This window comes from Acinetobacter sp. ATCC 27244 (genome assembly GCF_000156555.1).
Lineage (GTDB): Bacteria > Pseudomonadota > Gammaproteobacteria > Pseudomonadales > Moraxellaceae > Acinetobacter > Acinetobacter haemolyticus.
Window position 1 is genome coordinate 14822 of sequence record NZ_GG665949.1, and the last position, 86731, is coordinate 101552.

Genomic DNA, 86731 nt, shown 5'->3' on the forward strand with positions numbered 1-86731 from the left:
GTGATATTGAAGCTTTAAAAGATGCTATTGACGAGAATAAAATGGCACAACTTGGTTGGACAGTCTCAAAGTATGGCGCTGTAAAAGATGAGAATGAACGACCATTATTTAAAACTGGATTTGTGTTAGCTATTAAAAAAATTCTAGATCAATTGTAGTCTTGGAAAGGATCACAGCTTTTGTATATTTATTTTATACATATATAAAAAGAAAAATGTAAGATAACAAATTGATATTAAAGGTTATAATTACATTTTTCTTTGATTTTATACACTTTCTACTAGAAAGAGCTTCGGGTGGTTTTTTTATGTGAAAAAAATACCGACGACAAGCTGCGGCGCTTCAATTGGATGAATCATCATAATTTATACATATCCCAAGATTTATTATTGGGATTATAAAAAAGAGATGTCTATAATTGTGCTCGGAAAATCAGGCTCGGAAACGAGAGAGGAATTACAAGATGTCATCTGCCAGTCAATTGAATGACAAACAACTTGAAGCCATGAAGTATGTTCAGGGGCCATTGTTGGTGCTTGCAGGTGCAGGTTCGGGTAAAACTTCAGTGATTACACGCAAAATTGCTTTTTTAGTGCAACAGTGTGGAATCCCTGCTTATCGAATTACAGCGATGACCTTTACCAATAAAGCTGCACGTGAAATGAAAGAACGTGTGGGTAAACTACTGTCGCGTGAAGAAGCCAAAGGATTATCAGTTTCAACCTTTCATACCTTTGGCTTGAATTTATTACGTTTAGAATTAAAAAACTTACCACTTAAAGCTAATTTTTCTATTTTAGATGCAGATGACTGTAAACGCATTTTGATGGACTTGATGCAGCGAGACAATATGTCTGGTGCAGAAAGTAAAGAATTGATTGCGAAGGCCATGAAGAAAATTTCAGATTGGAAAAATGATCTGATCTTGCCAGAGCAAGCACATTCAACTTGTGAAACTGTAGAAGATGTACAGCTTGCGCATCTGTATCAATTATATGAACGTAATCTTCGTGCATACAATGCTGTTGATTTCGATGATTTGATCGTGATGCCAACGCGCTTGCTTCAGGAAAATGCCGAAGTTCGTGATAAATGGCAGAATCGTGTTCGTTACTTACTGGTCGATGAGTATCAAGATACCAATACTGCCCAATATACCTTAGTGAAACTTTTAGTCGGTGTCATGGGGCAGTTCACGGCGGTAGGTGATGATGACCAATCTATTTATGCATGGCGTGGTGCAAAACCTGAAAATATGGCGTTATTGAAAGATGACTTCCATAATTTAAAAGTGATTAAGCTTGAACAAAACTATCGTTCTACCAGTCGAATTTTAAAAGCGGCGAATGCTGTAATCGAAAACAACCCTCATATCTTTGATAAAAAGTTATGGAGTGACAAAGGGCATGGCGAAAATATTCGTGTCATCACGTGTTTAAATGATGATGATGAAGCAGAACGCGTTGTGAAAGATTTGATCACGCATAAGTTGATGAATGGCAAAAACTGGAAAGACTACGCAATTTTGTATCGTGGTAATTTCCAAGCACGTGTATTAGAAACACAACTACGTCAAATGCAGATCCCATATAAATTGTCTGGTGGTCAGTCATTCTTTGCTCGAGCTGAAATTAAAGATGTGATGAGCTATTTACGCTTAATCATTAACCCTGAGGACGATAGTGCATTTTTACGTATCATTAATACGCCAAAACGTGCAATTGGTCCTGTCACTTTAGAAAAGCTGGGATTATTTGCGCAAGAAAATACTTTATCGTTGTTAACGGCTTCATCAGATCAGCGTTTGTCGATGGTCTTACCAAAGAAAGCTGCGACACAATTACACGAGTTTGCTGATTTTATTGCAACTTTCACCCGTGAACTTCTCGATGATGATGAGCCAGTTCCTAAAGTTCGTCAGATGATCAATGAAGCTGGCTATATTGATTACGTTCGTGAGCAGGCGGCAACCCCTGCACAAGAAAAAACCAAAATCGACAATATTGAAAGTCTCTATACCAGTATTCAAAATTTGATTAATCGTACTGATGACGTAGATGAGAAGAACATCGAGAGTGTGATTCGCAAACTGGTGTTGCTCGATATGTTGGAGCAACAGCAGGAAGAGGAAGATACGGATAAGGTCAACTTATTAACGCTCCATGCAGCCAAAGGTTTGGAATTTCCATATGTTTATATGATCGGTTTAGAAGAAGAGCTTCTACCGCATAAGAACTCGATTGCTTCAGAAACTATTGAAGAAGAGCGCCGTTTGATGTACGTGGGGATTACCCGTGCCCGTCAAGGCTTAACCTTGACCTTGGCAGAGCAACGTAAAAATGGTGGTCAAATGCGTCAAATGACGCCAAGTCGTTTCTTGGATGAATTGCCCCAAGATGATTTGGAATGGCATGGGCGTAAAAAGAAACTTGCTCCGAATGTAGATCCAAAAGAGCAAGCACAGCAGTATCTTGCCAACTTAAAAGCTTTATTGAAACGTTAGAAAATTGTAAATAGGAAGATGGAATGAAAGTCCAAGTTAAAGTATTAGATGCGCGTTTAGGTCAAGAGTGGGCAATGCCAGCATACGCAACTCATGGTTCAGCTGGTTTAGATTTACGTGCATGTTTGGATGAAGCGATTGAGATTGCTGCGGGAGAAACGGTTTTAGTTAAAACTGGATTGGCAATTTATATTGAAGATCCAAACTTTGCAGGTCTAATTTTACCGCGTTCAGGCTTGGGTCATAAGCATGGTATTGTTTTAGGGAACTTGGTCGGTTTAATTGATTCTGACTATCAAGGTGAACTGATGGTATCTGTCTGGAATCGTGGGCAGACGACTTTCCGTTTAGAGCCCGGTGAACGTTTAGCACAATACGTACTGGTTCCAGTCGTACAGGCTGAATTTGAACAAGTGAATGAATTTGTTGCGACCGAACGAGGCGCGGGTGGTTTCGGTCATACAGGCCAACAGTAATTTGTCGTACTTATCACTTAAAATGCAATGCTTTGTCCAAAAGCATTGCATTTTTCATATTGATTGTTCTGTAGTTTTGTATTACAAAGCAGCTGACCAACTATTTTAATTTTTCTCAACAAGGGTTAGTGAATTTCTTAATAGTATTTTGTTTCTGCAATAATTTTGATATATAAAAATAGGGACTTATTGTGAACATAAAACATAAATTTCCTCTGAATATTTTTCGTGCTTATGATATCCGTGGAAAACTGACTAATCTTACCCCCACGATTATTCGTTCAATTGCTGTAGCTTTGGCAGCACAATATACCGAAGCTGGCCAAAAGCAAATCGTAATAGGGTACGATGCGCGTTTAACTAGTCCAACCTATGCCAATATTATCCAGCAAATATTTGAGCATCAGGGATTGGAAGTAATCAATATCGGCTGTTGTTCAACACCGATGATGTATTATATTGCACGTGATTATGCAGGTAATGGCATTATGGTGACGGCCAGTCATAACCCTAAATCTGACAATGGCATTAAATGGATTTTAAAAGGCGAGCCGCCAAGCCCTGAAGCGATACAACAAGTCGGTTTATACGCCGAAGGCTTCACAGATCAGATCATCGAAATCCAAAACTTAGATCAACTGCATAAGATCATTCCTCAGTATTGTTTACAATATCAACAAGCCTTGCTAAGCGATATTCATCTATCGAAGCCTCTGAAAATTGTTTTAGATGGGTTACATGGCTCTGCTGGTCGTTGCGCGAAGTCTGTATTAGAGAAGTTAGGATGTGATGTTATTGCGCTGCGTTGTGAGGCAAATGGACACTTTCCTGATCATGCACCAGATCCATCACATGCTGAGCATTTAAAACAATTACAGCAGGCGATTATTTCTGAAAATGCGGATCTAGGGATTGCATTGGATGGTGATGGGGATCGTGTGGTGTTACTTGATGAGCAAGCACACATTATTAGTCCTGATCGCTTATTGTCGTTATTTGCTCAGATGTGTTTGCAGCAGCATCCGCATAAAGAAATTGTTTTCGATGTAAAGTGTTCTCGGATGGTGGCAGATACGGTGGAACAACTTAACGGACAAGCTAAAATGATCCGTACAGGTAGCAGCTTCCTGCGCTCATATTTGTCACAATCGAATGGTAATGCTGTATTTGGTGGAGAATACGCAGGCCATTATGTCTTTAATGATGGACGTGGTTTTGGCTATGATGATGGATTATATGCAGCATTACGAGTGATGGAATATTTGGGTCAATCTCAGGCAAGATGTTTATCTGAGTTATTGGCTGCTTTTCCAGAACGTTATTGCACAGAAGATATTTACATCAGCACACACAATGCTTCACCGCAACAAGTTTTAAATAATATTGAGATTATCAGTAATCGTTTGGCCGCACGATTAAGTAAAATTGATGGGGTAAGGCTTGATTTTGACGATGGTTTTGGCATTATTCGAGCATCCAATACAGGTGAATACTTTACCGTTCGTTTTGATGCAGATCATCCAGATCGGTTAGTTGAAATTCGCCAGAAGTTTATTTCTATGTTGCAGGATCAATATCCACAAATTGCACAAGAACTCGCACAGTCTTAAGAAGGAGAGATTCATGCCATACGAGCATATCGGCATTGATAAAGCAAAAATTTTGATTGAAGCTTTGCCGTATATCCAACGCTTTGCTGGTAAAACGTTGGTCGTTAAATATGGCGGAAATGCCATGACTGATCCAGAGTTGGAAAGTTCATTTGCTCGTGACATTGTGTTGTTGAAGACTGTTGGATTAAATCCTATCGTCGTGCATGGTGGTGGACCTCAAGTTGACTCGCTGTTAAAGCGTCTTGGACAAGAATCTGATCGTATTGATGGAATGCGTGTGACTGACCAAGCAACGATGGAAGTTGTTGAAATGGTGTTAGGTGGCAGCGTAAATAAATCGATTGTGAACTTGATTAATCAGCATGGTGGTCGTGCGATTGGTTTGACTGGTAAAGATGGTAATTTACTGCGTGCCCGTAAGTTGTTGATGGAAAAACAGGAAGCGGATGGCTCAGTTTCTCAAATCGATTTAGGGATGGTAGGTGAAGTCACTGGTGTAAAAACAGATGTATTAGAAATGTTTACGCAAGGTGATTTTATTCCCGTGATTGCACCTTTAGGGGTGGATGAAGAGGGAAATACCTACAATATCAATGCTGATTTAGTTGCAGGTAAAGTGGCTGAAGCGCTAAGTGCAGAAAAGCTGATTTTATTGACCAATATCACAGGGGTATTGGATGAAAATAAAAACTTATTGACTGGATTAACCACACAAGAAGTTGATCGCTTGATTGAAACAGGTGTGATTTATGGTGGTATGATTCCTAAAGTAGGCTGTGCATTAGATGCGGTCAAAGGTGGAGTTGTGAGTGCTCATATTGTAGATGGACGTGTACCGCATGCAACGCTTTTGGAAATCTTCACAGATCATGGGGTCGGGACTTTGATTACCAATCGGGCGAAACATTGATTTCTGAAAGGTTTATATAACCACTTATGTAAGAATAAATATCTTGTGTATAAGAATTTTATTATTTTTCAAGGTAACCAAATGGGCGGCATTCATGCCGCCTTTGCGATGGTGAATACTTAATGAGAATTTTCTCTCGGATTTAAGTCATCATCTCTTCATTTTTCATTCACTAAAGTGTCATTAATACGATTTAAGGTAATTCTAGTCATAAGGAGCTTTCATTATGCTAGAAAAATTAAACCAATACCGTCATACACTGACTCTACCATTGCGTCAAAAACCAGCTCAAAATCAATTTCGATTTGAATGGGTTGATAATTTAAAAGAATTACAAGAAGTACAACGTTTTAGAGCAACACAATTTAGCCATCAATTTGGCATGTCATTTGAAGATGGATTGGATCAAGATCTTTATGATTTTGGTTGTGAACACGCGGTATTACGTGAAAAATGGACGGGTGAAATTGTTGCTTATACGCGACTAAAACTATTCCAAGGCTATGAGATTGGGCAAAGCTATAGTGCTCAAGAATTTGAAATCGTTCCTCATTTGTCTCATCTACCAAGTGTCTTGGAAATTGGGCGAACGTGTGTCCACCCAAAGTTTCGTTCTGGTAAAGCATTATCGACTTTGTGGCTAAATCTGGTGCCAAAGGTGCTTTGGTCGATGCGTGCAAAATATTTGATGGGTTGTGTAAGTATCCATCTCGAAGACAATACAGCTCGTGCCTATTACACCCATCGTCAAATTCAACAACTGGCAGATCATCAAACAATTGATATCCGTTCTAAACGAGCATTTGAGCCTGAACGCCCAGATTTTAGTTTTCCGCAAGACGAGCGTATGCCGAAACTGTTCCAAACCTATTTGGGGATGCAATCTAAGCTTTCTAAAGAAGCATTTTATGATGAACATTTTAAATGCTTAGATTATTTTGTATTTTTAGAGGTGAATAAGATTGCAACGTCTTTCGTTATGAACAAGATGGTGCAACGATAAGTGCATATCGCTCTCAATCCTATAGTGAGCACATATTCAGATTTACAAGCGATCTATACCTCATGCACAATAGGTGTAGATGTTATAAAGTTAAAAAGATATGTGCCAACTATTAGGAATGAATTGCGCCACACCCACAGATATCACTTTTTCATTTCGTGGATTTTCTCAACGAGCTGGGGTGACGTCTGATCATAGTGATGGCTTCGGTATCGCTTTTTTTGAAGATAAAGCATGCCGCTTGTTCGTAGATAATCAGTCGGCAGTCGAATCGCCGATAGCCGACTTGGTTCGAAACTATCCAATAAAATCACGTAACGTGATTGCGCATATTCGTAAAGCGACACAAGGCAAAATCACATTAGAAAATTCACATCCCTTTTTGCGAGAGCTATGGGGGAGACATTGGATTTTTGCTCATAATGGGGATTTGTATGATTTTAATCCTCATTTGAGTGGTCGGTTTGAACCCGTAGGAAATACCGATAGTGAACTTGCGTTTTGTTATTTATTGGATCAAATGGTTGAGACCTTTGGATATACTGAGCCAAGTTTAGAGGACTTGTTTGTGCTCTTAGAGCGTATTTCGCCTCAAATTGCTGAACATGGGACTTTTAATTTTTGCTTGTCCAACGGACAGGCATTGTTTAGTTATGCAACCACTAAACTTCATTGGCTGGTACGTGAATATCCTTTTCAAAATGCACATTTGATTGATTTAGATGTTGAAGTGGATTTTAGTGAGGTGACGACCCCTGAGGATCGAGTTGCGGTGATTACCACTGAACCGTTGACCCATAATGAAACATGGACAGCATTTCAAGCAGGTGAAATGATTTTATTTCAGCATGGTAAACCGATTAAACATGCTTTAACACGTGTGGATAGACTTATCCGTGAAGCTGAAAATCCAGCATTAAAACGAATAACCAAAGCAGATCTTTATTAATCACCATTTATTTGAGTGATTTGATATTTATTACTCGGTTATAACCGAGTAATTTAGTTAGTTTTTTTAATAAAATTATATAGATATGTAACATAACTGGTTAAAAAATACTTGAGTGTTTTAATTGGTGAAAAAATTAAAATAAATATAAAACAAGGGGTTAATTTATTTAATTGAAAAATATATGAAATCTGACAAAAATGCTTTGTTTTTATTTTATATTTTGCCGATATTATGTTCTTATTCAATCAATAACATTGATTTTGGGGGATTATGGGGATGAAATGGTCTGTGGATTATAATACAGGTATAGAAGTCATTGATGAGCAGCATCGTCGTATCCTTGATTATATTAATCAAATCGATGAGTTAAAGCATTGCAATGATCGCGTAAAAATTAAAGAAGTTCTCAATAATATTATTGATTATACGCAGTCTCATTTTACTTTCGAAGAAAGCTTACAAGAAGAAGCGAATTATAAATATCGTGTACCACATAAACGCGTACATGATTTATTTATCAAAAAGATAGAAGTATATCGAGAGCGCTTTGAATTGGGGCATGAAATTGAAGCTGAGCTGCATGAGGCTTTATCTAAATGGTTAATCAATCATATTCGTCATGATGATGCCGATTATGTGGGGGCCGTAAAGGAAAATATGCTTGGAATTATTAAGGAAAATGAAAAGAAAAAAGGCAAAAACTGGTTTGCTCGTTTTTTCTCATAACAATAAGATAATAACAAAGGCCCCCTTAATGAGAGAAAAATAAAAAGGCCAATATGAGTGAAAATAAGGGGGCTAATTAAATCTAATAATAAATCATGCGCAGCAAATCATCGTTAAGGTGGTTTGCTTTTTCTTTCGATATCTTTTGTTTTGATTTTCAAGCTTGAGAAAGGCAAAATAGATTGAATATTTCATTGTAAGCTCCATAAAGAACTGCAATGAGTTCAAAGATTTTTCAAGGATTGCATTATGCAGGACACAACTCTGTCACGCTGGTTTGCTCCAGTGATGGCGTTTTGCTTATCTTTTGTCATGATTACCACATTAGCGCCTACAGTGGGTATCCAGATTGATCGTCAACTGGATTTTTGGCTGTTATGGTTAGGAACAATGTTTTTATTAGCATTGCCGATTGGTTATTTAGAGATTGCTTTAGCAAAAAGATCACAAACAACTGCATTACAGGCACTCTCCGCATTAACACGTGACGCAGATGCTTCACCACGATGGCGTGTTGTTGGATGGTTAGCAGTTGTTTTTGTTCCATTCTTTGCAGGTAGTGTTTTAACGACAGCAAGTGGTGTGGTCAATCAACACGTTGCAGCGGAGCTTTCAAGCCAAATCATTTTTGCTATTTTGGCTGTAATTGCATTTGGCCTTTCTTTTGTTCCTCGTCAATGGTTACTTGCATTGACCGCGCTTAGTGTGGTTGCAGCATTTATCCTTGCAAACGTAGTGGGGACTGAGCTACCAGCATGGTATTGGACGAGTGTTGAGTTCAAAGAGTGGGGCAATGCAACTGTTCTTGCTTTAGTGGCAAGTGGCTTGGGCTTGGGCTTGTATTGGCAAAGTAGTTTGTCTGAAGTGAAGAAACAATCTGCTGCGACCACTGCTGTATTACCTATTTGGATCGCACAATTATTAGCAGTTATTGCATTTGGATTTTTCTCAGTTCAAGCACAAATCCCTGCTTTAGTTTGGGTATTGGCAGCTATCGTTTCCTCTGCGTTGCTGATACAACTCGCTAAAGAACAATTGGCACAGCGCCAACTTGCTTTAGTCATCCAATGGGCAGTCATTATTGCAGCGATTGCCGTTTGGTTTGTGCCACAATTACAGCAGTTCTTTAATCTTGGGTTGATGCTATGGGGCTTAGTAATTTGTTTGATTTACGCTGTTTTCGCTGGTTGGGTGATGAAGATTAGCCATCTACGTAAAGCAATGGGATTTAGTAATGAGCTATTTTATAATTTATGGCGTATAGCAGTACGTTTAGTATTGCCGATCTCTATTGTTATCGCCATGATTGCAGTCATTGGGCAAATTATATAATGGAACAGCTTAGACAGGTTTGGGTTGCATATGCGACACCAGAGCAGCAATTTCATATTGCAGTCGATTTCACAGATGGAATGACTGCAATCGATGCAATTGAGAAAAGTGAACTGGCTCATGCAGTTGTCTTACCTGAACCTTTGCAACTTGGCATTTTTGGCGTGAAGGCTGAAACAAGCACATTATTACAAGTCGGTGACCGCGTAGAAATCTATAGGGCATTAACGATCAACCCCAAAGATATTCGGCGTAAACGTGCAGCACAGAATCCCGTGGGGCGATTTATAAAAGGCAATCGTTTCAAGCAATCAAGCTGATAAATAAAACCCCTCATGAATGATTCGATGAGGGGTTTTATTTTATGGTGAAGCCGTTATAGTGGAGGTGCAGTTAAGATCGCTTCTTTCGATGCTGGTAGACCAGGTTGTGATTCTGGGATGGTATCTAAACCTTCGATTCGTTCAACATTACCGTTTGCATCAAAGTAAATTTGTAGATGTTGTCCATGCGCAGCAGGAATTTTTGCTTTTTTTGCATAAGTGCCTGGGATATAGTTGTAGATGTAGTCCCAACGTTGCGGATTCAGAGGGTCTGAAATTGTTGGACTGCCTAACAAGAAACGGACTTGCTGAAAGCTCATGCCGACCTGTACTTGTGCTGCTTGTGCCTTGGTTAAGGGCGTTCCTTGTGGAATGTCAACTTTATAAACACCGAAGACTGAACAACCGCTTAGTACTGAAGTGACGAATAACGTCAGCATGATTTTTTGCATTTTGCTACACTATCCTGATAAATGATGATGCATTTGATCCAAGGATAGATCATACTGCATCTAAACTCTATTTCCTATTCCAACTTAAGATTTGTTGAGAGACCTTTTTTCATGCCTATTTCCAATCAAGACTTACGCAAAGCTGGACTTAAAGTCACCCTTCCTCGTATTAAGATTTTGGAATTATTAGAAAATTCAAAACAACACCATTTAAGTGCAGAAGATATTTATAAAACTTTGCTTGAACAAGGTGAAGACGTAGGTTTAGCAACGGTTTACCGAGTGTTAACACAATTTGAAGCTGCTGGGATTATTCAGCGTCACCATTTTGAAAATAATCATTCTGTTTTTGAGATCATGCAAGAAGATCATCATGATCATTTAGTGTGCTTGAACTGTAATAAAGTGATTGAATTTACTAATGATATTATCGAAAGAGAGCAGCATGCGGTTGCTGATCAGCACGGTTTCACGCTCACTGGACATTCTTTAAATCTTTATGGCTATTGTAATGATAGTGAATGCCAAGAGGCTTATCGTAAAAAATAAGCTTAATTTCGTTAAAAATGAATGAGTTCACTAAACATGAACAATTAAAAAAGGAAGGTTACAAAAACCTTCCTTTTTTATGTCTAATTATTGACCATCAAAGGTAATGTTACGGCTCGCATTCAGTAGTTGATCTGCGCCTTCTTCAGAAAGCTTAATGGTGAGACGCAAGTCGTTTGGTGAGTCTGCGTGCTTTAATGCATCTTTGTAAGTGATTTGTCCCGCTTTATAGAGGTCAAATAGGGCTTGGTCAAAGGTTTGCATACCCAATTCACGAGAGCGTTTCATCAGATCTTTAATCTCATGAATTTCACCTTTACGAATATAGTCAGCCAATAAAGGAGTATTGATCAAAATTTCAATCGCAGCACGACGTGAATTTCCATCAGGTGTTGGGATCAATTGTTGCGCGACCAATGCCTTTAAATTAAGTGACAGATCCATATACAACTGGCTATGACGATCGGCTTCGAAGAAGTGAATAATACGATCTAGGGCTTGGTTGGCATTGTTGGCGTGAAGCGTTGCCAAGACCAAGTGACCTGTTTCAGCAAAGGCGATCGCATAGTCCATGGTTTCGCGTGAACGAATCTCACCAATCAAAATAACATCTGGTGCCTGACGAAGTGTATTTTTTAATGCAACTTCAAAAGATTCAGTATCAATCCCGACTTCACGTTGCGTGACGATACACCCCGCATGTTGATGCACAAATTCAATCGGATCTTCGATGGTGATAATGTGTCCTTTGGAATTGTGATTACGATAACCAATCATTGAAGCGAGGGAAGTAGATTTACCTGTACCTGTTGCGCCAACAAAGATAATAATTCCACGTTTGGTCATGGCAAGTTCTTTGAGTACTTCAGGCAGTTTTAAATCGTCCATACTCGGAATATGAGTTTCGATTTTACGTAAAATCATCCCAGGCATATCGCGTTGCTGAAAAGCACTGACACGAAAACGCGCTGTTTTTTCACGGTTAGTAATTGCGAAGTTACACTCACGTGTATCTGCAAATTCTTTACGTTGCTTGTCACTCATAATTGAATTGACAAGTTGCCCCACAATTTCAGCAGATAATTTGGTTTTAGAAACAGGCACAATTTGCCCGTTAATTTTCATAGATGGTTCAACATCCGCAGTGATAAATAAATCAGATGCGTTTTGTTGAATCATCAAATTGAGTAAATCATTAAAATCCATATGTTTTCTCTAATCTGTTTTATATTTTTTATAGGAATGATTCTGGTTGCTTTGCAACTGTACGTGCGGTTTGTGGACTAATAAGACCTTTAGATACCAGACTTTTTAGACTTTGATCTAAAGTCGTCATGCCATAGTTCGCTCCTGTTTGGATCGCAGAATACATTTGTGCGACTTTGTTTTCACGGACGAGGTTACGGATCGCAGGAATCCCGATCATGATTTCATGTGCTGCCACACGACCGCCGCCATTCTTTTTCAATAAGGTTTGAGAAATTACCGCTTGTAATGATTCTGAGAGCATGGCACGAACCATGTCTTTTTCCTCGGCTGGGAATACGTCGATCACACGGTCAATGGTTTTTGCTGCTGAGGTGGTATGCAGTGTACCAAATACAAGGTGACCTGTTTCCGCTGCGGTGAGTGCAAGGCGAATGGTCTCTAAGTCACGCATCTCACCGACCAGAATAATGTCAGGGTCTTCACGCAGTGCAGAACGTAATGCTTCGTTAAAACCATGGGTATCACGATGCACTTCACGTTGGTTAATCAGGCATTTTTTTGATTGGTGTACAAATTCGATTGGATCTTCAACCGTTAGGATATGGTCGTAACGATTTTCATTGATGTAATCAATCATTGCTGCGAGAGTTGTCGATTTACCCGAACCTGTAGGTCCAGTGACCAATACGATTCCTCGCGGATAATCACAAATTTCTTTGAAAATTGTGCCTAAACCCAAGTCTTCCATGGTTAAAACTTTGGATGGAATGGTACGGAATACGGCACCCGCACCACGGTTTTGGTTGAATGCGTTGACACGGAAACGTGCGATATTGGGTACTTCAAAAGAGAAGTCAGTTTCAAGATCTTCCTCAAAATCACGACGTTGCTTATCGTTCATGATGTCATAAACAAGACGATGGACATCTTTATGCTCTAGAGCTGGTAGATTAATTCGGCGAACCTCACCATCTACACGAATCATAGGTGGCATTCCCGCCGAAAGGTGTAAATCCGATGCACCATTTTTTACTGAAAAGGCGAGTAATTCTGTGATATCCATAATTTCCCCGAAACAATCAAAAGTAATTCATTATTTTGTAGAATAATATAAGACTTTCCCCGAAGCTTACCAAGACTTCTGATTGTGGTTATACAAAAAAAGATGTCGTGAATGAGAACTGTGTCAATGAATTTACTCCAACAACAACGCCAACACGTACTAATGCAAATAGAACAAGCCTGCCAGCACGTTCAGCGTGATCTAAAATCTGTACAATTGTTAGCTGTATCAAAGACACATCCGAGTCAAAGTTTGCGAGAGCTGTATCTAGCTGGGCAACGTAGTTTTGGTGAAAATTATCTTCAAGAGGCGTTGGGAAAAATTGAGGAACTGCAAGATTTAGAAATTGAATGGCATTTTATCGGGCATGTTCAACGGAATAAAACTAAACATTTAGCTGAAAAGTTTGATTGGGTACATGGCGTAGATCGCCTCATTATTGCAGAGCGATTGTCTAATCAGCGTTTAGATGGTCAGCAAGCTTTGAATATTTGTCTTCAAGTTAACATTGACGGACAAGACTCTAAAGATGGTTGTGAACCAAATGAGGTCGCTGAATTAGTAGAGCAAATCAGCCGACTACCAAATTTACGTTTACGTGGTTTGATGGTGATTCCAGCACCTGATAACGTTGCTGCATTTGCTGATGCTAAAACTTTATTTGATCAAGTCAAATCATTACATGCACAACAGCAAGATTGGGATACATTGAGTATGGGTATGTCTGCCGATTTGGATGCTGCGATTGCTGCGGGTTCAACCATGGTGAGAGTAGGTACAGCACTGTTTGGGAAGAGGGATTATTCAAGTAAGAGTTGAGTGCAATCACAATTTTAAATGCTCTAAAATCTCACTGAAATTTTCGTAATCATGTAGGTTAGCGTCAGAAATTATTGATTTAACTTCTGAATTGGGATGAAAGAAAATAGTTTTCATTCCGACAGCCTTGGCGCCTTGTATGTCTGCTAATTCATTATCTCCGACAAAGATACAGTCTTGTGGATGAACACCAAGCTGCTTGCAAGATAGTAGAAAAATTGTGGGATCTGGTTTTCGAAGTCCTACAGCCTCAGAAACGATGATACTTGAGAAGAATTCAGTTAGACCTAAAGCATAGAAATTATGTTCTTGAAATGGTGTTTTCCCGTTAGAGACTAATCCAATTAAATAACCTTTTTGTTTAAGATCAAGAATCGTTTCTTCAACATTTCTGAAACAACATGAAAATTTATTGAAATCATTGATATAACTTTCTAATAGTTGCTCTTTAGAAATATGTTTGATCATAAACTCTTGAGTTAAGTTCTCATAAACAACATCTTTCCAAACTTTGCCATTATCGTCCATATCAAGAAAGCGTTGGATAAATTGTTGTTTGATTTGATTAGGAACTAATCGAAAGTAATTCGTTTGCCAAGTTAAAAAATTGATCAGAGATGTTGTTCTATCGAGTAAAGTTTGATCAAGATCGAAAATAACAGCTTTATTGATATTCATTCGGTTTGTTTTGCAGGATAATTCAACCATCATAAAATTAGTTAACTCATAATTTTACTCAGAAATTGTAACTAGCTAAATTCTAAATCATGTTGATCAATCGCTTGTTTAATTGAAGAAAACCACTTACAACGGGTGAGAGGAGATTCTTCAAGTAATAATTCTATTGTCAATTTTTTGAAATAAGTATGATCTTCATTTGAGGAAGACGGATTAAAAAAATTTGCGCATAGTACAGCATATAATTCCGTTTCTAAGTTGTGTAAACAAACATATTCAGTAAGTTCTTGATCAGACATACGTTTAAAGATAGATATTAATTTGAATAAGTTATCATGTTGCATTTCTTTAATTTCCATTAAGGTTGTTATTTTCACCCCACCACTTCAATCCGACTTGAACCTGAACCAATGGGTTGTACCTGAATCTGTACAGGGATACGTTCATGCATTTCCTGAATGTGCGAGATTAAAATGACTTTACGTCCTTGGCTTTGCAGTTGATCCAGCGCATTCATCACCATATGTAAGGATGATGCATCCAAGGTGCCAAAGCCCTCATCAATAAACAGCGATTCGATTTTCATCGAACCTGATGCCATATTGGCAATCGCCAATGAAATGGCGAGGGCAGTGAGGAAAGATTCTCCGCCAGATAAAGAAGCAACTGAACGGGTTTCACCATCCATATCATGGTCAATAATTGCAAGACTCAGCGAATTATCCAAACGTTTTAAGGTATAGCGCTGAGAAAGCATCGCCAGTTGTTGATTGGCATATTCAAGCAAAATGTCGAGATTATATTGCTGAGCTAAATCACGGAATTCTTTACCTTTTGAGTCGCCAATAAGGCTAGAAATTTTATTCCAGCGATGTTCTTGTTGCTGGATCTGTTGAATCTGATCCACAAACTGTTTTTGTTTGGCTAAATTTTGTTGATGCACTTCCAATTGAAGTTTAAGTTGATCACGTTGCTCTGTTGTCTGTTGCAAAATTTCTTGATTGGCATTTATCAATTCAGTGAGTTGTTCAATCTGAATATTGGGTTCTGATTGAAGATGTACATTCAACTGTTCTTGCATGGTTTTCAGTGCAGAATTTGCTTCACTCAAAGCACGATCCGCTTGTTGTATTGCATTTCTAATCTGTTGTTCTTGAGCTGATGAAATCGCAAGTAATTCGCTGAGTTGATCTTCTGCAAAATTTTGCTGCTGAGCTAACCAATTGGTGATTTCAGTTTTACATCGTTCAAGAGAATCATGATTCTGTTTCTGTTGTGCTTTGAGTTGTTCGAGCACATTTTTCTGCTGCTCATAATTATGACGAGCTTGTTCAAAACTTTGCTTTAACTGCTGATACTGGTTCTGTAATTGCTGACGTTGTTGATCATGCTGTTGTAACCATTCATTGGCTTTGATTTCAGCTGAACCTGTCATCGTTATAATCAGTTGATTAGCAGCATCCGTATTTTGTTTGCCTTTAATTTCGATGTCTTTTAATTGTTGCGCGCACTCTGCTTGTTGCGTAGTGAGTCCTGCCAAATTGGTCTTTAATACATTCAACTGCTGATCAATTTGGTCTTTTTGTTTGATGAGCGATTCTGCATGCTCTAGTTGTTGGCTACGTTGTTGCAATGCGTGTAATACGTGTTGTGAGAATGACAAACCTTGTTTTGACCAAGCCATTTTATCGTCAGCATTGAGACAGTCTACGATATGTTGAATCTGTTGCTGTAAGTGCTCTACGGTCTGAAGTTGATGAAGCGTATTTTGAATGTTTTGATGAAGCACATGCTGATCTTTATTGGCTTGGTTAAGTTGTTGTAATTCCTTTTCAAGCTGCTGTTGAGTCTGTGATGCTTCTAAAACGAATGTTTGCATCTTAGCCTTGATGCTATTTTCATTTAGGTCATGCTCAGTGAGATTGAAATCGAGTTGAATATTCAACTGTGATAAATGTTGCTGTAACAGTTGATCGTGGGTTTTTAATTTGTCATGCAATTGCTGCAACTGCTGTTGCAATTGATTGTGTTCAGTATGGCTTTGGGTGAATTGTTGTTGAGCTTTTTGCCAAAGTTGGAAAAGCTGTTGTTCCTGTTGAATCGCTTGCTGTTCTTGTTGTTGCTGTAAGGCATATAATGTTTTAGAGATTTGGCTCTCGTCATCACGATAAGGATGTTCAGTACTGCCACAGACAAGGCAGGCTTCACCGTGCTTGAGTTCAGCACGTAGATGTTCAATATTTTCAGCATGTAATAGACGTTGTTGTTGCAAAACCAGTTGTAGTTTCTCACGTTCAGTTTTAGCAGCGTGATAATCTTGTTCAGTTTTTTTGCTGCATTGTTCTAGCTGTTGAACTTGCTTTTGTAGAGCTTCAAATTTGTTTTGCTGCGTAAGCACTTCATTTTTTAATTCAAAATAATGCTGAAGTTTTTGTTGAATTGCATCCAATTGATTGATGCGAATTTGTTGGGTTTCTTTTAGTTTCGACTGTTGCTCAATACGCTGTTCAATTTGTTGGGTTACGCCAAATTGAATAACTAAATTGTTGAATGTGTTTTGATCTTGCTCAAGTTGAGTCTGTGCTTGTTGAATAGAGCCTAACGTGTTTTCTACTTTTTGATATTGCTGAATAAATTGCTTGAGTTGTTGAATATGGGCATTTAAGCCTTTATCCAAAGGCGTGTATTGGGCACTGTGTTTTAACTGTTCTAAGCAAGCCGTATGTTGCGCACTCAAGTTTCGAATGCTTTGTTCAAGCTGTTGTTGTTGCTCGATGAGTGGTTGCTGCTGACTTTCCAATTGAGTCAGTCGAATTTTGGTTTTCTTATATTCTTCAGCAATATAGTCACGTTCTTGCACAAACTTGCGTACTTGTGTCAGTTCAGTTTGATGCTTTTGCTCGAAATCTTGAAATTGATTGAGTGTTGTTTCTACTTGTGTATAAAGCGTTTTTTGTTGCTCAAATTGAGTAGTTAAAGTGCTAAATTCATGATGTTTTTGTTGAATTTGTGGCGCGAGTTGTTGCAAAGTTTTTTGCAACTGTTGTTGTTGAAAAACAATAGGGCGTATCTCAGCAAACGTTTCTAATTGACTCAGTAATTGGCGATCTTTGGCGATGTTTTCTTGCGCTTTAAGTTGCAGATCATAGTCTTGTTTTTTTAACGCTATGTCTTTATTGATTTTATCGCGTTGTTCAAACCACTGCTGTTGTTGTCTGAATTGATTTTTTTCATTTTCAAGTTGTTGCACGTGTTGTTGTAACTGTTGGAATTGCTGTTGTAACTCAGCGATTTCTTCATCAGAACGAATTTCAATATGACCTAAAACACTTTCTAATTTTTCTCGTTGTAAGCGAACTTCTTTGGTTTTTTCAAAAGCCAATTGCCCAATTTTGGCAAAAATACTTGAGTTGGTGAGGTACTCTAAGAGTTCACCACGTTCATTATCACGTGCTTTTAAAAAAGCGGTTACTTCGGATTGTGCCAAAAGCACCGCACGCGTAAATTGTTCAAAACTGAGCTGCGTAATTTGTTGAATGTGCGTTTCGACGGCTTTGGTTTTATCTGCGACAACCACGCCATCGGTGAGGCATTTCAATGAGCGTTGTACACTTTGTAATTTACCATTGGCATTTTCACGGGCACGTTTAATTTCCCAACGTGCTAAATAATGTTTTTGATCCTGTGCGACAAAGCACAGCTCAGCAAATCCATGACCAGTACCACGACGTAATACAGTGAGAGGAGAGTTGGTTAACAATTCTGAACCATCTACATCTAACAATTTGCCATCACTGTCTTTGAGTCTCGGAATTTTATTAAATAGGGCAAGACACATCGCATCTAAAATGGTGGATTTACCTGCACCCGTTTTTCCGATAATGGCAATCAATCCAGCATGTGCTAAAGGCTCACTTTCAAAATCAATAAAATGCTCACCTGCAAGAGATGCCAGATTTTTTAGTCGAATGGATAAAATTTTCATGGCAAATCCTTAAACTGTTTGATCATCTTCAAGTTTTTTCTGTGCTTCAGCAACTAAGCTTAAAAAGTCTTTGCTGACTTCATCATCAACGCTATAGCCTTTTTTCTCCCAAATTTGTTGAAACAGTTTTTCGGGTGTCGGTGGTTCTAAATTAATTTTTGATTCGCTTTCAGCATTGGTTTCATTAGATAAATATTGTCTTGAAATTCGCACTAAACGGTAACGATCTTTAGGCAAGGCATCTTCAAATTGTTGTCTAAGATTCGGTTGGGGAGGTGTTGCTGTGTGGTATTCAATATCGATATATTCACGATGATCAATAGAGCCTATAGCGCCCTGTGGCAGATTTTTGAGTCGCTGCATGACGTCATTGAGTTCACCTTTTATTTTATGTAATTGAATCGCTCGCGGAATGGCAATTGCCTCAAACTCAACTTGATTTTCAGTTGCATTGGGATCGATCGTGACTTCAACCACTTGGTGTTTATAATTAATTTCACTAAATGATAAAGGGATCGGAGAGCCACTATAACGAATGTGATCATATCCGACTTTTTGTGGTTTATGCAGATGCCCTAAAGCCACATAATTTATCTCGTCGTCAAACAGCGTGGTTGAAAGCGCTTCTTCATTACCAATAATAATTGGGCGTTCAGAATCTGAGGTTTCACCACCTTGCATATGTGCATGTGACATCAGAATTAAAGCTTGATCATCAGTTTTGCGGCGTTTTGCTTCAGCGATTAAATGTTGATGCAGATAAGCAATCGCATTTTGACTGTTAGTCGTGTGTTCGTTAAAGCCTGTGATTTCGGCTGAACGTAAGAAAGGCAGGGCAATACACCATGCGACAATCTGTTTTTGCTCATCATAAATCGGCAAAATTAAACGATCTAAATCTAAGCTTTTATCTTCATTCCAGCGAATCACTCCGACTGTTTTGGCATTGTATTTTTCAAGTAAGGGTTCAACTTGTTCAATGCGATAGCCTGAGTCATGATTTCCCGCGATCATCAATGTTTGCATCTGTGGTGCAAGATCATGCGCATCGGCAAGGAATTGATAAAGCTGTTTCTGTGCTTGTGAACTCGGATTGATCACATCAAAAATATCACCTGCAATGAGTAAAGCATGTGGTTGCTTAATTTTGATTTGCTCAAGTAACCATGCAAGAAATTGTTCATGTTCGTAGTGGCGGGAATGGTTGTAAAAAAACTGTCCCAGATGCCAGTCAGACGTATGAAAAAAACGCACAGTCATAAGTGAATCTAATAATAAAATGAATGCGAATAAGGTAGCACGTATTCAAGAAAAAAGTAGAGCTTAGCCAAGCAGAAAGTAGCTACAAGATATCGCTTGATCATTTTAAAACGATCAACTAGTTTGGTATCCAATTAATTTAATAACAGGAAATAGAAAATGAGCTTAGGAAAAGTAAGCCGTGAAATTATTGACCATATTATGTTGATCGGTTTAGATCGTGTGGCAAAACGCAATGCCTTTGATAGCCATATGATTGAGGATTTATCTTTAGCATTAACAGAATATGAGAATAATCCTGAATTACGTTGTGCTGTCATTTTTGCGCATGGTGATCATTTTACTGCTGGTCTAGACCTAGTGGAATTACAACCTAAAATTCCACATGGGATTTTTAATTTTGAAGAAGCGCAAATCAATCCTTGGGGTGTCGGTGGTCGACATAGAACTAAACCAGTTGTGGTCGCGGTACAGGGTATTTGCTATACCGCTGGTGTTGAGTTAATGCTGAATGCCGATGTGGTGATTGCCAGCGAAGACACGATATTTGGTCAACTCGAAGTATTACGTGGAATTATGCCTTTTGGCGGTGCGACGGTTCGTTTTGTACAGGCAGCTGGTTGGCAAAAAGCCATGCCTTATTTGCTTACAGGTAAAACCTTTGATACTCAAAAAGCCAATGAGTTGAATCTTGTTTCTGAGGTTGTAGAAAAAGGTAATCAACTTGAGCGTGCGATCGAAGTTGCCAAAGAGATTTGTATAGCTGCGCCGCTTGCTGTACAGGCTTTACTGGCTTCTGCCAAGGATGGGGTTACTTTAGGACAGACTGATGCATTTCAGAAAATGGATGATTACCTCAAACCCTTGTTTGAATCTGAGGATGCTCAAGAGGGTGTTCGGGCGATGCTTGAAAGACGTTTGCCACAGTTTAAAGGTCAATAATGGTTTATTGTTAAAGTATTTAAAAGAGATTAATTTAACCCTGATGAATATTATTAAGTTAGCGAATAATCCTGAGTTGCTTGAACTAGCGGCGATATGGTTTTCGGATAAATGGGAGATACCTGTAGAAGTCTATCGGGACAGCATCCGAACTTCGATTGAACAGTCAAACAGCATCCCACAATGGTATGTAATTCTAAGTGATACAGGGCAGATCATTGCAGGCGCTGGAATAATTGACAATGATTTCCATGATCGGAAAGACCTTAGTCCGAATCTGTGCGCTTTATTCGTTGAAACAGCGTATCGAAAGCAAAATATCGCCAGAAAGCTGTTGGATTTTGCCCGAGCGGAAATGAAAACCTTGGGATTTGAAACGCTCTATCTGGTGACAGACCTCGACGATTTTTATGAAAAGTGTAATTGGGCATTCTTAACAAATGTCAGAGATGATGAGGGGGCGTTGATCAAAATGTATGTTGCTAATATTTGATCAAACTCAAATCACAGGCAAAATAAAACCGACGATTCGAGTGATGAGAAATCGTCGGTCAAAATCTTTATCAAAAGTTCTGGCTGCTAACAAAACCATTGTTAAAGATGGAGAGTCATAATGAAAGGTCACCGAAAAAAACTGCGGATGCCGTGCAATGTTCGTCGGTTGCTGCGACCTTATACCCTATATAACGACATGAGTTTGGCTTTGGTTGACATTAAAATGAAAAAAAATTGAAAAAAACTTATAATTATTTTTCGAAACCAATCTTATAAGGTTATCTGTATGATTTCATTGCGTTTGTATTATTTATGGTTTTTTATAATTTGTTTGGTTTTGACTTTGCTCACAGGCGTACTGGCAGCATTTTTACCGAATAGTATAGGTGGTATCCTCACCGCAATGCCTTATTTGATTGCGATCATTTTAGTTTTATTCAAGTTTTTAAGGCAACAGCGCCGTGCACCAACAGCTCAAGAGCAGAAACGTTTTACATTGGTTTTCTCTCTGATTTTTTGGGGATATAACTTAATTGGTTTACTTGGTGGACTGTTTCTCTTTGCCCGTAAAGATCCTCAAGTGTGGCAAAATTTCTTATTGTATTTACAACAACCCAAGTTTTTACTTACTGTTTTGGCCATGTGGTTGATGTTAGCCATCCCATTATATCTGATTACCTATTGGTTTTATGGTAAACAAGCGCAACGTATGGCGGCTAAAATGTTTGCTTAGTTTAAGCTGACTTGTAATTCCTCGATATTCTGCTATAGCTATTTACAATGAGTATTATGCTAAGTAGGTCGTACCATGCAAAAAATGACGGTGTTGGTAACAGGTGCGAGTGGATTTATTGGCTCTCATCTTTTACCTTTTTTGTTGGAACAGCAATATCATGTGATCGCACTAACACGACAAAAGCAAAAAGTATCTCAACATCCTCAGCTTAGATGGGTCAATGATTTAGAACAAATAACTACCTCCGAAATAGATTATGTGATTAATCTGGCTGGTGAAAATATCGGTGAAAAGCGTTGGACTGAAAAACGTAAACAGCAATTGATTGAAAGTCGAGTCAACATGACGCAGCGGCTGTATGACTGGTTAGAGCGTCAAAATATTTATCCAAAATGCATTATTTCAGGTTCAGCGATTGGTTATTACGGGATTGATCCACACGAACAATGGACTGCAATCTGTGATGAAAATACCCCTGGACAAGCGATTTTTATGTCTGAATTGTGTCAGGCATGGGAACAAACAGCACTTAAATTTAGGCAGCAAAATACTAAAATTATCCGCTTAGGCATTGTTTTTGGTGATGGTGGAGGCATTTTGCCGCAAATGCTTTTGCCAATTAAACTCAATACAATTGGAAAAATTGGCACAGGACAACAACCTGTTGTCTGGGTGCATATCCAAGATGTATTAGATGCAATTTTATTTTTGATGCATTTAGATAGTGCTCAAAAAATTTATAATGTGGTCTCACCTGAGTTGACAAATCAGCAGCAATTTATGCAAACAGCATCTAGGTTATTAAAACGTAAGCCATTTATTCCTATGCCAAAATGTGTTTTTGAAATCATTTTGGGTGAACAGTCTCAGTTGATCTTGAACGGGCAATATGTCCAGCCCCAAGCCTTATTGACGCATGGTTTTAGATTTAACTATCCAAGTTTACAAGATGCCTTAACTCAGATTCTCATGAATCGCTGATTGAGTACATGCCAATCGGTCAGGTGAATAGCCGTGCGGATCAACAAAAGTTTTCTGATCTAACATGAGTTGTGCCAACAGTTTTGCTGATCCTGCACCCATACATAGCCCATTGCGGAAATGCCCGAAATTTGCCCAAAGACGACTCAGCTCAGGCATCGCACCGATGTAGGGGATGCCATGTGGCGAACTTGGGCGTAAACCGGCCCAGCGCTTTACAATCGGGAATTGTGCTAACTCAGGTACCATTTCCAAACAAGCAGATAAAATATCTTGTTGGGTTTGTGCATCGACGGCTGTACTAAATCCGCATTCAGACATACTTGATCCACAAACAATATGGCCATCTTGACGTGGAATCAGATACATGACGCGATTCATACACATGGTGGGGAGCCAGTTTTCAGGGGTTTTAAACAGTAGCATCTGACCTTGGACGGGGTGTACAGGAATCTTTCGCTGAACTTGTTGTTGCCAATAATTACTCCATGCGCCCGAAGTGAGTACAACCTGATCAGCAAAATATTGTTGATGATCTTCAGTTTCTATACCGTGAACGGTTTTATTTTTAATGATCAGCTTCTCGACGGTACAATGTTCAAAAAAGCGAACGCAAGGATGCTGCTTTAAATAATGAATCAAAGATTGTAATAGGCGAGGATTGCGAACATTGGCAAGTTGAGGAAAGTAAATTGCTTGATCAAACTGTTTTGAAATATGTGGATTTACGGTTTCGAGCTGTATGCGATTGAGCAGATCACATTGCTGCATCGGTTCATTGTGTTGTGTTGCGTAATTTAATCCAGTCTGAAAATCTTCTTGATCGAAGATCAACATACCGGTGTTGTGGATTTGAAAATCGATACCTGTGATCGGGGATAGTTTTTCATTCCATGATTGATAGAGTGATTTGCCATATTTGGCAAGTTGATTCACTTCAGGTGCATATCGCCATGGATACATCGGAGAGAGGATACCGCCACCCGCCCACGAAGCGGCTTGACCAGCTTGTTGTTGATCAAAAATATCGACGGAACAGCCGTGTTCAGCAAGCTCAAGTGCAGTCATTAAGCCGCTAATTCCTGCACCAATGATGGCAATATGCATAGTTGGAGTTCTATTTCATCTCTTTCAGTTTACGTGCTGCTTCTTCAGCAAAATAGGTCCAAATACCATCTGCACCTGCACGACGACAGCACATTAATGATTCTAAAATCACACTGTCAGATAACCAACCATTTTGAATCGCACCTGCAAGCATGGCATATTCACCACTCACCTGATAGATGAAGGTTGGCACACCAAAAGTGTCTTTCACTTCACGAACGATATCCAGATAAGGCATACCCGGTTTGACAATCACCATGTCTGCGCCTTCTTGAATATCAAGCGCGATTTCATGCAATGCTTCGGCACGGTTGCCCACATCCATTTGGTAGTTATATTTATTACCACCTTTTAAGTTGCTTGCAGAACCGACTGCATCACGGAAAGGACCATAAAAGCTTGATGCGTATTTTGCTGAATACGCCATGATGTTGGTATAAATAAAACCATTTTGTTCCAACGCTTGGCGAATGGCAGCAATTCGTCCATCCATCATATCGCTTGGGGCAACCACATCTGCACCCGCTTCCGCATGGCTGAGTGCTTGTTTAACTAAGCATTCAACAGTTTCATCATTTAAGACATAACCTGTCTCGTCAATAATACCGTCTTGACCATGTGTTGTATAAGGATCAAGTGCGCCATCTGTGATGAGCACCATTTCTGGTAGTTCTTTTTTTAATAAACGGCAAGTGGTTTGCACTAGACCATCTTCATGCCATGCCGCTTCTGCGGTCAAACTTTTATCTTCTTGGGGGGTAACAGGGAAGAGTGCCAGTTTTGAAACGCCCAGTTCTAATAAGCTTTCCGCTTTTTTGAGCAATAAATCAGCAGATAACCGTTGCACATTTGGCATGCTTGGAATGTCTTGAGTTTGTTGCTGTCCTGGCAGTACAAATACTGGATAAATCAAATGATTGGCAGTGAGTTGTGTTTCACTGACCATTGCACGAAGTTGGTCATTTTTACGGATACGGCGCATGCGAGTCGCAGGAAAAGCAGGACGATTGAACGTATAAGTCATAACAATCTCGATGTTCAGTATTACACTATAGGAATAATTGAGTTATTTAAGTCATGCTAGGGAGAGCTTAGCGGCTTAGATCAATTAAAAAACTTAGCTATTGTAGCCCCATAATTTTAGATTTGTGCAAAATAATGGGGTATTTATCGTTCCCTTGGATGTTAGCAGCGTATGAATGATGTAAAGAAAAACTGGACTGGAAATATTCAATTAGGTGCAAAAGCCGATCATGACGTGGTCTTGAAACAGCTCTGTAAAGCATTTAATGCCTGTCCTTTTTTTAAATACAGTGGCATGGTCATGCGAGTTGTTGATGATCAGATTGAAGGGTATTTTGAAATGCAGCCTGAATTAATCGGCAATGTGGCATTCCAAATTTTGCATGGTGGTGTGGCTGCAACCATGTTAGACAGTATCGGTGGGGTCGTTGCGATGGAGCAACTTTACCGTCGTGCATCACCTGAAGATCTACCAGATACGATTAAAAAGGTATCACGTCTCGCGACAGTGGATATGCGAGTGGATTACCTATCGCCTGGTCGAGGTAAATATTTTATTGCTCGTGCAGAAACCTTACGTCTAGGGCGTAAGGGATGCACGATGCGTATGACCATGGTCAATGATGAAGAGAAACCGATTGCAACGGCTATTGCTTCTTATGCATTCTAAGTTTGAAATTGAATATGAAAGCGTCTTGTGGCGCTTTTTTTAATACTAAGAAATATACGAAAAATAATTATAAATATTAATAATTTAAAGCTTTTGTAGTGGCATTGCTGATTTTCAGAGTGGTTAAAGCATTTTATATGCCTTTTGAGTTCAATTTTAACATTCAGTTAAGTTTCCAAAATTAAGCTGATCGGCTGATTAAACCAAAAGTTAAAAAGTCGTTTTAATTTTCAGGAATAACGTATGAATGATGCCCAAGCAAATCAGCAGAATATAGGTTCAGATGTTGCAACAGACAATGCAATGAAAGCAAAGCGTAAAAAATTTCTTGGGTTCTTTATGCTTATTCTGATTCTCGCTGCTATTTTGTATGCGATTTGGGCATTGTTTTTCAATCATTCCGTCAGCACCGATAATGCGTATGTCGGTGCAGAAACTGCACAGGTCACCTCAATGGTTAGTGGGCAAGTGGCTGAAGTACTCGTCAAAGATACGCAACAGGTCAAACAAGGTGATGTATTGGTTCGAATTGATGAGCGTGATGCCAAAATTCAGTTAGCGCAAGCTCAAGCTGAACTAGCCAAAGCACAGCGTCAATACAAACAAAGCCAAGCCAATAGTCGTTCTTTAAATTCGCAAGTGGTGGTGCGTAATGACGAAATTAGTAGTGCACAAGCACAAGTCACCAAAGCTCAAGCAGATTATGACCGTGCTTCATTAGAACTCAAACGCCGTAACGAGTTGGCTGCTACGGGTGCAATTTCAAAGGAAGAACTGAGCAAGGCACAAAGCGCGGTATCAACTGCGAAGGCGAGCCTTGAGTTGGCACAAGCAGGTTTGGCTCAGGCAACTTCGAGTCGTAAAGCTGCCGAAAGTACTTTTGCTGCAAATGAAGCGTTGATTCAAGGTGTAAATGAGGCTTCAACACCTGACGTTCTTGTGGCAAAAGCACATGTGGATCAAGCACAACTTGATTTAGAACGGACAGTGATTCGTGCGCCTGTTGATGGAGTGATCGCGCGCCGTAATATTCAGATTGGACAACGGGTTGCGCCGGGTACCGTGATGATGTCAGTTGTTCCAGTTTCTGATTTATATGTAGATGCCAATTTTAAAGAAAGCCAACTCGCCAAAGTAAAAGCTGGGCAAAAGGTTTCTTTAACCTCCGATCTGTATGGGGGTGATGTGATTTATCACGGGACAGTGCAAGGTTTTTCTGGGGGTACTGGTGCAGCTTTTGCTTTGATTCCAGCTCAAAATGCAACAGGTAATTGGATCAAGGTGGTACAGCGTTTGCCTGTGCGAATTTCGCTTGATCCTAAAGAACTGGTTGAACATCCATTGAGGGTGGGGTTGTCGATGCAAGCGGATATTGATCTCGCATCGAAGTAATCAGCTATGAAAACTCAAAATACTTTTGCTGAACTGAGTGGTGGGCGCTTACTGCTTGCTGCTTTTGTCATTGCACTTTCAAATTTTATGGTGGTCTTAGATACCACAATTGCCAATGTTTCAGTTCCACATATTACAGGGAATTTGGCTGTTTCCAGCTCACAAGGCACATGGGTGATTACCTCTTATGCAGTTGCGGAAGCGATCTGTGTGCCCTTAACGGGATGGTTAGCAGGACGTTTTGGTACTGTTCGTGTCTTTGTCTTTGGATTAATTGGTTTTACTATTTTTTCATTCCTTTGTGGCTTGGCGACTTCACTAGAAATGTTGGTGTTTTTCCGTATCGGGCAGGGGTTATGTGGTGGTCCACTCATGCCTTTGAGCCAAACTTTGTTGATGCGGATATTTCCACCAGAAAAGCACTCACAAGCCATGGGGCTTTGGGCGATGACGACCGTGGTTGGGCCAATTTTAGGGCCTATTCTTGGTGGCTTGATTAGTGATAATTTGTCTTGGCATTGGATATTCTTTATTAATATTCCTGTCGGTATTTTCTGTGTATTCGCTGCAAGTCGTTTATTAAAAGTGGCTGAAACCAAAACTGAAAAACTACGGATTGATGCGATAGGTTTAGGTTTGTTGGTGCTGTGGATCGGAGCATTGCAGTTGATGCTTGATCTTGGACATGAGCGAGATTGGTTTAACAGTAGCAGTATTATTATGCTTGCTCTAGTCGCCGTAATCGGTTTCATCGTGTTCATGATTTGGGAGTTGACCGAAAAGCATCCTGTTGTAAATTTATATGTGTTCCGGCATCGTGGTTTTAGCATTTCTGTACTTGCTTTAGCCTTTGGCTTTGGCTCATTTTTTGGCAGTATTGTTTTAATTCCCCAATGGTTACAAATCAACTTGGGCTATACCGCTACATGGGCAGGTTATCTGACCGCTACTATGGGGTTTGGTAGTTTAACCATGTCGCCGATTGTGGCAAAACTGGCAACGAAATACGATCCACGTGCATTAGCCAGCTTTGGTTTAGCCTTGCTAGGTGTCGTGACTTTGATGCGCGCATTTTGGGTCACAGATGCCGATTTTATGGCGTTGGCATGGCCACAGATTTTGCAGGGTTTTGCCGTACCATTCTTCTTTATTCCTCTGTCCAATATTGCGATGGGTTCAGTATTGCCACAAGAAATGGCATCTGCAGCAGGTTTAATGAATTTTTTAAGAACGATGGCAGGAGCAATCGGTGCATCTATTGCTGTCACGATTTGGGATGATCATGCCAAAGTCGCGCGTAGTGAAATGGTCAATAGCTTACATCCTCAGGACGTACAGAATACTTTGATGCAAAATGGGTTTTCTCCTGACGCAACTCTAGGCATGATTGCAAATTTGGTAGATAAAGAGGCTATTACTATTTCAGCCAATCATGTATTTATGATTCTGGCTATTGTGTTTGCATTTGCCAGTATTTTGATTTGGTTAAGTCCTAAACCGAAACAAATGACTGGTGGACCAGCACCGCATTAATGTAGGTGAGATTTTATATTACTTGGATTAATTAATGTCATGCAGCGAAGCAATCTAACGGTTTGGTTGTCTATTAATAAAAATTCAAGTCGGGTACTAGATATGTTTGCGGCATTTTACGGACAATAAAAAAGCCACTTTAGTAAGTGGCTTTTTTATTTACGGTATTTTGGTGGAGGTGGCGGGAGTCGAACCCGCGTCCGCCAGCACTACACTCGAGAATACTACATGCTTAGATATCGTCTATTGTTTTAACACCTAGTGACCCGACGAACAGGGTACAAAGTGCGATCCTCTAAGTTTGGTATAAAGCCCCGAGGCTTGACTCTATACGGACTTGTGTGCGTGCGCTTCGGTCGGGTTCCTAGACCACAAGTATTCTAGGAAGCGGACAAGCTGCCCTTAGGCAGCTAGAGCGTAAGTTTCGTCGTTTGCGACTATTAAAATGCAAATTTTATTTACGAGAGAAAATGCGCTCTCGGCATGCATCTATGAGTTTCATCACCAGCGTCGAAGCCAGAGACACCCCCAAAGTACAGCGCAATCATAGCATAGATCATTAAAATTTAAATCTTAATTTCTAACCATCGAGCAAAATATGCGCTTATACCTCTATATTGCTCCTGTGTTTTATTTTTCAAGTCGCAATGCTAAATTTAGATTAGGTTTGTTGCTCAACATACAGGCTCGGTTGAGTTGATTTAAATTTATGTCTTCTCTAGTGGTTAGAAATGGCGTTATGGTGTTTGCTTCCGAAATTGAATAGGGGACATACCACTCCATTTTTTAAAGGCGCGGGCAAAATTAGCAGGTTGGATATATCCTAAATACAGCGCAATTTCTTGTATTTCCATATCACTGCTCAGTAAAAGCCTTGTCGCTTCTTTATATTTTACTTCATCTAACAAGCCGAGATAAGAAACGCCAATCTCGTTGAGATGTCTTCTTAATGTCCGATTAGACATATGCAAACGTTGTGCAACCAAATCTAAAGATGGGTAGCCTTTATGAGGTGTCAGTACTAATTCTGCTCGGACGCGTAAAGCAATATCTTGAATTTGCGCTGAAAAGCGGATTTGTTCAGCTTCGCACTGGGCTAATGCCGATAGAAATGCACTTTGATCTGCCATTTTTGTTGGCAAATCTATGGTCTCAGAAAAATAACAAATTTGGTTTTTTGCTTGATTGAAACGTACTTTGGGTAATTGTGATAAATAACCTTGATGATAAATAGGTTCAGACCAGTCAACCTGAAGCTCCACATTAGATAAATCATGTTCGGCTAAGGCTTGAGCAGTTTGAACAACACCAATCATCAAACATTCATAGAAAAAGCGTCTTAGTATTTCAGCTTGTTCAGGATGTTGGCTGACAACAGGGTGGGTTTGTTGTATTTCAATAATTGATTTTTGATTTTTTTCATAAAAGTCAATTTTATAGTCTTTTAATCGCATATTAAAAAACTGGGTTGCGAGTTCTATGGCATTGCGCAATGACGAACTACTCATCAATGCATATCCCATTGGTCCATGTGCAGTCAGTCTAAGTTTTAATCCATATTCGTATCCTAAACCAAGATCTTTCGCTAGTGTCAGACTCACCCATGCCAGTTTTGACCATTGCATAGGTGTGATGCGAGCATCTAATTGCTTGAGTAGGGTTACAGGTATTTTACTGAGATGTAAAATCTCGGATGCAGAAAATCCTTTTTCGACCATGATCTCGAGTAATAAATGGGCATAAGAAATAGGGATACTGGCTTTTGATAGTCCATATGGATCTTTCATTTCTATTTATTCGTTGGCCGAAAATGATTGGTAGTATGTCTGAACTGCATCTCACGCTCAAGTTTTATCTCTTGGATACTCAGATCATTGTATTGATTTGAGTATTGCTAATGAGCTTACCTCGTCCATTAAAAGATTCTCCTGTAGTGATAACGGGTGCTTCATCTGGAATCGGTGAAGAACTTGCCAAGCAATTCGCAGCACGTGGTTATTCATTAATTTTGGTTGCAAGACGAGTGGATAAATTAGAGCTACTTGCTAAGACTTTGCGCGAAAAATATCAAGTAGAAGTCAACTTACGGCCATGTGATCTAGCTGATCGTGAACAAAGAACTGAATTCCGAAAAGAATTAGAAAAAATGGATATTTCCATTCTATGTAATAACGCAGGGTTTGCCACTTTTGGTCGATTGCATGAATTGGATGCTGATCGTGAACGAGAGGAAACCGAGGTGAATGTTGTTGCCGTACAGGATTTAACATTGGCTGTACTTCCTCACATGATTCAACGCCGAAGTGGGGCGATTCTGATTGTTGGTTCTACCTCAGGTCATCAACCAACGCCTGCAAATGCAACGTATGCAGCGACAAAAGCCTTTGCAAATTCATTTGCTGAATCTTTACATAGCGAGTTAAACGGAACATGTGTGACTTGTACATTGTTAGCTCCGGGTCCCACGATCACAGGATTTAATGAAGTTGCAGGTATCTCAAATATTGATGGTATAGGCGGAAGTCTAGTATGGGTAACAGCAGAACGTGTTGCCAAAGAAGCAATTCAAGGGATGGCATGTAATCGCCGAATTGTGATTCCGGGATTGATTGCTCAAGCACAAACTTTGGGTGGCCGATATACGCCACGCATCATTTTATTACCGATATTAAAACAAGTATTTTCGAGGTTAAAAGCATGAGACAACTGATCCATGATTTGAGTACACCGATTGGTTTGGCAAATCTCGGTAAAAAACTCTATCACAATGCCCAATACCTGACGGCTGTCGTGGAAGTTGATGAAAAAAAAATGGCACGCTGGCTGCCATCAGGTATGAAATTGGCACAACCTGCCAGAGCAGATTTGTTCTGTGCTTACTTTCCAGAAAATGTATATACAGGGGCTTACCATGAAGCAGGTTTATTCGTACACATTCAGGTGGGTAATAAAATAGGCATTTTTTGCCCGTGGATGATTTTGAATGATGATCGCGCCATGATTATCGGACGTGAGCTATTGGGTTATCCCAAAAAAATAGGCGAAATTGCTTGGGATAATGATGGCACTCGTATTCTCGCAAAAGCCTCTCGTCGTGGCACGACACTCATTGAAATGAATGCAAAGCTTGGAGAGGTTATTGCTCATGCACCACCTATTTTAGGCTTACCTCATCGTAATATCACGGGCGGTTTAGGTTTGGCATTACCCAGAGAGGTTCGGTTCACACCTAAAGAACATCCGATTGAAGTTCGCCAAGTCGAAATGAAGTTACGCTTTACAGGTACAGAGCACGATCCGTTGCATGAAATGGGCTTGGGTGAGGTCGTTGAAGCGCGTATTCACCGTTGCGATTTATCTGGTGGTTTAATTCCACCAATTCAAATTCCACGTTTTAGAACACCACTTTTTCTGATGCGTCAGTTTAATCCACGTGTTTTATAGAGTGAGGATCAACAATGTTTATAAATACGATCAACGCTAAAGAATTAAAACCAACGCCTCAACAGATTTCAGCAAGTATCGACTTTCCAGTTAGGCGTTTAGATTTAATTTTCTCAGATGAAATTCCAGAATTCTGGTTTGCAAACAATGCTTTTTTAACCTGCTTTCTAGCAGCTTTGTCCAGTGCTTTTCCAGATGGAGAAAGGCAGTTCATTCATAGTGTACGTAATTATCAATCGCAGATTGACAATCCAGTTTTATTAAAACAGGTCAGGGCATTTATAGGTCAGGAAGCACATCATGGCAAAGAGCATGATCAGTTAAATGATTTAATGCGAAAACGTGGTTATCCGATTGATCGAATTTATAAGCGTTTCAAGAAAATGAATAAGATGATGCAACAGACTTTTAGTCCTGCACATCAATTGGCTTCAACCGTTTGTATGGAACATCTCACTGCAATAATGGCAGATTACTTCATCAGTAAAAATACTCTAGATTTAGATAAATTTGATCTGGGTTTACGCAAAATTTGGGCATGGCATGCCATTGAGGAAACTGAGCACAAAGCAGTGGCTTTTGATGTTTATCAATCCTTGGTCAATCGTCCTTATTTTTTAAGATTGGTCATGCTGGAAACTACATTTTTCTTTATGTTCATTACCAGTAGGGGCACGCTAGAGTTATTGAAGCATTCTGGACAACGCACAAATTTGAAAAACTGGAATGTAGGTTTAAGTTTTTTATTTGGGCGAAACGGACTTATACGTCAAATCAGCCAAGATTATTTCGATTTTTTTTCACTCGACTTCCATCCATGGCAACACGATAACCGAGTGATGGCGGAACAATTAAAACGCAAATATCAAATTATTTAAGCTTAGCCATCATTTTATTATAAATAGGTCTATTCGATGAAAAAATCACAAACGCAAAAGCTTAGCCCTTTGCAACAACCACTTAAATTGGCTTGCGGAATCAGTATCCCGAACCGAATTGCAAAATCAGCGATGAGTGAACAGTTGGCTGATCGACATGGTTCGCCAACCATTGACCTGCAACAACTTTATGCTGCATGGGCGAGAGGTGGTACAGGGCTGCTAATCACAGGCAATGTCATGATCGATCATCGTGCCTTTGTTGAGCCTAGAAATGTGGTCCTCGAAGATGAAAGATTCTTACAGGCAAACACATTATGGGCGCAAGCTGCACAGGCGAATGGCAGCAAGATCATTATGCAAATTAATCATCCTGGTCGAGTTGCCGTTTTACCCTTGCTAAAAAACCGATCGCACCCTCCGCAGTTGGATTGGATTTACCCATGATGAGGCTGCTTCGTATGCCGCGTGCAATGAGTGAAACAGAAATTTTGGAGCAGATTCAACGTTTTGCCAATACCGCTGCATTAGCAATAAAAGCAGGTTTTGATGGCGTGCAAATCCATGCCGCACATGGCTACTTGTTATCACAATTTTTATCACCTTTATCCAACGTTCGTACTGATCAATGGGGTGGAAATCCTGAAAACAGACGACGAATGTTAATTGAAACTGTTCGCGCTGTGCGAGCTGCAATTGGTAAAAATAAAATCTTAAGTGTCAAATTAAACTCGGCTGATTTTCAAAAAGGCGGTTTGACTCAAGAGGAATCATTACAAATCGCCTTGGCATTAGAGGAAGAAGTAATTGACTTAATAGAAGTTTCAGGAGGTAACTACGAATCGCCTGCGCAGCTTGGTTATGCACCCGAACGCCAAGCACAAAGAGATGCCTACTTTCTTGATTATGCAACTGCATTACGTAAAAAAAGTCAATTGCCTTTGATGCTCACAGGAGGGTTACGTGATGCTGACCTGATGAATCGGATTGTGGCTGAAGGGACGGTGGATTTGATTGGTTTGGCACGACCATTTGCGTTGCAACCCGATTTAGCCAAACAACTGTTGGCAGGAACGTCTGTAAAAGAACCAGCAATAATTCCCCATCTTGGCTATAAACCTGTAGATGCATATCTACAACTGGCTTGGCATGCGGCTCAATTTCGCCGTATTAGCAGTGGTCAGCAACCCAAAGCCATTAAAGGATTAATTAAAACCTTGATTGCGTTTGGCCCACGTATGGGATGGAATATATTGACGCAGGATTAGTGGATCGGTGGTTTATTACAAAAGCTTTTAGTCTTTTATCTTTTGAGGAATGAGACAGTCATTTCAGGACAAGTTGCTTGTTTAAGATATGAACGACATTGACAAGATCATCCTACACAGATAATTTGCTTAATAAGTTCTTTTTTGGAACTTGTTAATTTGAGCTAAAACTCTTGAGGTGAACAATAATGTCGTCAGTGTTGAAAGAAAAATCAAAGCAAAAAACACCTGCATCATTTCCAGTACGTCGTATGGACTATGAGTTTCAGGATATGCCTAAGTATTGGTGTAATAATGAGCCAACTTTTACGCATTATTTCACAGGTTTATCTACTCTATTTCCAGAAGGTGAGTCTTATTTCGTCCGTTCGGTCAGGGCTTTAAGAGCTCAGGTTAAAAATAATGAGCAGCTTGATCGTGATATTGGAGCTTTTATTGGTCAAGAAGCGATGCACTCCAAAGAGCATCATGCCTTTCATCAAAGCGCTCAAAAATATGGTTTAGATCCAGAGTCATTAGAAAAAGTGACAGGTATTGTTCTAAAAGCGATTGAACGTACTTTTCCTAAAAAGTGGAATTTATTGGTCACCGTTGGTCTAGAACATTACACCGCAGTGTTGGTGGTGGAAATGATGAAAGACGTGAACGAATTAATGACAGATCAAACCATCCGCAATTTATGGTTATGGCATAGTGTTGAAGAAACTGAACATAAAGCAGTTGCCTATGATATGTATCAATATTTATATGGGAAAGGATTAGCCGCTTATATTCCTCGTATTGCTATTTTTACCTTTAGTTTAGCCATGATTACGGTGATGTCGACGCTATATCAGGTGGTACTTTTAAAACGTGATCGTCAATTATTTAATTTAAATTCTTGGCGTAAATTTATGCATCATGGTAGAGAAAAATATAAAGTTTTTATTCCAAAATTTTTAGATTATTACCGCTTTGATTTTCATCCGAATGATACAGATGAATCTGAAATCGTGGCGCAAACCAAAATAAAAATTGGTTTGTCTCCAGAACAATCGACCTTTATTCATTAAAAAAAATCTTTAGTTTTTTCATCAGATAGGTAACAGGTATGAATCCATCAAATATGACTGGTTTAGAACTTATGCAAGCATTTCAGCAAGGCTTAGTGCCAGCTCCGGGTATTGCGAAAACCATGGGGATGGACGGTGTTGGAGAAGTTGAGTTTGGTCGCATTGTTTTTATTGCGACTGCAGATGAACGTCATACCAATCCACTAGGTGGTGTGCATGGTGGCTTCGCTGCGACTGTATTGGACTCGGTCACTGGATGTGCAACACATACTGTGCTTGCAGCAGGTGAAGGATACGGCACGACTGATTTAGCGATCAAAATGTGCCGTCCGATGCCCTTTAATAAAAAGTTGATTGCTGAAGGTAAGATCATCAATGTCGGAAAGAATTTGGTGATTTCAGAAGGTTATCTTCGCGATGAAGAAGGTAAATTATATGCTCATGCGACAGCGACGAATATGATTATTCGTCAAAAATAATCAATCAAAAAAGAAGGTGTAAAAATCTTCTTTTTTCAATTTAACAATTCAATTGTTAAAAGATAAATAAAGCGTTTTTGATGAATTGAGAATAAAAATGATGTCTAAACAAATTCAATCAGATATTCCAGTTACGATTACAGGGCGAATGCTGCCAAATAGTCGTAAAACTAATCGTGGGCTTAAAGATCATGCCATCGGTTTATTGACAAAGGGTGTCGGGCGCATCATGGGTGTTGCTCGTCCGAATCAAAATATTCCGTATCCGAGTCCAGATTTTTATCAAGCCATTAATAATCCTTTTCCATTTAAAGGCACTCATTTTGGCATCATGATTGCTGATTTGCCTGCACCACATTACTTTTTAAGTTTTGCTTCGATTCTTGGTATGCTTGGAATAAAAGTGGTGGATGCTGATGCTTATGTTGACCCCAAAGATGGGCCACTCAATACAGCAGTTTTGGTTCATGGTACTGCGCTAGCAAATAAAAATGCCTTTTCGAGCTATTCGATTCAGCACGATATGCAATTCGATCCACAACATAATTTAATTAGATTTGGTGAGAATGCAGAAATATCTGGACAGTATCCTCATTTTCGATTGATAAGTCGCAGGGAGGATTTTGCTGTTGATTTAAAGCTTACAGCCACAGGTGCAAATTCTTGGTTTGCTCACAGCGCGATTTACCAGCACATGAGCCTGTTGATGAATTATGAGGGTGAAATTACCTATCAGGATCAGACGCAAAAGGTATCAGGTTTAGCCACGTGGGAACATTGGAAAGCACCTTCATTGGCTTATCCATTGAATAAAACCATTCCAAAATGGTTGAAGATCCCAGCGGATTTCTTTACCTATCAAGTTTTGACGATTGATGCAACCACACAGCTCTTGTTGGGTTATGTCACTATTTTAGACCATTCAGTTGCAGCATTTGCGATGTTAAGACAAGCAGATGGCACAGCAGTTCATTTAGATGCAGACGTACATTTTGAAGTCTTGAGTTTACAAGCGGAAGCCGCGCAGGGACAAGATGGCAGTTTAATGAGTTTGCCTGAAACATTTAGATGGCAAGTCATCGATAAGCATAAAAAATTACTTTTCGATATCCATGCTACTGTCGATACGCCAATGCTTTTTGGTCTAGCGACTGGCTATGTTGGTGGATACCACTGGCATGGTAGTAGATCAGGAGTGGCTACGCAGGGGCGTGGTTATATTGAGTATATTGATCGGCGTGACTAATCTGATCGTGATTAAAACATCAACCCAAAGGAAAGAAAAATAATGGTTACTTTACATCAGTGGGAAATTTCACCTTTTTGTCAAAAAGTAGCAAGAATGTTGAAATTTAAAGGGATTGAATTTGAAACCATCGATTATAACGGTGTGTTAGGCGCCAAAGTGCCAATGTTAAGTAAGGTCGGGAAAGTACCTGTACTCGATATCAATGGACAGCGGATTCAAGACAGTACCCGTATCGCACGTTATTTGGATGACACTTATCCTGACTTCCCACGTCTTTATCCGCTAGATCCGATACAAAAAGCTTATGCTGAGTTGTGGGAAGACTGGGCAGATGAATTATTGTATTTCTATGAGATCCACTTTCGAGTGAGTGATGCTGATGCTTTAGATCATGCTGTAGCAATCAGTGCGCAAGGTCGTCCGAAGCATGAAGTGATTTTGATGAAACCCTTATTGAAGTCCGCACTCAGTTTTCAACTGAAAATGCAAGGTACCGGACGTATGGCAAAAGCCGATATTGAAGCAGAGTTTATTCGTCATTTAGAACGTATAGAACTGGTACTGAGTGCTACGGGTTGGTTAGTCGGGGAGCAAAAAACAGTGGCCGACATTGCAGTTGCTTCACAGCTTTTAGAGATTGTCCGAACCAGTAAAGTGTGGGGAGCAAAAATTAACAGCTATTCAAATATTTCTGCTTGGATCAAACAGATATGAGTACGCGAGTCGCTGTTGTCGTTGGAGTCGGGGCAGAGCAAGGGATTGGGGCTGCTATATCACGACGTTTTGCTCAATCGGGGTTAAAGGTTTATGTGGTAGGACGAACGCTCAATAAATTACAAGTAGTGACTCAAACGATTGCTGAGCAAGGTGGGAGTGCTGTCGCTTATTGTTTAGATGCAGAAAATGATCAACAGATTCAATCTTTATTCGATATGATCATTGCAAATAATGAACTGCTAGAAGTTGTTGCCCATAATGTAGGTGGCAATATTCCATCCTTGTTTTTAAAAACGCAGTTGTCCTTTTTCTCAAAAATGTGGCGCTCGACTTTTTTGTCTGCTTATTTGGTTTCGCAGTCTTGTTTGAAGATTTTTGAACAGCAACAAAAAGGAACTCTGATTTTCACAGGTGCGAGTGCATCAATGCGTGGTAAACCGTTTTTCGCTGCTTTTACCATGGGTAAATCAGCATTACGTGCTTATGCACTTAATTTAGCAAGTCTGTATAAGTCGAAAAATATACATATTGCGCATGTAATCGTAGATGGCATGGTTGATGGAGATCGGGTCAATAAAGCTTTATTCGGACTTGGACGTTTAGCAAGATTAACGCGTGGTACAGGCGGCTTAAATATTGAGGCAATTGCAGATAATTATTTAATGCTGTATCAGCAAAGCAATGATTTATGGACACATGAATTAGATTTACGCCCGTATCAGGAGCGCTTCTAAGATGAATAAGTTAGGACGATTATTTAAATCATCACAAAATGCTCAACCGTGTATGGTAGTCTTTGGTGAAAATATTGAGTTGTTGAGCCAAGCCTTTATCAATCTTGATTCAGATCATCCATTACATATTTTTCAAGTGACACATGATCCATCTCAGCACGATTTAAAGATTATCAGTTCTGAAAATCAAAGCACTATTATTCGATTGAATGTCTTGCTGAGTGGCTCATTAAAAAGTTTAGTCAAATATATTCAACAACAGGGTTATAAGATTGAATTATGTATTATCCAGCCGAAGTTTGGGTGTAGTGATAATACCAACCCTGTTTCTCCTGAAATGATTGAACAATATTGGCAAGCTACAGGTTTAAATGTAGTCAGTATTTTGCAATCTATGATTGCAAACATGCTTAAACAGCAACGTGGAACAGTGATTTTCCTTGGTGCAAGATCAATGGGTGCGGAAAAGAAAGCAGATTTATTGACGATGAGTATGTTTGCCAGTATTCGAGCCTTATCACAGTCATTGGCAAGAGAGTTTCATCCTAAAGGAATTCATGTGGCTTACTGCACATTAGAAAAATGGGATGATCAGGATCAAAAGTTGATGCAATCGATTGCTCAAGTCTGTTGGCATCTACATCAACAGCCGAAATCCACTTGGTCACAGGAACTCAGTTTGACCAGTTAATTGGCGGCGAAAATTATAATTGACCTATGAAAAGAGCAAATGTGAAATAACATTTGCTCTTTTTTTGAGGAATGAAATGGATAATTAGAAGAATCCAGCAGGTTTGGTTGAGTAGCTCACCAAAAGATTCTTGGTTTGTTGATAATGATCTAACATCATGCGGTGGTTTTCACGACCAATGCCTGATTTTTTATATCCACCGAATGCCGCATGTGCAGGATAAATATGATAGCAGTTGGTCCATACACGACCTGCTTCTACCGCACGACCTGCACGATATGAGGTATGTGCAGAACGCGCCCAAACACCTGCACCCAGACCATAGATAGTTTCGTTTGCGATTTTAATGGCTTCATCAAAGTCTTTAAATGTCGTTACTGATAGCACAGGACCAAAAATTTCTTCTTGGAAAATTTGCATACTGTTATGACCTTTAAACACTGTTGGTTCGATATAGAAACCTTCACCAACTTCTTGTCTCGCACTACCACCTGTCAACAGCTCAGCACCTTCTTCACGACCTGTACTAATGCAGCGTAAAATTTTCTCTTGTTGTTCAAGAGAAGCTTGAGCACCAATCATGGTTTCAGTATCTAAAGGATGTCCCACCTTGATTCGCTTGACGCGCTCAATGGCTTTTTCTAAAAATGCATCTGCAATGCTTTCTTGAACCAAGGCACGAGATGGGCAGGTACATACTTCACCTTGGTTTAGGGCAAACATGGCAAAGCCTTCTAGCGCTTTATCCAAGAAATCATCTTCTTTATCCATAATATCTTCAAAGAAAATATTCGGAGATTTACCACCCAGTTCGAGTGTGACGGGAATAATATTTTCTGTCGCATATTGCATAATCAACTGTCCAACTTGGGTTGAACCTGTAAATGCAATTTTAGCGATACGTGGACTGGTTGCGAGAGGACGACCGACTTCAGCACCATAGCCATTGATGACGTTCAACACACCTGCTGGTAAAATATCTTGAATGAGTTCGAGAACCAATAAAATTCCAACTGGAGTTTGTTCAGCCGGTTTTAAAACCACGCAATTTCCTGCTGCAAGTGCAGGAGCAAGTTTCCAAGCGGCCATCAAAATCGGGAAGTTCCATGGGATAATTTGACCGACCACACCCAACGGCTCATGGAAATGATAGGCAATGGTATCTTCATCAATTTCTGAAATGCCGCCTTCTTGTGCGCGGATACACCCTGCAAAATAACGGAAATGATCAATTGCCAATGGAATGTCCGCTGCTAGTGTTTCACGAACAGGTTTACCATTGTCCCAAGTCTCTGCTACCGCAAGCATTTCAAGGTTTGCTTCCATGCGATCAGCAATTTTAAGTAAGATATTTGAACGGAATGTTGGAGAGCTTTTATTCCATTCTGCTTTAGCTTTGTGTGCTGCATCTAGTGCCAGTTCAATGTCCTCGACAGAAGAGCGCGGTATCTTTGTAAACACTTTGCCATCGACAGGCGAAACGTTATCGAAGTATTCTCCTCTAGTAGGAGCGACCCATTGACCACCAATGAAATTTTCATACTGTGGTTTAAACTGGACTTTTGAATTAGGTTGATTCGGATCGATGTAACGCATATAAATATTCCTTTGCTTATAATTGATCTTAAGCATCTACAGCTTTGGTATAAGGTACTTTTGTACGCTATTTCACTAGGATAGATCGGTGAAGGTTGGAGAAAGGTTGGAAACCATGCTCAAGTGTGAGGGATACACAAATGTTTACAAAACAAGAGCTAATACGGCAAAGACAGTCTATTGATCAGTTAAAGCAACAAAATAGTTTGTCTCCCCAAAGCGCTGAGAAATTAGAGCAGAGTATTGCGAGTTCTTGGCAGCGATCTGTATCGTCTTCAATTCCAAAAGAGCGCCTTGCAGCACCTTTACTCAATCAAAATAAGAAAAATTCAAGTAGTTTGGATAAAGCCTTAAATGCTTGTTCAAATGAACTGAGCCATATCGCTGCACAGTCATCGATGGTGATCGCTGTGGGGGATGTTGGAAGTACTATTATATGGACAGCTTCAAGTACGCAAATGCAAAGTGCTGCTGAAAAGGTACATTTTATCGCGGGTGGGCAGTGGGCAGAGGAGGTCGTCGGTACCAATGCTTTAGCGTTATCACTTAAAACGCAACAATCCAGCTGTGTGTTTTCAAATGAACACTATATGGAGTCGATTCATGATTGGGTTTGTTATGCGGCACCGATCATTAATCCGTATTCTAAGCAAGTCTTAGGTGTAGTGGATTTATCGACTACATGGAAAAAACATAATAGTTTAGGCGTATTAGCTGTTGAACGTTGCGCCTCGATTATTCAAACGGCACTGATCGAACAGCAACGACAACATTTATACATTCGTGCTTTTTCGACACCGCAGATTTTCTTTAATGGTAAATCGCTGGTTCTTACACCACGCCAAATTGAGATTTTGGCAATATTGGTATTGTGTCCAAATGGCTTAAATCTAGAAAAATTGCATCAAGCTTTATATGGTGAACGTAAAGTGAGTATCGGCACTTTAAAAGCTGAAATGTCGCAACTGAGAGATATCTTAGGTGGAATGCTGGGTTCAAGACCATATCGTTTATTGGCAGATGTAGAAGCAGATTTTCTTTTAGCTGAACAAGCACTTGATTCTGGATATGTGGCTTCTGCATTGCAGTTATATAAAGGTGTTTTTCTTACTAAAACTGAAAGCCCATTTTTATGTGCATGGCGAGATTGCTTAGAGTCGCGTTTGAGTGATGCGATTTTTAAAACCACAGAAACGGATTTACTATTGAAACACGTTGCTCATTTTCCTGAAGCAATCGATGCCGTTGAGCGTCTAATGGAATTATTACCTGCTGAGCATCCTGCACATCAATCACTGACTAAATTTAGAGATATGCCTTAAATATTGGTTATCATAAATTAATATCGAGGCGATTATATGCTTTTAAATAAGGATGGATAAATATAACTCAAAGCATTTATTTCGCTTTGCTCGTCTTGAAATGAGAATGAATAGTAGGCTGTTTATATTCCATAGTGCTTTAAAATAGGTATCACGAAAAAACTCAATGTTTTGCTATCTAAATAGCGAGAACAAAGACTGGTGTTCTCGCTATTTTTAATCGATCAAATCAAAATGAGCTTTCTATAGTATTTTTATATATTTTACCGTCTTTCATAATGATCTTAAAATTGTTTTCAGGATCTTCTACTAATCGAATATTCTCTAGTGGATTACCATTGACGAGTATTAAATCAGCATATGCACCCTCTGATATTTCTCCCAATTTTCCATCTTGATAAGGATTCCTTTTGCCACTTAGATATAAGAGTTGAGCATTGTCATAAGTTGCCATTTTTAAGACTTGATAAGGGGAGAACCATCTTGTCATTTTAGCGAGTTGCTTGCCTTGCTTTACCGCCAAAGAAGGATCGAATAGACAATCTGTTCCCCATGCTAATTTCACATTATATTTTTTCGCAAGATTGTAGGCATTATCAGTGCCTTTCGTCATTTCAAGTTGTTTTTTTCTATTTGCCGATCCTTCAGGAAAAGGAATCGCTTCCTCATCATCTAAAAAGGGTTGTAGACTCCACCAAACCCCTTTTTCAGCCATCAGTTTGGCAGTTTTGTCATCGATCAGTTGCCCATGTTCAATAGATTTTACACCTGCGTTGATCGCTGTTCTAATCGCATGAGGGGTATAAGCATGAACAGTTACATAGGTTCCCCAATTTGAAGCAGCATCTACAGCAGCTTTGAACTCTGCTTCGGTGTATTGGCTGACATCCAAAGGATCATAATTAGAGGAGACACCTCCACCAGCCATGAGCTTTAATTGGGTCGCACCCTGACGTAATTGTTCACGGGAACGGATGAGAACTTGATCTGCACCATCAGCGATTACAGCCATACCATTTCGTTCTTGATATGAAAGTTCTCCTATTTTTCGAGGAACGTCAGTAGGGAATCCAAAATCACCATGTCCACCAGTTTGAGAAATAAAAGCACCACTCGCAAAAACTCGAGGGCCATTAACCAAGCCGTGATCTATCGCTTTTGCCAAAGAGAGTGCACCACCACCCATATCTCGTACCGTAGTAAAACCTCGTAATAATTGCTTTTCGGCAGCGTGTGCAGCAAATAAATTGATGAATGCATAATCAGACAAGATCGCTTGTTGTTGAGGAATACTTTCAAACATGAGGTGAGCATGGTTATCAATTAATCCTGGAATTAAATATTGACCTTTTCCATCTATAATTTTTGTAGAACCACTCTTATTTGTCATGATGGGTGTGTTACTAATTTTTTTGATTAAATTACCTTCTATTAATACATTGCCTTTAACGATTTTATTGTCCTTACCGTTGAAAATATTAACATTATTGATTAATACAACGGTTTTGACCTCATTCGCAAAAGCGGTATTACTTATCAATGCAAAAACCATCAACCAAAGGATTGTTTTCATACCTTTAAACTTGTTGAAAAATAAAATGATATTCATTGGCTTTTACTGCTCTAATAATTGGAAGTTTAAAGATAACATGGCTGATAATATTTAATAAATAGGCCTTTGATAGTCATAGGATTTATTATGTAATAAGCTGTGAATTATATTTATATCTTTGGATTGTCCTAGTGTCTTATGCACTTAACTTTTCAATTTTATTTGGAATAATGGGTTGCCGTAGAGTTTAGACATCAGCAAGAAATCTTGATATGAGTTGTTAAGTTGATGCTTATTCTAATTCAACGAGTATTGAAATAAAAAAAGGGAATACCGTTGCAGAGATATTCCCAAAAAAGTAAGCCTGTCGTCGGAGTGCTTTGGCTTACTTTTGAGAGGAAATAAATTTAAAGTGCAGCTTTGAAAATCTCAACCACTTGAGCGTGGGTGGCTTTGCGAGGATTGGTTAACATACAGGCATCTTTTTGTGCATTTTCAGCCATGATGGCAAGATCTTCGGTTTTCACACCAAGTTCGGTCAAACCAGAAGGAATACCAATCGAAGCGGATAGTTCTCGAATCGCATCTATTGCGGCGTATGCTGCTTCCGTTTCAGTAAAACCTTCCGTGTTGATCCCCATCAATTCTGCAATTTTTGCATAACGATCTTGGCAAGCAATCAGGTTGAATTCGCAAACATGGGGTAAAAGCACCGCATTACATACGCCGTGTGGAAGATTATAGAAACCACCTAGTTGATGTGCCATTGCATGCACATAACCGAGAGAAGCATTGTTAAACGCCATACCCGCTAAATATTGTGCATAACTCATGGCATCACGCGCTTCAATATTTTCACCATTGGCAACAGCAGGGCGTAACCATTGACTAATCATACTAATCGCTTTTTCTGCACAAGCATCTGTAATCGGATTTGCAGCGGTAGAAACATAAGCCTCGACAGCGTGGGTTAATGCATCCATCCCAGTTGCAGCAGTTAAACCCGCAGGTTTAGCGACCATGAGTTTAGGATCATCAATCGCGATCAGCGGCGTACAACGCCAATCAACGATTGCCATTTTGACATGGGTATCAGTATTGGTAATGATACAAAAACGGGTCATTTCAGAGGCTGTTCCTGCCGTAGTATTGATTGCGATGAGTGGTGTCATTGGCACGGTACTTTTATCAATACCTTCATAATCACGAATATGCCCACCGCCAGCAGTAACTAAGCCGATGCCTTTGGCGCAATCATGTGAAGAGCCGCCGCCGAGAGAAACAATAAAATCACAACCATTGTCGTTATATGCTTGTACACCATTGTGGACATTGATATCGGTTGGGTTTGGTTCAGCACCTGCAAAGATATGGCTATCAACACCAGCATTTTTTTAATATTCTGAAATAGTTGCCGCCACACCAAATTTAAATAATCCTTCGTCGGTGACAATGAGTGCTTTTTTAGCACCAAGATTTTGAGCTTTGATTCCAATTTCTTTGGCACAGCCAGGTCCAAAAAGTGAGACGCAAGGGATATAAAAACCGTTAGTTTGATCTGCAATATTCTTAAAAGCCATGGAGCGATTCCTTCTTCCATAATCCATTGTTTGTTATGCAGTGATTTCATCACTGTAGGCTTAGTATGCAGGGGGTGAAAATTTTTCCTACCTACCAAATACCTACCAAACGATGTCAGATAGTAGAATCATGATTTGATTATGAAAGTTTTAAAAAAAGATATGATTTTGGAATGAATCGCACTCAAAGTTAATGATTATGCAACAAAGCCTTTCATCTCTATGCGGTTATGTAATATTTAGTAGTTTATCCTGAAAATAAAAAAACGCACTGTACAATCAAAATTCACTCTTTTTTCACACTTAACTTAATACGTTAAAAAATATAGTAAAGCATAAATATTTAATCACATTTCTTCTTAATTCAAGTTGAAGGCAAAGGAGTAACCATGACTCTATTATTGATATTGCTTAGCTTGTTGATTCAGTTTGCTGTGTTGTGGGCTGTATTTTATTTCAAACTAAATCAAACAATCGGTAGTCTCGTTTCTGTTGCAGTTGCAGTCATCTGTGCTGTGTTTATTACACCGTGGAGTTTATTGGTTGGTATACCGATTATTCTAATGAGTATCGTGATATTAATTCCTGCACTACGTGAAGCACTGATTAGTCGCCCCGCATTTAATCTTCTCTCCAATGCGATGCCAAGTATGAGTACGACAGAAAGAGAAGCGTTAGAAGCAGGTACCAGTTGGTGGGAAAAAGAGCTATTTATGGGGGAGCCTGATTGGGAGAAATTTGATCAATATCCTTATCCAAAGTTTTCAACTGAAGAACAATCTTTTTTAGACAATGAAGTTGAGCAACTGTGTTCAATGCTAGATGAATGGCAAATTCATCATCACCAAAAAGATTTGCCGCCAGAAGTTTGGCAGTTTATTAAAGATAAAGGGTTTCTTGGTTTAATTATTCCAAGAACATTTGGTGGTAAAGAGTTTTCCGCTTTTGCGCAAAGTCGCATTATGAGTAAGATTGCGTCACGATCTTTAACCGCAGCAGTAAGCTGTATGGTCCCTAACTCTTTGGGTCCGGGCGAGTTGTTGTTGCACTACGGAACCACTGAACAGAAACAGCGTTATTTGCCGGGCTTAGCTGACGGTACAGAAGTGCCTTGTTTTGGTTTAACCAGTCCTGAAGCGGGTTCTGACGCAGGTGCAATTCCAGATACAGGTATCGTGTGTTATGGAAACCATGATGGTAAAGAAGTCCTTGGTTTAAAAATGAATTTTTCTAAACGCTGGATTACTTTGGCTCCAATTGCAACGGTGATTGGTCTGGCATTTAAGCTCTACGATCCAGATGGCTTGTTGGGAGATAAAAACAAAGTTGAATATGGAATTACGTGTGCCTTAATTCCGTCCAGCCATGAAGGAATTAAAATCGGGGCAAGACATCATCCCGGTGCCCCTTTTATGAATGGTACGGTTGAAGGGACTGATATCTTTATCCCGATCGACTGGATTATTGGTGGTCAAGAGAATGCTGGTAAAGGCTGGCGTATGTTGATGGAGTGTCTCGGTGTTGGACGCGGCATTTCATTGCCTGCATTAGCGACGGCTGCAGGGGAGATGGGTTATCTTTTAGTGGGTGCTTTTGCGAGTATCCGACAACAATTTAAAATCTCCGTTGGGCATTTTGAGGGTGTACAAGAAGCGACCAGTGATATTGCAAGTGATGCTTATATGCTGGAATCATTTAGATATCTAGTGACATGTGGACTCAATCAGGGTGGAACGCCAGCAGTAATGACTGCCATGGCGAAGTATTACGCTACCGAAACCATGAGAAAAGTGATTAATCATGGTATGGATGTGGTCGGTGGTCGTGCAATTCAGCTTGGACCACGTAACTTCCTTGCGTTGACCTATCAGTCTATTCCAGTGGCTATCACGGTTGAAGGTGCCAATATTTTGACACGTTCATTGATGATTTTTGGTCAAGGTTCGATGAGATGTCATCCATACTTGTTTGAAGAATTGCAATTGTTGCAATCAGAAGATAAAGCGGCGGCACTTAAACAATTTAGTCCATTGTTGTTTAAGCATTTGGCTTATACCTTTAATCGTGGTGCCAAAGCGGTGGCATTTGCTATCACGGGAGGATCTCGTGAAGGCTCTAAGCAAGCTGACGATTTTTCAAAACCGTATTATGCGGTGATCAATCGAATGAGTGCTGATTTTGCACTGACCGCAGATATGGCATTGGGTATTTTAGCTGGTGATTTGAAACGCAAAGAAATGCTTTCGGGTCGCTTGGCGGATATCCATTCGCATCTATTTATTGCGACAGCGATTTTAAAATACTATGAAAATGGTCAACGTACAGCGTCTGATCAAAAACATGCTGAATTGGCATTGAATAAAGCCTTGTTTAATGCACAGGAAGCATTTTTCGGATTCTATGATAACTTCCCAATGAAAATTGCCGCGAAGTTGGTGAAATTGGTATGTTTCCCATTTGGTCGCCCAATTGCTAAACCATCTGATCAGTTGAAGCAGGACGTGGCTCAATTGTTGTTACAGGAAACGCCATTTAGAGCAGAGCTGAAAAAACATGTGTATTACAACACTGATGAAAGTGATGTGATGGGGCGCATGGAGTCTACTTTCCAAATGTTGTTAGCAATACAACCGCTTTGGAATAAGTTTAAAAAAGCAGAATCCAAAGATCAGTTTAAAGGGCTGTCATTTGAGGAGCATATTGCAGATGCCGTTGCTGTCGGTTTTATTAATACCACAGAGGCAGAACAGCTGTTGAAATACAATGCTAAACGTTATGACAGTATGCTGACGGATGTTTTTGATGAACATTTAGAAAAGGATCTGCCCTTAGAAAATCCACATTTAAAAACTTAGTCTAAATTAACATTGGAGCTACCAAGCCGTTTGATGCCATATCGTATCAAGCGGCTTTTCACTTGATAGGGACTTAAGTTTTATATGTAGAAAGTAAAATACTGGTTTCACTATTGTAAATCCCTGAAATATTGCGGATACGTTCAAGTGCCTTATCGAAGTTGATTAAACTGTCAGATTCTAACTCCACCAAAATGTCCCATTTACCATTGGTGGTATGTAAGCGTTCAACGGCGGATTCTAAGCGTAGTTCACGTATTACAGCTTGGGCTTTGGTACCTTCCACCATAATGCTCATCCATGCTCGAATCACATTTCTTTCAGCGTTGGGACGAAAGCGAATGGTATAGCCTGTAATGACACCCGTAGATTCCATGTATTCAATGCGCTTTTGCACAGTTGCTCGTGAGACACGTGCTTTGGCCGCCAAGTCGGTAATGGACATGCGTGCATTGTCTTTCAGTAATCCTAGAATAATATGATCTATATTGTTCATTTTGATATTTTCTATGCGCAAATTGATAAAAATTAATTCATTTTAATCATTAAAAGCAATTTTGTGAATCAATTTGATTCTTAATAATAATCAGTATATGAAGCCCAAAACATTTTTGGCGTGATGTGGCTGCGCAGAATGTGCATCAGGGATGACAGGGCAGGAAACCCTAAATAAAAAGGGAATCTGTAAAAAACAGGGATAATTGATTAATTAAGGAACAGATGATGTCTTTATCATATACGGATCAAAATAGCGGTGCTTGGCAAACCTACCTCACTCAAATTGATCGAGTGGCGCCATATCTTGACGCAGACCTAAGCAATTTTATTAATACGTTGAAAACGCCTAAGCGTACATTAATCGTTGATGTTCCTATTGTTATGGATGATGGTTCGATCCGTCATTTCGAAGGTTATCGTGTTCAACACAATTTATCTCGCGGTCCTGGTAAAGGCGGTATTCGTTATCATCAAGATGTTGAGCTCAATGAAGTCATGGCCTTATCTGCATGGATGACCATTAAAACCGCCGTACTTAATCTCCCATTCGGTGGTGCAAAAGGTGGCATCCGTGTCAATCCAAAAGAATTGTCCCCGCGTGAGTTAGAGCGTTTAACTCGCCGTTTTACCAGTGAAATCAGTCCCATCATTGGTCCTCAAATTGATATTCCTGCGCCAGATGTCGGTACCAATGCCAACATTATGGGTTGGATGATGGACACCTATTCAAGTATTAAAGGCCATACAGTTACAGGTGTAGTGACGGGCAAACCTGTGCATTTAGGTGGTTCTCTAGGTCGTGTACGTGCGACAGGTCGTGGTGTATTTGTGACTGGTTTAGAGGTTGCAAAGCGTATTGGCTTAACGATTGAAGGTACCAAAGTTGCTGTACAAGGCTTTGGTAATGTGGGTAATGAAGCCGCTTATTTATTTAGTCATGCTGGTGCAAAAGTGGTGTGTGTACAAGACCACACAGGCACGATTTTTAATGCAGATGGTTTAAATGTAAAAGCATTACAAAAGCATGTCACTGAACATGGTGGTGTGAAGGGATTTGCTGAGGCAACGGTCATTTCGAATGATGAGTTCTGGAATGTCGATATGGACATTCTGATTCCTGCGGCATTAGAAGGTCAGATTACAGTTGAGCGTGCTCAGAAACTAAAAGCCAAAATTGTATTGGAAGGTGCCAATGGTCCAACCTATCCAGAAGCAGATGATGTGTTCATCACACGAAATATTGTCGTGGTCCCAGATGTGATTTGTAACGCTGGTGGTGTGACCGTCAGTTATTTCGAATGGGTTCAAGACATGGCGAGTTATTTCTGGACCGAAGATGAAATCAATGAACGCCTCGATAAATTAATGATTCAAGCAACGGCAGATGTTTGGGAAATCGCACAGCATAAGGCATGTAGTTTACGTACCGCTGCTTATATTTTGGCATGTGAGCGTATTTTAAAAGCGCGTAAAGAACGCGGTATTTTCCCAGGTTAATAAATTTAGTACATCAGCTTAAAACTGGGCTGTGATATTTAAAAACAGCCCAATGATCAAACAGGAAGTGAGTAAATAAAATGAGTAATGTCACGATTACACGTAGCAACTTTAATGACTGGATGGTTCCGGTTTTTGCACCAGCAAATTTCATTTTAGTGCGTGGTGAAGGCTCTCGTCTGTGGGATCAAAATGATAAAGAATATGTTGATTTTGCAGGTGGAATTGCCGTCAATGCATTAGGACATGCACATCCTGTGGCAGTCAACGCCTTAACTGAACAAGCACAGAAGCTTTGGCATATTGGCAATGGCTACACTAATGAACCAGTTTTACGCCTTGCTAAACAACTGGTGGATAGTACCTTTGCAGATAAAGTATTTTTCTGTAACTCGGGTGCAGAAGCCAACGAAGCCGCATTAAAACTGGCTCGAAAAATTGGTTTGCTCAGTGGCAATCCTAACAAAAAGAATATCGTTGCATTTAAAAATGCTTTTCACGGTCGTACCTTATTTACGGTTACGGCAGGCGGTCAACCGAAATATTCACAAGATTTTGCGCCATTGCCTGAAGGTATTGAACATACCGCATTCAATGATTTAGAAGCTGCGAAAGCAGTGATTAATGAAAATACCTGTGCGGTGATTGTTGAACCAATCCAAGGTGAGGGTGGTGTTGTTCCTGCTGATCTTGAGTTCTTAAAAGGTCTACGTACGCTGTGTGATGAAAAAGGTGCAGTGCTGATTTTTGATGAAGTACAAACTGGTGTTGGTCGTACAGGTTCGCTCTACGCTTATATGAATACAGGGGTAACGCCAGATATTTTAACCACCGCAAAAGCATTGGGTGGCGGTTTCCCAATTGGTGCCATGATCACGACAGATAAATACGCCAATATGTATGCGGTGGGTGATCACGGTACAACCTATGGTGGTAATCCATTGGCCTGTGCTGTTGCTGGTGCTGTATTTGAGTTCATCAATACGCCTGAAGTCCTAGAGGGCGTGAAACAACGTCATCAATATTTCGTAGATGCGTTAAATAAATTGAATGCTGAATATGATTTGTTTAAGGAAATCCGAGGTCAAGGCTTATTGATTGGCTGTGTGCTTAAAGATGAATATGCAGGCAAAGCAAAAAACATCGTCACCTTGGCAGGTGAAGAAGGTCTTTTAGCACTCGTCGCTGGTGCAGATGTGGTGCGTTTTACGCCGTCATTGATTATCTCTCAACAAGATATTGATGAAGGTCTAAGTCGTTTTGCTCGTGCTTTAGCACGTCTTTAATCCATTTGTGAGCATCTAACCATGATGATTGTTAGACATGCAGCGCATCGGGATTTAGATGATATTTATCGTTTAGCGCAACGAGCAGGAGAGACAGGCATTGGTCTGACCTCCTTGCCACGAAATAAAGAAATCTTGGCTGAACGTATTACCCGGACAGCCAATACCTTGGCTGGTTTAGCCGAAAAGTCAGATGAGAGCTATTTATTTGTACTTGAGGACACCACTCTGCAAAAAATTGTGGGTGTGAGTGCGATTGAAGTTGCGGTGGGTTTAAACGAGCCCTTCTATAACTTCCGTGTGGCCACACAGGTGCATGCTTCGAAAACCTTAAATGTATATAAGGCCTTAGATACACTGTTTCTGAGTAATGACCATACGGGTTGTAGCGAACTGTGTACGTTGTTCCTTGATCCTGATTATCGTAAAAATCAAAACGGCAAATTTTTATCAAAGGTACGCTTTCTCTTTATCGCCGCATTTCAGTCGCACTTTAAAGCAAGACTGATTGCGGAGATGCGTGGTTATTCTGATCAAAATGGACATTCACCATTTTGGGATGCCTTGGGATATCACTTCTTTAATATGGATTTTGCGACCGTAGATTATTTGAGTGGCATTGGACAAAAAGTTTTTATTGCTGAATTGATGCCAAGATTTCCGGTTTATGTGGATTTATTACCCGCCGATGCTCGTGCAGTCATTGCCGAAGTTCATCCTCAAACACTTCCAGCAGCTAAAGTATTGATGTCAGAAGGGCTTCAATATCAAGGCTATGTCGATATTTTTGATGCGGGACCAACCTTAGAAGCCAACACTGCCGATCTACGTGCAGTGAAGGAAAGTCGTTTACTCACAGTCAAAATCACTGAGCAAATTGAAACGACAGATATTCACTATTTGGTTGCCAATGACCAATACCAAGATTATTGCGTGCTGTTGATCAATAACTGCGTCTCAGAGGGCGATACTTTAATGATCACACCAGCACAAGCTCAAGCACTCCATGTTAGCGAACAGGACGAAGTGCGAGTTTTAGCATTAGATAAAATGGAGAATCACTAATGTCACAAGGTGCATTATTAATCAATGGTGCTTGGGTACAGGGAAAAGGTACAAGCTTTATTAAAACCAATCCTGTGAGCAATCAACAGATTTGGGCGGGTCACGAAGCCAATCTTGTTGATGTTGATACAGCGTGTGCGGCAGCAAGAGACGCTTTCCCTGCATGGGCACGACTTGGATTAGAACGACGTATTGAGATTATTGAACGTTTTGCGAGTTTACTTGAACAAAATAAAAATCAACTGGCTCAAGTGATTAGTCAAGAAACCAGTAAACCACTTTGGGAAACCTTGACTGAAGTCCAATCGATGATTGGGAAAGTCGCGATTTCAATTCGTGCTTATCATCAACGTACGGGTTTTAGTGAAACTGAAATGCCAGATGGCATCGCATCATTGCGTCATCGCCCTCATGGGGTACTCGCTGTATTTGGTCCCTATAATTTCCCCGGGCATCTACCGAATGGTCATATCGTGCCTGCATTAATTGCGGGTAATACGGTGGTATTTAAGCCAAGTGAGCTTACGCCATGGACAGCAGAAGAAACTGCAAAATTGTGGCAACAGGCTGGATTACCAAAGGGGGTGCTCAACCTTGTGCAAGGTGGTCGCACCACAGGTGAGGCTTTAGCTGCTGCTGAACAAATTGACGGTTTACTGTTTACAGGTAGCGCCAACACTGGCTATCACTTGCATAAACAAATGGCAGGTGCACCTGAAAAAATTCTAGCCCTTGAGATGGGCGGAAATAATGCCTTAATTATTGATGAAGCAACGGATATTGATGCAGTGGTGAATCTAGCCATCCAATCCGCTTTCGTGTCTGCGGGACAACGTTGTACCTGTGCACGTCGTATTATTGTGAAACACGGCGTCAATGGCGATGCATTTATTCAACGTTTTGTTGAAGTCGCAAAAAACTTAGTGATCGGTGCTTGGGATGCAGAACCACAACCATTTATGGGTGGGGTAATCTCAGCGCATGCTGCAGATCAGATGATGGCAGCACAAAGCAAACTGATTGCTTTGGGAGCAAAGCCATTACTTGAAATGACCCGTCCTCAAGCTGACAGTTCATTACTTACCGCTGGCATCTTAGATGTAAGTGAAGTGAATGCAATCCCAGATGATGAATACTTTGGTCCATTGACAACGATCTATCGTTATCACGATTTTGATGAAGCACTCAAAATAGCGAATAACACACGTTTTGGTTTGGCTGTTGGTTTGGTTTCACCTGATCGAGAGTTATTTGATCGTGTGCTGATCGAAGCACGCGCTGGCATCGTGAACTGGAATAAACCATTAACGGGTGCTTCTAGTGCTGCACCATTTGGCGGTGTCGGTGCATCTGGTAACCATCGTGCAAGTGCATTTTATGCAGCAGATTATAGTGCGTGGCCGATGGCTTCACTGGAAAGTGATCACGTTACACTACCTTCAAAATTATCACCGGGCATTGTGCTCTAAGTTAAATCGTGCCGTGACGATAGGGAGAAAAAAATGTCAGGTTATGAAATCAATTTTGATGGTTTAGTTGGACCAACCCACCACTATGCAGGCTTATCTTTTGGTAATGTTGCATCGACCAAAAATCGCAATAACGCATCGAATCCGAAATTAGCTGCCAAGCAAGGCTTAAAGAAAATGAAAGCCCTTGCGGATTTAGGGCTTAAGCAAGGGGTGTTTGCACCACAAGAGCGTCCACATGTTCCAACCTTACGCCGTTTAGGTTTTACTGGTAGTGATATTGAGGTGATTGCACAAGCAATGCGAACAGCACCTGCCTTGTTATCTTCACTCAGTTCAGCATCTTCTATGTGGACTGCAAACTCATGCACCGTGTCACCATCGGCTGATAGCGCGGACGGACGTGTACATTTTACAGCCGCAAATCTAAATAATAAGTTCCATCGCTCAATTGAGCATCATACGACAACGCGAATTCTTAAAGCGATGTTCGATAATGATATATATTTCGCGCATCATGAAGCCTTACCAGATGCAGCACTATTTGGTGATGAGGGTGCAGCCAATCATAACCGTCTAGGCGGTGGATATGAGCAAGCTGGCGTTCAAGTTTTTGTTTACGGACAGCAACAACTCGGTGGTACGGTTGCACCGAAGAAATTCCCTGCACGTCAAACCCGTGAAGCAAGTGAGGCGATTGCACGTTTACATCGTTTAGATGCAAAACGGACGGTATTTATTCAACAGAATCCTGACGTGATTGATCAAGGTGTATTTCATAATGATGTGATAGCGGTCAGCAACCAACAGGTACTTTTCCATCATCAACATGCGTTTTTGAATCAAACACAAGCCTTGGATGAAATTCGCCAGAAAATGGCAGGGATTGAGCAAGAGTTTATTTCGATCGAAGTCCCTGAAAACCGTGTGACGGTTGAGGATGCTGTTGCGACATATTTATTCAATAGCCAAATTTTGACACGCGCAGATGGTGGGATGAGTATCGTTGTACCTGAAGAGTCTCGTCAAAACATAGCGGTTTGGAGCTATTTGAATGACATGATTCAGATGGGCACGCCTATTGATGACATCAAGGTGTTTGATCTGCGTGAAAGTATGCGTAATGGCGGTGGACCAGCATGTTTGCGTTTACGTGTTGCGGTCAATCAAAAAGAGTTAGCAGCAGTTAATCCAAATTTATTTATGAATGACGACCTGTTTAAAACACTCAATCAATGGGTAGATCAACATTATCGTGATGAATTAACGCAGGATGATTTAGCTGATCCAAGTTTATTGATTGAGAGTCGTACAGCATTAGATGAATTAACCAAAATTTTAGGTTTAGGGTCGGTTTATCACTTTCAACGCTAATCTTCGTAGTTAAAAGATTGATATGGATTTTCCTCAAATCCGAATGCTCACACTGGCATTGGATTTGAGGTGGTTAAACGAGGGAGTGATGGCATATGGTTGATCTACTAGAGTTGACTCTTGCGCAGCAAACACCTGAACACACTCAAGGTGAAACAGCTGAATTTACTTGGCAATGGCTCGGTGAAGGGGTGTTGGTCTGCACGCCTAAAACACACTATAACAAAGCCATCATACTGTCTGCTGGTGTGCATGGGAATGAAACGGCACCGATTGAATTACTTGCAAAGATGATTCAAGACTTGTTTGCATGTCGTTTGCGTTTAACAGAACGGGTACTTTTTGTTTTTGGCAATACGCAAGCGATTCGCAAAGGTGTGCGTTATTTAGAAAATGATATGAACCGCATGTTTTGTGGTGCTTATCAGCAATTAACGATGGATGATGAAACCCAACGGGCTGCATTGCTAGAGCAAGTTACAACGCAATTTTTTCAACAAAGCAATGTTGATGCCCAACGCTATCATTATGATTTGCATACTGCAATTCGAGCTTCATTACTTCCTGTCTTTGCTTTATTTCCTTATCAAACGCAACCTTACGATGATTTTCTGATTGAAAGTCTCAATGCTGCCGATCTTGATGCTTTGGTCTATCACAATGCTGTGGGTAAAACCTTCACACATTTTACCGCTGCGCATTTTCAGGCCGCGAGCAGTACTTTGGAGTTGGGTAAGGCCAAGCCATTTGGTCAAAATAACTTAGCTGAGTTTTCAGCGATTGATCAAGTGCTTCGCGCTGTAATTACAGGTGGAGTTTTACCTACACGACAAAAAACAACCATTCGCCAATTTAAGGTTGTGGATTCAATTTTAAAGCAAAGTGAAAACTTCCAACTACAGCTCGATGCAGCTGCCCCTAATTTTTCAACCTTTCATAAAGGCGATGTAATCGCGATGCAAGCGGCTGAAAATTATATTGCACATGATCAGCAGGTTTGGATTTTGTTTCCAAATCCAAATGTGAAAATTGGATTAAGGGCAGGGCTCATCCTCAAAGAAATGATGTAGATAAAAACCAGTCTTAATATTAAAAGCGGTTCAAGGAAACGATGTACATGGAGTTTGAATATGGATATTCAGTAGAAACAAATCATTGAAAATGAAGGATTCTCTCAATCATCTTTTTTAAAAATCGAAACAGCAAGGACAAGTTGTCATAAGAATACAATTGGAGTAATTGTGTATGAGTAATAACAATGAGAAGACATTTCTGACTGGAGATGTCTTGAGTGGGGACTATGCACCCCAGCAAGAATCATCTCAGCAATCGAATGTTTCATCATCTGGTGTGGTGGTTGGACAACCATTAAAACGAGCTATGACCAAGCGTCATTTGGTGATGCTCTCATTAGGTGGCGCGATTGGAACAGGATTGTTTCTTGGATCGGGAGATGTCATTTCTCAAGCTGGGCCGTTTGGGGCTGTTTTAGCTTACTTACTCGGTGGTGTTATTGCCTATATGGTGATGTTATGTCTCGGAGAGTTGGCTGTACATATGCCTGTTTCAGGGGCTTTTGGTGAATACGCTCGCACCTATATTGGCCCAGGTACAGGTTACATGGTGACTTGGTTGTATTGGTTGACATGGACTGCCACCCTCGGTACAGAATTTACTGCCGCGGCATTGCTTATGCAGGAATGGTTTCCTTCGGTTTCGATGTGGATATGGACATTAATATTTGCAGGTTTAGTTTTTGCACTCAATGTGAGTTCGACTCGTTTTTTTGCTGAGTCAGAGTTTTGGTTATCACTTGTTAAAGTGTTGACGATTATTTGCTTTATTGGTTTGGGGCTTGTGGCTATCTTTGGTTTTATTCCTTATCAAGGTCATGAATCAGCGCCATTGTTTAGTAAATTGACAGAACATGGTTGGTTTCCACAAGGTATTTTCCCAATTTTTGCCACGATGCTGATCGTTAATTTTGCCTTTTCAGGAACTGAGTTGATTGGTGTGGCTGCAGGTGAAGCAGAAGATCCAGCCAAAACTGTACCGAAAGCAATCAATGCTGCGATTTGGCGCTTACTGATTTTCTTTGTGGGTACGATTGTGGTGATTTGTGCCTTACTTCCATTTGAAATGGCCGGTCTCAATGCCAGTGGTATTAGTAGCAGCCCATTTGTGACGGTATTTAATTTTATTGGGATTCCGTATGCAGAAGATATTATTCGTTTTGTGATTATTACCGCATTACTTTCTGCAGCAAACTCAGGGTTATTTGCAGCATCTCGCATGATGTGGTCGCTCTCCATTCAAAAACAATTACCTAAAGTATTTTCTACGCTCACTGCTTCGGGTACACCGATTATTGCGATTGTAGTCACCATGTTCGGTGCAATTCCTGGATTATTATCAGAGCATTTCGCACCTGAAACGATTTTTAAAAACTTGTTGGGTGTCGCTGCATTTACCATGGTAGTGGTGTGGATTACGATTTGTATTAGTCAATTTAACTTCCGTAGACAATGGATCAAATCAGGTAAAACCGTTAAGGATCTGAAATTTGCTGCGCCATTGTTTCCTTTGACACCGATTTTAGGTGGCGTATTCTGCGTGATTACTTGCTTGAGTATGGTGGCTGATCCATCAATGCAAGTTGGTTTTGTCTGCTGTTTATTATTCATCATTGCGTGTTATGCAAGTTACTATTTCTTTTATAAGGATAAATTGTCTTAAATGACACCATTATACTGAAGTACGTATACGTGAGATAAGATTTTAACGTATGCGTACTTTGCTAGTTAAACTTTTGCACCATTGTAACTTCATTTTGGACTTTATTTTGCCATACTATTTAGTCTCTAAATAATGATGCACTTTATATACAACCAGATAAATACAGTTTCAGAGCTTGATTAGTGTAAATTATTACAAGGCCAAAGTTCAGTGATGGATGGACTTGAGCAATGAAGATTAGATATTTGACGGTGAAGTGAACGAGTACGGTATGACAGTAAATCCAATTAAAATCAAAAAACCTTTGTATATCCCTTATGCTGGAAACGCGCTTTTAGAATTACCTTTGTTAAATAAAGGTTCTGCTTTTACTGAAGACGAACGTGAACGATTCAATTTACATGGTTTGATCCCTAACAATATTGAAAATATTGAAGAACAAACACAGCGTTCGTATCAGCAGTATTTATCTTTTGGCAGTGACTTAAATAAGCATATTTATTTAAGAAACATCCAAGATACCAACGAAACGCTTTTTTATAATTTATTAAGTCAGCATTTAGATGAAATGTTGCCCATTATCTATACCCCTACTGTAGGCGAGGCTTGTCAACGCTTCTCTGATATTTATCGTCGTCATCGCGGTATTTTTATTTCTTATGGTGAGAAAGAATATATCGATCAGATTATTCATAATGTGAATAAGCGTAATGTTAAAGTTATCGTGATCACGGATGGTGAGCGCATTCTCGGTTTGGGGGATCAAGGGATCGGCGGTATGGGGATTCCGATTGGAAAGCTGTCGCTATATACAGCATGTGGTGGGATTAGTCCTGCCTATACATTACCGATCACCATTGATGTGGGAACCAATAACCAAGCATTATTAAATGATCCGATCTATATGGGACTGAAAAGTCCTCGTATCACAGGTGAGGAATATTACCAGTTTGTAGAAAAAATTATTTCTGCAATTCGTAAACGCTGGCCTAATTTGCTTATCCAGTTTGAAGATTTTGCGCAACATAATGCGATGCCTTTACTTAATCAGTATCGTGACAGGATTTGTTGTTTTAATGACGATATTCAAGGTACGGCAGCAGTCACCGTTGCGACACTGATTGCAGCTTCACGTGCACAAGGTAAACAACTTAAAGATCAGACTATTACCTTTGTCGGTGCAGGTTCAGCAGGTTGTGGTATTGCTGAGCATATTGTACGACAAATGATCGATGAAGGCTTAAGCGATCATGAGGCGCGTTCACGTATCTTCATGGTGGATCGCTTTGGTTTGATGACTGACCAACAAGCAAATTTATTAGATTTCCAGAAAAAATTGGCAACCCCAGTCGCTGCGATTCAATCATGGGAAGGATTTAGTGACAATATTGCCTTGTTGGATGTGGTGAAGAATGCCAAACCGAGCATTTTGATTGGCGTATCTGGACAGGCTGGATTATTTAGCGAAGAAGTGATTAAGACTTTAGCTAAATATTATAAGCATCCAATTATCTTGCCATTGTCGAATCCAACCTCCCAAGTTGAGGCGCAACCTAAAGATATCATTGAATGGACACAAGGTTCAGCGATTGTAGCAACAGGTAGTCCGTTTGCTCCCGTGTATTATGAAGGCAAACCTTATTCGATTGCACAATGCAATAACTCATATATTTTCCCTGGGATTGGACTGGGTGTGCTCGCTTGTGGAGCGACACATATTAGTGACTCAATGTTGATGGCAGCAAGTACTGCTTTGGCGGATTGTTCTCCTCGACTGAAAAACCCAACAGCTGACTTGTTGCCAAATATTAATGATATTCAACAGGTTTCAAAGTTTATTGCCTTTAAAGTAGCAAAAGCAGCGATGGCAGATGGCTTGGCTGTTCCGATGAGTAATGATCTACTCAAGACGGTGATCGATGATAACTTCTGGACACCTGAATATCGTCATTATCGTCGGGTAACCTTCTAATCCCTTTTTTAAATAGAAGTGGCCTCCGAAGTGGAGGTCATTTTTTCGGGGAAAATGATCTCTTTTCCGTAATCTAAACCATACTTCTCAACTCATTCGCCGTGTTATGCAATAGCGGGAGGACGTGTTGAATTAAATAATCTTCTTGGACGCGATTGGTCTGTGACATGCAGTTTAATGCTGCAATCGCTTGGCCTTGAGCATTGAGAACAGGAACGGCAATCGCGATTACACCGAGTTCATGTTCTTCTTTGGACAAACAATAATCTGAGCTTGCAATGTGTTGTAAACGTTCCAAGAATGCAAGTTCATTTGTTTCTGTGAATGCGGTTAAACGTTTTAATCCGTATTTCTGTACCCAAAGTTTTTGCTGTTCTTGTGATAACGCCGCTAATAAAACCTTACCTGTTGATGTGGCATGTGCTGGCAAACGATGACCAAGATGCATTCCAAAAGGGCTGACTCTGAGATTATCTTGCTGGGGTAAATAACTCCGTGCGATAGGGACAACTTCATTTTCATCCAAAACAACGATGGAAAAAGTTAGCGTTGTTTGTGCACATAAGAGATTTAGAAAAGACTGAGTAATTTTGGGTAAATGTGCGGAGCTTAAATATGAACTTGAAAAGCGTAAGACTCGATGCGTAAGCCAGTAGTAATGCTCATCAGTTTCTAAATAGCCAAGGTATTTTAACGTTTTCAAATACCGTCTTGCTGCTGTTCGGCTAATCCCTGTACGTTCAGCAACTTGTGTAACATTTAAGCGTTGGCGGTCTACACCAAAAGCTTCTAATAAACTTAGTCCTTTACCTAAGCCCGCAATATAGTCTTCTTGCCGAATTTGTTCATTTAAATAGGGATGCTGCAAATAATCGTCTGGGTGAGGCATTTGAACTTCCTTGTTCTAGATCAGTTTTGTCCGAATATCGGACATACATAATGATATGCGGTTAATTTTGATTTTCATATATAGATGCTGTATCACGCAAGCAGTAATTTAAAAGATAAGGAATTTGCAAGGATGTGGTTATGGAAATCGTTAAAACGAAAGTTGCAATTATTGGTTCTGGACCTGCGGGTTTATTACTCGGGCAGCTTTTATATAAAGCGGGTATTGATCATGTGATCATTGAACAGCGTAGTGCTGAGTATGTAGCATCTCGTATTCGTGCAGGTATTTTAGAGCAAGTATCTGTTGATTTATTAGAACAAGCTGGTGTCGATCAGAACTTAAAGACAAAAGGCTTACCACACTCAGGTATTGAGATTTTAACAAATGGGAAAAAACATCGTGTTGATTTGTCTTCATTGACTGAAGGAAAACAAGTCACGGTCTATGGTCAAACTGAAGTAACCAAAGATTTAATGCAAGCACGTGAACATGCTGAACTAACTTCCTTCTATGAGGCGGAACAAGTACAAGTTGATGACTTCTACAGTGAACCTAAAGTCACGTTCCATTATCACGGAAAAGACTATCAAATAGAATGTGACTTCATTGCAGGTTGTGATGGCTATCATGGTGTTTGTCGTGCCAGTGTGCCAGTAGATAAAATTAAGACCTTTGAAAAAGTGTATCCATTTGGCTGGCTGGGCGTTTTAGCCGATGTACCCCCAGTTGCGGATGAGCTGATATATGTGCAATCTGAACGCGGTTTTGCTTTGTGTAGTATGCGTTCTGAAACACGTAGCCGTTACTACTTACAAGTACCACTGACAGATCATGTTGAGGATTGGTCTGATGAGCGATTTTGGGAAGAGTTGAAACGCCGTTTAGATCCTGAAAGTCGTGAAAAGCTAGTGACTGGTATATCCATTGAGAAAAGTATTGCACCATTACGTAGTTTTGTGACAGAACCAATGCGTTTTGGCCAACTTTTCTTAGCCGGCGATGCTGCACACATTGTACCTCCTACCGGCGCTAAAGGATTAAATCTGGCTGCTTCAGATATTGCTTATTTATCGAGTGCATTGGTCGAGTATTATCATGAAGGTTCTGAACAAGGGATCAATGAATACTCTGAAAAATGTTTGCAACGAGTGTGGAAAGCAGAACGATTTTCTTGGTGGATGACCCATCTATTGCATCGTTTTGAAACCGAAAGTGAGTTCGACCATAAAATTAAACAGGCTGAATTAAGCTACATATTAACTTCTCAGGCAGGACAGACCACGTTGGCAGAAAATTATGTCGGCTTGCCGTACGAAATTAAACCTTTGAATCATCTTCAGCCAGTAGGGTAGTTATTAAGCTATAAAGAGAGCATTCACGCTCTCTTTATATTTTTTATTCAAGACTAAAACTTAAATCAGTTTTATGGTTTACAACTAAAGTTTTCGGCTTTTTCACTATCGCCTTGACCATTATAGCGAGCAATCAGTGGATAAGGACAAAGTGGACGCGTACGATCAGGTGCCCAGTCTTGCGGTAGTTCAGTATTCACTTGACCACTTGGGTTATCTGCACCACGTGCAGTCGCAATGATTTTGTCAGGTGCTTGGCCATATTCAACCCAGTTGACTAAAGCAGTCAATGCATCAAATTGGTCGGTCGCAATGCCATCACGGGTATGGTTCATGCCCGGAACTCTAAAGAAACGTGCAAATTCAAGTGCTGTACCTTTTGCATCATTTTCATAGCGTTGGAGTAGTTGATCGTACCAATTTTGGGTGTCATCCACAGAGAAAACACCGTCTGCTGTGCCTTGCACCACAATCATTTTTCCACCGTGATTTCGGAGTTTATCCAGATTAAGTTCATCGGGTGGCATCATGAATGACATCGAACTTTCGGTATACACCTCATTGGTTGCCGAGAGTTTTGGATAGTCGGTATCGAAGTTATAATTAAAGGCAAATTGTCTAGAGTTTTGAGCCACAGTTGGGTCTGGCGGAACCTGAAAAATAATACCGACGGCAACTGGGTCACGCGCTGTTCCCACCGAAGATTCAAATTTCCAGCTTGCCCAGTTACTTCCGATTAAACCGGGGTCGAAAGGTTGAGTTGCATAAAGTGCTTGTCCAGCAGAGTTTACGGGACCACGGTAAATGTTGGCGAATACATCAATTTGTTCGGTACTTAAACAAGTAGCATCTCTTGTGCTTGAGCAAACGGGTACATGCTGATGAATATCAAAAGCCGTACGGCAAGCCTCGACATCTTGGACCAAGCCATCTGCAACACCGTCTAAGGCATCGCATCGATCTAAAATTGCTTTTGCTAATACTTTACGCTCTGAAAGGGTAAGGGCGGTACTTAGGTCATTTTCATCTGTTGCGACACGACGAAGCTGTTGTGCTGTATAGAGTTGAGCTGCGGCTGCACGAGGTAAATGAAAACCCGGTGTGCTTGCTAAAATTCCATCATATTGATTGCCTAAACGAGTTGCGGCAATCATGGCGTGACGCCCGCCATTAGATGTACCACCTGCATAGGAGCGGTCTGGAAATTTACCATATGCTGTTTTAATTAGATTTTTTGCCATAGGTGTAAGCTTGGTAATCGCACCATAACCATAGTTAATTCTTGCTTCTGGATCTAAACCAAACATTGGATTTTGTGAGGCATTATGTCCAGCGTCGGAAGAAATAACTGCGAAACCATCATGTAGCGCATTGGTGAGTGGACCACCGCTGCCAACCTGACCCGTTGCAGGCACAAGATTACCATCAGTTCCACCATTGCCTTGATAGAGAAAACGGCCATTCCAATCAACAGGTAGACGCATTTCAAAACCAATTTGATAGGTTTGTCCATCGACACGGCTTACCCGTTGATCCATATAACCTTGGACCAAGCAATGAGCACCAATCGGTTTGTTGGCGACAGTCAATGTACCTTCCTCTTGACGCGTAGCTGAGCTAATGACCGTATTGTTGTATTGAAAACCGAGTAAGTCTGAACAACTTCCTGTCAGTTTTGTACCCACAGCAGGTGATAACTGAGGTGGCTTGATTGTTGAGTGCGTTGATGTGTCATCACTATCACTTCCGCAGCCTGCCAAAGCACCAAGTATGGCGAGTACTAAAGCGGAGTAGGTCAAAATTCGTTTATTGTTAGAGTCATTCATTTATTCATATCCTTATTGAATGAATGGTTGCAATTAACCTAAAACCATAAAATTAGCGGTACTTCGTGCAATCATTTTGTGGTTTTGCCAAGCTTCACTTTCGAGATTCAGTACGGTTTTGCCTTGTTTGATGAATCGGCATTTTGTAATGACTTCGCCCACAGCGCAGGGTCTTAAAAAATCCATCGTTAAGTTGATGGTGGTGGCGGGTTTATGATCATTGGCGAGATATGCAAAAAGTCCCATCACGTCATCAAGCATGGCGCAGATCATGCCGCCTTCAATGGTGCCGCGTGGATTGGTAAAGCTTTCGAGGGCTGTGTAATGGATGGTGAGTTCATTGTTTTTGTCATTCCAATGCAGATTATGTCCGCCTAAATGGTGATGGATGGGCGGCAAGTGTTCTAAAGTTTTCTGATCCATAATATGATTCCATGCTTCATGATGAATTTTCCCCAATAAAAAGAGGCTCTATGCACGACAGAACCTCTGGTTTTGAATTATTTAAACTTCCATGTGTAATCAATGTTGAAACGGGTTTCATTTGAAGGTTTGATGTTGGCAGTGGAAAGCATATTGTTGTCATAAATGGCGTAGCGCGCGCGTAACCCTAGATTCTTTAACCAGCCACTTTGAACGGTGTAACCTAAATCAAAGTCTGTTTCTCGTTCCTTTAGATTGGTTCCACCTAAGTTGGGTGCATAAATATTGTGACCTGTAGTGTAACGGGTCATAAAACGTAGACCTGGTACATAATCTTTAAAGTCATATTCATAGCGGAAGCTGTAGACTTTCTCTTTTGGGTTTAAAAACTCTCCCGGCCATGTATCGATGAGTAGTCCAGTTTCTCCGACCGTCAAATACGGAAAGGCAGTCTCGCCTTGATGTTGAAAGCTTCCAACAATAAATTTATGGTTTTGATGTTTGAGTTCGAAATACGCATGATAAAGATCATTATCAACTAAACCTGCTTTTGCCTGTCCATCATCGCGGCTACGGTAATAGCGTAATTGCGAACTAAGATCGGTGGTGTCATTAATTTTGAATTGATGTGAAACCCCAAACATCACTTGGTTATAAAGATCGTCAACATCCATATAGAACGCTGTGAGTTTGAATGCAGGATTAAACTGATAATTTCCCCCTAAATAATATAGACCGTCAGTTTCAGCACTTTTAAATCGTCCATTCACCCCTGAAATTTTCATTTTTTCATGATCGGTGGAATCACGATGGTTGACCCGATTGATATAAGCCGCTTGTAAGTCAAAATCTTGAAGATCCTTTGATTCAATTGAGATACCACGGTAGGTCTGTGGTAATAAACGGGCAGGTGAGGCAACCAGAACAGGATTCATCGGTCTTAAGGTACCGACTTTAAGTTCAGTTTGGCTCATTTTCGCTTTTGCTGTGACACCAATTTGCCCGTAAGAGTCAGCAGGTTCATTGGTGACCGTATTTCTAAGTAAATTGCCTGTACCTGCATGTTCGGCATCGGCATCGAGTTTAAAGCCTGCTGTTGCAAGAATGTCTAGCCCAAAACCAATGGTTCCCTCGGTGTAGCCCGAGTTTGCTTTGAGAATAAATCCTTGTGTCCAATCTTTTGCGGCAGGATATTTTGACTCTTTTTGATAGTCACGATCGAAATAAAAATTTCGTGTGGTGAGTTCTACTGAACTGTTATCAATGAAGTCGCCTGCATAGACTGAACTCGTAAGCATTAGGGTGGAGTAGATCCATAATTTCGACATGGTATTTCTTCCTGAAAATAGTATTGTTGTTTTCAAACCAGACTTGATTGTTCTGTCTGTCTTGTTTCGCTTCTAAATCGAATTATTTTCCGAGTAGTTCACGGGCAACGATTTCTTTCATAATCTCGTTGGTTCCTCCATAAATTTTTTGTACCCGCGCATCCACAAAAAAGCGTGAAATCGGATATTCCTGCATATAACCGTAGCCACCAAAAAGCTGAAGTAATTGATCAATCACTTCACATTGAGCATCGGTAATAAAGCATTTCAATGCGGCAACTTGAGTGACACTTAACTGGTGTTGTTGATATAGTGCGGCGCATTGATCTACAAAAGCTTGGGCAGCTTTTGCTTTTATTTGCGCGTTTGCGAGCACAAAGCGCGTGTTTTGCATTTGACTTAACGGTTGTCCAAAAGCTTTACGCTCCAGTACATAGTCTTTGGTGAGTTCGATGGCGCCTAAAATTGATCCCAAAGCCATCATAGAAATGCTCAAACGTTCACGAGGTAACTCTTGCATTAAATAAGCAAAGCCTTGTCCTTCTTCACCTAAACGTTGACTTGCAGGCACATAAACATCATCAAAAAACAGTTCAGCTGTATCTTGAGCATGGAGCCCGATTTTTTGTAAAGAGCGACCTTTTTTAACGCCGTCTAAAGTGGCATCGACTAATAAAATTGAAATACCTTTTGCTTTGGCTTGAGGATCAGTTTTCGCCACCAGAACGATCAGATCGGCATGCAAACCATTTGAAATAAACGTTTTTGAACCATTAATACGGTAATGATCATTTTCTAAAATGGCTTGAGTGCGTATAGCCTGTAAGTCTGAACCCGCATTCGCTTCGGTCATGGCAATTGCAGTGACGACTTCACCTGTCACCATTTTTGGTAGCCAATAACGTTTTTGTTCTTCAGTTCCAATATTTTGCAGGTAAGGAGAGACCAGCTCATTTTGCCCGCCAATGGCAACTGCCAAAGATGCAAAGCCCGCTTGAGCCGTTTCTTGAACCAGCATGAGGGAGTAATGAACAGGAGCACCATAGCCGCCATATTCCTCGGGTACATCGACGCACAAAAAGCCATTTTTCCCAAGACGAAGCCATAGATCACGCGGGATGAGGCCATCGTGTTCCCACTGTTCGTAATACGGAGCAACCTGTTCTCTTAAGAACCTGCGATAGCTGTCTCGAAATAGTTCAAATTCTGTATCGTGTGGCATGTTGAACCTTTTTTTAGGCAAAAGTGAGGCTAAGGCCCAAACCGAAGTTTGAGCTTCCTTTTTTATTTCAATTGCTTATTGCTTTAAAGTGGGTACCCGAATAATCAGTGGGTTTTCGGCCTGTTTTTGATAAAGTTCATCAATTAAAGCAGCACGACGCTTGGTAATATTGCCTTGATTGAGGTTGCCTTTATCGGTCACTTCACCTGCATCGAGTTGAGGTGGCTCGGTCATTAAATAAAGCATTGAGACTGTATTTGAGCTACCGGTCGCATCTTTATTAAAGGTGGTTAAAAATTGGCGGAACCATTGCTGGACTTTAGGATGCTGTAGTATCTCTGCTGCAGAATGTTCGCCCAGCTTAAGGCCAGCTTGTTGAGCACAAGCATCTAGTTTTGGAAAAATCAAAAAGCCAACCGCATTTAGGTTTGAACCTGTAATACAAACATCTTGAACCAGTAAATTACCTTGAATGAGTACTTTGTTGCGTAGTGTGCCCACATTCACAAAAGTCCCCGTATTGAGTTTAAAGTCTTCGGCAATTCGTCCGTCGTACATCAGTCCTTTAGTCGGATCATTGATGTCGACTAAACGAACCGCATCACCAGTATGGAAAAAGCCTTCCTCATCAAATACAGTGCTTTGCTGGTCTGCTTTTAAGCGCCAATAACCTTTCATGACATGTTTGCCACGAACGCAAAACTCAAGTTTGTCACCACATGGAACCAGCTTGATTTCACATCCCGGAGCAGGGTAACCAATAAAGCCAGCCATTACACGTGGGCCAGTGGTAAAAGCACAAGAGGGAGCAGTTTCGGTCATACCCAATCCGCTCATAATGCGGATTTTTTCTCCGCAATGTTGCTGAGCAATTTTATCGAGTCTGTTCCAGCCCGCTTCTGAAAGCGCTGCACCTGCAAAGAATAAAATTTTAACTTTAGCAAAAAAGCGCTCTCTTAATTCTTCATCTTTTTCTAACGCTTCGGTGAGTTCTTCCCAACCTTTTGGCACATTTAAATAAACGGTTGGAGAAATTTCTTTGAGGTTACGAATGGTTTCGTCAAATTTTCCTGCAACGGGTTTGCCGTCATCAATGTAAATGGTACCGCCGTTATAGAGCGCAATACCGACATTGTGACTGCCGCCAAAGGTGTGATGCCAAGACAGCCAGTCGAGTAGGACAGGCGGCGTTTCTTCAAACTCAGGGAAAGTCTGCAATAACATTTGCTGATTAACACACAACATTAAATGCGTGGTCGGTACAGCTTTAGGCAATTTGGTTGAACCTGACGTAAATAAGAATTTGGCAATCTGGTTTTCATCAAGGGTTTGGTAAAACTCTTGAACATTTGAAACTGGTGTATCTAATAGCGACTGAAAAGATGTGCAAATTTGATCGCCCACTATTCCTTTATTGGTCACCACTTCAATCTCAGGCGTAATACATGCTTGAATCGCTTTGGCAAAGGCTTGTCCATCGCTGGCATAGACCATACCAGGCGTAAGCACTTCAAACACATGTTTAAGTTTGCCAAAGTCTTGAGAAATAAGAGAGTAGGCAGGGGAAATAGCCGAGAAAGGCACACCTGCTAGCATGGCGCCCATTGAGAGTGTCAAATGTTCGAGATCATTACCACTTAAAATGACCAGTGGTCTTTCTTGACTTAAATTACGATCATGTAATGCTTGAGCAATGTGCCATGCACGTTGTAGAACTTCTGCATAACTCAGTTTGACCCATTCACCTTGAGCATTGCGTTTTGCCGCAAAAATATGGTCTGGTTTGGTTTGGGCAAAATGAATTAACCGATCTGTCAGTTTTTGTGGATACAGTTTTAATTGCTCTTTTGGGCTGATATAGAGCGTGTCATCTTTATGCTGATAATGAATATCATGTTGCCCTAATTTTACGAACCGTTCGCGGTCTTGTGATTGAGTGGCATTCATTTGCATTTCTTTCACTCCATGGAAAGCGCATCACTGCGCTTTATTTTTTTGCATCATGCAATTTTTATTTAATATGTCGTTTTCCGCATTAGTCCGATTAAATCGGGTAATGACGTGATTGAGTTTGAATCGTAATCCAGCGTAAATCGGTAAATTCGGCAACAGAGACTTTACTACCAAAACGTCCGTAACCACTCGATTTTGTTCCACCAAATGGCATTTGAGCTTCGTCATGTACGGTTGCGCCGTTAATGTGACAAATACCCGAATCAATTTGTTGAGCCACTTCCAGTGCTTGTGAAATATTTTGACTAAACACTGCCGAAGAAAGGCCGAACTCGCTGTCATTTGCCAGTACTACGCCTTCTTCAATGCTTGAAAAACGTTGAACTGTGCATACAGGTCCAAATGATTCTTCGCGGTAAAGCAGCATGTCAGGTTTAATATTGAGTACCAGCGTCGGTTGCATGGTGGTGTCTTCAATATGAATACCTAAAGGTAAGTCAGCACCTTTGTTTTGAGCATCTTCCAACAAATGCTGAATACGGTTTGCAGCGCGGCGACTTTCTAAAACACCGAGTACATTGTCTTTTGAGGTTGGATTACCTGCTCGAATAGAGCGAGTTTTTTCAATCAGTTTTTCAATAAATTGGTCGGCAATTTTGTCTTGAACCAAAACACGTTCGGTCGACATACAAATTTGCCCCTGATTAAAGAATGCGCCAAAAGCAACAGCATTTATGGCTTCATTAATGTCTGCGTCATTTAAAACCACGACAGGGGCCTTACCACCCAATTCAAGTAAAACAGGTTTTAAATATTTAGCCGCAGTCTCGGCAATAATTTTTCCGACTTTGGTTGAACCGGTAAAATTAATGCGCTTCACCGCTGGATGAGACACTAAACGCTCCACAATTTGTGGTGCATCTTCGGCGGCATGCGTAATCACATTCACGACACCTTCACCCAAACCTGCTTCATGTAACACTTCACCAATCAAACGTTGGGTTGCTGGACAAGCCTCCGATGCTTTTAATACAACGGTGTTGCCACAAGCCAAAGGCATAGCAAGCGCACGTGTTGCCAAAATGACAGGGGCGTTCCAAGGTGCAATTCCTACAATCACACCACAAGGAACTCGTATACCCATCGCAAGATTGCCCGGCACATCTGACGGAATCAGACTTCCGTCAATTTGTGTGGTCATGGCTGCGGCCTCACGTAACATGTTGGCAGCAAGATGAACGTTAAACCCATACCATGTCGCAGTTGAACCTGTTTCTTGCATTCCAGTTTCAATGAATTGCTCGGTCTTTTGGTCCATTAAATCGGCTGCTTTTAATAAACGTAAACGGCGTTCGGTAGGCGAGAGTTTCGACCATACTTTGAAAGCTTGTTGTGCCGAATCGATTGCACGATCAACATCTTCCAAAGTTGCAGCAGCGGCTTTGCTCGCTACTGATCCATCAATTGGACTAATACGCTCAAAAGTTGCCTGATTTGATGCATCAACAGATTGACCGTGAATAAGTAACTGTACATTTTGCATGGGTTGTGTCCTTATATTGCCATTAAAGAATCAAAAGTTAACCAGTACGTTTATAACTCTGTAAACCCGGTTTAATTGATTTTTCATCTAAAAATTGTTTCAGACCTTGTTGACGACCATTTTCGGTATCGCGGTGGATACATTGATCTAGCTTGGCATATAAGTAATCTTCGTTTTGATCCCAAGTCAGTTCACGACAACGCTTAAAGCCATTTTTAGCGGTTCGAAGTACCACAGGATTTTTCTCAAGTAAGCAATTCGCAAGTTCCGTTACTTCGGCTTTTAGCTGTGCTAAAGGTACACTTTTATTCACTAATCCCATAGTTTCAGCATCTTTACCACCAAATGTTTTACCCGTCATGATGTAGTACAAAGATGCGCGATGCCCTACGGTATCAGCCATTGCTTTGCTGACAAGGTTGCCCGGTGGGATACCCCAGTTGATTTCAGATAAACCAAAAGTTGCTTCGTCAGCTGCAATCGCAAGATCGCACGCCACTAATGGTGAGAAACCGCCTCCGAAACACCAGCCGTTGACCATAGCAATGGTTGGTTTTGAATACATGCGAAGAAGTTGCCACTGCCAACGACATGAGTCACGGCGAATGCGTTCTTGAAAAATCTCAGGTTGAGTGTCGACTTCACGGAAATATTCCTTCAAATCCATACCCGCTGTCCAAGAGTCTCCAGCACCTGTGAGCACCAGAACTTTAGCATCTTGATCAAGCTCAAGAGCCTCAAGCACATCAATCATTTCACGGTTAAGTGTTGGACTCATGGCATTCTTTTTTTCTGGGCGATTTAAGGTAACCCATGCGATTCCATTTTCAATATTAACCTCTACGGTTTCCCAGCGATTTTCATATGTCATGGTCATACTCCTTGAAGTGACGTTTTTGTGTTCTGCGATTTAATTTAATATCAGTTAAACTTACATTCAAGTCTTTTTTGATATTTTGGTTAAATATTTTTTAAGTATATAAAATTTAAAATAATTTGTTGTAAAAATAATTTTTTTATAAAATATATCGAAAAAAATATTGTGTTTTAAGTAAGTTTAACTGATATTTTAAGGGTGTTTAATAAACAATACACAAAAAGGGCTGAATGGATAGATTGGTCGAAAAAGGACAAGGTAATGGAAAAAGTATTTGGACAGTCGGGCAGTGCAAAATTAACTTTACTGCTCTGTTTTGCAATCGCAATTTTTGAAGGTTTTGACCTTCAATCAATGGGTGTCGCCGCACCACGTATGCGGGCGGAATTTATGTTAGACAATGCTCAAATGGCTTGGGCATTTAGTGCTGCAATTCTTGGAACACTTCCTGGTGCAATTTTGGGTGGTCGATTAGCAGATATTGTAGGTAGAAAAAAAATTCTGATCTTAAGCATTTTATTATTTGGAATTATGTCGTTACTCACAGCTTTTGCGGCTGATTATAACTTACTGTTGTTGATTCGCTTTTTAACTGGTTTGGGGATGGGGGGGGGCGTTACCTATTATGATTACCATGGCATCTGAGGCTGTGTCAGATCAATATAAGGGAACAGCAGTCAGTGTGATGTATAGTGGTATTCCGTTTGGAGGTTTGCTCACTTCTGTTGTGGCAATGTTATTGGCAGGGGATAGTGAATGGCGGCATATTTTTTATATTGGCGGCATTGCTCCCATTTTATTGATTCCTTTAATTATTAAATATTTGCCTGAATCAAGTGATTATTTAAAGCGTAAAACACAACATCAAACAGCCATTCCATTTTTTGAGGTTTTATTTGCAAAAGAACGTCGTATGTCTACGATCCAAATTTGGATCAGTTTCTTTTGTACACTCGTCGTTTTGTATTTCCTGCTGAATTGGTTGCCATTGTTGATGGGCGCGCAAGGTTTGTCAAAATTCGAAGCTAATTATGTTCAAATGGGTTATAACATCGGCGGAATTTTTGGATCGATCTTAATGGGCATGATGCTCGATAAGCTACGTATGAGCTTTGTGATTAAATTAATTTATACTGGCATATTACTGTCATTATGCTGTTTATCTATTTCTCCAACAGTTGCTTTACTTGTCCTTTCAGCAGTGGGGTGTGGTCTATTCATTGTCGGTGGGCAGTCTGCCTTATATGGTCTTGCTGCGATGTATTATCCAACTGAAATGCGTGGTACTGGGGTTGGTTCAGCAGTTGCAATCGGTCGGATAGGTTCATTTGCAGGACCTTTGATGGCAGGCTTCCTATTATCACTTGGTCAAAGTTCAACAATCGTGATTGGTGCAAGTATCCCCGTTATTCTTATTGCTGCGATTTCTGCTTTGTTGCTTGTCAAAAAGCCTAAACAGCCTGTACATTTAGTACAAAGCACAAGTGCTCAGTAAGTTGCAACTTTAGTAAAGTATGGAGCAGTAGCTTCATACTTTTTGTTTTTTTTATGATGAATGATGATTTATGGCACGTTCAAATATAGTTCCAACAACAATTCAAGATGAACCTAGACTAAGTTATATGATCGCCCGTGTTGATCGTATTATTAGTAAACATTTAACAGAGCAATTAAAACCATTGGACATTAGCTTGCCACAGTTTACAGCATTATCTGTGTTGGCATCTAAGCGTAATTTATCTAATGCTAAACTTGCTGAACGCTCCTTTATTAAACCCCAATCGGCAAATAAAATTCTTCAGGATTTATTTAGTAATGGATGGATTGAAAAAACGCCAGACCCGACTCATGGGCGTCGTATTTTGGTGACACTGACGGATCAGGGGCTAAATAAGTTACATGAGTGCAATATTGTGGTTGAAAAAATCGAAGAACAAATGCTGCAAGGTATTGATATAAACTTGGCTTATTTGATTCGAAATAACTTAGAACAGATGGTAAGTAATTTAAAAATGGATGAATAAACAACTTATGATTTGAGTAACTTTAAAACTGCATTGCAAGAACAGTTACACATCCCATACCCGGTGTATACATACCCTACAATTTATACCGCTTTCGGCTATGGGAAAATAATTGTAATTGTTTGCTTTTTTATTATTTGGGTGTTGGTTGTGAAGTATATTTTTTTATCAAGTATTTTGTTTTTTGGACTTGTCGGCTGTACTTCGATTACGACAATGTCATCTGAGCAATTTAATCAACTTAGCACGACACAACTTCCATTTTCTGGCAATTGGTCAGGGCAAGTCGGAGAAGCATCCGCGGTACTACATTTAAATCGTCAAGGCCATGGAAAACTTTGTATTGATAATAGCAAAGAAGTCATGTCGTACCGAGTAAAATTAGTGAATGACGTGCTTTATAGCGATCAAGGTCTAAAGTTTAACGTAAAATCGATCAATGCATCACAAGCCAATCTGCATATGCGTATGCTCGGATTGGGTGTAACATTTGAATTAAATAAAGATGATCCATTAAACAATGTAACGTCTAATTGTAAAACGTTTATAAATTCCTAAACGATTTAGTGTCTATTCATCTAATCTGTCAAAATCTAAAATCATTTAACCTTTGCTGCCAATAAAGAGTTATTTATGTTATCAGCGCACGTTCATGCATTTGCTTTATTTTTCTCATTGCTAAATCCTTTCCTAATGAGTGTTTATATGGTGGGGATGATTCGCAATACCGATGCTAAGATATTTAACAAGGCCTTGATTCAGGGGAGTTTTATTGCTTTAGCTGTATTTATATTGTTTGCTTGGGGTGGGGAAAGTATTTTTAGTCGTTATTTGAATGTGCGTTTTGAATCATTCCAAATCTTTGGTGGTTTAATCTTTTTGGTCATTGGCTATCGTTATGTATTCCAAGGTGCGGAAACAATTGGTGAAATGCGCGGTGCGCCCGAACATCTTGCTGGAACTATTGCGATGCCATTTATGATTGGCCCAGGAACGATTAGTGCTGCTGTTGTTACAGGGGTTACTGTGCCTTTTATTAGCGCGGTTGCTGTGATTACACTCACTTTATTTTTGACCTGTAGTATTTTGATTTTAATGAAATATGGGCATGATCATTTACGATATAAACATGCCAAATACATCGACCGCTATTTTGATATTGTTGGTCGTTTATCTGCATTGCTGATTGGTACGATTGCGGTAGATATGATTGTCAATGGAGTAACAGGTCTTATCCAATCAACACAATAAAAAAATAGATAATTGAAACATCGATTTTAGGGATTAAATTGAGAGACTAAATCAATGAAATTTAGTCTCTCTTTCTACTAATTATGGCGCATAATATTCAATAAGAAAGAACGCTTTTTTTGTGAGTCCTTGTCTATGAATCCATTAGACCAAATGAATCAAATTCCTGATGATCAATCAGAGCTCACGATGTCAGTACTGATGACACCTGACATGGCCAACTTTTCAGGCAATGTTCATGGTGGTGCGATTCTAAAGTTGTTGGATCAAGTGGCGTATGCATGTGCCAGTCGTTATTCAGGAAGTTATGTTGTTACGCTGTCAGTAGATAAAGTAAATTTCAAAGAACCTATTTATGTGGGTGAGTTGGTCACATTCTTGGCAAGTATCAACCATGTAGGACGTACCTCAATGGAGGTCGGGATCCGAGTGGAAGCACAAAATATTCAAGATCGTACGATACGACACACCAATACTTGCTATTTCACAATGGTTGCGGTCGATGAGGAGCGTAAACCGAAACAAGTTCCGCCTTTAAACTTAAACACAGACTGGAAACGTTGCCGTTTTGAGGCCGCTGAACAACGCAAAGAAATGCGTTTACAAGAGGTGCATCAGCCTTCATGTAGTATTTTTAAGTCCTCTTCTTAAAAATGATATCTATAAAAAAGATCGAACCGCAGCATGGTTCGATCTTTTTTTTGTTTATTATGAAATAGGGTCAAATCATAATAAACCGATTTAAAAGCAGAGGTAAGTTTTAAATCTATGTCGTATTAGTTTGCAACTGGTGCTGATGCTGGAGCAGCTTCACTTGATGCATCAGTAGCTGGTTGTTCTTGAGTAGAAACAACAACACGCTCGTCAGTCTGAGCTTCAGTTTGCACTTCATCAGCAGTTGCAGCGAAAGTTGTAGCCGCAGCAAGTGTAAGTGTTGTCGCAAGAAGAGTTTTGATAAGTTTCATTGTTGGCATCCTTAATTTCAGTTTCAATAAAAACAGCCTAAATTTGTAGATTAACCACGAATCTAGACATGTGCTCCATGCTATGTGCCAAAGTTCATTGCGGCAATGTTCTTAACAATCTATTACGTTGATCTTAACAATTCGCAAAGTTACTCATGTTTATGTACTTACTCTGTAAACCCTGAGCAAAGAATTCAGAATTAAAATGTATGAAAATATGTTTTTTTGGATAAAAAATAAACTAATTATTTACGCAGATTAAACATTTAATAAGAGTTGATAAGATTAACTTAATTGGATAATTCATTTATATTTTAATTTTAAATATGGATATTAGATCGCTAATGTGATTTATATCACTTTATTCTTTATTAATGTGGTTATTTTAAAGTTTGTAATTTTGAGAGGAAAATTTTATTTCTACAATTTTCCGCATTACAATTCCTTAAATTCTTATTCTTGAGTATGTCGTGAAAATTATTGCTCGCAAAGCAGTTCCAACTCATATTATTTCTGGTTTTTTAGGGGCGGGTAAAACCACGCTATTGCAGCATTTATTGACCCAAAAACCGAAAAATGAGGTTTGGGCAATTCTCATGAATGAATTTGGGCAAATTGGTGTTGATCAACAACTGATCACACAGCAGTCAGGTTATGCAGTCAAGGAATTATTAGGTGGCTGCTTGTGTTGCAGTAGTCAGTTGCCTATGCAGATCGCGTTATCTCGATTACTGAGTGAAAGTAAACCAGATCGACTGTTTATTGAACCAACTGGGTTGGGGCATCCAGCGCAACTTTTGGAGCAGTTGACTGAACCACATTGGCACAGTAGCTTGGATATGCGTGCATTGGTGGTCGTGGTTGATGGTAGCCGTTTACATGACAAACCATGGGTGCAACAGCATCTTTATACCGATCAATTAAAGGCTGCACAAGTCGTTGTAATTTCGCACAAAGACGGTATGAATGATGATGATCAGCAAGCCTATATTCAATTAAAACAAGAATATCAAACTTATGTGCAGTCTTGGATTGAAGCTGAAAATGGGCAAGTTCCACTTTTACAGCTTGATTTACCTTTAGTGCCAGTGCAACGAAAAATTCAGCCGTTACTGCGTCAGCAAATGACTCAGCAAAATGAGAGCGAGACGCAAGAAATCAAACAGCTCCCTTATCATTATGTAGAAACAGCTCAAGGCTATACCGTAGCTGGATGGAAATTTCCGAAACGATGGCAATTCAAGTTTTATGATGTCTTAGATCTATTATGTACACAACAGGATTGGATTCGAATCAAAGCAATCTTTTATACCGATCAGGGCTGGAAAAGTTTTAATTTTAATCCTGAGCAATTCAATTATAAATCTTCAGAGGAAAGTATTGATAATCGAATCGAAGTAATTATTCAGGATTCAGTTCAACATGATTGGTTATTATTTGAAACTCAGTTGTTGGCTTGTCGCGTAGATGGCTTAGAATCAATATGAATCTCCGCATTTATTGAGCAAAATAGAGTATGCTTAGCGCCAAATTTGAGGACATGATTCATGGCGCTAAAAGCAACGATATATAAGGCAGATCTTAATATTGCCAATATGGATGATCACATTTACGCGGATTATCAATTAACACTTGCTCAACATCCTTCAGAAACCATTGAACGTTTAATGGTTCGTATTCTGGCTTATGCTCGTTATGCTGATGAGCAATTAGAATTCACCAAAGATCTATTTGAAACAGATGAGCCAGCCTTATGGCAGAAGGATTTAACGGGTTTATTAGAAAAATGGATTGAAGTGGGTTGTCCTTCTGAAGATAAAGTGAAAAAGGCAAGTGCACGATGCAAACGTGTTGCGATTGTTACCTACGGAAGTCAAGCGCAAGATTGGTGGCAAAAAAACACTAAAATCAAAACATTGAACAATGTTGAAGTTTGGCAATTGGCAGCACCAACCAGCGAAGCATTGGAACAATTGTGTGAACGAACGATGCAATTACAACTCAATATCATGGATGGGGAGTGGACTTTGTTAAGTGACAAAGGACAGATCGATATCCAATGGCAACAGTTACAATAATCTTCGATAGTATCTATTTCGTTTGGAGAGATAAAAATGAGTGCAGAATTACAAATTATTGATTTGAAAGTTGGTGAAGGTAAAGAAGCTGTCAAAGGGGCATTAATTACCACACACTACACTGGATGGTTGGAAGATGGAACACAGTTTGATTCCTCACTTGATCGTGGAAATTACTTTGAAACAGTGATCGGCACAGGACGTGTAATCAAAGGCTGGGATCAAGGCATTATGGGAATGCGGGTCGGTGGAAAACGTAAATTGATCGTACCTGCACATCTTGCCTATGGTGAGCGTAAGATGGGAAAAATTATTCCTGCCAATTCAAATCTAATTTTTGAAATTGAGCTTTTTGATGTGAAAACTCGCGACGAATAGCTTGTCTGATCGTTGATCGACATTACGTGATTTAGTTTCATGATGATTCTAAATCACGTTAAAAATCATAAATATAAGTTTAAAAAAGCTATACCGATTATTTTTATACAAGATTATGATTTTACATAATTTTTCATTTATCTGATTTTTATCACAGCCTAAGAAAAAAAGATTGATTCTATAAAATTGGCTATATATCTTTGAGATTAAAGAGCAAATTTTTTAAATGATAATAACTTGCCTAAAATCAACAGTTCTGGTCTTTCAAAAAAATTGCTCATAAAGTTGTAATCAACGTGTGGTCCACAAACGCTGAAGGCAATTTAGATTATAAAAATGCGGTATTAAGCCAACAAGTCATAAAAAATTTTGAATGGGTAGAACAATATATGAATGATTATTTGGATATCACGGCATCTGAGCTATTGAGAGAATTACATCACTTCTTCTTGATTGATACTTATGATGGTGCTGAAACAGGTTTTTGGGTGAATGAAAAAGCATTAATTGATAAACATTATTGGCTTGATGGTGAGCATAAAGTTGAAATTGTCAGAGAACAAAGTGCAACCCATTTACATGCCCAACATAGTTATCGAATTACTTTATTGAATCAGGATGAAGGCGATGTTGTTTTATTAAATTATGATGGGGTAAACAAAAAGGTACTTACTTTTCGGCGCGGGGAGTGGGTAAATCGCATGTATAAATATTTTTATCAAAAAGAACGCCATTATTTACAACAGCTTGCTGAGCATCCCAATTTTCAAGTGATTGATTATTAAATTTTAGACATAAAAAAACCAGCTTACGCTGGGATTTTTTAGCACCAAACTTCACTTGTAGAAGAATGGTGCCCGAGGCCAGACTCGAACTGGCACGCTTTGTGGGCGGGGGATTTTAAATCCCCTGTGTCTACCGATTTCACCACTCGGGCATGAGCGCAATAATAGAGGACACTTTAAAACTTGGCAAGTATAAAACTGATTGTTTGCTTTCTTTTCAATCAATTCATGTGTTTATCGGATAAAACTAGGTTGATTTTCATCATTTATTCATCAAATTGAGATCAAAGTTTCATATCAAAGACTTATTTTTAGCTATTTGTAGTGATAAAAACTAAGGTAGCTATCCAATGACAGCAAAAATTTCACGACGGGAACTGATTCAAAAAAGTTTATTTGGTTTTGGGGCTTTATCTTTATCTGCCAGTTTAACAGGATGTAATAACAGTTCAGATAAAGAAAACCATTCGCTGAAAGTCAGTTTTGAGCATGGCGTTGCAAGTGGTGATCCATTGCAGGACCGTGTCATTTTATGGACTCGATTAACGCCGAATGATGCGAGTGCACGTTTACAAGTGACTTGGCAGATTGCGTTAGATCAACAATTTAAACAAATTATTAAAACCGATAAAGTCATCACCACAGCATCGGATGACTTTACGGTAAAAGTTGATGCGACGGATTTGAAAGCGGACCAAAGTTATTTTTATCGCTTTATATTTGGAGACAAGATTTCTCCTGTTGGGCAAACCAAGACTTTAGCTGTAAATACCTCAAAAGTAAGTTTTGCAGTGTGTTCTTGTTCTAACTATCCAGCAGGCTATTTTTATGTTTATCGTGAGATAGCAAAGCAAAATGTCGATGTGGTTATTCATCTTGGTGATTATATTTATGAATATGGCGCAGGTGAATATGCTTCAGAAGATGCTGTTCAATTAGGGCGAACCTTAGCTGCTGATAATAATCAGGAAATTATCAAATTAGATGATTATCGCAAACGTTATGCTTTATATCGTCAAGATCCAGACCTACAAGCAGTTCATCAACGTCATCCATTCATCGTGGTTTGGGATGACCATGAGTTAGCGAATGATACGTGGAAAGACGGAGCAGAGAATCATCAAGAAAATGAAGGTTCATTCTTAGAGCGTAAATTGGCAGCCTTACAAGCCTATTTTGAATGGATGCCAATTCGTCCAATAGATGATCAGAAAATTAAGATTTATCGACAGTTTGATTTTGGTCATTTAGTGCAACTTAGCATGTTGGATACTCGGATCATTGCGCGTGATGAACAGTTGGATTATGCAAATTACATTACAGCTTCAGGATTGGATGCCGCAAAATTTCAAGCCGATTTGACTGATCGCAATCGTACTTTAATGGGATATGATCAACGAGACTGGTTGCTCGGAAAACTCCAGCAATCCACTGCAACATGGAATGTATTAGGCCAACAGATTTTAATGAGTAAAATGCAGATTCCTGCTGAGTTGTTATTTTCTTTGGCTGAGATTACTTCTGGCCAGCTAAGTGCCGATACATTAACCAAAATGCAAGCACAGATTAAAGAACTGGTCACTTTAAAGATGCGTTTAAAACAAGGTGATCCAACTTTAACGTTACAAGAAAAAGCACGTGTCCTAACGGTTGCACCTTATAACTTGGATGCATGGGATGGTTATTTTGCTGAGCGTGAAATTCTGTATGGTACTTTGGCACAATTAAAAAAGAAAATTGTTGTGTTAGCAGGGGATACGCACAATGCATGGTCGTCTAACTTATATAGTCAAGATGGCGCTTTTGTTGGTGTTGAGCTTGCAACCAGTTCGGTATCTTCACCGGGTATGGAAAAGTATCTCAATATTCCAACTGATCAACTACAACAATTTGAATTTGCATTTACGACCTTAATCGATGAGTTGAACTATTGTAATTTAAACCAGCGCGGTTATTTGATGGTTGAGTTTAATGAAGAAAAAGTTCACTCAGAATGGATTTTCGTTGATTCAATTAAAAAATCAGAATATCAAGTTGATACTGCTAGACACTATCAGTTGGATTTAGATTTGGATTTATTGCCGATTCAAACGAATCAGCAAGTCGCATAATGAATTGAATCGAAAAGCCAAGTCGTTGCACTTGGCTTTCTTGATTTAATAAATTTCAGACATAAAAAAACCAGCTTACGCTGGATTTTTATTGCACCAAACTTCAGTAGTTGAAGGATGGTGCCCGAGGCCAGACTCGAACTGGCACGCTTTGTGGGCGGGGGATTTTAAATCCCCTGTGTCTACCGATTTCACCACTCGGGCTTTACCAATGGAGGCGGAGGTCGGAATCGAACCGGCGTACACGGAGTTGCAGTCCGCTGCATGACCACTCTGCCACCCCGCCATCTCTTGGTGATGCACATATTAGCAATCTTTAGAAAAAAACAATAGTGTTTCTAGCGAATATGCACATAAAAACAACATCTAAAAGAATATTGCTCAAATTATCATGTATTATTTACGCTATTGATTGATACCCACTTTGGAGATGCGCTGTGGCATTGGTTTTAGACGGTCGTGCATTAGCAACACAAATCGAAGCTGATTTGTTAGTACGTGTAGAAGCATTAAAAGCAAAATCGGGACGTACCCCAATTTTGGCAACAATCTTGGTTGGTGATGATGGTGCATCTGCAACTTATGTACGTATGAAAGGTAATGCGTGCCGCCGTGTTGGAATGGATTCACTTAAAGTAGAACTTCCAAAAGAAACCACCACAGAACAATTATTAGCTGAAATTGAAAAATTAAATGCAAATCCTGATGTACACGGTATTTTGCTTCAACATCCTGTTCCAGAACAAATTGATGAAAGAGCATGTTTCGATGCAATTTCATTAGAAAAAGATGTCGACGGCGTAACTTGTTTAGGTTTTGGTCGTATGGCGATGGGTGAGTCTGCTTATGGTTCAGCAACGCCAGCAGGTATCATGACGGTTTTGCAAGAAAACAAGATTGAAATCGCAGGTAAACATGCGGTTGTTGTTGGTCGTTCAGCGATTTTAGGTAAACCAATGGCAATGATGCTATTACAAGCCAATGCTACCGTGACCATTTGTCATTCACGTACTCAAAACCTTCCTGAGCTGGTGAAGCAAGCTGATATTATTGTGGGTGCAGTCGGTAAGGCTGAATTAATTCAGAAAGACTGGATTAAACAAGGCGCGGTTGTTGTTGATGCTGGTTTCCATCCACGTGAAGGCGGTGGCGTAGGTGATATTCAATTAGTCGGTATTGAAGAAGTTGCATCAGCTTATACACCAGTTCCTGGTGGTGTAGGTCCGATGACGATTACCACATTGATTCGCCAAACAGTAGAAGCTGCTGAAAAGGCTTTAGGTTAATATTTTGACCCCTCTAATATAGAGGGGTTTTTTTCAAGAATTAAAGAACGATGAGCTGTACATTCCAATTTGCGAAAGCGCCTGAGCAATTGCTAAAAGCACTACACGAAGTTATTCCAAATACTGATTTATTGGCTCAACAACTGCCAGAAACTCCAATTTCCTTATGGTTGATTCCACCTGTATTTCCTACTGATCGCTTAGACGATGAGGTTATTCGACGAATTTGGAATGAAACACCGTATTGGATTTTTTGTTGGGCATCGGGTTTGGCGATGGCGCAATGGTTATTGGCAGAACCCCATCACGTCAAAGATAAAGTGGTGTTAGATTTTGGGGCAGGCTCAGGTGTTGTTGCAATTGCGGCAAAGATGGCAGGCGCAAAACGAGTTATTTGCTGTGACATTGATCAAGTGAGCTTAGCGTCATGTCGTGAAAATGCATTACTGAATAATGTCGAACTTGAATATTTAGATGATTTGTATAAATCTGAACAAGTCGATGTTTTGCTTGCAGCTGATGTGCTCTATGATCAGTGTAACCGATTTTTTTTAGATGAGTTTTTGAAGTTTGCGCCTGAAGTCTGGGTTGCAGATAGTCGAGTGAAAAACTTTAGCCATCCACATTATATTAAGTTGGATGAGCGGAGCGCGACAACGTGGCCTGATTTAGATGAAGCCAAAGAGTTCAGAAATGTAAGCTTTTATCGAACTAAGTGATTGGCTCTACTTGATTTAAAATATCAAAACTCAACACAATCCTATGGTATAGCATGTTAAAACATGTAGTGATTTAAGTGATCTTATAATTACACCAAATCAAACAAAATAGAGCAGGAGAGTGGCATGGATATTCAGCAAACAGATGATGGCAAACATGGTGTTTTTAAACTATTGGATGGTGAGGTGATCGCTGGAGAGATGGCTTATACATGGGCCGGCGAAGAAATGCTCATCATTGATCATACTGATGTAAATGAGGATTTTCGTGGTCAAGGTATTGGCCGACAACTTCTTGATGCATTAATCGAATTTGTGCGTCAGCGTCAGGTCAAAGTTATTCCGCTGTGTCCTTTTGCAAAATCTGTATTTGATAAAGATTCATCTATTCGTGATGTATTAAAAGCATAAGTAAAATAGGATGTATTTAGTTCTGATCTATATACATCCAGTTTCTGATGAGTTAATTATGAGCAGGTATAGCGAACAACAGTTAGCGTTGTTGGTTTAGCTTCAAGTGCCTGACGAGTTGCATAGCCAGTCGTATTATTAAAATCTGGTGAGTTCGATAGACCAAAAGTTGCGCGACTGTTACCGAGCTGAACACCATATTGTTCTTGCTTGGTTGGGTTCATGATTTCATTGGTACTGAGAATGTTTAATTTATAATTTCTCTCTGCACCGAGCACTTGTTTACAGGCATGTTGGAGTTTTTTCTCATCTAGATTTGCATTGCCACGGGCGGAAAGCGTATACGCAATTGTTGCGGAAGTTGCTGTTTTACTTTCAATTTGATAACCCTTTTCACCATTATATTGATGTGAAGTGCTCTGACATGCAGTAATTAAAAGTGTACCGCTCACAATAAAAAGTAAATTGGTTTTTTTCATTTCAATCGTCCTGTTATTTCTGGTTTTAGTATCGCATAAAATAAATTTTGAATTGTTAGGAATCTTTAAAAGTTCTGCGTTTCGTCAATTTTATATTCAAATTTAAAGAAAGAATTTTCGTTTACGAACAATTTTGCATATAATCTGCCGAGTTTTTAATTTAATGCAAAAGTCATTGCTTTATTGCGATATTGCTACCCGTTTTTCGGGCGTTTAATTTATTGCTCAAATAGGAGCTGTTGATGTCCAACAAATCCTAAAATAAGGCAGGTCTGGTTAGGTATGTCATGATCTCTACAGATAGTCAAAAAAAATATGTTGTTGCATTTGATCAAGGTACAACGAGTTCACGTGCAATCGTATTGGATCACGATGCGAATGTCATCACTATTGCTCAGCGTGAATTTACGCAAATTTACCCGCAACCAGGTTGGGTTGAGCATGATCCTATGGAAATCTGGGCGACTCAAAGCGCAGTTTGGGTTGAAGCCTTAGCACAAGCGAGCATTTCTAGTGATGAAATTGCCGCGATCGGGATTACCAACCAACGTGAAACTACGGTGATTTGGGATAAAAAAACAGGTAAGCCGATCTATAATGCGATTGTATGGCAAAGCCGACAAAGCAATGAAATTTGTAATCAGCTCCGCCAAAATGGCTGGCAAGATTATGTGCGAAAAGTAACAGGGTTAGTAATTGATCCTTACTTCTCGGCGACTAAAATCAAGTGGATTCTTGATCGTGTTGAAGGCAGCCGTGAGCGTGCAGAGCGTGGTGAGCTTTTATTCGGGACGATCGATACATGGTTAATTTGGAAATTAACCAATGGTCAAGTGCATGTTACAGACTATACCAATGCCTCTCGTACGATGTTATTCAACATTGAAACTTTGCAGTGGGATGACAAGCTGCTTGAGGCTTTAGATATTCCAAAGGCAATGTTGCCTGAAGTACGCAGCTCTTCTGAAGTTTATGGTTATACGCATACCATTAGTGGTCAGGAAATTGGTATTCCAATTGCAGGTATTGCAGGTGATCAACAAGCTGCATTGTTTGGGCAGATGTGTGTTGAAGTTGGCCAAGCCAAAAATACCTATGGGACAGGTTGTTTCTTACTCATGAACACTGGTGAGCGTATGGTTCAATCGGATCATGGCTTGTTGACGACGATTGCTTGTGGTGCAAAAGGCGAAGTGAACTATGCGCTAGAGGGTGCTGTTTTTAATGGTGGTTCTTGTGTGCAGTGGTTACGCGATGAGTTAAAAGCGATTAATGATTCACATGACTCAGAGTATTACGCAACCAAAGTCAAAGATAGTAACGGGGTGTATGTGGTACCCGCATTTACTGGGCTTGGCGCACCGTATTGGGATCCTACCGCTCGCGGTGCAATTTTGGGCATTACTCGTGGTGTGAGTATTGAACATATCATCCGTGCAACTTTAGAATCTATTGCTTATCAGACGCGTGATGTTTTGGATGCAATGCAACAAGATTCTGGTGAGAAATTACGAACCTTACGTGTAGATGGCGGGGTCACTGCAAATAACTTCTTAATGCAGTTCCAAGCAGATATTTTATCCACCTCTGTAGAGCGTCCTGCGATGAAAGAAACTACAGGAATGGGCGCAGCATTTTTAGCGGGTCTTGCTGTCGGTTTTTGGTCGGATTTAAACGAGTTAAAGCGTAGAATGACGATTGAAAATACTTTCACGCCAGCATGTACGCAGGAAGAAACTGAAAAACTCTACACTGGCTGGCTAAAAGCTGTAGGTCGTACCCGTGATTGGGCTGAGGATTAAGCAGAACAATCACAGCGTTATATTGATTTGAAATAGCATAGGATGGATGAGCATGAGCTTGATACTACGCCAACAAAAAACCCTTGAGCTTGTACGGGAACGTGGCTATATCAGTATTGAAGAGCTTGCTCAATATTTCGATGTGACACCACAGACGATTCGTCGTGATATTAATCAATTGGCTGATGAAGGTTTGCTGCGTCGCTATCATGGCGGCGCAGCACATGATTCAACGGTGGAAAACACGGAATATACCACCCGTGTTGGTTACATGCTTGAAGAAAAGAGAACCATTGCAGAGGCTGTGGCGGCGGCTGTACCTGACCATGCTTCGTTGTTTATTAACATCGGGACAACCACAGAAGCCATTGCACATGCATTGTTAAACCACACTGGACTAAAAATTATCACCAATAATTTAAATGTCGCGAAGATTTTGAGTACTAAAGAAGATTTTGAGGTATTGATCGCCAGTGGGCGTGTTCGTCCAGATGGAGGGGTGATTGGTCAAGCAACCGCTGACTTTTTTAAACAGTTCAAGGCTGATTATGCTTTAGTCGGTATTAGTGGAATAGAAGAAGATGGCACATTGTTAGATTTCGATTTTCAAGAAGTCTGTGTATCTCAAGAAATTATCTCAAGTGCTCGTCAGGTTTTCCTCGCAGCAGACAGTAGTAAGTTTGGTCGAAATGCAATGATTCGTTTAGGATCATTAAAACAAGTGGATTGCATTTTTACGGATCAACAACCCAATGAGCAATATATGAAGATGATCCAAGAATTAGACGTTGGTTTGATTATTGCGAAATAGATTTCATTTTCGAAAAACAGCGTACCAAATTCTAATAAAAATTATTTAAAATCAATCATATTTTCTTGTTTAGTGGAATGTCTCAGTCATTCCACTGCTTTCACTTAATTTTCATTTGAATAATTCAATACACAAAACGTCGATTGGTTTACGTTTTTGTGGCTATTAT

Annotated in this window: 76 protein-coding genes, 3 tRNA genes, 1 other RNA gene and 3 pseudogenes; 55 read left to right on the plus strand and 28 right to left on the minus strand. The window is 40.0% G+C overall.

What is annotated here, in order from left to right:
• The first annotated feature begins 5 nt into the window (after positions 1–5).
• From gmtX to HMPREF0023_RS00100, 10 genes are all read left to right on the plus strand, one after another.
• Positions 6–158, plus strand: coding sequence for a gamma-mobile-trio protein GmtX (gene gmtX / locus HMPREF0023_RS17000; RefSeq protein ID WP_267195236.1), 153 nt, complete (start codon positions 6–8; stop codon positions 156–158).
• 305 nt (positions 159–463) lie between these two features.
• A complete protein-coding gene (rep, locus tag HMPREF0023_RS00060) occupies positions 464–2503 on the plus strand; it encodes a DNA helicase Rep (RefSeq protein WP_004638202.1) in 2040 nt (679 codons plus the stop codon).
• 23 nt (positions 2504–2526) lie between these two features.
• Positions 2527–2979 (plus strand): dUTP diphosphatase, encoded by a 453-nt coding sequence (gene dut / locus HMPREF0023_RS00065; protein WP_004638203.1) that lies wholly within the window; start codon positions 2527–2529, stop codon positions 2977–2979.
• 191 nt (positions 2980–3170) lie between these two features.
• Positions 3171–4589 (plus strand): phosphomannomutase/phosphoglucomutase, encoded by a 1419-nt coding sequence (locus HMPREF0023_RS00070; RefSeq protein WP_008940855.1) that lies wholly within the window; start codon positions 3171–3173, stop codon positions 4587–4589.
• A gap of 13 nt (positions 4590–4602) precedes the next feature.
• The gene (gene argB, locus HMPREF0023_RS00075; protein ID WP_005091356.1) at positions 4603–5502 is read left to right on the plus strand and encodes an acetylglutamate kinase; all 900 of its coding nucleotides are present in this window, start codon (positions 4603–4605) and stop codon (positions 5500–5502) included.
• 226 nt (positions 5503–5728) lie between these two features.
• Positions 5729–6505: a GNAT family N-acetyltransferase gene (locus HMPREF0023_RS00080; RefSeq protein ID WP_005081577.1), complete on the plus strand. Its 777-nt coding sequence runs from the start codon at positions 5729–5731 to the stop codon at positions 6503–6505.
• A 100-nt stretch (positions 6506–6605) separates the two neighbouring features.
• On the plus strand, positions 6606–7454 hold the full coding sequence (locus HMPREF0023_RS00085; RefSeq protein ID WP_008940856.1) for a class II glutamine amidotransferase: 849 nt from the start codon (positions 6606–6608) through the stop codon (positions 7452–7454).
• 273 nt (positions 7455–7727) lie between these two features.
• Positions 7728–8183, plus strand: coding sequence for a bacteriohemerythrin (locus HMPREF0023_RS00090; RefSeq protein ID WP_008940857.1), 456 nt, complete (start codon positions 7728–7730; stop codon positions 8181–8183).
• Between the two features lie 249 nt (positions 8184–8432).
• Positions 8433–9515: a membrane protein gene (locus tag HMPREF0023_RS00095; RefSeq protein WP_005091350.1), complete on the plus strand. Its 1083-nt coding sequence runs from the start codon at positions 8433–8435 to the stop codon at positions 9513–9515.
• Complete coding sequence (locus HMPREF0023_RS00100; RefSeq protein WP_005091348.1) at positions 9515–9835, plus strand: RnfH family protein; 321 nt, start codon at positions 9515–9517, stop codon at positions 9833–9835. The genes HMPREF0023_RS00095 and HMPREF0023_RS00100 overlap by 1 nt, the downstream gene beginning before the upstream one ends.
• A 56-nt stretch (positions 9836–9891) precedes the next feature.
• On the opposite strand, the gene HMPREF0023_RS00105 is transcribed toward HMPREF0023_RS00100, so the two are convergent.
• Positions 9892–10290 (minus strand): outer membrane protein assembly factor BamE, encoded by a 399-nt coding sequence (locus HMPREF0023_RS00105; protein WP_004638212.1) that lies wholly within the window; start codon positions 10288–10290, stop codon positions 9892–9894.
• Between the two features lie 111 nt (positions 10291–10401).
• On the opposite strand from HMPREF0023_RS00105, the gene fur reads away from it, so the two are divergent.
• Positions 10402–10839 carry a ferric iron uptake transcriptional regulator gene (gene fur, locus HMPREF0023_RS00110; protein ID WP_004638213.1) on the plus strand — a complete coding sequence of 146 codons (438 nt, stop codon included), beginning with the start codon at positions 10402–10404 and terminating at the stop codon, positions 10837–10839.
• Between the two features lie 87 nt (positions 10840–10926).
• Here the strand turns inward: fur and HMPREF0023_RS00115 are convergent, their stop codons facing one another.
• Entirely contained in the window at positions 10927–12045 is a 1119-nt protein-coding gene (locus tag HMPREF0023_RS00115) for a PilT/PilU family type 4a pilus ATPase (RefSeq protein ID WP_005081584.1), read from the minus strand.
• 28 nt (positions 12046–12073) lie between these two features.
• Positions 12074–13111, minus strand: coding sequence for a type IV pilus twitching motility protein PilT (locus HMPREF0023_RS00120; protein ID WP_004638216.1), 1038 nt, complete (start codon positions 13109–13111; stop codon positions 12074–12076).
• A gap of 126 nt (positions 13112–13237) precedes the next feature.
• On the opposite strand from HMPREF0023_RS00120, the gene HMPREF0023_RS00125 reads away from it, so the two are divergent.
• Positions 13238–13930: a YggS family pyridoxal phosphate-dependent enzyme gene (locus HMPREF0023_RS00125; RefSeq protein ID WP_005091345.1), complete on the plus strand. Its 693-nt coding sequence runs from the start codon at positions 13238–13240 to the stop codon at positions 13928–13930.
• Between the two features lie 6 nt (positions 13931–13936).
• Here the strand turns inward: HMPREF0023_RS00125 and HMPREF0023_RS00130 are convergent, their stop codons facing one another.
• The 4 genes from HMPREF0023_RS00130 to HMPREF0023_RS00145 form a co-directional block, all read right to left on the minus strand.
• Positions 13937–14608 carry an HAD family hydrolase gene (locus HMPREF0023_RS00130; protein ID WP_008940858.1) on the minus strand — a complete coding sequence of 224 codons (672 nt, stop codon included), beginning with the start codon at positions 14606–14608 and terminating at the stop codon, positions 13937–13939.
• 71 nt (positions 14609–14679) lie between these two features.
• A complete protein-coding gene (locus HMPREF0023_RS00135) occupies positions 14680–14967 on the minus strand; it encodes a hypothetical protein (RefSeq protein ID WP_008940859.1) in 288 nt (95 codons plus the stop codon).
• 14 nt (positions 14968–14981) lie between these two features.
• On the minus strand, positions 14982–18593 hold the full coding sequence (locus HMPREF0023_RS00140; protein WP_008940860.1) for an AAA family ATPase: 3612 nt from the start codon (positions 18591–18593) through the stop codon (positions 14982–14984).
• A 9-nt stretch (positions 18594–18602) separates the two neighbouring features.
• A complete protein-coding gene (locus HMPREF0023_RS00145) occupies positions 18603–19853 on the minus strand; it encodes an exonuclease SbcCD subunit D (protein ID WP_008940861.1) in 1251 nt (416 codons plus the stop codon).
• 159 nt (positions 19854–20012) lie between these two features.
• Between HMPREF0023_RS00145 and HMPREF0023_RS00150 the strand changes: the two genes are divergently transcribed.
• The 4 genes from HMPREF0023_RS00150 (at position 20013) to HMPREF0023_RS00165 (ending at position 23007) form a co-directional block, all read left to right on the plus strand.
• A complete protein-coding gene (locus HMPREF0023_RS00150; RefSeq protein WP_004638222.1) occupies positions 20013–20795 on the plus strand; it encodes a crotonase/enoyl-CoA hydratase family protein in 783 nt (260 codons plus the stop codon).
• Positions 20796–20838: 43 nt separating this feature from the next.
• The gene (locus tag HMPREF0023_RS00155) at positions 20839–21288 is read left to right on the plus strand and encodes a GNAT family N-acetyltransferase (protein WP_008940862.1); all 450 of its coding nucleotides are present in this window, start codon (positions 20839–20841) and stop codon (positions 21286–21288) included.
• Positions 21289–21576: 288 nt separating this feature from the next.
• Positions 21577–22023: an ABZJ_00895 family protein gene (locus HMPREF0023_RS00160; RefSeq protein ID WP_004638226.1), complete on the plus strand. Its 447-nt coding sequence runs from the start codon at positions 21577–21579 to the stop codon at positions 22021–22023.
• 75 nt (positions 22024–22098) lie between these two features.
• Complete coding sequence (locus tag HMPREF0023_RS00165) at positions 22099–23007, plus strand: TIGR01777 family oxidoreductase (protein ID WP_008940863.1); 909 nt, start codon at positions 22099–22101, stop codon at positions 23005–23007.
• Here HMPREF0023_RS00165 and thiO read toward each other — a convergent pair.
• The gene (thiO, locus tag HMPREF0023_RS00170) at positions 22981–24114 is read right to left on the minus strand and encodes a glycine oxidase ThiO (protein WP_008940864.1); all 1134 of its coding nucleotides are present in this window, start codon (positions 24112–24114) and stop codon (positions 22981–22983) included. The genes HMPREF0023_RS00165 and thiO overlap by 27 nt on opposite strands.
• A 10-nt stretch (positions 24115–24124) precedes the next feature.
• Positions 24125–25138, minus strand: coding sequence for a porphobilinogen synthase (gene hemB, locus HMPREF0023_RS00175; RefSeq protein ID WP_004638230.1), 1014 nt, complete (start codon positions 25136–25138; stop codon positions 24125–24127).
• A 171-nt stretch (positions 25139–25309) separates the two neighbouring features.
• On the opposite strand from hemB, the gene HMPREF0023_RS00180 reads away from it, so the two are divergent.
• The 3 genes from HMPREF0023_RS00180 (at position 25310) to HMPREF0023_RS00190 (ending at position 28732) form a co-directional block, all read left to right on the plus strand.
• A complete protein-coding gene (locus tag HMPREF0023_RS00180) occupies positions 25310–25807 on the plus strand; it encodes a thioesterase family protein (RefSeq protein WP_004638231.1) in 498 nt (165 codons plus the stop codon).
• Positions 25808–26050: 243 nt separating this feature from the next.
• Entirely contained in the window at positions 26051–27199 is a 1149-nt protein-coding gene (locus HMPREF0023_RS00185; RefSeq protein WP_008940865.1) for an HlyD family efflux transporter periplasmic adaptor subunit, read from the plus strand.
• Between the two features lie 6 nt (positions 27200–27205).
• A complete protein-coding gene (locus HMPREF0023_RS00190) occupies positions 27206–28732 on the plus strand; it encodes a DHA2 family efflux MFS transporter permease subunit (protein WP_008940866.1) in 1527 nt (508 codons plus the stop codon).
• 170 nt (positions 28733–28902) lie between these two features.
• Here the strand turns inward: HMPREF0023_RS00190 and ssrA are convergent.
• Both ssrA and HMPREF0023_RS00195 read right to left on the minus strand, forming a co-directional pair.
• Positions 28903–29262: a transfer-messenger RNA gene (ssrA, locus tag HMPREF0023_RS16090) on the minus strand.
• 207 nt (positions 29263–29469) lie between these two features.
• Complete coding sequence (locus HMPREF0023_RS00195; protein WP_008940867.1) at positions 29470–30519, minus strand: helix-turn-helix domain-containing protein; 1050 nt, start codon at positions 30517–30519, stop codon at positions 29470–29472.
• Between the two features lie 110 nt (positions 30520–30629).
• Between HMPREF0023_RS00195 and HMPREF0023_RS00200 the strand changes: the two genes are divergently transcribed.
• The 10 genes and pseudogenes from HMPREF0023_RS00200 (at position 30630) to HMPREF0023_RS00245 (ending at position 39244) form a co-directional block, all read left to right on the plus strand.
• Entirely contained in the window at positions 30630–31433 is an 804-nt protein-coding gene (locus tag HMPREF0023_RS00200) for an SDR family NAD(P)-dependent oxidoreductase (RefSeq protein WP_008940868.1), read from the plus strand.
• A complete protein-coding gene (locus tag HMPREF0023_RS00205) occupies positions 31430–32176 on the plus strand; it encodes an acetoacetate decarboxylase family protein (RefSeq protein ID WP_008940869.1) in 747 nt (248 codons plus the stop codon). Before HMPREF0023_RS00200 ends, HMPREF0023_RS00205 begins: the two co-directional genes overlap by 4 nt.
• Positions 32177–32190: 14 nt before the next feature.
• Positions 32191–33054 carry a metal-dependent hydrolase gene (locus tag HMPREF0023_RS00210; RefSeq protein WP_008940870.1) on the plus strand — a complete coding sequence of 288 codons (864 nt, stop codon included), beginning with the start codon at positions 32191–32193 and terminating at the stop codon, positions 33052–33054.
• 36 nt (positions 33055–33090) lie between these two features.
• A pseudogene (locus HMPREF0023_RS00215) lies at positions 33091–34322 on the plus strand (NADH:flavin oxidoreductase/NADH oxidase family protein).
• Between the two features lie 188 nt (positions 34323–34510).
• Positions 34511–35374, plus strand: coding sequence for a metal-dependent hydrolase (locus HMPREF0023_RS00220; protein ID WP_008940873.1), 864 nt, complete (start codon positions 34511–34513; stop codon positions 35372–35374).
• Between the two features lie 38 nt (positions 35375–35412).
• Positions 35413–35853 (plus strand): PaaI family thioesterase, encoded by a 441-nt coding sequence (locus HMPREF0023_RS00225; RefSeq protein WP_017396619.1) that lies wholly within the window; start codon positions 35413–35415, stop codon positions 35851–35853.
• 97 nt (positions 35854–35950) lie between these two features.
• Entirely contained in the window at positions 35951–37099 is a 1149-nt protein-coding gene (locus tag HMPREF0023_RS00230) for a DUF6670 family protein (protein ID WP_008940875.1), read from the plus strand.
• Positions 37100–37141: 42 nt separating this feature from the next.
• On the plus strand, positions 37142–37816 hold the full coding sequence (locus tag HMPREF0023_RS00235) for a glutathione S-transferase family protein (protein WP_008940876.1): 675 nt from the start codon (positions 37142–37144) through the stop codon (positions 37814–37816).
• Positions 37813–38553 (plus strand): SDR family NAD(P)-dependent oxidoreductase, encoded by a 741-nt coding sequence (locus HMPREF0023_RS00240; protein WP_005081639.1) that lies wholly within the window; start codon positions 37813–37815, stop codon positions 38551–38553. The genes HMPREF0023_RS00235 and HMPREF0023_RS00240 overlap by 4 nt, the downstream gene beginning before the upstream one ends.
• Before the next feature lies 1 nt (position 38554).
• Positions 38555–39244: an oxidoreductase gene (locus tag HMPREF0023_RS00245; protein ID WP_008940877.1), complete on the plus strand. Its 690-nt coding sequence runs from the start codon at positions 38555–38557 to the stop codon at positions 39242–39244.
• Positions 39245–39328: 84 nt separating this feature from the next.
• Here HMPREF0023_RS00245 and HMPREF0023_RS00250 read toward each other — a convergent pair whose 3' ends face one another.
• Complete coding sequence (locus HMPREF0023_RS00250) at positions 39329–40840, minus strand: aldehyde dehydrogenase family protein (protein ID WP_017396620.1); 1512 nt, start codon at positions 40838–40840, stop codon at positions 39329–39331.
• Between the two features lie 140 nt (positions 40841–40980).
• Here HMPREF0023_RS00250 and HMPREF0023_RS00255 point away from each other — a divergent pair, with 140 nt between their 5' ends.
• Positions 40981–42162 (plus strand): helix-turn-helix domain-containing protein, encoded by a 1182-nt coding sequence (locus HMPREF0023_RS00255; protein ID WP_008940879.1) that lies wholly within the window; start codon positions 40981–40983, stop codon positions 42160–42162.
• Between the two features lie 229 nt (positions 42163–42391).
• Here the strand turns inward: HMPREF0023_RS00255 and HMPREF0023_RS00260 are convergent, their stop codons facing one another.
• On the minus strand, positions 42392–43771 hold the full coding sequence (locus HMPREF0023_RS00260) for a metal-dependent hydrolase family protein (protein ID WP_008940880.1): 1380 nt from the start codon (positions 43769–43771) through the stop codon (positions 42392–42394).
• A gap of 350 nt (positions 43772–44121) precedes the next feature.
• Positions 44122–45294, minus strand: a pseudogene (mdh, locus tag HMPREF0023_RS00265) (iron-dependent methanol dehydrogenase).
• A 389-nt stretch (positions 45295–45683) separates the two neighbouring features.
• Here mdh and HMPREF0023_RS00270 point away from each other — a divergent pair.
• Positions 45684–48149 (plus strand): acyl-CoA dehydrogenase, encoded by a 2466-nt coding sequence (locus HMPREF0023_RS00270; RefSeq protein ID WP_008940883.1) that lies wholly within the window; start codon positions 45684–45686, stop codon positions 48147–48149.
• Positions 48150–48222: 73 nt separating this feature from the next.
• Here HMPREF0023_RS00270 and HMPREF0023_RS00275 read toward each other — a convergent pair whose 3' ends face one another.
• Positions 48223–48645: an Lrp/AsnC family transcriptional regulator gene (locus tag HMPREF0023_RS00275; RefSeq protein ID WP_004638267.1), complete on the minus strand. Its 423-nt coding sequence runs from the start codon at positions 48643–48645 to the stop codon at positions 48223–48225.
• Between the two features lie 224 nt (positions 48646–48869).
• Between HMPREF0023_RS00275 and HMPREF0023_RS00280 the strand changes: the two genes are divergently transcribed.
• From HMPREF0023_RS00280 to HMPREF0023_RS00315, 8 genes are all read left to right on the plus strand, one after another.
• Positions 48870–50144, plus strand: a complete 1275-nt coding sequence (locus tag HMPREF0023_RS00280) for a Glu/Leu/Phe/Val family dehydrogenase (protein ID WP_026056308.1) — start codon at positions 48870–48872, stop codon at positions 50142–50144.
• Between the two features lie 80 nt (positions 50145–50224).
• Complete coding sequence (locus HMPREF0023_RS00285) at positions 50225–51430, plus strand: aspartate aminotransferase family protein (protein ID WP_004638269.1); 1206 nt, start codon at positions 50225–50227, stop codon at positions 51428–51430.
• Between the two features lie 21 nt (positions 51431–51451).
• A complete protein-coding gene (gene astA / locus HMPREF0023_RS00290) occupies positions 51452–52495 on the plus strand; it encodes an arginine N-succinyltransferase (protein ID WP_008940885.1) in 1044 nt (347 codons plus the stop codon).
• Complete coding sequence (gene astD / locus HMPREF0023_RS00295) at positions 52495–53964, plus strand: succinylglutamate-semialdehyde dehydrogenase (RefSeq protein WP_005091274.1); 1470 nt, start codon at positions 52495–52497, stop codon at positions 53962–53964. The genes astA and astD overlap by 1 nt, the downstream gene beginning before the upstream one ends.
• A gap of 33 nt (positions 53965–53997) precedes the next feature.
• On the plus strand, positions 53998–55338 hold the full coding sequence (gene astB, locus HMPREF0023_RS00300; RefSeq protein ID WP_008940886.1) for an N-succinylarginine dihydrolase: 1341 nt from the start codon (positions 53998–54000) through the stop codon (positions 55336–55338).
• A gap of 95 nt (positions 55339–55433) precedes the next feature.
• Positions 55434–56408 (plus strand): succinylglutamate desuccinylase, encoded by a 975-nt coding sequence (gene astE, locus HMPREF0023_RS00305; protein WP_008940887.1) that lies wholly within the window; start codon positions 55434–55436, stop codon positions 56406–56408.
• A 175-nt stretch (positions 56409–56583) separates the two neighbouring features.
• Entirely contained in the window at positions 56584–58074 is a 1491-nt protein-coding gene (locus HMPREF0023_RS00310; RefSeq protein ID WP_004638274.1) for an amino acid permease, read from the plus strand.
• A gap of 271 nt (positions 58075–58345) precedes the next feature.
• The gene (locus HMPREF0023_RS00315; protein ID WP_008940888.1) at positions 58346–60046 is read left to right on the plus strand and encodes an NAD-dependent malic enzyme; all 1701 of its coding nucleotides are present in this window, start codon (positions 58346–58348) and stop codon (positions 60044–60046) included.
• Positions 60047–60119: 73 nt separating this feature from the next.
• Here the strand turns inward: HMPREF0023_RS00315 and HMPREF0023_RS00320 are convergent, their stop codons facing one another.
• The gene (locus tag HMPREF0023_RS00320; protein ID WP_005091264.1) at positions 60120–60935 is read right to left on the minus strand and encodes an IclR family transcriptional regulator domain-containing protein; all 816 of its coding nucleotides are present in this window, start codon (positions 60933–60935) and stop codon (positions 60120–60122) included.
• A 140-nt stretch (positions 60936–61075) separates the two neighbouring features.
• On the opposite strand from HMPREF0023_RS00320, the gene pobA reads away from it, so the two are divergent.
• Positions 61076–62290, plus strand: coding sequence for a 4-hydroxybenzoate 3-monooxygenase (gene pobA, locus HMPREF0023_RS00325; RefSeq protein WP_005091261.1), 1215 nt, complete (start codon positions 61076–61078; stop codon positions 62288–62290).
• 71 nt (positions 62291–62361) lie between these two features.
• Here pobA and HMPREF0023_RS00330 read toward each other — a convergent pair whose 3' ends face one another.
• The 7 genes from HMPREF0023_RS00330 to HMPREF0023_RS00360 form a co-directional block, all read right to left on the minus strand.
• Entirely contained in the window at positions 62362–64116 is a 1755-nt protein-coding gene (locus HMPREF0023_RS00330; RefSeq protein WP_005091258.1) for a tannase/feruloyl esterase family alpha/beta hydrolase, read from the minus strand.
• 33 nt (positions 64117–64149) lie between these two features.
• Positions 64150–64539, minus strand: a complete 390-nt coding sequence (locus HMPREF0023_RS00335) for a PaaI family thioesterase (protein ID WP_005091256.1) — start codon at positions 64537–64539, stop codon at positions 64150–64152.
• Positions 64540–64616: 77 nt separating this feature from the next.
• On the minus strand, positions 64617–65867 hold the full coding sequence (locus HMPREF0023_RS00340) for an OprD family porin (RefSeq protein ID WP_005091254.1): 1251 nt from the start codon (positions 65865–65867) through the stop codon (positions 64617–64619).
• An 82-nt stretch (positions 65868–65949) separates the two neighbouring features.
• Positions 65950–67089: an acyl-CoA dehydrogenase family protein gene (locus HMPREF0023_RS00345; protein ID WP_005091252.1), complete on the minus strand. Its 1140-nt coding sequence runs from the start codon at positions 67087–67089 to the stop codon at positions 65950–65952.
• Positions 67090–67164: 75 nt separating this feature from the next.
• On the minus strand, positions 67165–69051 hold the full coding sequence (locus HMPREF0023_RS00350; protein ID WP_171057906.1) for a feruloyl-CoA synthase: 1887 nt from the start codon (positions 69049–69051) through the stop codon (positions 67165–67167).
• A gap of 82 nt (positions 69052–69133) precedes the next feature.
• Positions 69134–70585: an aldehyde dehydrogenase gene (locus HMPREF0023_RS00355; RefSeq protein WP_005091246.1), complete on the minus strand. Its 1452-nt coding sequence runs from the start codon at positions 70583–70585 to the stop codon at positions 69134–69136.
• 37 nt (positions 70586–70622) lie between these two features.
• Positions 70623–71462, minus strand: a complete 840-nt coding sequence (locus HMPREF0023_RS00360; RefSeq protein WP_004638285.1) for a p-hydroxycinnamoyl CoA hydratase/lyase — start codon at positions 71460–71462, stop codon at positions 70623–70625.
• A 261-nt stretch (positions 71463–71723) separates the two neighbouring features.
• Here HMPREF0023_RS00360 and mhpT point away from each other — a divergent pair.
• The 5 genes and pseudogenes from mhpT to HMPREF0023_RS00385 all read left to right on the plus strand — a co-directional run bounded on the left by mhpT (position 71724) and on the right by HMPREF0023_RS00385 (position 75388).
• Positions 71724–72957 (plus strand): annotated as a pseudogene (mhpT, locus tag HMPREF0023_RS00365) (3-(3-hydroxy-phenyl)propionate transporter MhpT).
• Positions 72958–73027: 70 nt separating this feature from the next.
• Entirely contained in the window at positions 73028–73486 is a 459-nt protein-coding gene (locus HMPREF0023_RS00370) for a MarR family winged helix-turn-helix transcriptional regulator (protein WP_005081694.1), read from the plus strand.
• Positions 73487–73636: 150 nt separating this feature from the next.
• Positions 73637–74044 (plus strand): J517_1871 family lipoprotein, encoded by a 408-nt coding sequence (locus tag HMPREF0023_RS00375; RefSeq protein WP_392390270.1) that lies wholly within the window; start codon positions 73637–73639, stop codon positions 74042–74044.
• Between the two features lie 75 nt (positions 74045–74119).
• A complete protein-coding gene (locus HMPREF0023_RS00380; protein ID WP_004638289.1) occupies positions 74120–74737 on the plus strand; it encodes a MarC family protein in 618 nt (205 codons plus the stop codon).
• Between the two features lie 135 nt (positions 74738–74872).
• On the plus strand, positions 74873–75388 hold the full coding sequence (locus HMPREF0023_RS00385) for an acyl-CoA thioesterase (RefSeq protein ID WP_004638290.1): 516 nt from the start codon (positions 74873–74875) through the stop codon (positions 75386–75388).
• 125 nt (positions 75389–75513) lie between these two features.
• Here HMPREF0023_RS00385 and HMPREF0023_RS00390 read toward each other — a convergent pair whose 3' ends face one another.
• Positions 75514–75702: a hypothetical protein gene (locus tag HMPREF0023_RS00390; protein WP_005081698.1), complete on the minus strand. Its 189-nt coding sequence runs from the start codon at positions 75700–75702 to the stop codon at positions 75514–75516.
• Positions 75703–76172: 470 nt separating this feature from the next.
• On the opposite strand from HMPREF0023_RS00390, the gene HMPREF0023_RS00395 reads away from it, so the two are divergent.
• The 4 genes from HMPREF0023_RS00395 to HMPREF0023_RS00410 all read left to right on the plus strand — a co-directional run bounded on the left by HMPREF0023_RS00395 (position 76173) and on the right by HMPREF0023_RS00410 (position 78943).
• Positions 76173–77189 carry a CobW family GTP-binding protein gene (locus HMPREF0023_RS00395; protein ID WP_005091236.1) on the plus strand — a complete coding sequence of 339 codons (1017 nt, stop codon included), beginning with the start codon at positions 76173–76175 and terminating at the stop codon, positions 77187–77189.
• 60 nt (positions 77190–77249) lie between these two features.
• A complete protein-coding gene (locus HMPREF0023_RS00400; protein WP_005081702.1) occupies positions 77250–77780 on the plus strand; it encodes a YaeQ family protein in 531 nt (176 codons plus the stop codon).
• A 36-nt stretch (positions 77781–77816) separates the two neighbouring features.
• Positions 77817–78158, plus strand: a complete 342-nt coding sequence (locus HMPREF0023_RS00405) for an FKBP-type peptidyl-prolyl cis-trans isomerase (RefSeq protein WP_004638294.1) — start codon at positions 77817–77819, stop codon at positions 78156–78158.
• A 389-nt stretch (positions 78159–78547) separates the two neighbouring features.
• Positions 78548–78943: a hypothetical protein gene (locus HMPREF0023_RS00410; protein WP_026056310.1), complete on the plus strand. Its 396-nt coding sequence runs from the start codon at positions 78548–78550 to the stop codon at positions 78941–78943.
• Positions 78944–79009: 66 nt separating this feature from the next.
• On the opposite strand, the gene HMPREF0023_RS00415 is transcribed toward HMPREF0023_RS00410, so the two are convergent.
• Positions 79010–79095, minus strand: a tRNA-Leu gene (locus tag HMPREF0023_RS00415).
• A gap of 198 nt (positions 79096–79293) precedes the next feature.
• Here HMPREF0023_RS00415 and HMPREF0023_RS00420 point away from each other — a divergent pair.
• Positions 79294–81054, plus strand: a complete 1761-nt coding sequence (locus tag HMPREF0023_RS00420; RefSeq protein WP_008940892.1) for an alkaline phosphatase D family protein — start codon at positions 79294–79296, stop codon at positions 81052–81054.
• Positions 81055–81172: 118 nt separating this feature from the next.
• Here the strand turns inward: HMPREF0023_RS00420 and HMPREF0023_RS00425 are convergent.
• Positions 81173–81258: transfer RNA gene (locus tag HMPREF0023_RS00425), tRNA-Leu, on the minus strand.
• 8 nt (positions 81259–81266) lie between these two features.
• Positions 81267–81340: transfer RNA gene (locus HMPREF0023_RS00430), tRNA-Cys, on the minus strand.
• A 151-nt stretch (positions 81341–81491) separates the two neighbouring features.
• On the opposite strand from HMPREF0023_RS00430, the gene folD reads away from it, so the two are divergent.
• The 3 genes from folD to HMPREF0023_RS00445 all read left to right on the plus strand — a co-directional run bounded on the left by folD (position 81492) and on the right by HMPREF0023_RS00445 (position 83470).
• Entirely contained in the window at positions 81492–82340 is an 849-nt protein-coding gene (gene folD, locus HMPREF0023_RS00435; RefSeq protein WP_008940893.1) for a bifunctional methylenetetrahydrofolate dehydrogenase/methenyltetrahydrofolate cyclohydrolase FolD, read from the plus strand.
• Between the two features lie 50 nt (positions 82341–82390).
• Entirely contained in the window at positions 82391–83059 is a 669-nt protein-coding gene (locus HMPREF0023_RS00440; protein WP_005081711.1) for a class I SAM-dependent methyltransferase, read from the plus strand.
• 126 nt (positions 83060–83185) lie between these two features.
• Positions 83186–83470, plus strand: coding sequence for a GNAT family N-acetyltransferase (locus HMPREF0023_RS00445; RefSeq protein ID WP_005081713.1), 285 nt, complete (start codon positions 83186–83188; stop codon positions 83468–83470).
• A gap of 56 nt (positions 83471–83526) precedes the next feature.
• Here the strand turns inward: HMPREF0023_RS00445 and HMPREF0023_RS00450 are convergent, their stop codons facing one another.
• Positions 83527–83949 (minus strand): hypothetical protein, encoded by a 423-nt coding sequence (locus HMPREF0023_RS00450; protein WP_005081715.1) that lies wholly within the window; start codon positions 83947–83949, stop codon positions 83527–83529.
• A gap of 287 nt (positions 83950–84236) precedes the next feature.
• On the opposite strand from HMPREF0023_RS00450, the gene glpK reads away from it, so the two are divergent.
• A complete protein-coding gene (glpK, locus tag HMPREF0023_RS00455) occupies positions 84237–85751 on the plus strand; it encodes a glycerol kinase GlpK (protein WP_005081717.1) in 1515 nt (504 codons plus the stop codon).
• A 52-nt stretch (positions 85752–85803) separates the two neighbouring features.
• On the plus strand, positions 85804–86562 hold the full coding sequence (locus HMPREF0023_RS00460; protein ID WP_005081720.1) for a DeoR/GlpR family DNA-binding transcription regulator: 759 nt from the start codon (positions 85804–85806) through the stop codon (positions 86560–86562).
• Positions 86563–86731: the final 169 nt, after the last annotated feature.

What these genes read in the sequence shown, in the direction of transcription:
- rep (WP_004638202.1), top strand. Translation starts at nt 464, where the DNA reads ATGTCATCTGCCAGTCAATTGAATGACAAACAACTTGAAGCCATGAAG.
- dut (WP_004638203.1), top strand. Translation starts at nt 2,527, where the DNA reads ATGAAAGTCCAAGTTAAAGTATTAGATGCGCGTTTAGGTCAAGAGTGG.
- argB (WP_005091356.1), top strand. Translation starts at nt 4,603, where the DNA reads ATGCCATACGAGCATATCGGCATTGATAAAGCAAAAATTTTGATTGAA.
- HMPREF0023_RS00080 (WP_005081577.1), top strand. Translation starts at nt 5,729, where the DNA reads ATGCTAGAAAAATTAAACCAATACCGTCATACACTGACTCTACCATTG.
- HMPREF0023_RS00085 (WP_008940856.1), top strand. Translation starts at nt 6,606, where the DNA reads ATGTGCCAACTATTAGGAATGAATTGCGCCACACCCACAGATATCACT.
- HMPREF0023_RS00090 (WP_008940857.1), top strand. Translation starts at nt 7,728, where the DNA reads ATGGGGATGAAATGGTCTGTGGATTATAATACAGGTATAGAAGTCATT.
- HMPREF0023_RS00095 (WP_005091350.1), top strand. Translation starts at nt 8,433, where the DNA reads ATGCAGGACACAACTCTGTCACGCTGGTTTGCTCCAGTGATGGCGTTT.
- HMPREF0023_RS00100 (WP_005091348.1), top strand. Translation starts at nt 9,515, where the DNA reads ATGGAACAGCTTAGACAGGTTTGGGTTGCATATGCGACACCAGAGCAG.
- HMPREF0023_RS00105 (WP_004638212.1), bottom strand. Translation starts at nt 10,290, where the DNA reads ATGCAAAAAATCATGCTGACGTTATTCGTCACTTCAGTACTAAGCGGT.
- fur (WP_004638213.1), top strand. Translation starts at nt 10,402, where the DNA reads ATGCCTATTTCCAATCAAGACTTACGCAAAGCTGGACTTAAAGTCACC.
- HMPREF0023_RS00115 (WP_005081584.1), bottom strand. Translation starts at nt 12,045, where the DNA reads ATGGATTTTAATGATTTACTCAATTTGATGATTCAACAAAACGCATCT.
- HMPREF0023_RS00120 (WP_004638216.1), bottom strand. Translation starts at nt 13,111, where the DNA reads ATGGATATCACAGAATTACTCGCCTTTTCAGTAAAAAATGGTGCATCG.
- HMPREF0023_RS00125 (WP_005091345.1), top strand. Translation starts at nt 13,238, where the DNA reads ATGAATTTACTCCAACAACAACGCCAACACGTACTAATGCAAATAGAA.
- HMPREF0023_RS00130 (WP_008940858.1), bottom strand. Translation starts at nt 14,608, where the DNA reads ATGAATATCAATAAAGCTGTTATTTTCGATCTTGATCAAACTTTACTC.
- HMPREF0023_RS00135 (WP_008940859.1), bottom strand. Translation starts at nt 14,967, where the DNA reads ATGGAAATTAAAGAAATGCAACATGATAACTTATTCAAATTAATATCT.
- HMPREF0023_RS00140 (WP_008940860.1), bottom strand. Translation starts at nt 18,593, where the DNA reads ATGAAAATTTTATCCATTCGACTAAAAAATCTGGCATCTCTTGCAGGT.
- HMPREF0023_RS00145 (WP_008940861.1), bottom strand. Translation starts at nt 19,853, where the DNA reads ATGACTGTGCGTTTTTTTCATACGTCTGACTGGCATCTGGGACAGTTT.
- HMPREF0023_RS00150 (WP_004638222.1), top strand. Translation starts at nt 20,013, where the DNA reads ATGAGCTTAGGAAAAGTAAGCCGTGAAATTATTGACCATATTATGTTG.
- HMPREF0023_RS00155 (WP_008940862.1), top strand. Translation starts at nt 20,839, where the DNA reads ATGAATATTATTAAGTTAGCGAATAATCCTGAGTTGCTTGAACTAGCG.
- HMPREF0023_RS00160 (WP_004638226.1), top strand. Translation starts at nt 21,577, where the DNA reads ATGATTTCATTGCGTTTGTATTATTTATGGTTTTTTATAATTTGTTTG.
- HMPREF0023_RS00165 (WP_008940863.1), top strand. Translation starts at nt 22,099, where the DNA reads ATGCAAAAAATGACGGTGTTGGTAACAGGTGCGAGTGGATTTATTGGC.
- thiO (WP_008940864.1), bottom strand. Translation starts at nt 24,114, where the DNA reads ATGCATATTGCCATCATTGGTGCAGGAATTAGCGGCTTAATGACTGCA.
- hemB (WP_004638230.1), bottom strand. Translation starts at nt 25,138, where the DNA reads ATGACTTATACGTTCAATCGTCCTGCTTTTCCTGCGACTCGCATGCGC.
- HMPREF0023_RS00180 (WP_004638231.1), top strand. Translation starts at nt 25,310, where the DNA reads ATGAATGATGTAAAGAAAAACTGGACTGGAAATATTCAATTAGGTGCA.
- HMPREF0023_RS00185 (WP_008940865.1), top strand. Translation starts at nt 26,051, where the DNA reads ATGAATGATGCCCAAGCAAATCAGCAGAATATAGGTTCAGATGTTGCA.
- HMPREF0023_RS00190 (WP_008940866.1), top strand. Translation starts at nt 27,206, where the DNA reads ATGAAAACTCAAAATACTTTTGCTGAACTGAGTGGTGGGCGCTTACTG.
- HMPREF0023_RS00195 (WP_008940867.1), bottom strand. Translation starts at nt 30,519, where the DNA reads ATGAAAGATCCATATGGACTATCAAAAGCCAGTATCCCTATTTCTTAT.
- HMPREF0023_RS00200 (WP_008940868.1), top strand. Translation starts at nt 30,630, where the DNA reads ATGAGCTTACCTCGTCCATTAAAAGATTCTCCTGTAGTGATAACGGGT.
- HMPREF0023_RS00205 (WP_008940869.1), top strand. Translation starts at nt 31,430, where the DNA reads ATGAGACAACTGATCCATGATTTGAGTACACCGATTGGTTTGGCAAAT.
- HMPREF0023_RS00210 (WP_008940870.1), top strand. Translation starts at nt 32,191, where the DNA reads ATGTTTATAAATACGATCAACGCTAAAGAATTAAAACCAACGCCTCAA.
- HMPREF0023_RS00220 (WP_008940873.1), top strand. Translation starts at nt 34,511, where the DNA reads ATGTCGTCAGTGTTGAAAGAAAAATCAAAGCAAAAAACACCTGCATCA.
- HMPREF0023_RS00225 (WP_017396619.1), top strand. Translation starts at nt 35,413, where the DNA reads ATGAATCCATCAAATATGACTGGTTTAGAACTTATGCAAGCATTTCAG.
- HMPREF0023_RS00230 (WP_008940875.1), top strand. Translation starts at nt 35,951, where the DNA reads ATGATGTCTAAACAAATTCAATCAGATATTCCAGTTACGATTACAGGG.
- HMPREF0023_RS00235 (WP_008940876.1), top strand. Translation starts at nt 37,142, where the DNA reads ATGGTTACTTTACATCAGTGGGAAATTTCACCTTTTTGTCAAAAAGTA.
- HMPREF0023_RS00240 (WP_005081639.1), top strand. Translation starts at nt 37,813, where the DNA reads ATGAGTACGCGAGTCGCTGTTGTCGTTGGAGTCGGGGCAGAGCAAGGG.
- HMPREF0023_RS00245 (WP_008940877.1), top strand. Translation starts at nt 38,555, where the DNA reads ATGAATAAGTTAGGACGATTATTTAAATCATCACAAAATGCTCAACCG.
- HMPREF0023_RS00250 (WP_017396620.1), bottom strand. Translation starts at nt 40,840, where the DNA reads ATGCGTTACATCGATCCGAATCAACCTAATTCAAAAGTCCAGTTTAAA.
- HMPREF0023_RS00255 (WP_008940879.1), top strand. Translation starts at nt 40,981, where the DNA reads ATGTTTACAAAACAAGAGCTAATACGGCAAAGACAGTCTATTGATCAG.
- HMPREF0023_RS00260 (WP_008940880.1), bottom strand. Translation starts at nt 43,771, where the DNA reads ATGAATATCATTTTATTTTTCAACAAGTTTAAAGGTATGAAAACAATC.
- HMPREF0023_RS00270 (WP_008940883.1), top strand. Translation starts at nt 45,684, where the DNA reads ATGACTCTATTATTGATATTGCTTAGCTTGTTGATTCAGTTTGCTGTG.
- HMPREF0023_RS00275 (WP_004638267.1), bottom strand. Translation starts at nt 48,645, where the DNA reads ATGAACAATATAGATCATATTATTCTAGGATTACTGAAAGACAATGCA.
- HMPREF0023_RS00280 (WP_026056308.1), top strand. Translation starts at nt 48,870, where the DNA reads ATGATGTCTTTATCATATACGGATCAAAATAGCGGTGCTTGGCAAACC.
- HMPREF0023_RS00285 (WP_004638269.1), top strand. Translation starts at nt 50,225, where the DNA reads ATGAGTAATGTCACGATTACACGTAGCAACTTTAATGACTGGATGGTT.
- astA (WP_008940885.1), top strand. Translation starts at nt 51,452, where the DNA reads ATGATGATTGTTAGACATGCAGCGCATCGGGATTTAGATGATATTTAT.
- astD (WP_005091274.1), top strand. Translation starts at nt 52,495, where the DNA reads ATGTCACAAGGTGCATTATTAATCAATGGTGCTTGGGTACAGGGAAAA.
- astB (WP_008940886.1), top strand. Translation starts at nt 53,998, where the DNA reads ATGTCAGGTTATGAAATCAATTTTGATGGTTTAGTTGGACCAACCCAC.
- astE (WP_008940887.1), top strand. Translation starts at nt 55,434, where the DNA reads ATGGTTGATCTACTAGAGTTGACTCTTGCGCAGCAAACACCTGAACAC.
- HMPREF0023_RS00310 (WP_004638274.1), top strand. Translation starts at nt 56,584, where the DNA reads ATGAGTAATAACAATGAGAAGACATTTCTGACTGGAGATGTCTTGAGT.
- HMPREF0023_RS00315 (WP_008940888.1), top strand. Translation starts at nt 58,346, where the DNA reads ATGACAGTAAATCCAATTAAAATCAAAAAACCTTTGTATATCCCTTAT.
- HMPREF0023_RS00320 (WP_005091264.1), bottom strand. Translation starts at nt 60,935, where the DNA reads ATGCCTCACCCAGACGATTATTTGCAGCATCCCTATTTAAATGAACAA.
- pobA (WP_005091261.1), top strand. Translation starts at nt 61,076, where the DNA reads ATGGAAATCGTTAAAACGAAAGTTGCAATTATTGGTTCTGGACCTGCG.
- HMPREF0023_RS00330 (WP_005091258.1), bottom strand. Translation starts at nt 64,116, where the DNA reads ATGAATGACTCTAACAATAAACGAATTTTGACCTACTCCGCTTTAGTA.
- HMPREF0023_RS00335 (WP_005091256.1), bottom strand. Translation starts at nt 64,539, where the DNA reads ATGGATCAGAAAACTTTAGAACACTTGCCGCCCATCCATCACCATTTA.
- HMPREF0023_RS00340 (WP_005091254.1), bottom strand. Translation starts at nt 65,867, where the DNA reads ATGTCGAAATTATGGATCTACTCCACCCTAATGCTTACGAGTTCAGTC.
- HMPREF0023_RS00345 (WP_005091252.1), bottom strand. Translation starts at nt 67,089, where the DNA reads ATGCCACACGATACAGAATTTGAACTATTTCGAGACAGCTATCGCAGG.
- HMPREF0023_RS00355 (WP_005091246.1), bottom strand. Translation starts at nt 70,585, where the DNA reads ATGCAAAATGTACAGTTACTTATTCACGGTCAATCTGTTGATGCATCA.
- HMPREF0023_RS00360 (WP_004638285.1), bottom strand. Translation starts at nt 71,462, where the DNA reads ATGACCATGACATATGAAAATCGCTGGGAAACCGTAGAGGTTAATATT.
- HMPREF0023_RS00370 (WP_005081694.1), top strand. Translation starts at nt 73,028, where the DNA reads ATGGCACGTTCAAATATAGTTCCAACAACAATTCAAGATGAACCTAGA.
- HMPREF0023_RS00380 (WP_004638289.1), top strand. Translation starts at nt 74,120, where the DNA reads ATGTTATCAGCGCACGTTCATGCATTTGCTTTATTTTTCTCATTGCTA.
- HMPREF0023_RS00385 (WP_004638290.1), top strand. Translation starts at nt 74,873, where the DNA reads ATGAATCCATTAGACCAAATGAATCAAATTCCTGATGATCAATCAGAG.
- HMPREF0023_RS00390 (WP_005081698.1), bottom strand. Translation starts at nt 75,702, where the DNA reads ATGAAACTTATCAAAACTCTTCTTGCGACAACACTTACACTTGCTGCG.
- HMPREF0023_RS00400 (WP_005081702.1), top strand. Translation starts at nt 77,250, where the DNA reads ATGGCGCTAAAAGCAACGATATATAAGGCAGATCTTAATATTGCCAAT.
- HMPREF0023_RS00405 (WP_004638294.1), top strand. Translation starts at nt 77,817, where the DNA reads ATGAGTGCAGAATTACAAATTATTGATTTGAAAGTTGGTGAAGGTAAA.
- HMPREF0023_RS00410 (WP_026056310.1), top strand. Translation starts at nt 78,548, where the DNA reads ATGAATGATTATTTGGATATCACGGCATCTGAGCTATTGAGAGAATTA.
- HMPREF0023_RS00420 (WP_008940892.1), top strand. Translation starts at nt 79,294, where the DNA reads ATGACAGCAAAAATTTCACGACGGGAACTGATTCAAAAAAGTTTATTT.
- HMPREF0023_RS00440 (WP_005081711.1), top strand. Translation starts at nt 82,391, where the DNA reads ATGAGCTGTACATTCCAATTTGCGAAAGCGCCTGAGCAATTGCTAAAA.
- HMPREF0023_RS00445 (WP_005081713.1), top strand. Translation starts at nt 83,186, where the DNA reads ATGGATATTCAGCAAACAGATGATGGCAAACATGGTGTTTTTAAACTA.
- HMPREF0023_RS00450 (WP_005081715.1), bottom strand. Translation starts at nt 83,949, where the DNA reads ATGAAAAAAACCAATTTACTTTTTATTGTGAGCGGTACACTTTTAATT.
- glpK (WP_005081717.1), top strand. Translation starts at nt 84,237, where the DNA reads ATGATCTCTACAGATAGTCAAAAAAAATATGTTGTTGCATTTGATCAA.
- HMPREF0023_RS00460 (WP_005081720.1), top strand. Translation starts at nt 85,804, where the DNA reads ATGAGCTTGATACTACGCCAACAAAAAACCCTTGAGCTTGTACGGGAA.